We start from the raw sequence: 88,274 nt of genomic DNA on the forward strand, positions 1-88,274 counted from the left end.
GGCGCAGCGGACGGGACTCGAACCCGCGACCCCCGGCGTGACAGGCCGGTATTCTAACCGACTGAACTACCGCTGCGTATCGCTCGGACTTGCGTCCGTTTGAAACTTTTAAAACCTGTGATTGAAGAGCTTCGGTGCTTTTCAATCGCAAACCAGGCGAGCCTGATTTGTTCAGAATATGGCGCAGCGGACGGGACTCGAACCCGCGACCCCCGGCGTGACAGGCCGGTATTCTAACCGACTGAACTACCGCTGCGCGTAACATTGAAAGTAAGTGGTGGGTGATGACGGGATCGAACCGCCGACCCTCTGCTTGTAAGGCAGATGCTCTCCCAGCTGAGCTAATCACCCTTTTACTTCACTTTCGTTGCGGGGCGCATTCTCTCACACTATTTGTGTAAGTGGTTGTTTTTATTTAAGTTTTTTCAAACCTGATAAAAACATCCGTTTCCAGCGCCCTGCATCTTTGATTTCGCAGCGAACTGCCAAACCGAAGCCTTTCGGTCAAACCAGCATTTAGCAGGCTTATACCAACCACAAGCGTTCAATGGGCTTATGGTATTAAAAATGGCGCAGCGGACGGGACTCGAACCCGCGACCCCCGGCGTGACAGGCCGGTATTCTAACCGACTGAACTACCGCTGCGCGTAACACTGTGAGCGAATGGTGGGTGATGACGGGATCGAACCGCCGACCCTCTGCTTGTAAGGCAGATGCTCTCCCAGCTGAGCTAATCACCCTTTCACTCTCGGTGTGGCGCGCATTCTACGTAGCGACCTAAAGTCTGGCAAGCACTTTTTAAAATAATTTTTCTAACGATGACAAAGGCTTAGCGCAGGGTTGGCCTATTAAGGTTATCAGGCGAATAATGCGTCTTTGTATATAGGAGTGATTCACCCCATGTGGTTCAAAAACCTGCTTATCTATCGCCTGACCCAAGATCTGCCTTTTGATGCACAGGTGCTGGAAACTGCACTGGCCACCAAACTGGCCCGCCCGTGTTCAAGCCAGGAAGTAGCCACCTACGGTTTCGTTGCCCCGTTCGGCAAAGGCGAAGACGCACCGCTGGTTCACGTCAGCCAGGACTTCCTACTGATTGCCGCCCGCAAGGAAGAACGCATCCTGCCAAGCAGCGTTGTGCGTGACGCATTGAAGGAGAAGGTCGAAGAGATCGAAGCCGAGCAAATGCGCAAGGTCTACAAGAAGGAGCGCGATCAGCTCAAGGATGAAATCATCCAGGCCTTCCTGCCGCGGGCCTTTATCCGCCGCTCGGCGACCTTTGCCGCCATCGCGCCAAAACAGGGCCTGATCCTGGTTAACGCCTCCAGCCCGAAACGCGCCGAAGACTTGCTGTCCACCCTGCGCGAAGTGATCGGCTCGCTGCCGGTTCGCCCATTGGCCGTCAAGATTGCGCCAAGCGCAGTGATGACCGAATGGGTCAAGACCCAGAAAGCCGCCGACAACTTCTTCGTCCTCGACGAATGCGAGCTGCGCGACACCCACGAAGACGGCGGCATTATTCGCTGCAAGCGTCAAGACCTGACCAGCGACGAAATCCAGCTGCACCTGAGCACTGGCAAAGTCGTGACCCAGCTGTCGCTGGCCTGGCAGGACAAACTGTCGTTCGTGCTGGACGACAAACTGGTGGTCAAGCGCCTGAAGTTTGAAGACCTGCTGCAAGACCAGGCGGAACAGGACGGCGGAGACGACGATCTGGGCCAGCAGGATGCCAGCTTCACCCTGATGATGCTGACCTTCGGCGAGTTCTTGCCGCAGCTGTTTGAAGCGCTAGGCGGCGAAGAGATTCCGCAAGGCATCTAAACGCCCGCTGCAATCTTTTTTTGTGGGAGCGAGCCTGCTCGCGAAGGTAGCGCCACGGCGCTCACGAGATCTTCGCGAGCAGGCTCGCTCCCACAATCATATCCACCAGAATAACCACAATAAGGACCACCATGCGCGCACTCGCTGCTTTAAGCCGCTTTGTCGGTAATACCTTTGCCTACTGGGTGCTGATTTTCGCCGTGCTGGCGTTTCTGGAGCCCGGCTGGTTTGTCGGCCTCAAAGGCTACATCGTGCCGCTGCTGGGCGTGGTGATGTTCGGCATGGGCCTGACCCTCAAACTCGATGACTTCGCCGAAGTCGCACGCCATCCGTGGCGCGTGGCACTGGGCGTGGTTGCTCATTTCGTAATCATGCCCGGCGTGGCGTGGTTGCTCTGCCAGGTGTTCCACCTGCCGCCCGAAATCGCCGTGGGCGTGATCCTGGTCGGCTGCTGCCCAAGTGGCACCTCGTCCAATGTCATGACCTGGCTGGCTCGCGGTGATCTGGCGCTGTCGGTGGCCATTGCCGCCGTGACCACCCTCCTCGCCCCCTTGCTGACCCCGGCCCTGATCTGGTTGCTCGCCTCGGCCTGGCTACCGGTTTCGTTTATGGAACTGTTCTGGTCGATCCTGCAGGTTGTGTTGCTACCCATTGTGCTAGGCGTACTGGCCCAGCGCCTGCTTGGCGCACGGGTGCGCTTTGCCGTCGATGTGCTGCCGTTGGTGTCGGTGGTCAGCATCGTGATTATCGTCGCCGCCGTGGTGGCGGCCAGCCAGGCGCAAATCGCCAAATCCGGTCTGCTGATCATGGCCGTGGTAATACTGCACAACAGCTTCGGCTATTTGCTCGGCTACTTTACCGGTCGTCTGTTCAAGCTGCCGCTGGCCCAGCGTAAATCCCTGGCCCTGGAAGTCGGCATGCAGAATTCGGGGCTGGGCGCAGCACTGGCCAGCGCACACTTCTCGCCGCTGGCAGCCGTACCCAGTGCACTCTTCAGCGTCTGGCACAATATTTCGGGGGCTCTGCTGTCGACGTATTTCCGGCGCATGAGCGAAAAAGAAGATCGTCTGGCAGCAGCCAAGGCGGCAACTGAGTGAAATTTCGGGGTTGCCTGTCGGAATAATCATGTGCAATATACTGCGCACTGCGAGGACGACCTCGCGACTCATCGAGTGATTATTCCGGGGACGACCCCATCAGTTGATGGAGATGAAGATGTCCTGGATCATTCTGTTTTTCGCTGGCCTGTTTGAAGTTGGCTGGGCTGTTGGCCTGAAATACACCGACGGCTTCAGCCGCCCGCTGCCGACGGCCCTGACCGTTGGCGCCATGGTCATCAGCCTCGGCTTGCTCGGCCTGGCCATGAAAGAACTGCCGCTGGGCACTGCCTACGCAATCTGGACGGGTGTTGGCGCGGTGGGCACGGTCATCGCCGGGATCATTCTGTTTGGTGAATCCATGGCACTGTTCCGCCTGGCCAGCGTTGCACTGATCATTGCCGGCCTGGTGGGCCTGAAGATCAGCGCTTAACGCAATAAAACTGTGGGAGCGGGCTTGCTCGCGATTGGGCCGACCGGGTATTCGAGTCCCCCTTCGCGAGCAAGCCCGCTCCCACTTTGCCTTTGATTTACTGCACAGCCCCGCGCAATTCCATCACCCGCTCACGCAGCAGCTCTTGCGTAGCCTCATCAGCCGCTATCGGCGCTCCAGCAACCAGCGTTACCCGTGACCACAAGCGACGCAAAAAACCCTTGTTTGGATCACGACTGAAAAAACTGCCCCACAACCCCTGCAACGCCATCGGAATCACCGGCACTGGCGTGCGCTCCAGTATCCGGGTAACCCCCGCCTTGAACTCGTCAATCTGCCCGTCCGTGGTGAGCTTACCCTCGGGGAAAATGCACACCAATTCGCCATCATCCAAATACCGGGCAATCCTGTCGAATGCCTGCTCATAGATCGCTTCGTCTTCAGCACGTCCTGCAATAGGAATCGTGCCCGCAGTGCGAAAGATAAAGTTGAGCACCGGCAAGTTGTAGATTTTGTAATACATCACAAACCGAACCGGACGACGCACCGCGCCGCCTATCAGCAAGGCATCCACAAATGACACATGGTTGCACACCAACAACGCCGCCCCTTCATCGGGGATCAGCTCCAGGTGCTTGTGCTGCACGCGGTACATGGAATGGCTGAGCAGCCAGATCATAAAGCGCATGCTGAATTCAGGCACGATTTTAAAGATGTAGGTGTTGACCGCGATATTCATCAACGACACCACCAGAAACAACTCGGGAATCGTCACCTTGGCAACGCTGAGCAGCAGGATGGTGACGAGCGCCGATACCACCATAAACAGCGCATTAAGGATGTTGTTGGCGGCAATGACCCTTGCACGCTCGCTCTCTGCAGTACGCGACTGAATCAGTGCGTACAGCGGCACTATATAAAAGCCGCCAAACACGCCCAGGCCAAGAATATCGAACAGCACCCACCAGGCCTGACTGAACCCCAGCACGCCCAGCCAGTCATGGGTCTGGAGGGTGTGCGGCATCTGCCCCGAATGCCACCACAGCAACAGGCCAAAAACTGTCAGGCCAAACGAGCCAAACGGAACCAGACCGATTTCCACCTTACGCCCCGACAGCTTCTCGCACAGCAGCGACCCCAGTGCGATGCCCACTGAGAACACGGTGAGAATCAATGTCACCACGGTCTCGTCGCCATACAGCCAGTCTTTGGCATAGGCCGGGATCTGCGTCAGGTAAATCGCACCGACAAACCAGAACCACGAGTTACCGACTACGGAACGGGACACCGCAGGTGTCTGATTAAGCCCCATGCGTAAGGTGGCCCAGGATTCGCTGAAAATATTCCAGTTCAGCCGCAGCTGTGGCGTATCGGCCGGCGCAGGCGGAATGGCACGGCTGGCCAGGTATCCCAGCACGGCGACCGCGATAATCACCACCGAGACAATAACCGAGTAATTGCCGGACGAGAGCATGATCCCGGCGCCAATGGTGCCCGCCAGAATCGCCAGAAACGTGCCCATCTCCACCAGACCATTGCCACCGACCAGCTCTTCTGGCCGCAAGGTTTGCGGCAGGATCGAGTATTTCACCGGCCCGAACAGTGCCGAATGGGTGCCCATCGCAAACAGCGCCACCAGCATCAACGCCAGATGATCAAAGGCAAAGCCAATGGCTGCGACCACCATGATCGCGATTTCGCCCAGCTTGATCAGGCGAATCAAACGGTCCTTGTCGTACTTTTCGCCGAACTGACCGGCCAGAGCCGAAAACAAAAAGAAAGGCACGATAAACAGCAACGCACACAGGTTGACCCAAATCCCCCGGTCACCCTCGATATTCAGCTTATAAAGGATGGCCAGAATCAGCGATTGCTTGAACAGGTTGTCATTGAGCGCGCCCAGGGCCTGGGTCACGAAAAAAGGCAGGAAACGGCGCTTGCCGAGCAAGCTGAACTGCGAGGGGTGACTCATCATCCATGTACTCACGTTGCGCTGATGGGCTTTCTCTTTGGAGGGCCGTTGTATCACTCAGGGCACAACCTTGCTCGGGTTCTGTGTGTGAGCGCACAGAACCCGAGCCAATAACTTACTTCTTCAACCCGGCAATACAAGGCGATACAAACAGCTCGCCGCGATAGGCCCCTTGCACGGTGCGGGTGCCCACCAGCAGCCACATCATCGCCAGCGCCAGTACCAGTACACAACCGGCCACATCAAAGAAGCTGAGGTGCAGCATGCTGCCCAGGCGCAAGGTTGCCAGCGAATACACGCCCAGCGGGAAGGTGAAGCCCCACCAGCCGAGGTTGAACGGAATGCCCGAGCGGAAATAGCGAATGGTGATCAGCGCCGCCATCACAATCCACCACAAACCAACACCCCACAAGATAACCCCAGAGATCAGCCCCAGACCCTCAACGATCTCACCGATTCGTGCCAGGCCATTGGCCGCAAAGATCGCCGGAGCATCGGCGCCCAGCAACAGCAGACCCAGGGCACCGGTGCCGATAGGGCCCAACGCCAGCCAGCTGGAGGCTGCCATGCTCTCGTGGGGCAGTTTGTGCAGTGCCATGCGCAAAATCAGAATGGTCAGGATGCTGAAGGCCACCGGCACCGAAAACGCCCACAGTACATAGCTGGTAATCAACACATGGAACTGCATGACGGTATCGCTCAGATACGGTGCCAATAGACCGCCACTGGCTGCCGCGACCTCAGCCGCCACCACCGGCAGCAGCCAGACAGCCGTCATCTGGTCAATACTGTGGTCCTGACGGGTAAACATCAGGTAGGGGATCAGCACGCCGCAGCCCAGCGCCATGGCCACATCGATCCACCACAGCACCTCGGCCACCTGCACCATGCCTTCGCCCCAGCGCGGCACGCCAAACACCAGAAAACCGTTAATGATGGTGGCCAGGCCCATAGGGATGGTGCCAAAGAACATCGACACGGTGGAGTGCCCGAAAATGCGCCGTGCCTCATCGAAATACAGCACCCAGCGCGCGCCATAGAGCACGCTGAACAGAATGAACAAACCGATATTGAACAGCCACAGCCCCTCGGCAAAGGCATGCACACCCGGGATATGCACCGGCAATTGAGCCAGGGCCAAGGCCAGCACACCTGTACCCATGGTCGCGGCAAACCAGTTCGGGGTGAACTGGCGGATCACTTCACGGGGGTGCTGCAAGTGGCTAAAAGGCCGAAAACCGGCTTTGGCATTAGTTGGGCAAGTCATGGGTTCCTCCTGTTCCTCATATGAGGTGCAAATAGAGTAGAACCAAATCGCATATCTATATAACGGGTAATTTCTCTAACTGTTATCTACTACACCTATATAAGATCATATCCACCGACTTCAAACCCTGCGACACCAGGCCGCGCTCAGACCATGGTCGACACTGACGTGTTTCGAACATCATGCGAGACTAGCTGCCCCAAGCGGGATTGCTTGCGGCCTTATACCTTCAGGAGTGTCCATGTCGTTGTCCAGCGGGCTGATTGCCGCCGTTGCCCTGGCCTATATGGCCATTATGTTCGCCATTGCCTTTTATGGTGACCGGCGCAGCAAACCGCTGCCGCCGCGGGTTCGCGCATGGGTCTATAGCCTGTCGCTGGCGGTGTACTGCACCAGCTGGACCTTCTTCGGCGCCGTTGGTCAGGCCGCCGAACAACTCTGGGCATTCCTGCCGATTTACCTGGGCCCGGTGCTGCTGCTGGTATGTGCTCCCTGGGTGCTGCAAAAGATGGTGATGATCAGCAAACAGGAGAACATCACTTCGATTGCCGACTTTATCGCCGCCCGCTACGGCAAGTCCCAGTCACTGGCCATTGTCGTGGCGCTGATCTGCCTGGTGGGCGTACTGCCTTATATTGCATTGCAGCTCAAGGGAATCGTGCTGGGGGTAAACCTGCTGATCGGGGCCGGGGCCGACGCAACCGGCTCGCGGGTCGAGGACACCGCGCTGATTGTGACGCTGGTACTGGCACTGTTTACCATCCTGTTCGGTACCCGCAACCTCGACGCCACCGAACACCACCGGGGCATGGTGCTGGCCATTGCCTTTGAGTCGCTGGTCAAGCTCTTCGCCTTCCTCGCGGTGGGCGCCTTTGTGACCTTTGGCCTGTATGACGGTTTCGACGATCTGTTCAATCAGGCCATGCTCGCACCGCGGCTTGAGGAGTACTGGAAAGAAACCGTCAATTGGCCATCGATGATCGTGCAGACCGGTGTGGCGATGATGGCAATCATCTGCCTGCCCCGTCAGTTCCACGTCACGGTGGTCGAAAACATCGACCCCCAGGACCTGCAACTGGCCAAATGGGTGTTCCCGGCCTATCTGATACTGGCCGGGCTGTTTGTGGTGCCGATTGCACTGGCTGGGCAAATGTTGCTGCCAAGCTCGGTACTGCCTGACTCCTTCGTGATCAGCCTGCCACTGGCCCAGGCCCATCCGGCCCTGGCCTTGCTGGCCTTTATCGGCGGCGCGTCGGCAGCCACCGGCATGGTGATCGTGGCCAGCGTGGCACTGTCGACCATGGTCTCCAACGACATGCTGCTGCCGTGGCTGCTGCGCCACAAAAACGCCGAGCGCCCGTTCGAGGTGTTCCGTCACTGGATGCTTTCGGTGCGGCGCGTGTCGATTGTGGTGATTCTGCTGCTGGCTTATGTCAGCTACCGTCTGCTGGGCTCGACCGCCAGCCTGGCCACCATTGGCCAGATTGCCTTCGCTGCCGTCACCCAACTTGCGCCAGCCATGCTCGGTGCCCTGTACTGGAAACAGGCCAACCGCCGAGGGGTTTTTGCCGGATTGGCGACGGGCACCTTTATCTGGTTTTACACCCTGGTACTGCCGATCATCGCCCACAGCTTTGGCTGGCACTTGAGCCACTTCCCGGGGCTGGCATGGCTGCACAGCAACCCGCTGGGCCTGTCGATCACCCCGCTGACCCAAGGCGTGGTGCTATCTCTGGCAGGCAACTTCACCCTGTTTGCCTGGGTCTCGGTGCTGTCGCGCACCCGCGTATCAGAACACTGGCAGGCCGGGCGCTTTATCGGCCAGGAGTTGAGCAGCCACCCCAGCGGCCGTTCGATGCTGTCGGTACAGATCAATGACCTACTGGCCCTCGCCGCACGCTTCGTCGGCGAAGAACGCGCCCACCAGAGCTTTATTCGCTTCGCCTACCGTCAAGGCAAGGGCTTTAACCCCAACCAGAACGCCAATGGCGAATGGATCGCCCACACCGAACGGCTACTGGCCGGCGTGCTCGGCGCATCCTCTACCCGCGCCGTAGTTAAAGCAGCTATTGAAGGCCGGGAAATGCAGTTGGAAGACGTGGTACGCATCGCCGATGAGGCGTCGGAAGTACTGCAGTTCAATCGCGCCTTGCTCCAGGGCGCGATTGAGAACATCACCCAGGGCATCAGCGTGGTCGACCAGTCGCTCAAGCTGGTGGCCTGGAACCGCCGTTACCTTGAGCTGTTCGACTACCCCGACGGGCTGATCAGCGTCGGCCGGCCGATTGCCGACATCATCCGCCACAATGCCGAGCGCGGCCTGTGCGGCCCCGGTGAGGCCGAAGTGCATGTGGCCAGACGCCTGCACTGGATGCGTCAGGGCCGGGCGCATACCTCAGAGCGACTGTTCCCCAATGGCCGCGTGATCGAACTGATCGGCAATCCAATGCCGGGTGGCGGTTTCGTCATGAGTTTCACCGACATCACCGCGTTCCGTGAAGCCGAACAGGCCCTCACCGAGGCCAATGAAGGCCTGGAGCAGAGGGTTGCCGAGCGTACCCATGAACTGTCGCAACTGAACCAGGCGCTGACCGAAGCCAAAGGCGTGGCAGAAACGGCCAGTCAGTCGAAAACCCGCTTCCTGGCAGCAGTAAGCCATGACCTGATGCAGCCAATGAACGCGGCACGCCTGTTCTCGTCCGCCCTCTCCCACCAGGAAGAAGGCCTGAGCGCCGAAGCCCAGAAGCTGGTGCAGCATCTGGACAGCTCCCTGCGCTCTGCTGAAGACCTGATCAGCGACCTGCTGGATATATCCCGCCTGGAAAACGGCAAGATCACTCCCGACATCAAGCCTTTTGCCATTAATGACCTGTTCGAAACCCTGGGCAATGAATTCACGGCCCAAGCCCAGGAACAGGGCTTGAACTTCAGGGTTCGCGGCAGCCGTGTGCGGGTCAACAGTGATATCAAGTTGCTGCGCCGGATTTTGCAAAACTTTCTCACCAATGCCTTTCGCTACGCCAAAGGCCCGGTATTGCTGGGCGTGCGCCGACGCGGCGGTGAACTGTGCCTTGAGGTGTGGGACCGAGGGCCGGGCATTCCGGAAGACAAGCTGCAGGTGATTTTTGAAGAGTTCAAGCGCCTCGACAGCCACCAGACCCGCGCCGAGAAAGGCCTGGGCCTGGGCCTGGCGATAGCCGACGGCTTGTGCCATGTGTTGGGTCACACCCTGCAAGTGCGTTCATGGCAGGGCTTTGGCAGCGTGTTCAGTGTGCGTGTGCCAATGGCCAAGAGCCAGGCCGCACCGCAGCCTGTGGTTGTTGAACAGAATGGTCAGCCCCTGACAGGCGCCAGGGTGCTGTGCATCGATAACGAAGACAGCATTCTGATCGGCATGCAAAGCCTGCTGACGCGCTGGGGCTGTCAGGTGTGGACAGCGCGCAACCGCGAAGAATGCGCGGCATTGCTCAATGAAGGCGTGCGACCGCAGCTGGTACTGGTTGACTACCATCTGGACGATGGCGAAGTGGGGACAGAATTGATGGGCTGGCTGCGCGCACAACTGGGTGAACCGGTGCCGGGCGTGGTGATCAGCGCCGATGGTCGCCCGGAGATGATTGCCCAGGTGCATGCAGCAGGCCTCGAGTACCTGCCCAAGCCGGTCAAGCCTGCGGTTTTGCGAGCGCTGCTGAGCAGGCATGTGCCGCTTTGATTCAAAATGCTGTAAATGCTGGCGCAGGCTGCGATTGGGTCTGCGGGAATTTCGAGAAAACGGGTTGCGGAGCAACCCTTCGCAGCCTGCGGCAGCGACTACGGACGTCAGGCGTTATTCCGCCGGGTGGGCCACACCCTCTTCGTCGGTCATGGCCCGCTCCAGCAGGTCGGCCGGCAGGCTCTTGCTGGCCCGCGCGCCCAGCAGCTTGAGCTGCTCGCTGCGGCTGACAAGGTTGCCTCGTCCTTCTGTCAGTTTGTTACGCGCCGAACTGTAGGCTTTATCCAGTTGCTGAAGGCGGTTGCCCACTTCATCCAGATCCTGAATAAACAGCACGAACTTGTCGTAGAGCCAACCCGCGCGCTCGGCAATTTCACGGGCATTCTGACCTTGGCGCTCCTGCTTCCACAGGCTGTCAATTACCCGCAAGGTGGCCAGCAACGTGGTCGGGCTGACAATCACGATATGGCGATCGAATGCCTCCTGAAACAGGTTTGGCTCGGCTTGCAACGCTGCCGAAAAAGCCGCCTCGATCGGCACGAACAGCAATACGAAATCCAGGCTGTGCAAGCCTTCCAGGCGCTTGTAGTCCTTGCTCGCCAGACCCTTCACATGATTACGCAGCGACAGTACGTGCTGCTTGAGCGCCGCTTGCCCGATCACGTCGTCATCGGCACCCACATATTGCTGGTAGGCCGTCAGGCTGACTTTAGAGTCGACCACCACCTGCTTGTCGCCCGGCAACATGATCAACACGTCCGGCTGGAAGCGCTCGCCGTCAGGGCCCTTGAGGCTGACCTGAGTCTGGTACTCGCGGCCTTTCTCTAGCCCCGCATGCTCAAGCACCCGCTCCAGAATCAGCTCTCCCCAGTTGCCCTGGGTCTTCTGCCCTTTCAAGGCACGGGTCAGGTTGGTGGCCTCATCGCTCAGGCGCAAGTTCAACTGCTGCAAGCGCTCCAGCTCTTTGCCAAGGGAGAAGCGCTCCCGCGATTCCTGCTGATAGCTTTCTTCGACGCGCTTCTCAAACGATTGAATGCGCTCTTTGAGCGGGTCAAGCAACTGGCCTAGACGCTCATTGCTGGTTTCGGCGAAACGCTGCTCGCGCTCATCGAAAATCTTCCCCGCCAGCTCGGCAAACTGCGCCCGCAGTTCGTCGCGTGAGCCTTGCAGGTCATTCAGACGCTGCTGGTGACTGTCCTGCTGCTCGCGCAGCTCGGCAGACAAGGCCGAGGCATGGGCATCCAGACGGCGCAGCTCGACTTCTTTCTGATTGCGTTCCAGGTTCCAGGCGTGGGCGGCATCGCGCCCGTTGTCGCGCTCAACCTGCAACAACTCGACCTCACGACTCAGCGCAGCCAGCTCTGCTTGCTTGGCCGCATTGGCCTGGCCCAGGTCACTGACCTCATCGCGACAGGCGTCCAGCTGGGCACTCAGGCCTTCCTGGGCCAACTGCGCCGTACTCAGGCGCTCGTTGAGCAGTGCACGTTCAGCGGGCTGGCCGGCGAGCTTGCGTTGCAACTGCCAGATTAACGCCAGCAACGGCACACACGCTGCTGCCAGGCCAAGCAACAGGCTGCTCAGATCCAGGGCCATAACCCCTCCGCACGAGGTAAAAGAACAAGATTAACCAACAGTCAGCGCCGAAGACAGTTCAGTCTTCGGTCTTGTTCAGTTCCTGCTGTGCCAGACGGTCACCGGCGCGAGCGGCCTGGCGCAACAGTTCGTGGCCGATACGCTGATCGCGGGCGCTGCCACATTCACGACACATCAACTGGCCCAAACGGCTTTGGGCCAGCACCACACCCTGGCGGGCGGGTTGCTTGAGCAAATGCCCGGCCACATGCTTGACGCTGGGGCTGGCGCTCAGGCGCGGGTTATCCAGCAGCCAGATAGCCACCCGCAAAGAAAAGCGCTTGGGTGCTTCAGTGGGTGTGTTGGAACGAGTAACAGAGGAAGTAGCTGTGCGGAACTTCATACGACACTGTAGGGCAGAACAGAAGGCGCGCCACTCTACTCCTTTTTTCGTCTGGGTAAAGTCGAAAAAAGTCGATACCCTTGATCTAGAGCAAGCGCTTGGGACAATCCACAGATCCTGTGGATAAGTCAGTGGACAACCCCGCTTTAACCCCCGCAAAGGCCCACCCTGCGCGGCCTCAGGTCAAACTGTCGATTTTTTCACCAATTAAAAAAAACGATGTTTTTCATTGACTTAAATTTACAGCACAGGCTAGGAAGACTCAAACACGGGTATCTGCGCCGATTTTGGCTACAGCACTGTAAATGTGCACAAGTTCACATTCAGAGCAGCGGGCCGGGCCTTTAACGCGCAAATCTTGTAGGCAAGCGCACCGCTACAGCGCGCTGTTCAAGGGCTTTTTTACCGACCGGATGCACGTGCGAGCAGACTGGCGAAATGCCAAAAATGGTCTAGGCAGCCAGCCCCGCCAGCCACGTTCATGGCGAGGCTACATAAAGTATTTTTGCTAGCACACTTGCGTTTAAAAATTCAACCCGTTAGTATCCGCAGCGTTAGTACCAAGCTGAAAGTCAATTCGGGCCGAACAAATCCCTCCAGCACTTCGCTAAAAGCGCAAGCAAGCTGAATAAACGGGATCGTCCCCCTCGATGGTTTCCAGGTAAATCTTGCGACGATACGGCCTTTGCACAAACGCACAGGGTATCGCGAAGCTCTCTTACTCTGACCGAACCAACCTGCAAATTGATCAGGATCTTCACCCGGAGCACGGAACCTTAGCTCCTGTTGTGACTGCCTGCCCTCCTAAGTACCTACCTGCCAGCCCAAGCGCCACATACTTAATGCGCTCCAACTGGCGGCTTTGTTCCAGTCAGGTTCTTCGTCCAGCCAAAGAATGGCTCGACGTCACTGGAACGTTTTAATGCAGCACGGATCGAATCCGTGTCTTTTGTAGGAACACCTAATAACTATGTCTACTCAAATCCATACTCAGGATGCCATTCGCACCCTAACCAACGCCTTTGCTCCAATGAACTGCCTGATTATGGCCGCTCGCAAAGGATGCTTCAGCTTCACTCTGGTCAACGAACACGGTATCGCTCGTCACAGCGAACGCCTGTACCCCGATCAATACTCCAGCGCAGAACCTCTGCAAGCTGTGATCGAGCGTACTCGTCAGGCCCTGATTGCCTGATAGCTTGAGCGCTGCACACCAAGCCCTGCCTGATTAGCAGGGCTTTTTATTGGCCGCAATTCAAGAAACATTCGGCATTGCTTAAGTACTTGCGGATATATAGCTAACAGTTCGATGCTTTAAATGATTTAAAAACAGACCTTTACAGCAAAGATATGACACTACACTTCAACTCAAGCGGCACCACCCGCTTCCAGCGAACCCTTTCGATCCATGCTGCCAAGCTCTGGGTATCGCTGGTCATTTTCAGGCCTCGAGGACTATATGGGTATCGCTGCCAGGGAGTTGAACCTTTACGTAATTCGGCCAACGCTTCTTTATCTGGGGCAAGACAACCCGGACGCAGAAGCTTTGTTGCTGGGTATTGCGGCCAGCCAGTCGAATTTGGGCTCTGCCCTGCACGATCGTCGCGGTCACGGCCTCTATTGCATACGCGAACCTCAACATGCCGCCCTGTGGGATCAATACCTGGCCCACGACCCGGATCTGGCGAGCCTGGTACGCGGGCTGGCCAGCCAGCATGCTTTCCTGTGCAGCCCTCATCTGGAACTAACGGTCAATTTGCGTTACGCCACAGCCATTGCCTGGTTATTGGTCGAGCAGCAAAAAATAGTCATTCCTGCAGCCGACGACCTGCTTGGCATGGCAAGAATCTGGCGCCAAGCCTTTGAACCACATGGGCGTTTACGTGATTTCGCCCATGCCTGGCGCACCTGCGTTTCACCCCTCAACCAAGTTGCTTGAAATTTCAAACAACTGTAATGATCTTCAAACAGCCTGAAATCCGGTCGGATTGTCCTACAAAACATCGCTATCTTCTGCGATTTAGCCTATAGCGCTTCAACAAAAATGTTGGTAGTTTTCGTCCGGTGATCATAAGGAGTTCTAATAATGAAAAAAGTAATGCTCAAGACCACACTTGGCCTCGCCGTCACTTTGGCTTCCAGCCAGATTTTCGCTAGCGGCTTCGCACTCAACGAACAAAGCGTAAGCGGTATGGGGACCGGTTTCGCGGGTCGTTCATCTTCTGCCGACGATGCCAGTACCGTTTTCGGTAACCCTGCCGGTATGTCCCGTCTCAGCGGCCAGCAAGTGACTGGCGGTATCGCCGTCATCGATGCTTCGACTGATATCAAGGACGCAAGCGGAAAATACCCTGGCACCAACAAAGGTGACATGGTTCCGTTCACTGGCGTTCCGATGGGCTTCTACACCAACAAGCTCAATGACCAATGGGCTGTAGGTTTTGGTGTTTACGCACCTTTCGGCCTGGTTACCGACTATGAAGGCGGCTTCCAGGGCCGTGCATTCGGCAAAAAAAGTGAAGTTAAGGTTGTCACCCTGCAACCGACCGTCAGCTACGCATTCAACGACAAGGTTTCGGTGGGCTTCGGTCCAACCTTCAACCGCATCAGCGGCACCCTGGAATCAGACCTGACCGTTCTGAACCCTGCTTATGGCGACACCAACGTAAAAGTAAAAGGTGACGATACCGCCCTGGGCTTCAACGCCGGTATTTTGGTACAAGCAACCGACACCACACGTCTTGGCCTTACCTACCACTCCAAGGTGAGCTACAAACTCGAAGGCCATACCAATGTGACCGCAGGGGCCAATACCCCTCCGCAATTGATGAGAAGCAACCGTTATGACGCATCGCTGAAAATCGATACGCCAGAGTCCTGGGACCTGTCCGTTACACAAGACCTGTCCGACGCCTGGAAACTCTACGCCGGTACCACCTGGACCCGCTGGAGCCGTTTGAAAGACATCACCATCAATAACGACGGTGTCAGCCAGGCTGCCTCCGGCGGCGTCGGCGCGCAACTGTTCGGCACCATCAAGGAAGAGCAAAACTGGCACGATACCTGGGCTTATGCCATTGGTACCTCTTACCAGTTGAACAAACAGTGGGTACTGCGTACTGGCCTGACCTGGGACCAGTCGCCTACCAACAACGAAAATCGCTCGCCACGTATTCCTACCGGCGACCGTACGATCTTCAGCCTGGGTGCCGGTTATGCCGTCAACGAGAACCTGACAATCGATGCTGCCTATTCCTATCTGAAGGAAGAGTCGGTCAAGGTTCACGACAAGAACCAGTTGAACGAATACAGCGCCAAGTACGAAAACAGTGCTAACGGTTTCGCTGTAGGTGCAACCTACAAGTTCTGATTCGCTGCGAGGCTGACCGCCTCGCCTGCTGAATCAAAAAAATCCCCGCTCTCGTTACCGAGGCGGGGATTTTTAATGGGCGCTTTTCAGGGTTTTGACGCGATGGCTCTGTCGATCGCCTCAAGCAAGTCCGGGCTATCAGGCTTGGTCAGGCTGGAAAAGTTGGCAATTACATTGCCCTGGCGATCCACCACATACTTGTAGAAGTTCCACTTCGGCGCACTGCTCTGCTCCGCCAGCACCTTGAACAGGTGTGCCGCGTCAGGGCCGCGTACATGCTGCGGGTCGATCATGGTGAAGGTCACGCCGTAATTGACGTAGCAGACCTTGGCCGTCTCCTCACCATCCTTGGCCTCTTGCTTGAAGTCGTCCGAAGGCACGCCAATCAACTCCAGCCCCTGAGCCTTGTAGCGCTGATTTAACGCCTCAAGCCCCTTGAACTGCGGGGCAAAGCCGCAAAAGCTCGCCGTGTTGACGATCAACAGCGGTTTACCGGCGAAGCGCTGGCACAGATCGATCGATTCCTTGGCCCGCAATTTGGGTAGCGAGCCCTCCAGCAAGGGCGGGCAATCCGCGGCCCACACCGAACCGACGCAGGCCAACAGCAGTACAGGCATCGCAATCCAGCGCTTAAGCATCATTGGTGTCCTTGAGAAAGAGGCAATCTCAGAACTTACTCATCCGCCGCCACACTAGCAAGCACCCAGACCCAACTGCATCAAGGCCAGCCCACCCTGATGCCAGCCCCACCAGGCCAGGGCCAGCAACAAGGCACCGACACTGATTGTTCCCAAACGGATCCAGGTTGAATTCACCCCAAACTCCCCTGCGCCTGTAAACGAGCCACCGGGCGCTCACGCACCGGCCAGTTCAAGGCTGCCGCCAACAGGCTCAATAGAATTGATACTTGCCAGATCAAATCGTAGCTACCGGTCTGATCATAGACCACGCCACCCAACCAACCGCCCAGGAATGCACCCAGTTGATGGAACAGGAACACAATCCCGCCCAACATCGACAGGTTACGCACGCCAAACATGGTCGCCACGGTGCCATTGGTCAGCGGCACCGTCGACAGCCACAAAAAGCCCATGGCCATACCGAACAGGTACGCGCTGAACTGCGTCACAGGTGCCCACAGGAACACCACGATAACCACCGCCCGCGCCAGGTATAACCCGGTCAGCAAGCGCGGCTTGGACATGCGCCCGCCCAGCCAGCCTGCGGTATAAGTACCGAAAATATTGAACAGGCCAATCAGTGCAAGCACCGTGGTACCCACCGTCGCGGGCAGGTGCTGGTCCACCAGGTACGCTGGCAGGTGAATACCGATAAAAACCACCTGAAAGCCGCAGACAAAAAAGCCAAACGCCAACAACCAGAAGCCCGAGTGCGAGCACGCCTCGTGCAGTGCTTGCTTGAGGGTCTGATCCGCGCCCAGGCTCGGCAACGGCCGATCCTTGAGCATACTGACCAATGGCACGATCAGCGCGACCAGCAACCCCAGCACCAGAAGCGCCGTCGACCAGCCGAGCCAGCCAATCAGGCCCAGCGTACCGGGCAGCATGGCAAATTGACCGAAGGAGCCGGCAGCGCTGGCGATCCCCATGCCCATGCTGCGTTTTTCCGCCGGCAGGGCACGGCCTACTACCCCCAGAATCACCGAAAACGACGTACCGGACAGGCCGATACCGATCAGCAGCCCTGCGCTCAATGACAGCGACAGGGGCGAGTCCGACAGACCCATCAGCAACAGTCCCACGGCATACAGCACGCCACCGACGATCACCACCTTCGCTGCGCCAAAGCGATCGGCCAAAGCCCCGGTAAAGGGCTGGGCCAGACCCCAGATCAGGTTTTGCAGGGCGATGGCAAATGCAAACACCTCACGCCCCCAGCCAAACTGCGCACTCATGGGCGGCAGAAACAGCCCGAAACCATGCCTGACACCCAACGACAGTGCCAAAATAAGCGCACTGCCAAGAAGGACCCAACCGCTGTTACGCCACACCGATGTCATTGTTGTTCTCCGGGAGCGGGTATATACCCATTTATAATCGCGCGACTGACCCTCAGTCAGTACCCGCCAACTCATCCAATAGTTGTAGCAATTGCGCAGGCTTGGCTTCACCCAAACGGTCCATCAAACGCTGCTGTGCCGCTTCCCAAGCCGGCAAGGCGGCCTTGAGGCACTCTTCACCGGCCTGCGTCAGGCACACCAGCCGATTACGCTGGTCCGCGCCCTCTGTCATCTTCACCAACCCGGCTCCTTCAAGCACCCGTACGTTACGCCCCAACGTACTGCGATCCAGGCCCATGGCCTCAGCCAGGCTGGAAATACTCGGTTGATCGAGCCGCTTGAGATTGCATAGCAAGGAATACTGGGCGACGTTGATCCCGAAGCCGTCGAGAGCGCCGTCGTAATGCCTGCTCACGCCACGTGCAGCACGTCGCAGATTGGTACATAAACACTGGGTTGGTAACATTTTGTATGTATATACCCGCAATAGAAGAGAATCAAGATTTATGCAGCGCCGCCTGCCCGGTTTTTTGTGGGAGCGGGCACCGTCAGATCAGCGCCAATCCTACCAGCACCAGCACTTCGAGCAATTCCAGCAACGCCCCGGCGGTATCACCGGTGGTGCCGCCCAAACGACGGATCATCACCCTGCGCAGCCACACGAACCCCAGCGCTGCCAGGCCAAGCGCCCACCAACCTGGATAACCTGCCAACAGCACACAAACAAGGGCACTAAGCCCCAGCACCCACCACCCTGCCTTACGTGGCAGATGGTCAGCCAGCGCCTGCCCCAAGCCACCCGCGCGCACATAGGGCGTAGTCAGGAATACTGCCAGCAAAGCACTGCGCCCGATCAAAGGGACAATCAGCAAGGCAGTACCGTTGCCCTGCTCAAGCAAGGCCAGCAGCGCACAAAACTTGAGCAACAGCACCAGCACCAGCACAACCACCGCGATAGGCCCGCTGCGCGGGTCTTTCATGATGGTCAAGGTGCGTTCGCGATCACCAAAACCGCCCAGCCAGGCATCCGCACTGTCAGCCAGGCCGTCCAGATGCAACCCGCCACTGAGCAACACCCAAAGGGTCAACAACAAGGCTGCGTGCAACATCAACGGCGCATCGGCCAGCAGCCCGCTAACGCCGTACAACAGCAGGCCGAACAACACTCCCACCAGCGGGTAAAACAACAAAGAGCGCCCCAGCTCTTGAGGCTGCGGCATCCCGGGCAAGCGAACCGGCAAGCTGCTTAAAAACTGCAGGGCAATCCAGAACGGCAACATCACTCGCCAACCTCGATCAACTGACCATCCACGCCGACCCGCAAACCAAACAGTGCGCCATGGCTGACCGGTACTTGCAACAGATGCTCACGGGGCAAGCCACGAGCCCGGGCCAGCAACAGTTTCATTACCCCACCATGGCATACCACCAGCAAACGCTCACCGGCGAACTGTTGCTGCAAACGACTGACGGCAGCCAACACCCGCTCCGAAAACGCCAGCACTGGCTCACCGTCTGGCGGAGTGAAGGCATAGGGATCAGCCCAGAACAGGCCCAGGGCCTGCTCATCGGTTTCCATCAGCGCCACGGCACTGAGCCCTTCCCACGCGCCGAAATGCAGTTCTTGCAGGTCTTTGTCGAAAGACACTGGGATATCGAGTTGCGCGCTCAATTCCCGGGCAAACAACCCGCAACGCTGCAGCGGCGAGCTGACGATACGGTCCCACGGACCTTTGCCCTGGACCGCATCGCGCATTTGCGTCCAGCCCGTCGCCGTCAAGGCATCATCCAGGCTACCGCGCAAGCCGCCACCCAGTTCGGTTTCACCATGACGCAGCAAATCCAGCTGCACGGTCATGCCGGGCGATCTGCCACTGCGGCTTGCGCAAACGTCGCCATCTGCCCGTGCAGGTCACAAGCCAGACGCATCAAGGGTACCGCCAACGCAGCACCACTGCCCTCGCCCAGGCGCAGGCCCAGGTCAAGCAGCGGCTCGGCCTGCAGACTCTCGAGCACATGGCGATGGCCCTGCTCTGCCCCACGATGGCTGAACACCAGCCACTCACGACACTGCGGGTTCAAGCGCACGGCGACCATGGCCGCGACGGTGCAGATAAACCCGTCGACCACTGCCACGATACCTTCCTGCGCGCAGGCCACATAAGCGCCGACCAGCGCTGCAATTTCAAAACCACCGAGACGAAATAGCGTTTGCAGCGGATCGTCGAGATGCCCTTCATGAAACGCCAGCGCCCGCTCAATCACCCGCGCCTTGTGGCTGACACCGGCTGCATCCAGCCCGGTACCGGGCCCGGTCAACAGCGAGGCCGGGCACGCAAGCAATGCGCTGGCCAGCGCGCTGGCGGACGCCGTGTTGCCGATGCCCATTTCGCCGCCGATAAATACTTCACTGCCTGCAGCCTGCGCCCGCAACACGCTGTCACGCCCGGCCTGCAGGGCTTTAAGCCCCTGGCTGTCGGACATCGCCGGGCCTGTGGCAAAGTTGGCCGTCCCCGCACCCAACTGCAGGTGCCGCACACCCGCCAGCTCCAGCATCGGCGTGACGGTGCCCAGGTCCACCACATCCAGTTGCGCGCCCAACTGACGGGCCAACACGCTGATCGCCGCGCCGCCGCTGACAAAGTTATGCAGCATTTGCCCGGTTACCGCCTGCGGATAAGCCGAGACACCTTCGGCAACCACGCCGTGATCGCCGGCAAAAATGCCGATCCACAGTTGATCAACACGGGGCTTGAGCCGCCCTTGCAGCCCGGCCAGTTGCACTGCCAGCGCCTCAAGCTGACCCAGCGAGCCTGCCGGCTTGGTCAGTTGTTGCTGACGCTCGCCAGCTGCAGCTTGCATGACGCGATCAACCGGTTTGCAGGGTTTCAGCCACCAAGGGGTGCTCATAGTGCAGTTCCTTTCAACGTCAGGGGCAGGCCTGCCACTGTCAGCACGACTCGCTGACAGCGCTCGGCCAGGGCTTGATGCAACCAACCGGCTTCATCGACATAGCGGCGAGTCAATTCGCCCAGCGGTACGACACCCATTCCGGTTTCGTTGCTGACAAACACAATTTCACCCGGCAGATCGGCCAGGCATTCGAGTAGCGCGTCACGCTCGGCGACCAGGCGCTGCGGGTCTTCAAGCATCAGCAGGTTGGTCAGCCACAGCGTCAGGCAGTCAACCAGCAGGCAAACATCGGCGCGAGCGTTGTCGCGCAGTACGCGGGCCAATTCGATTGGTTCCTCAATCAACGCCCAATGCTCGGGGCGACGTTCGCGATGATGACGCACGCGCTCACTCATCTCGCCGTCCAGCGGCTGACTGGTGGCAATGTAGGTCACGGCGCAGCCGGATTCGGCCGCCAGGTTTTCAGCCAGACGACTCTTGCCCGAGCGGGCACCGCCCAAAATCAGTTGCAGCATGTCAATAAACCTCTGGAAATGCGGCAAATCCACTGTGGGCGCGAGCCTGCTCGCGAAGTGGCATTGTTCGCGAGCAGGCTCGCTCCCACAAGATTCAAATGCCGCACAGCTCGCGTAAATAAACGGTGTCCAGGTGATTTTCCACCAGATCGGCCAGCCGTTCGATATCCCGCTCGCGCAGGGCGTGGTAGTCCACGGCCTGTACATCCTGCAAACCGGCCCAGCGCAGCATCGCGCTGCATGCGGCAGGTGATTCGAACAGGCCGTGCAGGTATGTGCCAAAAATCTGCCCGTCAGCGCTTTGCGCACCGTCGCAGCGACCGTCATCCAGATATACCGCTGGCTGTTCCAGCGCCGCACCCGATGTCACGCCCGCGTGGATTTCGTAACCCGAGACTACGGCGTTTTCCAGGGCCAGATGCCCACGCACGTTGCGCAACTGCTTTTCGGCAGCCAGCTCGGTGCTGAAGGCCAGCAAGCCCAACCCGGCGCTGCTGCCCGCAGCGCCTTCCAGGCCCAACGGGTCGTGGACCTGTTCGCCAAGCATCTGCAAACCGCCGCAAATCCCCAATAGCTTGCCGCCATAGCGCAAGTGCCGGCTGATGGCCGTGTCCCAGCCATTGGCGCGCAGATAGGCCAGATCACTGCGTACGCTTTTGGAGCCGGGTAGAATGATCAGGTCGGCGGGCGGGATCGCCTGCCCCGGGCCAACGAACTGCAAGTCGACCTGCGGGTGCAGGCGCAGCGGGTCGAAGTCGGTGTGGTTGCTGATACGCGGCAACACCGGCACCACCACTTTGAGCACCCGGTCGGCCTTGTCGGTCTGGCGCTGATCGATGCCGTCTTCGGCCTCCAGGTGCAAGTCCATCACATACGGCAATACGCCGATCACCGGCTTGCCGGTGCGCTGCTCAAGCCAGTCAAGACCCGGCTGAAGCAAGGCGATGTCACCGCGAAAACGGTTGATGATAAAGCCCTTGACCCGCGCCTGTTCGGTCTCGGACAGCAACTCCAGAGTACCCACCAGATGAGCAAACACCCCGCCCCGGTTGATATCGGCAATCAGCACCACCGGGCAGTCCACCGCTTCGGCAAAGCCCATGTTGGCGATATCACCGGCGCGCAGATTGATCTCGGCCGGCGAGCCTGCGCCCTCGACCATCACCACCGGGTACGCGGCGCTCAAGCGCTGGTGCGAGGCCAGGACTGCCTGCATGGCGATGGCCTTGTAATCGTGATACGCCACTGCATTCATGCTGGTAACGGCACGACCATGGATGATCACCTGGGCACCGGTGTCACTGTTGGGCTTGAGCAGCACCGGATTCATGTCCGTGTGCGGCGCCAGCCCGGCTGCCTGCGCCTGAACGGCCTGGGCGCGACCGATTTCACCGCCTTCGGCAGTGACGGCACTGTTGAGCGCCATGTTTTGCGGTTTGAACGGCACCACCGCCACGCCCTGACGGGTCAGCCAGCGGCACAGGGCCGTCACCAGGGTGCTTTTACCGGCATCGGATGTGGTGCCCTGCACCATCAACGTACTCATGTGGTTTCCTTGGTGTACGCCGCCAGCGCCAGCTCCAGGCGCTGCCAGTCGGCCTCATCGGCGGGCAGGCCAAAACGCACGCTGCTGTTGTGGGTAAACAGGCGCAGCAAAATGCCGCGGTGCGCCATAAATTCGTAAAGCCGCTCGGCATGGGGTGTGATCAGCCACTGGAACAACGCACAGCCGCCTTGCGGCGGCAGATCATGCAAGCCCAGCAGACGCTCCAGGCGCCCGCTGGCCAGCTCACTGCGCTCGCGCTGAAGGGCGTGGCCCCGGGTGTCGAGCAGGCAGGCCTGGCCAACAACCCGCGTCGGCCCGCTGACCGCCCAGGGACCGACTTGTTCGGCCAGCAGCTTGAGCAACTTGAGTTCGGCCAGCACAAAGCCCAGCCGAACGCCTGCCAGGCCAAAAAACTTGCCGAAAGAGCGCAAAACGATCAACCCGCAACGCTGGGTATGCGCGGCCAGGCTCAGCTCGGGGGTGTTGTCCATAAAGGCTTCGTCCACCACCAGCCAGCCGCCGCGCTGAGCCAGCCTTGCATGCCACTCCAGCAAGCGTTCCGGGGTCAAGCTCAAGCCCGTGGGGTTGTTGGGGTTGACCACCACCAGCACGTCCAGCGTGTCGATGTAGAAGTCGATTTCCTGCTCCAGGATTTCACGCACGATATGCCCGTTGCTGCGCCACGCATGGGCATGCTCGGCGTAACACGGCGACAGCACGCCAACCTTGCCACTGCGACGCAAACGCGGCAGCAATTGAATGGCGCATTGCGAGCCTGGCACCGCCAGCACATTCAGCGCGCCGTAATAGGCGCACGCTGCTTGCTCAAGGCCATCATCGGTTTCAGGCAAGCGTGCCCAAGCGCGCTCGGGCACCTCTGGAATAGCAAACGGCCATGGCGCCAGACCGGTGGACAGATCCAGCCAGTCCGCTTCGCCAATGCCATAGTGCAACGCCGCCTTACGTAAACGTCCGCCGTGCTCAAGCATAGAATTCACTCCACACACACAGAACCAGTAGCCACAACCACACCCCACGCTGCACCAGTTGCCAGCCACGGCCGATCGAGTCGGCGTCCGCCGGCGCACCTTCGCCCAATTGCGGGCGTTCATGCAGTTCGCCGTGGTAAATCGCCGGGCCGCCCAGCTCGACGCCCAGCGCCCCGGCTCCCGCGGCCATAACCGGGCCGGCATTGGGGCTGTCCCACAACGGGGCCTGTTTGCGCCAGCACTTCAAGGCCAGTCGGGTTTTACCCAAAACGGCGTAGGTCAACGCAACCAGCCTTGCAGGAATATAGTTAAGAACATCGTCGATCCGCGCTGCAGCCCAGCCAAAACGTTCAAAGCGCTCGTTGCGATAGCCCCACATCGCGTCCAGGGTATTACTCAAACGATAGAGCACTACGCCCGGCGCACCGGCCACCACAAACCAGAAAATCGCGGCAAATACCGCATCGCTGCCGTTTTCCAGCACCGACTCGGTGGCGGCGCGGGCCACTTCAGTAGAATCCAGCTCGCTGGTCTGACGGCTGACCAGATAGCCAACCCGCGTGCGCGCCTCATCCAGGTTATTGGCGCGCAATGCCTCGGCTACCGGTTGCACGTGCTCACCCAGGCTGCGCATGCCCAGTGCGCAATACAGCGCCACAATGTCCACCAGCCAGCCGATATAGGGCAACCATGACAGCGCAGTGGCCAGGATCGTCAGCGGCAACACCGCCAGCACCCAGGCCGTGACGCCATGACTGCGCCAGCCACGGCCGCCGGAATTGAAACGCTGCTCAATACGCTCGGCCATACGGCCAAAGGCAACCAGCGGATGCCAGCGCTTGGGCTCGCCGAGCAACGCATCCAGCGCCACCCCGGCGACGCACAGCAACGCCACACTCATGGACTCACTCCCCAATAATTCTCATACACCAGTTCACTGAGCGGACGCGCTTGCGCCCACCCTTCCAGCACCAGCATCGGCGCCGGATAAAACGCCTCGACCGGGCCCAGGCACAGCACCGCGAGCGGCTTGGCCCCTGCAGGCAACCCCAGCAGATCAGCCAGTGCCTGCGGTTCGAACAATGATACCCAGCCCATGCCCAGCCCTTCGACGCGGGCGGCCAGCCACAGGTTTTGAATGGCACAGGACAAGGACGCCATATCCATTTCCGGCAGCGTACGTCGACCAAAAATGTGCTTTTCGCGGTCATCCATCAAGGCTGCCACCAGCACCTCGGCGCAGTCATTGATGCCTTCGACCTTAAGCGTCATGAATTCATCGGAGCGCTGGCCCAGGGCATCCGCAGTGCGTACCCGCTCTTCTTCCACCAGGCCCTGAATCTTGCCGCGCAGCTCGCGGTCAGTGATGCGGATAAACCGCCACGGCTGCATCAGCCCCACACTCGGGGCCTGGTGCGCCGCTTCCAGCAAACGCGACAACAACTCGGGTGCCACACTGCCACCACTGAAGTGACGCATATCACGGCGCTCAGCGATCGCGCGGTACACGGCTGCGCGTTCTTGCGGGCTAAATGCGTTATCGCTCATGGCACCTTCACAGCACTTGGCGCAAACAACGCGGCAATGGCCTGAGGATTGGACGGGAAGTAAAAGTGCACATAAGAAGCGGTCATCCGCCCTTCGCGATACACCGCTTCGGCGCCGCGCCCGCCATTGGGGCTCAGGCCGCGAGCGATGGGCTCAAGCGCGGTGCTGGTCAGCGAATGATGGTAAGTGTGCCCGCGCAACAGCCCTTCAGGCATGTCCACGGCTTGCAGCGCCAGGGCTGCCAGACGCTTTTGCATCGTCGCCTCCCCTGCCAGCAGCCCCACCAGTTCGGCGCGCTGACCGTCAACATCGGTCAGGGCATCGAGCAGGTAAAGCATGCCGCCGCACTCGGCCAGCAGTGGTTTGCCGGCACCGTGGTGCGCGCGAATTGCCGCAAGCATCGGCGCGTTGCGCGACAGCTCAAGGTGATGCAACTCAGGGTAACCGCCAGGCAAATACAGGCTGTGCGCTTCAGGTAACTGGCTGTCACGGATCGGCGAGAAAAACACCAGCTCGGCGCCCATCTCACGTAATAACGCGAGGCTGGCGCCATAAGTGAAGGCAAAAGCTTCGTCGCGGGCCACGGCAATTCGCACACCTGCCAGCAGCGGCTCGACGGCCACCGGCTCAGGCGCAGCGAACTCAACCGGCGGTGGCAGCGCTACCTCACAGGTGCTGGCCAAGGCATTGGCTGCGGCATCCAGACGTGCATCCAGGTCATTCAGCTCGCTGGCCTGCACCAGTCCCAGATGACGGCTTGGCAGTTCGATGCCGGTTTCGCGGGACAGCGCGCCGTACCAACGCAAGCCTTCGGTCAGGCTGCCTTCGAGCAACTGTGCATGGCGCACGGTGCCAACCCGATTGGCCAGCACCCCGGCAAAAGGCAAGTCCGGCTGATACCGCGCCAGCCCCAGGGCTAACGCACCAAAGGTCTGCGCCATGGCAGTGCCATCAATCACACCCAGGACCGGCACGCCAAAATGCCGCGCCAGATCGGCGCTGGAAGGGGTGCCGTCAAACAGCCCCATCACACCTTCAATCAAAATCAGATCCGCCTCACCGGCGGCTTCCCACAGCAGGCGACGACTTTCCTCGGCGCCCACCATCCACAAGTCCACCTGATACACCGGCGCCCCGCTGGCGCGCTCCAGGATCATGGGGTCGAGAAAGTCCGGACCGCACTTGAACACCCGCACCTTGCGCCCCTGATTGCGATGCAACCGGGCCAAAGCAGCCGTAACTGTGGTCTTGCCCTGACCGGAAGCCGGCGCGGCGATCAAAACCGCCGGACAATGACGTGACGCTCTCATACTTCAACACTCACAATTCGATGCCTTTCTGGGCTTTGATCCCGGCCTGGAAAGCGTGTTTGACCACCGCCATTTCAGTCACGGTATCAGCCAGATCAATCAGTTCAGGTTTGGCGCCACGGCCGGTGACCAGCACATGCTGCATGGGCGGGCGGGCTTGCAGGTCGGCGAGCACCTGCTCCAGGTCGAGGTAGCCGTGCTTGAGCGCGATGTTCAGCTCATCCAGCACCACCAAACCAATGGACGGGTCGCGCAGCATCTCGCGGGACACTTCCCACGCTGCTTCGGCGGCAGCGATATCGCGCTGACGGTCCTGAGTTTCCCAGGTAAAGCCTTCGCCCATCACGTGGTAACGCACCTGCTCGGGGAAGCGGCGGAAAAACAGCTCTTCGCCGGTGCTGTTGCGGCCCTTGATGAACTGCACCACACCGCACTGCATACCGTGGCCCATGGCCCGGGCCAGCATGCCAAAAGCGGAGCTGCTCTTGCCTTTGCCATTGCCGGTCAATACCAGCAGCAGCCCGCACTCATTGGGCGAGCTGGCAATGCGCTCATCCATGATGGCTTTTTTGCGCAGCATGCGCGCCTGATGGCGTTCGTCGCGTTCGGGGGATTCGTTCATGGCAGCTCTCCGTTGGGGCTCGATGATGCAAACGGGAGGCGGGGGGAATTCTTGAAAAACACACTGCATCGCCCGCCGCGAGAGTGGTGGATGGATCAGGCCGGTCTCCGGGCTCACAAGCGGGCGGCTCTGTACGGAGCACCCTTGACCACGCGCCTTCCCGTGCAAAACACAGTGGCACTGAGCGTGACTTTGACTCGTTTACCGTTGCGGGGGCAGCGCCGGGATCGTGGCAGTTGTGTGGGTCCAACACGCCCTCACCGGCTTCCCTGTTTCACTCTGTCGACCAATGGCCACAGAGCACCTGAAACAAGCCGCGAAGGTTAGAGGGTTGGGGGTGGAGCGTCAATTAAAGCTGGCGCCAAAAGGCTATATCCGGCGCCCGGGCTGAACCTTTAAACAGCTACGCTTCTCTACTACCAGACAAGACCTTATGGAGAATCACATGCTCAAGCCCCAGCACGCTGTTGTTATCGTACTTGCGGCCGGGCTGGCTGCCTGCGGCGAGAGTTCAACCCTGCAAGTGGTGGACGGCACCGGGCCTTCGCCGAAACTGCCTGAACCCAACAAGACGCTGATCCCCACCGTCAATATCGCCCCGGCGATCGGCTGGGCCAATGGCGCCACACCCACCGCCGCCCAGAGCCTGAAGGTGACAGCCTTCGCCGAAGACCTCGACCATCCGCGCTGGCTCTATGTCTTGCCCAATGGCGATGTGCTGGTGGCAGAAACCAACGCACCGGCCAAACCGGATGACAGCAAGGGCATCAAGGGCTGGATCGCGGACAAGGTGATGGCCCGCGCCGGGGCCGGTGTACCTAGCGCGAACCGGATTACCTTACTGCGCGATACCGACCACGACGGCGTGGCCGAAACCCGCACGGCGTTTATCGAGAATCTGAACTCGCCCTTTGGTATGACCCTGGTGGGTAACGATCTGTATGTTGCTGACGCCGACAAGCTGTTGCGCTTCCCCTATCAGGCGGGCGAAAACCACATCAGCGCCAAACCGGTCAAAGTCGTCGACCTGCCGGGCGGGCCGCTGAATCATCACTGGACCAAAAACGTGATCGCCAGCAAGGACGGCAGCAAGTTGTATGTAACTGTCGGCTCCAACAGCAATGTGGGCGAAAACGGAATGGACAAGGAGCAAGGTCGCGCGGCGATCTGGGAAGTCGACCCCGCCACCGGCAGCCACCGTATTTTTGCGTCGGGACTGCGCAACCCTAATGGTATGGACTGGGAGCCCACCACCGGCAAGCTTTGGACGGCGGTTAATGAGCGTGACGAAATCGGCAGTGATCTGGTACCCGACTACATCACATCAGTACAGGATGGCGGCTTCTATGGATGGCCCTACAGCTATTACGGCCAGCATGTGGATGTGCGGGTCAACCCGCAAAACCCCGAACTGGTAGCCAAAGCCATTGCCCCGGATTACGCCGTTGGGCCACACACTGCGTCTCTGGGCTTGAGCTTTGCCGACGGCAGCACATTACCAGGCTTTGCTGAAGGCGCCTTTATCGGCCAGCACGGTTCCTGGAACCGCAAGCCGCACAGTGGTTACAAAGTGATTTTCGTGCCCTTTGCGGCCGGTAAACCTGCGGGCATGCCGATCGACGTGCTGACCGGCTTTCTCAACGCCGACGAAAAAGCCATGGGCCGGCCGGTGGGCGTGGTGATCGACAAGCAGGGGGATTTGTTGGTGGCTGATGATGTAGGCAACAAGGTTTGGCGGGTGTCGGGAAAATAGGCCTTCTAATCAAGAGCCGCCCTCACCCTCTCCCTACGCAGAGGCTTGCGGTGAGGGGCTCTTGCCTTACGGCAACCGTGCCAGATGCTGCTCGTTCGGCAGCACCCGCTTGGCATTCAAATAGGCTTTTTGCCAGTAGGCCTTGTTCAGGCTGTCCAGCTTGACCGTACCGCCCGTGGCCGGCGCATGTACAAAGCGACCTTCGCCTACGTAAATACCGGCGTGGCTGACCTGAGAGCCACCATTGGTGGCAAAGAACAGCAGGTCACCGGTTTGCAGCTTGTCCTGGCCGATGTTCTGCGCCTGCATCACGATCATCTCGCGCGTGGTGCGCGGCAACGAAATGCCCGCAGCGTCGTTGTACACGTACTTGATCAGGCCACTGCAATCAAAGCCTGAGTCCGGGGTGTTGCCGCCCCAACGATAAGGCGTGCCGACCAGCCCCAGGGCGCGAAACAGTACGTCTGCGGCGATCGGCGAAGTTTCTTCGGGGTGGCTAATAAATACGACCGGCTTTTGCGCCACAGGAGCTGGCGGGGTGCGGCTGGCGCAGGCACTGAGCAGTGCTGCTAAGGTGAGGAGAGCAACGCGGGCCATGGTCGACATAAACAGAATGTTCCTGATTCTGGATACGGCAACTCAGGCCGCGAAACCCAAAGCCGCGACAGGGAGGACCCTCGCGGCTTCAGGAATTTAACAATGCGACTGAATTCTAGCTCTTAGCAGCCAAACTTCAAGTAAGACATTAACTTTACTTGCGGGCGACTACGCTCGCAGGAGCCATCGCCAGGGCGCGCTTGGCTTCAATAAAGGTCTTGCTCCAGTAGCTGTCACCCAGGTTATCAATCCGCACACCACCGCTGCGGCGGCTGCTGGAGTGAATAAACTGGTCATCACCCAGGTAAATCCCGGCATGGCTCACACGGCCACGACCATTGGTGCTGAAGAACAGCAGATCACCTGGTTTCAAATTATTTCGTGCGACCAGCGGTGCTTTAACGTTGATCATTTCACGGGTCGAACGCGGCAATTGCATGCCGGCTTCTTCCTTGAACAGATAGCCGATAAAGCCGCTGCAATCGAAGCCAGCTTCAGAGGTGCCGCCAAAACGGTAACGGGTACCGATCAAGGACATGCCGCGCTCAAGAATGCTGTCAGCCAGAGCTGGCAATTCGTAAGGCTTGCTGTTGGCAGAAAACTCAGCCAGTTCTTTTTCGGTTGCCAGTTCTTCCTGATAAAGAGCGGAAGTTTGCGAGACCGAAGATGACTTTTGAACCTGAGCCTGGACTACTTGCTGCGACACTGGCGTGTGGGCAGCGCAACCAAACAACAGGGTAACGAGTGCGAGGGGCACGAGGGGTGCGAAGCGCTTTAGCATGGGCACGACCGTGGCTTATTAGAAAAAGTAGCCGCGACTATGCCTTCTATGATCCTCATTTGCAAATTCAATCGATCTAAATGTGACTTGAGGGTTTTGTCGTGACATCTAAGGCTTTACACCCTTGACGATAGATTTTGCGTAAACAGCCCTTGGGCCGCGCAGGATTTCTGGCGCCTGAAAACCGCCAAAAAGGCTGCAGACCGCTGTTTTAAAAGGGGAAGTTACCAGCCCAGGGTTTCTTTTAGAAAGGGAATGGTCAACTTGCGCTGCGCCTGCAAGGACGCCTGATCAAGCCGCTCGAGCAAATCAAACAATGCACTCATGCTACGGGTGCCGCGCGTGAGAATGAAATGCCCGACTTCGTCGGTCAGGTGCAGGCCACGGCGTGATGCACGCAGTTGCAGGGCACGCAGTTTGTCTTCATCAGACAGGGGGCGCATCTGGAAAACCAGCGCCATGGTTAGCCGGGACTTGAGGTCCGCCAGCTTGATCGGCAATTCACGGGGCGAGGTAGAAGCTGCAATCAGCAGGCGCCTACCACTGTCACGCAACCGATTGAACAGGTGGAACAGCGCCTCTTCCCAGTCAGCACGCCCGGCTACGGCCTGAAGGTCATCCAGGCAGACCAGTTCGTACTGCTCAAGGTTATCGAGGATTTCAATGCCGCGATCCAGCAACTCGGCCAGAGGCAGATAAACCGCCGGCTCGCCCATCTGCTCAAAACGCAGGCAAGCGGCCTGCAGCAGATGCGTACGCCCCACGCCATGCTTGCCCCACAGGTAAATCAGGCTTTCGGTCCAGCCGGCGTCGGCTTCGCACAGACGTTCGACATAGCCGAGTGCAGCGGCATTGGCGCCTGGATAGTAATTTATGAAGGTAGCGTCATCACGCAGACGCACACCTAGGGGCAGCTGAATCGGTTTCATGCTGACTGAACAGTTCAAACGAACCGTTAGTGGCCTCTGTGTAAGGTTTGAAAAGTTTATACCCGTGTCGCCGGGCACACAATGTAACAGACCACGAGCAAAATCAAAGGTTTGCGTTAAGGTCTTGGATTGATTGGGCTTTTTATCACGACTGCAAGCGGCCTCGTCTGCACAAAAAAGGCGGGATCGCCTCGCGACGACCCCGCCCCGTCACAGCACCCGACCTACAGCTGCGGGTCTTCACTGCCTTTATAGACCTGGGAATCCTTGTACATATCCTGCACATGACGTACCAGCACCATGATCACCGCCGCCACCGGCAGCGCCAGCAACACACCGGTAAAGCCGAACAGCTCACCGCCGGCCAGAATCGCGAAGATCACCGCCACCGGGTGCATACCGATCTTGTCACCCACCAGCAAGGGTGTAAGCACCGTCCCCTCCAGCGCCTGACCGACCATAAATACCGCCACGATGCCGAGCATCGGGTACAGATCCCCGCCAAACTGGAACAAACCGGCGACCAACGCCGCACCGATACCGACAATAAAGCCCATATACGGCACGATGGCCGCCACACCCGCCATCAGGCCGATCAACAGCCCCAGCTCAAGGCCGACCAGCATCAGGCCCGCCGAGTAGATCACCCCCAGCGCCAGCATCACCAGCAACTGCCCGCGCACAAACGCGCCGAGCACGTCGTGACACTCCTTGGCCAGCGACACGATCTGATCTGCCCGGGCCCGTGGCAACAAGCCGCGAATCTTGGCCATCATGATGTTCCAGTCACGCAACAGGTAGAACGCCACCACCGGAATCAGCACCAGATTGGCAAGGAATCCGATCAAAGCCAGGCTGGATGCCGTCGCCTGGGACAAGACAATTCCGACAATGTCAGTGGCCTGCCCCATATGCTCGGTGATCGCTGCCTTGATCTTGTCGAACTTCCAGAAACTGTCACTCAAACCGAACTTGGCCTGCACCCACGGCATTGCCGTGTGCTGCAACCAGTCGAGTATCTGCGGTGCCAACTGATAGAGCTTCAACAGCTGCTTGGCCAGCAGCGGTACCAGCACCAGCAACAATGTCATCAAAATGACAGTGAACACGGTAAAGACCGCAACCACGCCCCAGGTTCTTGAAAGCCCGAACCTTTCCAGCCGGTCGACCACAGGGTCGAACATATAGGCCAGGACGATTGCGACCAGAAAAGGCGTGAGTATCGGATGCAGGAAATACACAAAAAGGGCGAACCCCAGCGCCACGCCCCACCACACCCACCGTCGCGAATCAGCCATGAGCCACCCCATCCTTATATAAAGAAGACATCAACCTACCAGCGGAACCGCAACTGTGCGGCCGGTGCAGCAGCAACGCCAGGCGCTTGTCCTGCATCAGTCACGGCGGAGACCTGCTCCGCCGGTACTTCCTGCAACTGCGCCAGCCCCAGTTGCGAACGCAACTGCTCGGCGCTGCCGTTCACCTGATACACAATACGATCACCGTCGACACGCTTAAGTTGCGCGCCAAACGGCTCAAGTAAGTGCCCCAACTGGGCGTAGCGCTGCAGCGTCATGCCCTGCACCTCCAGCAACTGCTCCGAGGACACCCCCGGTTTGACCGCATAACGTGGGGCCAGACGCTCGCTCACGGCCAACATCACGGCATCTGCCAGGGCTGCCTGATCCGGTGCCTGAGCGCTGCCCTGCTCCTGCTGGTCACCGACCCACAGGCGCCACGTTGCAGTCCACTTGCCATCATCTTCACGGGCATGCACGGCCAGCAGGGCATCAGCCCCGTAACGCTCGGAAGCGTCCTTCAATGGAGCAGGGTTGCTGCCCTCAAGGTTTTCCGCCGTACCTACCAGTTGTTCACTCAAATCTGCCAGCGGCAAGCGCAATGGCAAGCCACGATGCTGCGCTGCGCGACGCAAAGGTTCGGCCACGGACTGACCATCGCCGACCAGACTCGAACCCTCGACCGAGTCATTCAGCCACCAGCCGAGCAACGCTGGACGATTGCTGCCCCACAGTGACAAACCAGCCTGGCGCAAGGCGCGATCAGTGCTGACCGGATCGAAATCGACCTGCAGGCTTTCCGGCGGGCCGGCGTCATAGCCAAACCGGCTGATGATTTGCTGCGGGTCCTTGCGAATCGCCTCAAGCCCGGGGCTTTGCAGCGCCTTGGCATCCCCGGTCAAACGCAGCACCAGGGTCTCCAGGGCTTTTTGCGTGGCCTGGGTACGCTCATCCGGCGACTGGCTGGCGACCGGCTCGCGCACCTGATACAGACCCGTCAGAATTTCGGCATGACTGGCCAGGCTAAAAAAAGATAAACAGCCGACAGCTAAAAATTGGCTAAGACGCATGAAAGATTCCCGATGACAAAAAGCAGCCTGATTAAGGACGCCATAAAAACACTCGAACAGACTTCAGACACGGCCACAGCCAAATCATTCACGTCTGAATCGCGTTTTCACGCGGTCATAAAAACTCAAAACATATTGGCTATACCTTATACAGGCCCGCGCCCGGACCCAAGTACGACTAAAAAAGGTTTTTTTCGACAGATATAACCCTGCCTGTCGGCCCGAGGATGGCCGCTGCCCTTCAAGCCTGATAAAATCGCGCGCCTTCGCAGACCGGCAACAGCCGGGCACCGTGCAAATGCTCTGCAGCACTCAAAGAGCACTGGCAAGCCTGCCCCCTGAACTCGGTCGATACCCCCGAACCCCCCCTAAAGGCCTGGATTATGAGCAAGCAACCATCCCTGAGCTACAAAGACGCCGGTGTAGACATCGACGCCGGTGAAGCATTGGTCGAACGCATCAAGAGCGTGGCCAAGCGCACTGCACGCCCGGAAGTGATGGGCGGCCTCGGCGGTTTTGGCGCCCTCTGCGAAATTCCGGCTGGCTACAAGCAGCCTGTTCTGGTTTCCGGCACTGACGGCGTCGGCACCAAGCTGCGCCTGGCCCTGAACCTGAACAAGCACGACAGCATCGGTATCGACCTGGTTGCCATGTGCGTCAATGACCTGATCGTATGCGGCGCCGAGCCTCTGTTCTTCCTTGACTACTACGCCACCGGCAAGCTCAACGTTGAAACCGCAACCCAAGTGGTTACCGGTATCGGCGCTGGCTGCGAACTGTCCGGTTGCTCGCTGGTTGGCGGCGAAACCGCTGAAATGCCAGGCATGTACGAAGGCGAAGACTACGACCTGGCCGGCTTCTGCGTTGGCGTTGTAGAAAAATCCGAAATCATCGACGGCTCCAAGGTAGCTGCCGGTGATGCCCTGCTCGCCTTGCCGTCCTCGGGCCCGCACTCCAACGGCTACTCGCTGATCCGCAAGATCATCGAAGTGTCGGGTGCCGACATCGAAAACATCCAGCTCGACGGCAAGCCACTGACCGACCTGCTGATGGCGCCGACCCGCATCTACGTCAAGCCGCTGCTCAAGCTGATCAAGGAAACCGGCGTGGTCAAGGCCATGGCCCACATCACCGGTGGCGGCCTGCTCGACAACATCCCGCGCGTGCTGCCAAAAGGTGCACAAGCGGTGGTTGACGTTGCCAGCTGGCAGCGCCCTGCCGTCTTCGACTGGCTGCAAGAAAAAGGCAACGTGGACGAGCACGAAATGCACCGCGTGCTGAACTGCGGTGTGGGCATGGTGATCTGCGTGGCTCAGGCCGACGTTGAAACCGCGCTGAACGTACTGCGTGAAGCGGGCGAGCAGCCTTGGGTTATCGGCCAGATCGCAACCGCCGCTGAAGGCGCTGCGCAAGTTGAGCTGCAAAACATCAAGGCGCACTAATGCCTGATACCTGTGATGTAGTGGTGCTGCTTTCCGGCACCGGCAGCAACTTGCAGGCCTTGATCGACAGCGATGACGTCAAGGCCAGCCCGGCAACAATCCGCGCGGTGATCTCCAACCGCGCTGATGCCTACGGCCTGCAACGCGCCAAAGACGCGGGTATCGATACCCGCGTACTGGATCACAAGGCATTCGAGGGCCGCGAGGCCTTCGATGCTGCACTGATCGAAGTCATCGACGAATTCAAACCGCAACTGGTGGTTCTGGCCGGCTTCATGCGCATCCTCAGCGCAGATTTCGTGCGTCACTATCAGGGTCGCCTGCTCAATATCCACCCTTCGCTGTTGCCCAAATACAAAGGCTTGCACACGCATCAACGGGCGCTGGAAGCGGGCGATGGCGAACACGGCTGCAGCGTTCACTTTGTGACCGAGGAACTCGATGGCGGGCCTCTGGTCGTACAGGCAGTGATACCGGTAGAGTCCGATGACTCGCCGCACAGTCTGGCGCAACGGGTTCACGCCCAGGAACACCGGATTTATCCGCTTGCAGTGCGCTGGTTTGCCGAAGGTCGCTTGTCACTTGACGAGCAAGGCGCATTATTGGACGGTCAATTACTTGCGGCCAGCGGCCACTTGATACGAACCTAGGAGAACTTATGCGTCGTGCCCTGCTTCTTGCCCTTAGCCTGCTGGCTATACCAGCAGTCCAAGCGGCCGATCTTCAGCCTTTCAAGGCCAGCTACACCGCCGACTGGAAACAGTTGCCCATGAGCGGTTCAGCCGAGCGCAGCCTGACCAAGAGCGACAATGGCATCTGGACCTTGAACTTCAAGGCATCGATGCTGGTGGCCAGCCTGAACGAAGAAAGCACCCTCAAGATCGAGAAAAACACGCTGATCCCGCTCACCTACCACTTTGAACGTGGCGGCCTGGGCAAAGCGAAAAAGATCGATCTTGATTTCGACTGGGCGGCCAAAATGGTCACCGGCACTGATCAGGGCGACGCAGTCAAAGTGCCTTTGCTCAGCGGCATGCTCGACAAGTCTACCTATCAGCTGGCACTGCAGCGTGACGTAGAAACCGGAAAGAAGTCCATGAGCTATCAGGTCGTTGATGGTAACGACGTGGACACCTATGACTTCCGCGTGATCGGCCCTGAAGTGGTTGAAACCAAGGCAGGCAAGGTCGACGCGATCAAGGTTGAGCGCGTACGCGATCCAACACAGAACAAGCGCATCACCGAAATGTGGTTCGCCAAGAACTGGGGTTCGCTGCTGGTCAAGCTGCGTCAGGTCGAAAAAGACGGCAAGGAATACAACATCATGCTGCTGGACGGCACGGTGGATGGCAAACCGGTCAAGGGCAACTAAGCGACACGCCTTTAGCAGCCAGCCTCAAAAAACCTCGCTTCGGCGAGGTTTTTTTGGTTTTGAGCCCTAAAAACATGAAACTTTTGTCATAAAACTATCAGCCAGATCCGTAAACACCCCGGTTTTCAAGGGCTGCAGGGTTTTGGACTTTTTAACAAGATGACAGCGCGACAATCAGCTATTTACTTAGGAAGCTAACAAATTCTATAAAGAAGTCCTGCGACGCCTTGCCGCAGGCCCTCATCAGAATTTGGAGCAAGCAGATGACTATCAAAGTAACTGAGCGCGACGATTCACGTATGTTCCACCAGCTGGTAGCCCATGGTGTTCACCTGTGGGATGTGCATCAAGAAGACATACTGGTTGGCATGTTCCACCGCGAGAGCGACGCTCACAGCTACAAGGCTGAGCTGGAAAAGCTGGAAGCGCAGAAACGCCAGGCCTGATTGACAGAAACTGTAGTCGCTGCCGAGGTACGCAGGCTGCGAGGGGCCATACAACTTCCCCCAAGAGCTCGCAGCCTGCGTGCCTCGGCAGCGACTACAGATCACACCATTACAAGGAGGACGCGGTTACCACATCAGGTCATCAGGAATCTGATAGGCCGCGTACGGATCGTCTTCTTCCGGGGTTTTCGGCTCGACCAGGATGTTCAACTGCACAATCCGGCGCGGATCGCGCTCCTGGATCTTCAGCGCAGCTTCACGCGGGATGACTTCGTAGCCACCCTGGTGCTGCACGATCGCCAGCGAGCCATTGGCCAGCTTGTTGCGCATCAATGTGTTGACCGACAGGCGCTTGACCTTTTTGTCATCAACGAAGTTGTAGTAGTCCTCAGTGGTCAGCTTGGGCAGACGCGACACTTCGATCAATTGCTTGATCTGCGCAGCACGGGCTTTTTGCTCGACCTTCTCCTGCTGCTGACGGTTCAGCTCCTGGTCGCGCTTGACCTTCTCGGCCTTGGCTTCGGCAGCCAGACGCTGCTGGGTGTCATCCAGCTCGATCTGCCCCTTGTGGGCCAGACGCTGCTGCTTCTGTTTTTCTTTGCCGGCCTGCTTGGCCTGCTTCTCGTTGACCAGTCCGGCTTTGAGCAACTGGTCGCGTAGGGAAATGCTCATCTACTTACTCACTTAGGCAAACTCAGCCGCAGCTGGGCAAATTCTTTTCCTGGCGCTTGGCTTCGCCCCACAGGGCGTCCAGGTCTTCAAGGGTGCAACTTTCAATGGGACGCAGGGTATCGCGCAATGCCTGCTCGATAAACCGGAAACGTCGATCAAATTTTGCATTGGCGCTACGCAAGGCGGTTTCAGGGTCCACTTCAAGATGACGGGCCAGGTTGACCACGGAAAACAACAGGTCACCGATTTCGTCGCGGATGGCTGCCGAATCGTTATCGGCCATGGCCTCAAGTACTTCATCCAGCTCTTCGCGCACCTTGTCCAGCACCGGCAAGGCTGCTGGCCAGTCAAAACCGACCTGAGCCGCGCGCTTTTGCAGCTTGGCCGCCCGCGACAATGCCGGCAGGGCTACTGGTACATCATCAAGCAAGGACAACTGCTCGGGGGCTGCAGATTTTTCTGCACGCTCTTCGGCCTTGATCTGGTCCCAGCGCAGCTTTACCTGCTCTTCGCTCAAGCGCGGTACATCCAGCGGCGCATACAGATCACCGGTAGGGAACACATGGGGATGACGGCGGATCAGCTTGCGGGTGATGCTGTCGATCACCCCGGCAAACTCAAAACGGCCTTCTTCACGGGCCAGTTGGCTGTAATACACCACCTGGAACAGCAAATCGCCGAGCTCGCCCTGCAGGTGCTCGAAGTCGCCCTGCTCGATCGCGTCTGCGACTTCGTAGGCTTCCTCAAGGGTATAAGGCACGAGGCTGGCATATGTCTGCTTGATATCCCACGGGCAGCCGTACTGCGGGTCACGCAGGCGGGCCATGAGGTGAAGCAAGTCGTCGAGGTTGTACATCTGTAATCCTTTGGCCGAAACCTGTAGTCGCTGCCGCAGGCTGCGATGGGTTGCGTAGCGACCCCGCTTTACAAAGCGAAGGTCCTTCGGCCCTTATCGCAGCCTCGTACCTCGTCAGCGACTACAGGTTATCTTGCTTCACTGCGCCCGATCCGGCGGGTTTCAATAATGTTCGGCAGTTGCGAAATACGCCCCAGCAAACGCCCCAGCGCGTCCAGGCCCGGGATCTCGATGGTCAAGGTCATCAACGCCGTGTTGTTTTCCTTGTTCGAGCGGGTATTGACCGCCAGTACGTTGATCCGCTCGTTGAGCAGCACCTGGGAAACGTCACGCAGCAAGCCCGAACGATCGTAGGCACGGATCTCGATATCGACCGGATACGTCGAGACCGGGATCGGCCCCCAGTTGACCTGAATCATCCGCTCCGGCTCGCGGCTGCCCAGTTGCAGCACCGAGGCGCAATCCTGACGGTGAATGCTTACGCCACGGCCCTGGGTGATGTAACCGACAATCGCATCGCCCGGCAGCGGCTGGCAGCACCCGGCCATCTGGGTCAGCAGGTTGCCGACGCCTTCTATCTGGATGTCCCCGCGCTTGCCGGGCTTGTAGCCCGTGGCCTTGCGCGGTATCAACTCCATCTGCTCGCTGCCGCGCTCGGGCTCGACCTGCTGCTGCGCCAGATTGATCAGTTGCGCCAGACGCAAGTCACCCGCACCGAGCGCCGCGTACATGTCCTCGGCGGTGCGCATGTTGGCCTTATCGGCGAGCTTCTCGTAATCCACCGCAGGCAGGCCCAAACGGCCGAGTTCGCGCTCAAGCATGGTTTTGCCGGCAGCAACGTTCTGATCACGCGCCTGCAACTTGAACCAGTGGACGATCTTCGCCCGCGCCCGCGAGGTGGTGACATAGCCCAGATTCGGGTTCAGCCAGTCGCGGCTCGGCGTACCGTGCTTGCTGGTGATGATCTCGACCTGCTCACCGGTCTGCAGGCTGTAGTTGAGCGGTACGATGCGCCCGTTGATCTTTGCACCACGGCAGTTGTGGCCGATTTCGGTGTGCACCCGGTAGGCGAAGTCCAGCGGCGTCGCGCCTTTGGGCAAGTCGATGGCATGCCCGTCCGGGGTGAAGATGTAAACCCGGTCCGGCTCGATATCGACGCGCAACTGATCGGCCAACCCGCCGATATCGCCCAGTTCTTCATGCCATTCCAGCACCTGGCGCAGCCACGAAATTTTCTCTTCGTACTGGTTGGACCCGGCCTTGACGTCGGTGCCCTTGTAGCGCCAGTGCGCACAAACCCCCAGCTCGGCCTCTTCGTGCATGGCGTGGGTGCGGATCTGCACCTCAAGCACCTTGCCTTCGGGCCCGATCACGGCGGTGTGCAGCGAGCGGTAGCCGTTCTCCTTGGGGTTGGCAATATAGTCGTCGAATTCCTTCGGGATATGCCGCCACAGCGTGTGAACGATACCCAGCGCGGTGTAGCAATCGCGCATCTCCGGAACCAGCACCCGTACCGCACGCACGTCATAGATCTGGCTGAAGGCCAGGCCCTTGCGCTGCATTTTGCGCCAGATCGAGTAGATGTGCTTGGCCCGGCCGCTGATATCGGCGTCCGTTACCCCGGTGGCTTCCAGCTCGGTACGCAGCTGGTTCATCACATCGCTGATAAAACGCTCGCGGTCGAGGCGGCGCTCATGCAGCAAGGTGGCAATCTGTTTGTACTGCTCGGGCTCCAGATAGCGGAAGGACAAGTCCTCCAGCTCCCACTTGATGTGGCCGATGCCCAGGCGGTGCGCCAGTGGCGCATAAATATCGAATACCTCGCGGGCGACGCGGTTGCGTTTTTCGTCCGGGGCATTTTTGACCGCGCGAATCGCGCAGGTACGCTCAGCCAGCTTGATCAGTGCCACGCGCACGTCATCAACCATGGCAACCAGCATCTTGCGCAGGTTCTCGACCTGGCCCTGGGTGCCCAGTACCATCGATTGGCGCGGGCTGAGGCTGGCGCTGATGGCGGCCATGCGCAACACGCCATCAATCAGCTTGGCCACCACCGGACCGAAGCGTTGGCTGACGGCAGGCAACAGCACCTGCCCTTCGCGCACGCAACGATAAAGAATCGCGGCAACCAGAGAGTCCTGATCCAGTTTCAGATCGGCCAATATTTCGGCGATTTCCAACCCGGTACGAAAGCTCGAAGTGCCTTCAGCCCACAGGTTTTTCGCCGCATTGGCTTGTTGTTCAGCCTCGCGCGCAAATTCGCACGCTTCTTTCAAGGCTTCACGGTCAAGCGCCACATCGACACTCACCGCATGATCGAGCCATGCCTCGAGGTTGAGACTGCCGTCGGTGTTGATCGGCTGGTGTGCTCTGACCTGTACCATCTTGCTTACCTTCCCTACAGCGCAGGTTCAATGCGCCGAAATCACAGGCCCTGATCCCAACCGCGCGCTACAGGGCATAGCGGCGCGGGTTGCGGGCCCGTCGAAATAGACAGACATCCTAGTCTGCTTCAAATAACGCCATCGCCTCGACATGCGCTGTTTGCGGGAACATGTCGAGGATTGCGGCACGTTTTAACCGGTAACCCTGTTTCATCAATTCAACCGTGTCACGCGCCAGCGTGGCCGGGTTGCACGACACATACACCAAACGTTTGGCACCCAGGCCAGACAACTTGCGCACCACTTCATAAGCACCGTCGCGAGGCGGGTCGAGCAGTACGGCATTGAAGCCGGCTTTGGCCCAGGTCGCATCCACCAATGGCTGCGACAGGTCGGCCTGAAAAAACACTGCATTATGCAGGCTGTTACTGACCGCGTTTTGCGCTGCGCGTTCGACCATGGTCGCAACACCTTCTACAGCCACAACTTCTCGAGCTTTTTGTGCCAGTGGTAAAGCGAAGTTACCCAGCCCACAGAACAAGTCAAGAATCCGTTCGTCAGCTTGTGGCGCAAGCCACTTTATGGCTTGAGCAACCATCGCTTCGTTGACGCCAGCATTGACCTGGACAAAATCCCCGGGGCGATACGCCAGTTTCAAACCCCAGGTTTCCAGACGATAGCCCAAGCTCTGAGTCAAATCGACCGGCTGTGGCTCACCTTCACCCTGCAGCCACAATTGGGCGTTATGGGTGATGCAAAAATCCTGCAGGACCTTCATGTCGGCATCGCTGAGCGGCGCCATATGACGCAGCAACACCGCGATGGCCGAGCCACTGAACAACTCGACATGGCCAAGAGCCTTGGGGTTGCCCAGTTGACGCAACATGGCGGGCAGCCCCGTCATGATAGGTTGCAAGGCCTGTACCAGAACCAAACAGTGATCAATGGCGACGATATCCTGGCTACCCGCAGCCCGAAAACCCACTTCCAGATGCTTGGCCCGCGCATCCCAACGCACCGCGATGCGCGCCCGGCGGCGATAGCCGAACTCGGGGCCGGTCAAAGGTGCTGCCCACTCTTGAGGTTCGACACCCGCCACGCGGGACAGTTGCTCGGCCAACATGCGCTGTTTCAGTGCAAGCTGCTCTTCATGGGGCAAATGCTGCACGCTGCAACCGCCGCACTTGCTTGCATGGACACAGGGTGCCTCGCGACGGATCTCGCTGGCCTTGAAAACACGCTCGGTACGCGCCTCAACGACTTTGCCGTGGGCGCCCAGCACCCGCGCTTCAACTTCTTCACCCGCCAACGCACCCGCGACAAACCAGGTACGCCCTTCAATAAAGGCAATACCGCGGCCGTCATTGGCCAGGCGCTCGATATTCAAACGCTGTTTCTTGCCCGTGGGCACTTGCGCAGCCTTGGTGCCGCCAGCAGGCTGGAAGCGCAGGCCTCTCTCTTGCTTGGCCATCAGTTGGGCGCGTCGTAGATGCCGGTCGACAGATAACGGTCGCCCCGGTCACAAATGATCGCGACCATCACCGCGTTTTCGACTTCCTGGTTCAGACGCAGCATGGCTGCTACCGCCCCGCCCGAGGACACACCACAGAAAATGCCTTCTTCACGGGCCAGGCGGCGGGTGACGTCTTCGGCTTCGCGCTGGGCCATGTCGACGATGCGATCTACGCGGTCAGCCTGGTAAATCTTGGGCAGATACTCGGTCGGCCAGCGACGGATACCCGGAATGGCAGAGCCTTCCATCGGTTGCAAACCGACGATCTGCACCCCCGGATTTTGCTCCTTGAGGTAGCGCGACACGCCCATGATGGTGCCAGTGGTGCCCATCGAACTGATGAAGTGGGTGATCGTACCGTCGGTCTGACGCCAGATTTCAGGGCCGGTGCCGGTGTAGTGCGCCTCGGGGTTGTCACCGTTGGCGAACTGGTCGAGCACCTTGCCCAGGCCCTTGGCCTGCATCTGGTCGGCCAGGTCACGAGCACCTTCCATGCCCTCTTCCTGGCTGACCAGGATCAGCTCGGCACCATAGGCAGTCATCGCCGCCTTGCGCTCGGCGCTGGAGTTGTCGGGCATGATCAGGATCATCTTGTAGCCCTTGATCGCAGCGGCCATGGCCAGGGCAATCCCGGTATTGCCCGAGGTGGCTTCGATCAGGGTATCGCCGGGCTGGATCTGGCCGCGCGCTTCGGCGCGGGCAATCATCGACAGAGCCGGACGGTCCTTGACCGAGCCTGCAGGATTATTCCCTTCGAGCTTGAGCAACAAGGTGTTGGTGGTGTTTCCAGCCAGGCGCTGCAAGCGCACCAGCGGAGTGTTGCCGACGCAATCGGCGATAGTTGGGTACTGCAATGTCATGGCGTATTCGCAATCCAGACCGCGGGGCCGCACATCATACCGACAAACGCCCGGAGCCCATATCACGCAAAGTACGGTGCTTATGGTTAAAGGCTATAAGCGCCGCAAGCCCATCACAATAATTCCTGTGGGAGCCGGGCTTGCCCGCGATGCTGACACCGCGGTCTGTCAGGTAAACGGGCTGATGCCCTCGTGGGCAAGCCCGCTCCCACAGGGATGTATAAACAGCGGCGGCCTGAGCGTTTACGCGATATGTCCTGCCGGCAGGCGAACATGCACCCGCAACCCGCCCCCATGGTTCTCGGCCCATAAACTGCCACCCTGCAGACGCAGGGCATTGCGCGCAATGCTCAACCCCAGACCGAAACCGCCATCACCCGGCCGCGAACCGTCGAGCCGGGTAAAGGGCGCAAAAATCCGCTCCAGTTCTTCAGGGGCCACGCCACCGCCCTGATCGTCGAGCCATAAATGCCACATGTCGCCTTCGCGCTGGCCGCTGAGGCTGACGATGCCGTCTGGCGGTGAATGGCGGATGGCGTTGCGCAAAATGTTCTCCAGCGCCTGGGCCAGGCTGTTGAGGTGCCCGCGCACCCAGCAATGCTCATCCACCCGGCAAGGCAGCCGCGATTGCGGCCAGCCACTTTCAAAGCGGGCATTTTCGGTGAGCATCTCCCACAACGCCTGCACCTGGATATCTTCCACCGGCAGCGGCCCGCGCTCGGCGTCCAGCCAGGCCAATTGCAGGGTGTCCTCGACCAGCCGCTGCATGCCGTCGACTTCGCGACTCAAACGCTCGCGCAAGGCCTCAACTCCTTGCTCACTGTCACAAGCCACCCGCAAGCGGCTCAAGGGCGTGCGCAGCTCATGGGACAGATCACGAAGCAATTGCTGCTGTTGCGACACCGTGCTCTGCAAACGCTCGGACATTTGATCGAACGCCCGCGCCAGCTCGCCCAGCTCATCCTGACGGCTGGTGGTCTGGCTCGACAGCCTTGCCCCCAACTGATCGGCCCGCCAGGCGTTGGCCTGCTCGCGCAGATGGTTGAGCGGCACGATCAGCACGCGGTACAGGCCCACGCACAGCAACAGCGTGAGCAAACCCGGAATCACGCCATTGGTAACAATGCGCCAGACCACCTGGGAGCGCCCCGGCATGAAGCGCTGCGGCAACTCGATGACCAGGCTGCCCATGGACGGGTCCCGGGGAAATGGCACCTTGATCCACGGCCGTGCCGTCTTGATATGGCTGATGGGCCAGTCCAGGCCGCGCAAAAAGGTCAGGCGCTCACTTTCACGATCACTCAGCGGGTAGCTGCTCAGTGATTGCAGGTCCTGGCCAATCACCCCGACCCAGCCGGGTTCCTTGTGGCCCATGGCTTGCAGCCACTGGTCGACCCCGGTTTGCTGGCCGGTCTCCCAGGCGCGCTCGGCTTCACCGGCATAGCGCACCAGCGTGCCATGGGCCTGTTCGGACAAGAACCCGGTGCGTTTGTCCATGTAACGGCCCCAGGACCAACTGAGCCAGATCATCAACAAACAGAACACCACCAGCAAACAGGCCAGTTTCCAGAACACCGAGTTTTTGCCGGGCACCTTACAAGGCATCACTGGCGCTCAGCACATAGCCCTTGCCCCACACCGTGCGCACTTCGCGCTGGTGGTAGCCGATGGTCTTGAGTTTGCGCCGGATCTGGCTGATATGCATGTCCAGGCTACGATCGTGGGCGGCATAGCCGCGTTGCAAGACCTGCTGATAGAGGAACGCCTTGCTCAGCACCTCGTCGGCATTACGCTGCAAGGTGTCGAGCAGGCGGAATTCGCTACGGGTCAAGCCGGCCCATTGCTCGCCACAGCGCACATCACTGCTGTCTTCATCAAACAACAAACCGCTTTCGGGCGCTGGCAGCTGTGCGATACCGGCACCCGGCATGCGATCCAGAGCCACGCGACGCAAGATGGCCTGAATGCGCACCCGCAGCTCGGCCATGCTGAAGGGCTTGGGCAGGTAATCATCGGCGCCCAGCTGGAACCCGCTGATGCGGTCGGCCTCGGCGCCCAGCGCCGACATCAGAATCACCGGCAAAGCGTGGGTCTGGCGCAGTTGCGTAAGTACCTGCAAGCCGTTCATGCCGGGCAGCAGGATATCCATCAGGACCACGTCGAAGTGTTCCTGCCGGGCCCGGGCCAGACCCTCCTGGCCATTCTGGCACCAGATCACGTCGAAGCCGCAGCGCACCAGTTGCTCGTGCAGGTAGGCGCCCAGAACAGGATCGTCTTCGATGGTCAAAAGGCGCGAAGGGCTAACAGCTACGGGATTCATTAGCGTCTGCAAGTAATTCTCAATCGTTGATTATTCAAGATTGAGCCCCTGCGGGCAACCGGCATGGGCTTTACCCGGTCTGATAAACAGAAATTGAGGGCAAATTTTCAAAGATTTGCCGGGCAGCATATGGCTACACTGCCACCTGATCCCGGCGGGATGCCCGGACCACTCTTAAAAGAATGCAGGGCTGGAGAGTTGCGTGCTTAAAAACCTCGGTATCAAAGGCCGCGTATTGCTGCTTACGTTATTGCCCGTCAGCTTGATGGCAAGCGTGCTCGGCGGCTATTTCACCTGGCTGCAACAGTCCGAGCTGCAATCACAACTGTTGCAACGCGGCGAAATGATTGCCGAACAACTCGCCCCGCTGGTGGCCCCCGCCATGGGCCGCCACGACACCGCTCTGCTGGCCCGTATCGCCACCGAATCCCTTGAACAACAGGATGTGCGCGCCGTCGCTTTCCTCAACGCCAACCACGAACCGCTGGCCCATGCCGGGCCGACCATGCTCAATCAGGCTCCGCTGGGCAGCAGTACCCATCTGCAGCAGCGCACCGACAACGATGCCACGCGCTATTTATTGCCAGTGTTTGGCCGCCATCGCAATCTGGCCGGGGATGTGATCCCCAACGAAGCCCATCGGCTGCTGGGCTGGGTCGAGCTGGAGCTGTCCCATAACGGCATGCTGCTGCGCAGCTATCGCAATCTGTTTGCCAGCCTGCTGTTGATCGTCACCGGGCTGGTGCTGACCACCCTGCTGGCCTTGCGCATGAGCCGCACCATCAATGCACCGCTGGGGCAGATCAAGCAAGCCGTGGCCCAGCTCAAGGACGGGCATCTGGAAACCCGCTTGCCGCCCCTGGGCAGCCACGAGCTGGACGAACTGGCCTCGGGCATCAACCGCATGGCCGAAACCCTGCACAATGCCCAGGAAGAACTGCAGCACAGCGTCGACCAGGCCACCGAAGACGTGCGCCAGAACCTCGAAACCATCGAAATCCAGAATCTGGAACTCGACCTGGCGCGCAAGGAAGCCCTGGAGGCCAGCCGTATAAAGTCCGAATTTTTGGCCAATATGAGCCACGAAATCCGCACTCCGCTCAACGGCATCCTCGGCTTTACCCACCTGCTGCAAAAAAGCGAGCTGACTGCGCGCCAGTTCGACTACCTGAACACCATTGAAAAATCGGCCGACAACCTGCTGGGCATCATCAACGAGATCCTCGATTTTTCGAAGATCGAGGCCGGCAAGCTGGTGCTCGATACCATCCCGTTCAATTTGCGCGACCTGCTGCAAGACACCCTGACCATTCTTGCCCCTTCGGCCCACGACAAGGGCCTGGAACTGGTCAGCCTGGTGTATCGCGACACCCCGCTGTCGCTGATAGGTGACCCGCTGCGGCTCAAGCAGATTCTCACCAACCTGATCAACAACGCGATCAAGTTCACCCGCGAAGGCACCATTGCGGTACGCGCAATGCTTGAAGACCAGGATGAAAACGAAACCGACGGCAGCGTGCAGCTACGTATCAGTGTGCAGGACACCGGCATCGGCCTCACCGCCCAGGATATCCGCGCCCTGTTCCAGGCCTTCAGCCAGGCCGACAACTCGCTGTCTCGCCAGCCCGGCGGCACCGGCTTGGGCCTGGTGATTTCCAAGCGACTGGTGGAGCAGATGGGCGGCGAAATCGGCGTTGAAAGCACGCCCGGCGAAGGCTCGGTATTCTGGATCAGCGTCCGGTTGCCCAAAGCCCGCGATGATATCGAAGACTTGCCCGGTGCACCGTTGCTGGGCCGGCGCGTGGCGATCCTGGAGAAACACGATCTGGCCCGCCAGGCCCTGCACCATCAGCTGGAAGACTGCGGCCTGGAAGTCACGCCTTGCACCACCCTGGAAAACCTCACCAACTGCGTGACCGGCGCCCACCAGACTGCCCAGGCAATCGACCTCGCCGTACTCGGGGTGACGGCCAATGACACCCCGCCCGAACGCCTCAACCAGCATATCTGGGACCTTGAGCACCTGGGCTGCAAAGTCCTGGTCCTGTGCCCGACCACTGAACAGGGGCTGTTCAACACGGTGGTGGACAACCCCCACAGCCAGTTGCAGGCCAAACCTGCCTGTACCCGTAAATTGCGCCGGGCCCTGGCCGATCTGATCAGCCCGCGACAAACCCGCAGCGAGCCGGGTGAGCCACTGGCCAGCCGCGCGCCGCGCATCCTGTGTGTCGATGACAACCCGGCCAACCTGCTGCTGGTGCAAACCCTGCTTGAAGGCATGGGCGCCAAGGTAACGGCGGCGGACAGCGGTTATGCCGCCATTGATGCGGTCAAGACGCAAGACTTCGATCTGGTGCTGATGGATGTGCAAATGCCCGGCATGGACGGGCGCGAGACCACGGAAGTCCTGCGCCAGTGGGAAAGCGAGCGCCACTGTACGCCGCTGCCGATTGTTGCGCTGACGGCCCACGCCATGGCCAACGAAAAACGCGCCCTGCTGCAAAGCGGCATGGATGACTACCTGACCAAGCCGATCAGCGAGCGGCAACTGGCTCAGGTGGTATTGAAGTGGACCGGGCTGGCCTTGCGCAATCAGGCCAGCGATCACCACCACGAACCGCCGCGCCACACCACACAACTGCCCGTACTCGATCACGATGAAGGGCTGCGCCTGGCGGCAGGCAAGGCGGATCTGGCCATCGACATGCTGGCCATGCTGCTGGCCTCGCTGGAGGCTGACCGTGATGCCATCCGCCAGGCCCGTGAAGCCAGGGACAACAACGCGCTGATCGAACGCGTCCACCGCTTGCACGGCGCAACCCGCTACTGCGGCGTACCGCAATTGCGTGCGGCCTGCCAGCGCAGCGAGACCCTGCTTAAGCAGGCAAGCCCCAACGCCGTCGCCGCTCTCGACGAGCTGGACCAGGCCATCACCCGTTTGGCCAAAGAAGCACGCAGTACTGCATAACCCGTAATTTTGTAGTCGCTGCCGAGGCACGAGGTTGCGATGGGCTGCAAAGCGGCCCCGCCCTTGAAGGTCCTGCGGCCCTTATCGCAGCCTCGTACCTCGTCAGCGACTACATTGTTCAGGCTCACACACCAAGGAAGACCCCATGCGCACGATTCTATTCAGCAGCCAGACCTACGACCGCGACAGCTTTACCGCAGCGGCACAAGATGACGGCAACGAGCTGCACTTCCAGCCGGCGCGCCTGACCCTGGACACCGCAGCGCTGGCCCATGACTACGAAGTGGTCTGCCCATTTATCAATGACGACCTCAGCGCCCCGGTACTGGAGCAACTCGCCGCCGGCAATACGCGGCTGATCGCCCTGCGTTCGGCCGGCTACAACCATGTCGACCTGCCCGCCGCCAAACGCCTGGGCCTGAGTGTGGTGCGCGTACCCGCATACTCGCCCCACGCCGTCGCGGAACATGCCGTGGCCCTTATCCTGGCGCTCAACCGCCGCTTGCACCGCGCCTACAATCGCACCCGCGAAGGCGACTTCACCCTGCACGGGCTGACCGGCTTTGACCTGGTGGGCAAAACCGTGGGGGTGGTCGGTACCGGCCAGATCGGCGCCACGTTCGGCAAGATCATGGCCGGGTTCGGCTGCAAGCTCATGTGTTTTGACCCGTACCCAAACGCCGAACTGCTGGCACTCGGGGCTCAGTATGTCAGCCTGCCCGAGCTGCTGGCCGGTTCGCATATCATCTCCCTGCACTGCCCGCTGACCGCTGACAACAAGCACCTGATCAACGCCGCCAGCCTGGCCACCCTCAAGCATGGCGCCATGCTGATCAACACCGGACGCGGCGCACTGGTCGACACTCCGGCACTGATCGAAGCACTGAAAAACGGTCAACTGGGCTATCTGGGCCTGGACGTCTACGAGGAAGAAGCCCAGTTGTTTTTCGAGGACCGCTCCGATCTGCCTTTGCAGGATGATGTGCTGGCACGGCTGCTGACCTTCCCCAATGTGATCATTACCGCCCATCAGGCGTTTCTGACCCGCGAGGCGTTGAATGCAATCGCCAGCACGACCCTGAGCAATATCGTGGCCTGGAAAAACGGCGTGGCGCAAAACCTGATCGAAGGTTGAGCCTGGACGTTGATGCCTGCGTGCTAGCATAGCGACTTACTTGGAGGACCCATGGTCGAACACGATTTTCGCTACAGCCTGCTTAACCCGCAGCACACCCTGATTGAATGCCGCGCTCTGGCGCCGGGCCTGTATCAAGTCACCGGCAACGGTGGTTCGATTCAAGCCGGTGACGTGCTGATTGTGTCCCTCAAAGGCAGCAAGACCTTGTCCATGCGCTTGAGCGTCGACAAGGTTCGTCACCTGATCAACCCGCGCGGCCAATGGGTTGCCGTGACCAAGGGGCCGGTTTTCGGCGAATTGGCGATTCATGAGTGGCAGGTCAACTGCGATGCTTGCGCCAAAGAACTGAAATTCGAGTTCGCGGTGGACGCCAAACTTGGCACCAAGGCCCAAAAGCCTGCAGCCACGGCGCGCATTGCCGAGCTGGGCTGGAGCACTGAAGGCAGCAAGCATGTGTGCCCGCAATGCCAAAAGGCCGCGCAATGAAGCAGCTGATCCTGCTGGCCGTACTGGGCGCAAGCCTGGCGGGCTGTGCGGGTGACCCGGTGAAGTTGCAGCAGAACCACACCTACATGCTGGAGTGGATCGGCGAACGACCGCTGATCGACAACAGCCACCTGACCGTTACCCTGGACGATGCTGGCCGGGCCTATGGCAGTGGCGGTTGCAATCACTGGTTCGCGCCCTACACCCTGGACGGCGACAAGCTGACCTTTGGTGGCGTGGGCAGCACCCGCAAGGCCTGTGCACCGGCGCTGATGGAGCAGGAACAGCGATTCTTCGAAGCCCTGCAAACCGTCCAGCGCTGGGACATTTCGCCGATCGAGCAGGTGCGCTTCTGGCCTGCCGAAGGCAAGCCGCTACGGCTTTGGTCTGAAGAAGGCTGATAGACGCCGCCCTCACCCCAACCCTCTCCCAAAGGGAGAGGGGGCTGATTGTTGGTGATATTGAAACCAAGCACGGTCAGTCCCCTCTCCCTCCGGGAGAGGGCTAGGGTGAGGGTTGCTCTTGCTCTTGGTTCTCAGGCCCCCCTGAGTTCCTTGATCTTGGCCAGCACCCCGGCCGCCGTCTGTTCGCCCATCAACGTTGCCCGCACCTTGCCCTTCTCATCCAGGATGTAGGTCACTGGCAGTGCTTCGCTGCGCGGCAGATCGAACACTTCAGCCGGATCCTGCGCCAGCACGGTAAAGGTGATGCCCAGCGCAGCACTCGCGTCGCTCAGCTCCTTGCCCTGCAACCCATCGAAATTGACCCCAAAAACGCCTACCGACTGCCCCTGCAGCTGTTTTTCCAGCGAGTTCAGTTCAGGAATCTCGAGGCGGCACGGGCCACACCACTCAGCCCAGTAATTGATGACCTTCCATTGTTTGTCCAGACGCTCAGACGCGATCTTCTGTCCGTGTTGATCGACCCCATAATCATTTCCGCAACCAGCCAGCAGTAATGTGGCAGTGACGGCAGCTACTGCCATGAGTCGCTTTAACATGTGTTGATCCTTCTCGGTGAATACAAACAAAAAGCCATTAGCGAGCGGCCATTTACCGCATACGGTTCAGGCGCGCCCGTCAGGCGGGTAGAATAGCCGCCACCTTACGCAAGATGCGACCCGCACATGACCGATCTGACGCTTTATCACAACCCGCGCTGCTCGAAATCGCGCGGTGCGCTCGAACTCCTTGAAGCCCGAGGCCTGACACCCACCGTGGTGCGCTACCTCGAAACGCCGCTGGACGCCCCGCAACTGCGCGACCTGCTGGCCAAGCTGAACATCAGCGCACGGCAACTGCTGCGCAGCGGCGAAGACGAGTACAAGGCCCTCAATCTGGCAGACAGCAGCCTCAGCGAAGCGCAACTGATCGACGCCATGGCCGCCCACCCCAAGCTGATCGAACGTCCGATTCTGGTCGCAGGTGAGCGCGCCGTGATTGGCCGTCCGCCGGAAAAAATCCTGGAGATCCTGCCGTGAGCGCGCCCTACATTCTGGTTCTGTTCTATAGCCGTAACGGTTCGACCAGTGAAATGGCCCGGCAAATCGCCCGCGGGATCGAGCAGGGTGGCCTTGAAGCGCGCCTGCGCACCGTGCCGGCCATTTCCGCCGAATGCGAAGCCGTGGCCCCGGCCATTCCGGACGAAGGTGCGATGTACGCCAGCCTCGACGACCTGAAGAACTGCTCGGGGCTGGCCCTGGGCAGCCCGACGCGCTTCGGCAACATGGCGGCGCCGCTCAAGTACTTTCTCGATGGCACCAGCAACCTGTGGCTGACCGGCGCACTGGTCGGCAAGCCGGCGGGTGTATTCACCTCCACCGCCAGCCTGCACGGCGGCCAAGAAAGCACCCTGCTGTCGATGCTGCTGCCGCTGATGCACCACGGCATGCTGGTCACCGGCCTGCCCTACAGCGAGTCGTCCTTGCTCCACACCACGGCCGGCGGCACCCCCTATGGCCCGAGCCATCACGCAGGTGCCGACGGCAAGCGCGGCCTGGACGAACACGAAATCGCCCTGTGCCGGGCCCTGGGCCAGCGTTTGGCGACTATCGCGTTGAAGCTGGAGAACGGTCGTGGCTAAAAAGCCAAAAGTGCTGCCGCCCATCGCGTGGCTGGAACCACGCGTGCGGCTGATGCGCGTAGTAAGTCTGGCGTGCTTCTTTGGCCTGATCGGCTTGCTGTGCGTTTACTACCTGGGGTTTGCCGACCTGCACGGTGCCAGGCCGTGGGTGATCCTGCTGATCGAACTGGTGCCGTTGATGTTTGTGGTACCGGGCATGCTCATGGGCAGTCCGCGCGGGCACTCGTTCACCTGCTACGTGGTCAATCTGTACCTGATCAAGGGAGCGCTGGCGGCATTCGACCCGAACCGCCAGGTATTCGGCCTGCTGGAAATCGCCGCCAGCGTGGCGGTATTCGTCAGTGCTTTGCTGTATGTGCGCTGGCGTTACCAGCTGGATCGGCGCCTGAGCGGCGAGTGATGCAGCTGTTGTGGGAGCGGGCCTGCTCGCGAACGGCCTTCGCGAGCAGGCTCGCTCCCACGATTGAAGTTGCTCGGCGGCTTAGTGATTCACCGTAAACGCCAGCATCTGTGACAGCTGGCACATTGGCCGGCCACTTTCGGCGTGCCACTGGTTGAATGCGTTCTGCACAATCGCCAGATCGCGCAGGCTGGTAGGGGCCTTGTCCACCAGCTTCTGCGCGTTCAGCGCGGCCACCACGTCATAGCTGGGCACAAAAGTGTCCTTGCCGACCATGCGCAAAAAGCGTGGAGCCGACAAACCACCCAACTGATGCCCATGCTTGGCCAGGTACTTCCACAACCCGACGATATCGGTCACAGGCCATTGGGCGATAAACGCGCCGAAGCTGCCGTGTTCATGGGTGATGTCGAGCACCATCTGGGCATTGCGCGGCACGCTTTTAAGCTTGCCCAGATGGCGGATGATCCGCGCATCCTGCATCAAACGCTCAAGGTGCTCGGCGCCCATCAGCACCACTTTTTCCGGGTCGAAACCAAAGAACACTTCTTCGAACACGGGCCACTTGGCATCGACCACGCTGTGCTTGAGGCCGGCGCGAAACACACGCAGGGCCAGGGTCGACAGGTAGCGATCATCGCTGATCTGGCGCAATTGTTCCGCGGTTTTCGGGACGGGCAATTGGGCTTCAAGTGCGGCTGACGAACCGAAACGGTTCAAACAGTATTCGTGCAGCCATTTGTAGTCGCGCATGCCCTCTCCTCTTGGCAATTACAGATTGAGCAGGTTGACGAAGCGCGGTGCGGCGCTTTCGTCGATCTTCAGGCTCGTAAAATCAAACAGGTTACGGTCGGCCAATTGCGACGGGATCACGTTCTGCAAGCTGCGAAAGATACTCTCGGTGCGGCCCGGCGTCTTGCGGTCCCACTCCTGGAGCATGTCCTTGACCACCTGACGCTGCAGGTTCTCCTGGGAACCACAGAGGTTGCACGGGATGATCGGGAACTGCTGCCAGTCGGAGTAAGCCTGGATGTCCTTCTCGTTGCAGTACGCCAGCGGGCGGATCACCACGTTGCGCCCGTCATCGGAGCGCAGCTTGGGCGGCATCGCCTTGAGCGTGCCGTTGAAGAACATATTGAGGAAGAAGGTTTCGACAATGTCATCACGATGATGCCCAAGGGCCATCTTGGTTGCGCCGATCTCATCGGCAAAGGTGTACAAGGTGCCACGGCGCAAGCGCGAACACAGCGAGCAGGTGGTCTTGCCTTCGGGGATCAGTTCCTTGACCACCGAGTAAGTATCTTTTTCAACGATGTGGTATTCCACACCCAGCGACTTGAGATAAGCCGGCAGCACGTCTTCGGGAAAACCCGGCTGTTTCTGGTCCATGTTCACGGCCACGATCTCGAACTGGATCGGCGCGACTTTCTGCAGGTGCAGCAACACATCGAGCAGGGTGTAGCTGTCCTTGCCGCCCGACAGGCACACCATCACCTTGTCGCCGTGCTCAATCATGTTGAAGTCGGCTACAGCCTCACCGGTCAAGCGACGCAGGCGTTTCTGGAGTTTGATTTGAGAGACCGAGTGAGTGCCCATAGCGCTTCAATTCCGCGAGTTAAGACCAAAAGCCGGGGATTTTACCGAAAAAAACCGACCAACCAACCCCTTGCCCGCCTAAAGACAGCAATGCGATAAGCCCGCATCTGACAGCACAATAAGCTCTAAGGAGGCGGATATAGGGGGCCCCAGGTTTCCTATACTTGTCACCAAGGCCGCACGCCTGTCTGCTTTCCAATACGTTATGGCTGCGCGACCGGCACGCGTCCCACTGGGGGCGATGCGTCTTAAACAGGAGCGACAGCCATGATCCATCACGTTGTGGGCCTTTTCACCCACCCCGATAAAGAATGGCGCGAAATACGTGGCGATGCCGAAGAAAGCATCGGCCATATGTATTTCACGCACACGTTAATTCTGGCAGCGATTCCGGCCATCTCTGCGTTTATTGGCACTACCCAGGTAGGCTGGGTGATCGGTAACCGCGCGCCGGTGATGCTGACCATGGACAGCGCCTTGTGGATGACCCTGTTGTCCTACGCCGCCATGCTGGTGGGCGTGGCCGTGATGGGCGCATTCATTCACTGGATGGCCCGTACCTACGATGCACAACCCAGCCTGCAGCGTTGCGTGGCCTTCGCCACCTACACCGCGACCCCGCTGTTTATCGGCGGGCTGGCGGCGCTGTATCCGCATATGTGGCTGGGCATGATGGTGGGCACTGCCGCCATTTGCTACACCGTGTACTTACTGTACGTGGGCCTGCCGACCTTTATGAATATCGACCCGGACGAAGGCTTCCTGTTTTCCAGCTCGGTGCTGGCAGTGGGCCTGGTGGTACTGGTGGCGATCATGGCCTTTACCGTGATTGTCTGGGGCCTGGGTGTCGGGCCCGTGTATACCAACTAGGCCACAACCCGTGGGAGCGAGCCTGCTAGCGATTGCTGTTCGCGAGCAGGCTCGCTCCCACCGGGAGCATAAAGACCATTGGGCGCCAACAGGTTCGCAACCCCACCGCTTGCGGCATAATCGCCGGCTCTGGAGAACCGAACCGCATGCCCGAGTTGCTCAATACCCGCGTCGAAGACTGTTTCCAACAGGCCGAAGTGTTTTTCAAACGCCCCTTCAAACGCCCCGTCGTCAGTTTCAAGCTGCGCGGGCAAAAAGCCGGGGTCGCCCATTTGCATGAAAACCTGCTGCGCTTCAACCCCCAGCTGTACCGTGAAAACAGCGAAGACTTCCTCAAGCAGACGGTCCCCCACGAAGTGGCACATCTGGTTGCCCATCAGTTGTTTGGCGAACGTATCGCGCCCCACGGCGAAGAATGGCAACTGATCATGCGCGGGGTGTACGAACTGCCGCCCAATCGCTGCCATACCTATGCAATCAAACGGCGCAGCGCCACGCGTTATATCTACCGCTGCCCCTGCCCGGACAGCGACTTTGCCTTTTCTGCCCAGCGTCACGCCCTGGTCAAGCAAGGCCGCGGTTATCTGTGCCGCCGCTGCCGTAATACGCTGGTGTTCAGCGGTCTGACCAGGGTCGAATAAACAGGCATAAAAAAACCCATCCGAAGATGGGTTTTTTATGCGCTCAGACTTACTTGAGCAACACCGGGGCCGGGCCTTCAGCCACGCCCAGGTCGTCTTGCGGACGGGTGTCCTCCAGCGGGCGACCGCCAGAGTTCAGCTCGGTCTGCAGGGTGTCGGTGTCCAGTTCCTTGACCCACTTGGCCACCACCAGGGTTGCCACCGCGTTACCGATCAGGTTGGTCAGGGCACGGGCTTCGGACATGAAGCGGTCGATACCCAGGATCAGCGCCAGGCCTGCTACCGGCAAGTGGCCTACCGCCGACAGGGTTGCAGCCAGGACGATAAAGCCGCTACCGGTCACACCAGCAGCACCTTTGGACGACAGCAACAGCACCAGCAACAGGGTGATCTGATGGGTAATGTCCATGTGAGTGTCAGTCGCCTGGGCGATGAACACGGCGGCCATGGTCAGGTAGATCGAAGTGCCGTCGAGGTTGAACGAGTAACCGGTCGGGATCACCAGACCCACGACCGATTTCTTCGCGCCCAGACGCTCCATTTTCACCAGCATGCGTGGCAGCGCCGATTCCGACGAGGACGTGCCCAGTACGATCAGCAGCTCCTCACGGATGTAGCGGATCAGCTTCAATACGCTGAAACCGTGAGCTCGGGCAATACCGCCCAGCACGATCAGCACGAACAGCACGCAAGTGATGTAGAAGCAGATCATCAGCTGACCCAGCTGAACCAGCGAGCCTACGCCGTAAGCGCCGATGGTGAAGGCCATCGCACCCAGCGCACCGAGTGGCGCCAGCTTCATGATCATGTTGATGATGTTGAACATCACATGGGCGAAACGGTCGATGAAGTCCAGTACCGGCTTGCCGTAGGCACCCAGGCGATGCAGGGCGAAACCGAAGATCACCGAGAACATCAGCACTTGCAGGATATCGCCATTGGCGAAGGCGCCAACAATGGTCGACGGGATCACGTTGAGGATAAAGCCTACGATGCTCTGGTCTGCGCCTGCCGACACGTAACCGGCAATTTTGCTGGCATCCAGGGTCGACACGTCAATGTGCATGCCAGCGCCAGGCTGAACCACGTTAACCACAATCAGACCGATCAACAGCGCGATAGTCGACACGACTTCGAAGTAGAGCAAGGCATAACCGCCGGTCTTGCCGACCGATTTCATGCTCTGCATGCCGGCAATACCGCTCACCACCGTACAGAAAATAATGGGCGCGATGACCATCTTGATCAGTTTGATAAATCCATCACCCAGCGGTTTCAGGGCAACACCGGTTTCCGGGTAGTAATGGCCCAGCAAGATACCGATAGCGATCGCTACGATTACTTGCACATACAGGGATTTGTACAGTGGCTGACGAGTCGTCATTGCAAAGTTCCTCAAGTGCATCACTCAATCATCATTCCGTCTGAGACTGGTGACACCTAAAGCGCGAACCCTCCTGTACTTGGAGGGATTTGTTTTTGGGGCTGCTCTTACGGCAGACCTCTCGCACTTATTGCAAGCCGTGGGCCACATTGAGCAAAAGCTGCGCAATGGCCTGTGATGCCTAGGCTTGTAGGAATTTATTGATTGATTTTGTAGGACAGGATTTGGCGGGATTCCGCCCATTGGCGGTATTGAGGAGGGATAGATGGCGGATATCCGCCTGAATCCCACGTACTCCTGTAGATACACTGTTGCAGGTCAAGCCCTATTGTGGGAGCGAGCCTGCTCGCGAACGACCTTCGCGAGCAGGCTCGCTCCCACAGTTGCAGAGTCTCTACAGAGGTTCGTCGATTACATCGCCGGGAAATGAATCCGGAACGCCGCACCACCCAATGACGAATCATCCAGGGTCAAGGTGGCGTCATAACTCTCAATGATGTCCTTGACCACCGCCAGGCCAATACCCTGCCCCGGATGCTGGCGGTCAAGGCGCTCACCGCGCTGCAAGATGCGCGCACGCTGATCCGGCGGCACGCCCGGACCATCGTCTTCCACGCACACCTCTATGCCATGAATATTACGGTGCAGGCTGACACGTACCTGGCTCAAACACAGCCGGTAGGCGTTTTCCAGCAGGTTGCCGAGCAACTCCAGCAAGGCGTTCTGCTCGATCGGCAGATGGCTCAGTTCCGGGATGTCGTAGCTGACCTTGACCCCCTTGTCGCGGTACACCTTGTCCAGCGTGTTGCACAGGCTCTGCACCACGGGCAGCACTTCGACCTGGTGACGCACCAGCCCGCTCTTGCGCAAGCTGGCACGCTGCAACTGATAGCCGATCTGCTGGTTCATGCGCTCGATCTGGCTTTGCAGCACCCAGGCCTGTTCACGGTCGGCCGGGCGTTGGGCCATGCTTTCGCTCACGCCCTGCAACACCGCCAGCGGGGTCTTCAGGCTGTGGGCCAGATCATCAAGGGAATCGCGATAACGCGAACGCTGTTCACGCTCGCTTTGCAGCAAGCGGTTCAACGAGCCGGTCAGGCGCAGCAGCTCACGCGGGTGTTGCTCGCTGAGGCTCTGGCGCTCGCCGGTTTCGATTTCATCCAGTTCCTGACTCAAACGTCGCAAGGCACGTAACCCCCACGTCAGACCAATCCATAGCAATGCCAGCAGCACAATCAAAGCTGCGCCGAACCCCAGATAAAGATTTTCCCGCAGCCCTTCGAGCGTCAGGTTGTACTCGCGCATCGGCTGCAAGGCGACAAAGCTGAAGGCCGCACTCTTGCCACCGAGCAACTTGACCTCGACGTCATAGACAAAAAACTCTTCGCCGTTGTCTTCGCGAATGCTCGCAAATTCGTTGCCGCGCCCGTCGTAGCGCGGCTTGTAGTTGATGTTTTCTTCTTGCGTGGCCCGCGAGCGCCAGACCAGATTGCCGTCGCGGTCATAGATGTAACCCAGCACACGGCTGTCCGGCAGGTCGAACTGCTCGTCCGGCAACAGCGCCGGCATTTTGAGACGGTTCTTTTCCATCTTTGCCGCTGAAATCAGCGTGGTCACATCCGACGCCAAACGCTGCTCGATGGCGTCCTTGAGCGCCAGACTGAACGCTCCCTGCATCGCTGGCAGTAACGCCAGCATAAACAACACGGCCAACAAGGTTGCCGCCAGCATCAATCGAACGCGAAGCGAACGAATCATCGGCAGCGCTCAGTAAACAAGTACCCCAGGCCGCGCACCGTATCGATTGGCTTAAAGCCGTTTGCCCCCTCAAGCTTGCGTCGCAGGCGCCCGACCAGCACCTCGATCACATTCGGATCACGCTCCTCGTCATCCGGGTACAGCTGTTCCATCAATCGGTCCTTGGCCACCACTTGCTGGTGATGGCGCATCAGGTATTCGAGAATCCGGTATTCATAAGCGGTCAGCGCCAGCGGCTCGCCGTCGAGCACCGCCTGTTTGCGGTTGATATCCAGCACCAGCGCACCGGCCACTATCGTCGGTTGGGTAAAGCCACTGGAGCGGCGCAGCAAGGCGTTAAGCCGCGCATCCAGCTCTTCGAACTGGAACGGCTTGACTACATAATCGTCTGCGCCCGCCGCCAGCCCTTCGACCTTGTCTTGCCAATTGCCACGCGCGGTGAGAATCAGGATCGGAAACGTCTTGCCCCGGGCACGCAACTGGCGAATCAGTTCCAGCCCGCCAAGCCCCGGCAACCCCAGATCGATCATCGCCAGGTCGTGGTTGAACTGTTCGGTCTGGTACAAAGCCTCTTCGGCATTGGCGACCGCCTCGACCACATGACCACTTTCTGTCAGACGGGTTTGCAAGTGATGGCGCAGCAACGCCTCATCTTCAACCACCAGCAATTTCATCGCGCTCTCCCAAGCCAATCCGCGTCTCTAAGGACGTGTGTCCTATACAGCCTAGCTACACAGTAAGTTGTGTGCCCTGAACAGACTCTGAACAATTGCACAGCCGGGCCAAGCCCCGGCACAATGCCGGTATGAACCGACTTCCCGCCTTGCCTGCCTGCTGCACGCCATTGCGCGCCGACTGGCCCTTGCCAGAGGTCCTGCGCGCCAGTGTATGGCTGAGCACTGACTTTATCCCTGCTCAGCTCGAAGTTGACGACTTTGCCCGCTGCACCATCGAGATGCCAGCGAGTATTCAACGCTCAGTAGCCAAACGCCAAGCCGAATTTCTGGCCGGGCGCCTGTGTGCCCGTGCAGCCATGCGGCGACTGGACGGCACGTGTGCGACCCCAGGCATGGCTGAAGACCGCGCGCCCGTATGGCCAGCCCATATCAGCGGGGCCATTACCCACAGCAAGGGCCGCGCAGCTGCACTGGTAGCCCTGAAGAGTGAATGGCAAGGCCTGGGCATCGATCTGGAAACCCTGCTCACCCCCGAACGCGCCCAGCGCCTGGCCAAGGAAATCCTCACCCCGGATGAGCTTGTGCGTATGGCGGCCGGCCCGGCCGAGCATATCGCGCTGCTGGTCACGCTGACGTTTTCAGTCAAGGAAAGCCTGTTCAAGGCGTTATATCCGCTGGTGCAAAAACGCTTCTACTTTGAGCACGCCGAAGTGCTTGACTGGACGCCCGAAGGTCATGTGCGCCTGCGCCTGCTCACCGACCTTTCAAGCGAATGGCAACACGGCAGCGAACTGGATGCGCAGTTTGCTCTGGTTGACGGGCAATTGCTCAGCGTCGTGGCGATAAAAGCCTGACCCCGCTGGCCGTTGGCCGCTTGATACGCCTGCCATGCTATCGTTCGCCCCCCTGTTTGAGCGGTTTGCCAGCATGCCTGTGACATCTCGCGCCCTGCGTATGGCGCTGTATTGCCTGTTGATCCTGGCCGGCGCGGCTCTGGCTGGCGGCTGGGCGATGCGCCAGGCCGAACGGCATGCCCTTGAAGAAAGCGCCAGGCGCGGGCCCGAGCAACTGAGCCTGTATGCCAACTCGCTGCACACCCTGATCGAACGCTACCGCGCGCTGCCCGCCGTACTGGCGCTGGACCCCGAACTGGTAACCGCCCTGGGCGGCCCCATGACGGCCCCCGTGCAGGCGGCGCTGAACCACAAACTTGAACGCATCAACGGCGCCGCGCAGTCCTCTACCCTGGAGCTGCTCGACAGCACAGGCCTGGCAGTGGCCGCCAGCAACTGGAACACCTCCAACAGCTACGTTGGCCACAACTATGCCTTCAGGCCCTATTTCAGCCAGACCCGCAACAAGGGCAGTGGCAGCTTTTATGCCGTGGGCGTGACCAGCGGGATTCCGGGGTATTTTCTGTCCAGCGCGGTGCTCGATGCTGAGGGTCGCTTCCTCGGGGCGATGGTGGTCAAGCTCGAGTTCCCCCAGCTTGAGCGCGAATGGAGCCACGGCAACGACATCCTGCTGGTCAGCGATGCGCGGGGCATCGTGTTTATCGCCAATCAGCCCGGCTGGCGCTATCGCCTGTTACGGCCGCTGGATGACAGCGACCGCAGCGAAATCAGCGTTACCCGCCAATACCACAATCAACCGCTGACCTTGATGAACACCCACACCTTGCGCAGCTTCGCTGAAAACAGCTCCCTGACCCGCGTCGATGGCCCGGACGGGCCAGCGGATTATTTGTGGGGCTCTCTGCCACTTAACCCCGAAGGCTGGACCCTGCACCTGTTGCGGCGCCCGGTAAGTGTTGCCGAAGACATCCGCAATGCAGCTCTGGCGGGGGCAGGCCTGTGGCTGACCGTGGTTTTTCTGGGCCTGTTTTTGCTTCAGCGCTGGCGCCTGGCACGTTTGCGCCAGCGTAATCGCGAAGAACTTGAACAACTGGTCGAGGCCCGGACCCGGGACTTGCGAACCGCCCAAGATGGCCTGGTGCAATCAGCCAAACTGGCGGCGCTGGGGCAAATGTCGGCGGCGCTGGCCCATGAAATCAACCAGCCATTGACCGCCCAGCGCATGCAACTGGCGACCTTGCGCCTGTTGCTCGACCACGGCCGCATCGACGATGCCTATAAAGCCCTGGCGCCACTTGAACAGATGCTTACGCGGATGGCTGCCCTCACCGGCCATCTGAAAACCTACGCCCGGCAAAGCCCCAGCGGCCTGCGCGAACGGCTTGATCTGGCGAATGTGGTAGATCAATCGCTACAACTGCTGGAGCCACGCCTGAAGGACGAGCAGATCGACCTGCAAGTCAGCCTGCAACGTCCGGCATGGGTACGGGGCGATGCGATTCGCCTGGAGCAGGTGCTGATCAATCTGCTGCGCAACGCGCTGGATGCCATGCGCGACAAACCGCGCAAGCACCTTGAGATCCGCATCGAAGCCGATCAGCAACTGTGGCGCCTGACCGTCACGGACAGCGGGGGCGGAATTGCCGAAGAACATTTGGGTAAAATTTTCGACCCGTTCTTCACCACCAAACCCGTGGGCGACGGACTGGGTTTGGGCCTGGCGGTGTCCTACGCCATTGTTCACGAAATCGGTGGTCGCCTCACTGCTTGCAACCACGCGGATGGTGCGCAATTCACGCTCACGCTGCCCATCGCACAGGAATCTTGAAACATGCTCAATTCGGTGATCGTGGTCGATGACGAGGCCAGTATTCGCAATGCCGTGGAGCAATGGCTAAGCCTGAGCGGCTTTGACGTGCAGTTGTTCACCTGCGCCGAAGACTGTCTGAACCGGTTGCCTGCGCATTTTGCCGGGGTGATTGTCAGCGATGTGCGCATGCCGGGCATGGGTGGCCTGGCCCTGCTCAACCGCTTGCAGCAACTGGATGCAGATTTGCCGGTGATTTTGCTGACCGGCCACGGCGATGTGCCCATGGCAGTTGAGGCCATGCGTGAAGGCGCCTACGATTTTCTGGAAAAGCCCTTCAGCCCCGAAGCCCTGCTCGGCAGCCTGCGCCGCGCGCTGGAAAAACGTCAGTTGATATTGGAAAACCGCCGTTTGCATGAACAGGCTGGCCTGCGTGAACAGATCGACGGTCGCCTGCTGGGGGTATCGCGCAGCTTGCAAACCTTGCGCCGCCAGGTTCTGGAGCTGGCGCCGCTGCCGGTCAATGTGTTGATTCGCGGCGAGACCGGCAGCGGCAAGGAGCTGGTCGCCCGCTGCCTGCATGATTTTGGTCCACGTGCCGACAAGCCCTTCGTAGCCCTTAACTGCTCGGCAATCCCCGAGCAATTGTTTGAAGCCGAGTTGTTTGGCCACGAAAGCGGCGCCTTTACCGGCGCCCAGGGCAAGCGCATCGGCAAGCTGGAATACGCCGATGGTGGCACCTTGTTTCTGGATGAAATCGAAAGCATGCCACTGGCCCAGCAAGCCAAACTGTTACGAGTGCTGCAGGAGCAAAAACTCGAGCGCCTGGGCTCCAACCAGAGTATCAGCGTGAATTTGCGGGTGGTTGCCGCCACCAAACCCGATCTGCTCGAAGAGGCCCGCGCCGGACGTTTTCGTGAGGACCTGGCCTATCGCCTGACCGTGGCCGAGTTACGTCTGGCGCCGCTGCGTGAGCGGCGCGAAGATATTGCCTTGCTCTACGACGCCTTTTCACGCCATGCCGCTGAACGCCTGGGGCGCAGCGCACAAGTACCGAGCGGCCCGCAGCTGTCGCGTTTGCTCAGCCACGCCTGGCCAGGCAACGTACGCGAGCTGGCCAACGTTGCCGAGCGGGATGTGCTGGGCTTGGGCGAAACAGAACTGCCCGACACCGACGCGGGGCAATCGCTGGTGGCACAACAGGAAGCCTTCGAAGCGCAGTGCCTGCGCGCAGCGCTGACCCGGCATAAAGGCGATATCAAGGCCGTGCTCAATGAGCTGCAACTGCCGCGGCGTACCCTGAATGAAAAAATGCAACGCCACGGGTTGGTGCGTGAAACATTTTTGAGTACCGAATAAACCACTCCCCCGGCCCTATGGGGAGAGGGCCGAGAGGTTTTGGGTATGCCCTAGCCCGCCTTGTCCTCCCGCCCGCGCAGTACCTGGTTGGGCATCGCCAGCGCCGCCGCCAGCCCCAGCAACGATACCGCCGCGCTGATACTCAACAAGTGACGGAAGGTCACCAGCAGCTCTGCCCGCAGGCTTTGCAGCGCCGGGCCCTGAACCGCGCTCAGGCTGTCGAGCAGCACATTGCCCGAACTGCCTTCGCCAATCAGCGGCTGGCCCATGACCGGTGCCGGTAACGTATCGTGCAGCAATGCCAGCAACAGGGCCGACATCAACGCCACCCCCATCGCTCCGCCCAGCGCGCGAAACAGGTTGGTGGTACTGGTCGCCACGCCAATGTCGTGCTGTTGAACCGAGTTTTGCGCGCCCACCAGCGACGTCGGAAACTGCATGCCGCTAGCGATTCCGCTCAACAGCATAAACACGCCACTCAACAGTTCGGCGCTCGGCGGGCTGAATGCCATGCCGAGAATGGACAACGGCATCAGCACCGCACCGCCCAGAATCATCGGTTTGTAGCGTCCGGTCACCGAGGTCATGCGCCCGGCGAAGTAGGCGCCTATCGGCAGCCCTATGGCCAGCGGCAGCAGGTGCAAGGCCGCGCTGTCAGCACCGGCGCCGGTGATGCTTTGATAGCGCAACGGCATCAGTACAATCAGCGAAATGGCCTGGAAACTGGTGAAAAACACTGTGCACCAGCACAGCACCGCATTGCGGTTGGCAAACAGATGCATGGGCAGCAGCGGCTCTGGCGTGCGTCGTTCATGCCAGACAAACAGTGCCAGGGCGATCAGCGCCACCGCCAGAAAGCCTGCCACCTGCTGGTCACGCCAGCTTTGGCCTTGGCCGATAAACGTGATACTCAGCAGCAGTGATGTCAGGCCAACGATCATCAGCATCGTGCCCAGGTAATCAATAATCGGTTTGCGCTGTGGTACGGGCAGCCCTACCAGAGTGCGATGGGAGATCCACCAGGCCGCCAGCCCCAGCGGCAAATTGATCAAAAACACCCAGCGCCATGACAGGTACTCGGTCATATAGCCGCCCAGCACCGGCCCGGCGACGCTGGCCAGGGCATACATGCTGCTGAAGTAACCCTGATAGCGGCCGCGTTCGCGTGGTGGCACGACATCGCCAATGATCGCCTGGCTGACCGAAATCATCCCGCCGGCACCAATCCCCTGAATGATCCGCGCCAGTACCAACTGCTCCATGTTTTGCGCCAGCCCGCAAAACAGCGAGGCCAGGGTAAACAGGCCCATGCCGAACAGCATCAGGCGGCGGCGCCCGTACAGGTCACCCAGCTTGCCGTAGATCGGCACCGCCACCGTCATGGCCACCATATAGCCGGAAATCACCCAGGCCAGTTGGCTGACATCCTTGAACTGGGCAGAAATGGCGGGCATGGAGACGGCGACGATGGTCTGATCCAGCGCCCCCAGAAAAATCGCCAGCATCAGGGCGATCAGAATGCTGCGAATGGCCGGTTTGGCCTGGGGAGGCTGGTTCAGACTGGTCACGGGGACACCTGTAGGCGCGGAGCTTGTATCGGATGGCCCTCAGTGTACTCGATAGGATCCTATTCGATAGCTTCGTAAGGGAGCCCGACGTAATTTTCTGCAATGGTGGTACGGCCCGCCTCGGAGTCGACGAAATACGCCAATTCGCTGTCGGCAATGCGCTGGCTGAAACCGTCGCTGTCCGGGAAGCGGTGCAGCATCGAGGTCATCCACCACGAAAAGCGCTCGGCCTTCCAGATTCGTCGCAGGCACACCTCGGAATAGCGTTCCAGCAAGTCGGTGCGACCCTCGGTGTAGACCTTGCACAACATATTGAACAGGGTGCTGACATCGCTGGCCGCCAGGTTCAGGCCCTTGGCCCCGGTCGGCGGTACGATATGGGCGGCATCCCCCAGCAGAAACAGGCGCCCGTACTGCATAGGCTCAACGACAAAACTGCGCAAGGGCGCGATACTTTTTTCGATGGAGGGCCCCGTCACCAATCGCTCGGCCAGCGCCTTTGGCAGCCGGGTTTTCAATTCGGCCCAGAAGCGCTGATCAGACCAGTCCTCGACTTTCTCTTCTGCCGGCACCTGCAGGTAATAACGGCTACGGCTGGCCGAGCGCTGGCTGCACAGGGCAAAACCACGCTCGTGGCGGGCATACACCAGTTCATCATTCACCGGAGGGGTGTCGGCCAGTACCCCGAGCCAGCCGAAGGGATACACGCGTTCGAAAATTTTCAGTACATCACTCGGAATCGACTGGCGCGCCACACCGTGAAAACCATCGCAGCCCGCAATGTAATCGCAGTCAAGGCGCCAGCTTTCGCCCTCTTTATCGAAGGTGACGTAAGGCGCATCGGTTTTCATGCCGTGGGGCTGGACGTTGCTGGCGCTGTACAGGGTTTGCGCACCGACAGCTTCGCGGGCGGCCATCAGGTCGCGGGTGACTTCGGTCTGGCCGTAGACCATCACGGTCTTGCCGCCGGTCAGGCCCTTGAGGTCGATATGCACCTGGCGATCATCCAGTGCCAGCTCAAAACCGGTATGTACCAACCCTTCGGCGTCCATGCGCTGGCTGACACCGGCCTGGCGCAACAGATCAACCATGCCCTGCTCCAGCACTCCGGCGCGAATTCGTCCGAGCACGTACTCGCCGGTCTGGCGCTCGATGATGACGTTATCAATCCCGGCGTTGTGCAGCAGTTGACCGAGCAGCAGCCCTGATGGACCGGCACCGATAATAGCGACTTGAGTTCTCATTATTGTTCTCTCGCGCAGCCTCGACCCCGTGGGGCGAGTGGGTTCTTATAAGTTTGTGTCTGTATTTTTCGCTTGCGAGATGGGCAATAGAAGGTGATAACCACGCCATTATCGGTACTTTTCGCCAATCGGTGCGATTATCGGTTTTCAATAAACACGACAGGCCGGTGGCCATGAATCCTTCAATTCCGGTGTTCAAGCTTTATGGTGAACAGCAGGACTGGCTCAGCCCTGACCTGTTGCACTGTGAAACCATCTCGCTGCGCAGCCGCGTCCACGATTGGGAGATCCGACCCCATCGGCATGCTGACCTGTGCCAGTTGCTCTATGTGCACAAGGGGCGAGCGCAAGTTGAGGTCGAAGGGCAGCGCCATGTTCTGGAGCAATCGGCGATTCAGGTCATCCCGCCTCTGTGCGTCCACGGGTTTCAGTTTTCGCCGAACGTAGAGGGCTTTGTTCTGACCCTGGCCGCGCCGTTGGTGGCGCAGTTGCAAGCCCAGCTGGGCGGCAACATCAGTCTGTTGCAGCGGGTCGCCAGTTACCCCGCAGGCAAGGACAGTGATTACCTCAACAACCTGTTCAGTGAGCTGCAAGGCGAATATGACAGCGCACAACCTGCCCGCGAGATGCTGCTGCAGTCGCTGATCAGTGTGCTGCTGGTGTGGGTGGCGCGCCAGGTGATCCAGCGTCGTGAGGCCCGGCAATTACCGGCACGGGGCCGCGAGTATCTGGGGCTGTTCAATCAACGGGTCGAGGCGCAGTTTCGCCAGCAGCCAAATGTTGAACAGCTGGCGCATCAGGTGGGCATTTCAGTGGCGCATTTGAACAGCATCTGCCGCGAGCTGGCGGGACAGTCGGCGTTGCAGATCATCCATCAGCGACTGTTATTGGAGGCCAAGCGACATTTGATTTACACACCGATGACCATCAGCGAAGTGGCTGACAGTTTGGGCTTTGCAGATCCGGCATATTTTGCACGGTTTTTCCGACGCCTGAGCGGGACATCGCCCAGTGTTTTTCGAAGTGGGCGGACTGACAGTATCAGCCCGCCCTGACACTCCGGGGCTTCCTACCTCAGAGCGCTGAACATGGCATTGCAGTGCGCGCCATTGCAACTGGCGATCAATCCGGCTGCCTGGCGGGTTTGCTCGGCGCGGTAGCAAGCGCTTGCAAACAGGACAGCGGCAGCGAAAACGATAAAAACGGTCATGCATGTTGTTTTTGTTTTGGTAGTCATGGCATTGGCTCCCTTGACGTCACAGCTTTGAGGCTAGTTCAGACACAGGTTCTTGCCATATCAGTTGTACGAGTGGTTGCGCCCGATTTCATCCTTCAAATGGACTATGCATGTAAATCCTGTAGCCGCTGCAGCGAGGGAAAACTGCTCGCGAAGGTCGTACGCGAGCAGGCTCGCTCCCACCATAGGGCTTGATCTGCAACAGCGTATCTATAGATATTTATCCCACACCGGTTCGTCGGTAAAGCGCTCGGCGAGGAAGTCGAGCATGCTGCGCAAGCTGGCCGGCATGTGCTTGCGCGACGCGTACACCGCGTAGATGTTCATCAGGCGCGGTTCTGCTTCGGGCAGCAGGCGTACCAGTTCACCGCGTTGCACAAAAACCCCCGCCTGGTAGCTAGGCAGCAGCGAAATTCCCGCACCCGCCAACGTAGCGCTTAGCAGAGTGCTGGCTTCGTTGGCGCTGATATTACCCTGCACCGGCACCGAGACTTCCTCACCCTCGCAGGTGAAATGCCACATGCTTTTGCCGTAGTAGGAATGGGTCAGGCAGTTGTGCCCACTGAGGTCATCGACCTGCTGCAGCGCCGAGTGTTCACGCAAATAGGCCGGGGATGCGCAAAGCACTGAGCGACAAACGGTGAGCTTGCGGGCGATCAGACTCGGGTCCAGGTCATTGCTGGTGCGAATTGCCAGGTCGATGCGTTCATCCACCAGATTGACCGTGCGATCGAGCATCTGCAGGTCGATGCTGACCTGCGGGTAAAGCCGTACATAGTCGGTGACTGCCGCCGCCAATTGCGCCTGGCCGAACGAGGTGCTGACGCTGATGCGCAACAGCCCCCGTGGTGCATCACTGGGTACGTCGACGGCGGCCTGCATGTCGTCGGCCAGTTCCAGCAACTGCCGGCAGCGCGGCAGGGTTTCATTGCCGGCGGCGGTCAGGCTCAGCTTGCGCGTTGTGCGGTGCATCAAGCGTGCCCCCACCCATTCTTCAAGCTCCGCCAGATAGCGCGAAACCACGGGGCGCGACAGGTCCAGATGATCAGCAGCGGCTGACTGGCTGCCGAGGTCGACGACGGTGACAAACACCCGCATTGCAATAAGACGATCCATGATCTGCCCGATATCTGAAACAAACTATGTTCAAGCATCGCATTTTTAGTTCTCGATCGGGCAACTAAGCTCTGTCCATCGCCGATCTTGGCCATTGACTCAGGAATCACCCATGAGCGGATTTACCACCCTTCGCCGTTTTGCCCTCAGCGCTGTCATGCTGGGCTTTGCAGCCCATGCTTCGGCGGCTCCGGCGCCCTTGACCCTGGACATTTACAACCCGGGCACGGCTGCGATTTTCCCGGTGTCTTCAGTGCTGGTCAGTGGCGACAAGGACGCCATCCTGGTCGACGCCCAATTTGGCAAGGCCCAGGCACAGCAAGTGGTCGACAAGATTCGCGCCAGTGGCAAGCACCTGACCACCATCTACATCAGCCACGGCGACCCGGACTACTATTTCGGCCTGGAGACCCTGACCCAGGCGTTCCCGGACGCCAAGGTCGTGGCCCCTGGGCCGGTGGTTGAGCATATCAACCAGACCAAAGACGCCAAGCTGGCGTTCTGGGGCCCGCAGATGGGCGCCGACATGCCGCAAAAGTTGATCGTGCCGCAGGTGCTCAAGGGCAACACCCTGGACCTTGAAGGGCATGAACTGGATATCGTCGGCCTGAGCGGACGTCAGCCGGACCGTACCTTCGTGTGGATCCCTTCCATCAAGGCCGTTGTGGGTGGGGTAGTAGTGGCCGACAACCTGCACGTATGGATGGCTGACACCCAGACCCCGCAATCGCACAAGCAATGGCTGGCCACCCTTAAACGTATCGACAGCCTGCAGCCCAAAGTCGTGGTACCGGGCCATTACCTGGGTGACAGCGACCGCTCGTTGAAAGCGGTGTACTTCACCCGTGATTACATCAAGGCGTTCGACGAAGAGGCGCTAAAGGCCCGCAACTCGGGCGAATTGATAGCGGCCATGAAAAAACGCTACCCAGATCTGGGCGAAGAATCTTCATTGGAGCTAAGTGCCAAGGTGGCCAAAGGCGAAATGAAGTGGTGAATGCTACTACCTACTCACTGGAGAACATCATGAGCAAAATCGCAATCATCGGGGCTACCGGCCGTGCTGGCAGCCAACTGCTGGAAGAAGCCCTGCGTCGTGGACATAGCGTTACAGCCATTGCCCGCAATGCATCGAAAAAACTGGGTGAGCGGGCGGGAGTGGTGGTCAAGGACGTTGACGTCAACGATGCCCAGGCTCTGCAAGACGCCGTGGCAGGCCATGACGTGGTGCTCAGCGCCGCGCATTTCTCGACCCTGCCGGCCTCGGCCATTATCGAGCCGGTAAAAAAGGCTGGGGTCAAACGCCTGCTGGTAGTGGGCGGTGCGGGCTCACTCTTGCTGCCGGGTGACACCAAAGTCATCGACAGCCCGGGCTTTCCGGACGAATACCGTGCCGAAGCAACAGCGGGTGGCGTTTACCTCGACACCTTGCGCGCCGAAAAAGACCTGGACTGGACCTTTCTCTCACCCTCGGCCGAGTTTGTCGAAGGCGAGCGCACAGGCAAGTTCCGCCTGGGTACGGACCGCCTACTGATCAACACAGAAGGTAAAAGCTGGATCAGCTTCGCCGACTTCGCCATCGCCATGCTTGATGAGGTCGAGCAACCCAAGCATTCCCGCCAGCGGTTTACTGTGGGGTATTGAGTTTCAGGGTACGGGGCGATTGCGCCATTTCGCACTTCGCCCCTTGCCGGTGGACTCAATCAAACCTTCGGATTTCAACGCGCGTAAAACCAGGCGCACCGTGTCTCGGCTCGTACCGGGGCATGCCTGCTCAATCTCGCTGATTGAAAAGGGCAGTGAGCGGTTCAGTACGGCTATGCGAACGCGGCTGCTTTTGTTGCCGTATTTTTTCTCGATGGTTCCAACCCGCGCTTCAAACTCTTTATAGGCTTTGATCAGCGCGCCCCAAAAGTAATTGAGCCAAGGCCCTACATCGTGAGTGCCTGAATGCCAATTAACAGAGCTGGCCTCCAGGGTTTCGTAATAGCTCTCCTTGCTGTCTTCAAAAATCCGCTCAAGACTGATGAAACGGCCTACGACGTAATCAAACTGATAGAGCAGCAAGAGAGTCAGCAGGCGTGCAACGCGACCGTTGCCGTCTGCAAAGGGGTGGATACACAAAAAGTCCAAAATACACAACGGAACCAGAACCAGTGGATCGGCAAGTTTTTGCTGATTTGCGCTGTAGTAGCGGCTTAGCAGATCACTCATGGCCATCGGCGTCAGATGAGCGGGAGTGGGTGTTAATCTCACCCTGAGACTCCCATCAGGATGACGTTCGATGATGTCGTTGTTGGTTGATTTCCAGCTGCCTCCCTCTTGTGGCAGGTATCGATAAAGAATCGTATGTAACTGGCGTACCGTACCTTCCGAGAAAGGCATGGCATCGCAGGCTTCGTGTATCAGCGACAGCGCATCCCGATAGCCGGCAACTTCCTGCTCGGAGCGACTTTTAGGCTGGGCATTTTTGATCATCAAGGATTTAAGGCGACTGGGCGAAACGACCACGCCCTCCAGACGGCTGGATGACTCTGCGGACTCAATCACTGCCTGCTGCTTGAGATCTGCGAGCGCTTCTGCCGATTGGGCGACAAACAGCTTTTGCTTGCCCCTGTACTCGCCCAACGCCCTCAGAGTTGAAAGCTGCAGGCCGTCAAAGCGAAGTTGGGTCAGTTGTTCGACGGTAAGCGAGTGCATAAACGTCCTTTAATAGGGTAATACAAAAGATCAAATGGGGTTTTATTGATTGTTTTTACCCCATTTATACAAGGAATACCCCATTTAAACTGTTACAGCGATTTTTCCCGCACCAGGACAAACTGGCTGTATCGATACAGGGTTAATCCGTGCAGTGCGTCTGCTCCACCAGCCAGTCCAGCAACTCGCGCAACGGCGCCGACGCTTCGTTGCGCGGTGAGCACACCAGCAGGTAGGCGGCGCCGGTAGTTACTTTGAAATCGAAAGGCATGGCCAGGCGGCCGGCCTTCAGGTCATCGCCAATCAGCGACCAGTCACCTATGGCCACACCATTGCCCTGGGCCGCTACGGTCATGGCCAGATCCAGGGTGTCGAAGTACTGGCTCTTGCGGATCGCCGACACATCGCCCCCCACGGCCTTCAGCCACTGGGTCCAGTCCTGCTGGTCTCGGCTGGGATGTAGCAGGGTATGTTGAGTCAGATCGCCTAGCTGGTTGATGGCATCGCGACCCTCCAGCAGATGCGGGGCACACACCGGGGTCAGTTGTTCGTCAAACAGGTGGCGCCCCTGACGCTTGGGCCCCGGTTGCGGGCTGTAGACCACCGCGGCATCAAACGCCTCGCGACGAAAATCCACCCCGTGCTGCACGCTGCTGGTCAGCTCAACCGGCACGTCAGGGCGCAGTTCTTGCCAGTGCAGCAACTTGGGCAATAACCAGCGCAGCATGCAGGTCGGCGCCTTGATTTGCAGCGGGCTGCGGCGAACGCTCGCATGTTCGACGGCCTCGCCGATCAAGTCGAACACCTGTTCGATACGCGGATACAGTGCCTGACCTTGCTCGGTCAGGCTCAACCCGCGGGCCTGGCGATGGAACAGCGGGTAACCCAGATGCTCCTCAAGCCCGGCTATTTGCCGGCTCACCGCCCCCTGGGTGATATGCAACTGCTCACCGGCACGGGTGAAGTTGCAACATTGGGCCGTGATCAGAAAAGTATGCAGCGCGGGAAGGGGCGGAAGGCGTTTCATCAGTGGTCAGCCATGAGCTCAGGACATGGCTAGTATGAGCATGTTTACGTTGTGCGCACCACACCCGACCGCTTCAATGGTTCATTCCAGAACAAAAACAGGAGCGGGACACATGGCGACGTGCGGCGAGGTATTGGTCAAGTTGCTGGAGGCCTACGGGGTTGAGCAAGTGTTCGGCATTCCGGGTGTGCACACAGTTGAGCTGTATCGCGGGCTGGCGGGCTCGACGATCAACCACATCACCCCGCGACATGAGCAGGGTGCAGGCTTTATGGCCGACGGCTATGCCCGCACCAGTGGCAAACCGGGGGTGTGCTTTATCATCACCGGGCCGGGCATGACCAATATCACCACGGCGATGGGCCAGGCCTATGGCGACTCGATCCCGATGCTGGTGATTTCCAGTGTGCAGTCACGTAGCCAACTGGGCGGCGGGCGCGGCAAGTTGCACGAGTTACCGAACCAGAGCGCGATGATGGCTGGCGTCGCGGCGTTTTCCCATACCCTGATGTCGGCAGCAGAGTTGCCGGTCGTGCTGGCGCGGGCCTTTGCGCTGTTTCAGGCCGGCCGCCCTCGCCCGGTGCATATCGAAATCCCCCTGGACGTGCTGGTGGAAAACGCCGATGCGCTGCTTGCCAGCCTGCCCGTCAGCATTGCCCGCCCCGGCCCCGCGCCTGCTGCGATTGAGCAGATGAGCCAGCGTCTGGCCCAGGCCAAACGACCACTGATTCTGGCTGGCGGCGGTGCGATCGATGCGGCGCCGGCACTGACGCAACTGGCCGAAAGCCTCGGCGCGCCGGTGGCTCTGACCATCAACGCCAAGGGTATGTTGCCCTCCTCTCACCCCCTGCTGATCGGCTCGACCCAAAGTCTGGTCGCCACCCGGGCGCTGGTGGCCGAGGCCGATGTGGTGCTGGCGATCGGCACCGAGCTGGCCGAGACCGATTACGACGTGACGTTTGCCGGCGGCTTCGAGATCCCCGGCGCGCTGCTGCGCATTGATATCGACCCCGACCAGACCGTACGCAATTACCCGCCAACCCTGGCGCTGGTAGCCGATGCCAACTTGGCGAGCGAGGCATTACTGGCAAGTCTTGCGCAGTTGCCAGCACGGGACGCGCAGTGGGGAGCTGTGCGGGTCAGCCGTCTGCAGGCACAGTTGGCCACCGAATGGGATGCCCCGACCCGTGCCCAGACGCGATTTTTGCAGGCTGTTTTCGATGTGCTGCCGGATGCCGTGTGCGTGGGCGACTCGACCCAGCCGGTGTACACCGGCAACCTGACCCTCAACCCCGATCAGCCGCGGCGCTGGTTCAACTCATCGACGGGCTACGGCACGCTCGGCTACGCCCTGCCCGCGGCAGTCGGGGCCTGGCTGGGGCGTCGTGCCGCAGGCAAACCCGGTGGCCCGGTGCTGTGCCTGATCGGTGATGGCGGTCTGCAATTTACCCTCGCCGAACTGGCCAGCGCGGTTGAAGCGCAAACGCCGATCATCGTGCTGCTGTGGAACAACCAGGGCTACGGCGAGATCAAGAAGTACATGCTCAACCGCGCCATCGAACCCGTTGGCGTGGATATCTACACCCCGGATTTTATCGGTGTAGCCAAGGCGCTGGGGTGTGCCGCTCAGGCAGTCGGGGACGAAGCGCAATTGCGCGCAGCGCTGGCCAGCGCCAGCGATCGCCAAGGGCCCAGCGTGATTGAAATCGATGAGCTGCGCTGGCAGCAATCACTGGGCCTATAGGCTCATGCGCAGGCGCGCCAGATCCCGCACCGGCGGCGCACCAAACTGGCGGCTGTACTCGCGGCTGAATTGCGACGGGCTCTCATAGCCCACGCGATAGCCCGCGGCCGATGCATCCAGGCCTTCGCTGAGCATCAGCCTGCGGGCTTCGTTGAGTCGCAGTTGTTTTTGGTATTGCAGCGGGCTCATGGCGGTCATGGCCTTGAACCGATGGTGCAGGGTCGACACGCTGAGATTGGCTTCGCGTGCCAGGCTGTCGATGCGCAACGGTTGCTCGAAGTTACCGTTAAGCCAGGAAATCGCCCGGCTGACGCGGTGATTCTGGCTGTTCTCGCTGGCGATCTGATATAGCCGGTGGCCCTGCGGGCTGCGCAGCAGTCGGTAGAGAATCTCGCGGCGAATCAATGGCGCGAGCATGGCGATGTCTTTCGGGGTATCGAGCAGACGTGTCAGGCGCAACAGGGCATCGAGCATCAACTGATCGATGGGTTCGACATACAGGCCGCGCCCAGTAGGTCGTGATGGCACACCCATGGGGCCAGCCTCGCTGATCAGCGTGGCGATCTCGGCCGGGTCAATGTCCAGGCGCAAAGCCAGTACCGGGTGCTCGGGGGAAATTTCCAGCACCCGGCCACTGATCGGCATCGACACCGACACTACCAGGTAATTTAGCGGGTCATAGGCGAAGTATTCGTCTGCCAGGCGCACCTCTTTGCGCCCCTGGGCCATGATGCACAAAGCGGGTTTGGGCAAGCTCGGGGAAAAATCGCTGGGCTGGCTGTAGCGCGACACGAACAGCGACTCGACGCCGGTGGTGAACGAGCCATCTTGCGGAGCGTGACGAAAAATCAGGTCGGCCAGTTCCAACCGCTGTTTTTCAAAGGCGGGGTCGAGCGCGGGCCGCGGCGGTTCCAGCAGGGACATGAGGTGCATCCTTCTTGCAGTGATGACACAGCTTAAGTTTGTGCAAGGCCCAGGGGTAGCTGATTTCTGTCATTGTCTTGCCTGATCCTGTCATGTGCCCGGGCCAGGTGCCTGCTTAACGCGTGGCAGACGTGCACGCTTGCTCGAAATCCTGGTGGGCTGGTCCGCGGTGCAAGTGCGCGGTGAGTGGGTGGGCGGGCAAGGTTTTGCAGAATCGTGCAAGCCTGGGGCAGGAATCGACTAACCATCACTTGCTCCGCCCCTTAAGATTTGAACCTCCCCCCAACACCACTTTCCTTTGTGGAGGCCAGCATGCCCCAGTCCAATGCCGTCAGTCACATGACACTGGTTCGCGCCCGCGCCGGGTGTTCGGCCCGGGTCGAGGCTTGCCTGAGCCAATTGATCGAACCGACCCTGCAGACCCCAGGTTGCCTGCACTTTGCCTTGCAGCATTGCGATAACGACCCGCTGCTGTGGCAGGTTGCCGGCTACTGGCAGAATGAAATCTCGATGCTTGCGTACTTCAACTCATCGCTGATGGATATCTACGGCGCGCTGGTGCACCAGCAAGTGGTGGATAGTCTCGATTTTCAGACCTTCAGCGATGTGGGCGGGCTGAACAGGTAGAATGCCGGTTTTTCCACAGGCCGGGAGTTGAAGCATGGCGCGTAAAGAATTTGCACAGTTTGAAGCGGTATCCGCTGTAGTTCCGGTTGAGCCCGGTGTTTATCACGCAGCGATTGCGGTCAAAGCCTTGTACGAAGGTGGAGCGCCGCGTTTTCACAAAATCCTCATCGAGCAGACGTTCAAAACTGCGACCGCCGCCGATGCCGCTGCAGCCGAGCAACTTGAAGCCCTGCAAGGCGTCACAGAAGACGCCGAGCTGGTCTGGTAATCAGCGTGGGCGATGCATCTTGAACAGAGCTTCAGGGCCCAGCTGGAAGTAATCCGCCGGGCCGCCGCCGCGCAAGATAGGCTCGGCGGCCGCGGTGTCATAAATCCCGTCCTTGAGCAGGTGCCTGGCGATATGCACCGCCACCACCTCCCCCAGAATCAGCCAGCTTGGCACCAGCTCCTGGTCTGCCCGTTGCAGCTGGATGATTTGCGTGACCTTGCATTCAAACGACACCGGTGTTTCGGCCACGCGCGGCACACTGATCACCCGTGAAGGCACAGTGGTCAGCCCGGCCAGCTCGAATTCATTGACCTCGGGCGCGACCATGGCGCAGCTCTGGTTCATGGCTTCAGCCAGCGGCCGGGTAGCGAGGTTCCAGACGAACTCGCCGGTTTGCTCGATGTTATTGAGGCTGTCTTTACGGCCCACACTGCAAAACCCGATGATCGGCGGGATGTAGTTGAATGCGTTGAAAAAGCTGTAGGGCGCAAGGTTCAGCCGGCCTTGAGCATCCTGTGATGAAATCCAGCCGATCGGGCGCGGACCGACAATCGCATTGAACGGATCGTGGGGCAGGCCGTGGCCCTGGGATGGTTCATAGAAATGGATATCGTCATGCATGGGAAGAGTCCGCAAACGGCTGAGATAGAGGGCCCATATAGTGCAAGGCATTTGGCTTGATTACAAAAGCTTAAGCAGCGGCCAGCGATCTTTGTAGCCGCTGAGGAGCGAAGCGAGGCTGCGATCGAGTGCGTAGCAATCGCAAAACCTGAGTGTCAGGACTTTCTGGTCCACCTCATCATCTGAATTTACAGTTGCTAGGCAACCGATCGCAGCCTCGCTTCGCTCCTCAGCGGCTACAGACGGTTGGCCATTTTCTTTCCCCCAAAAACGACTAAGCCCGGCCAAGGCCGGGCTGGAGTGCCTGCTTCAGGTGTTAGCTGAAGTGGGCGCCGTGAGTGCGATCGTAGCCATCAGCAGCGAAGGTATCCGATTTGGTCCGGCTGAAGCCGTCTTCTGCAAAGGTGGCGGAACCGGTTTTGTCGTAGCCGTCTTCTGCGAAAGTCGCGGAATTTGTGCGGTCGTAACCGTCGGCAGCCACGGCAGCAGAACCTGTGCGGCTGTATCCATCTTCAGCAAAGCTCGACGAATGGGTTTTATCGAAACCATCGGCGGCAAACGCGTTGAAGGCCAGGGCAGAGAAGGCAGCGGCGAGAATAAGTTTGGTTTTCATGATGAAGCTCCTTGTTTCGTGTTTGGGGTGTTCAGTGGGTATGGGTTTAAGACTACGCCGATTAATTTGATTAAAAAGCGCAAAAAATAGCGCTAAAGAATCGATTAATTCGATGTGTACGCCCACGTAAAGCCAGGGTTCAAACGTTGTCCGACTCCTCGTGTGGCGGCATACCTGTACTGCCGGCCATAGAGGTGTCGCTGAGATTGATAGTGGGCTAACAGAATTAACTGACTATTAATTCGAATAAATCGCATTCACAGACAGGCTTTTCATCTGTCCATTACCAATTTTTCACTGCGCGAGCACCAGTCTTCAGCCGGCAAAAAAGCCGATATCAAAACGGCTTTGCACCCCCCGAAAACTGGAGCCTCGACCGAATGAACAAACTTCCACAAATCACCCTTGCGTTTTGGGTGATGAAAATTTGCGCCACGACCCTGGGCGAAACCGCGGGCGACTTGCTGTCGATGACCCTCAATGTGGGCTATGCCGTCAGCTCGATGCTGCTTATCAGCGTGTTTGTGCTGACCTTGCTGACTCAGTTGTTCTCCAAAACCTACAACCCTGTGCTGTATTGGCTGGTGATTCTGTCCACCAGCACCGCCGGCACCACCATGTCTGACTTTATGGACCGCACGCTTGGCCTGGGTTATGCCACGGGCTCGCTGATTCTGGTGTCGATACTGGTTGCGATCTTCGCGCTGTGGAAATGGAGCGGTGAGTCACTGAATGTCAGCCAGGTGCAGAGCCGGCGTGGGGAGATGTTCTACTGGATGGCGATTCTGTTTTCCAACACCCTGGGCACCGCCCTAGGTGACTACCTGGCGGATGATTCGGGGCTGGGCTTTGCTGGCGGCGCACTGTTTATCGGGGCGACCATCGGGGTGGTGGTGCTGGCACGCTACTTCAGCAAAATCTCGTCGGTGCTGCTGTTCTGGCTCGCATTTGTGCTGACACGCCCGTTTGGCGCGACCTTGGGCGACTTCCTGACCAAACCCCTGGACAAGGGCGGGCTGGACTTCGGCACCATCGGCTCTTCGCTGGTATTGGCGGGGATATTGGTGGCCATGATCGCCGGGGCGGCGTATCTGAAAAACAAACAGGCCCAGCCTGGGGTGGCTGAGCTGTCCTGACCGTAAACCGGTATGGTGGGAGCGAGCCTGCTCGCGAAGTTTATTCGCGAGCAGGCTCGCTCCCACGAGTGTTACTGCGCGATCAGTCAGTCTCGATGCGCGAGTGCTTGCGGGTGTCTTTCATGGTTGCGTACACCGCCAGCGAGCAGGCAATACAAGCTGTCACGTACCAGTAATAACCGGTTTCCATGCCTGCGCTCTTGAACCACAGCGCGATGTATTCAGCCGTACCGCCGAAGATCGACACGGTCAGTGCGTAAGGCAAGCCTACGCCCAGTGCGCGAATTTCGGTGGGGAACAATTCAGCTTTGACCACGGCGTTGATCGAGGTATAGCCACTGACAATGATCAACGCGGCCATGATCAGGAAGAACGCCCCCCACCAGGTGGTAATGGTGTGCAGGGTGGTCAGGATCGGTACGGTGAACAGGGTACCCAGTACACCGAAGGCGATCAGGATCGGACGACGGCCGATCTTGTCCGACAGCGCGCCCACCAGCGGCTGAATGCACATGAACAGAAACAGTGTGGCGGCCGAAATGGTGGTGGAGTCCGAGATGCTCATGCCCACCGTGTTCACCAGGTATTTCTGCATGTACGTGGTGTAGGTGTAGAACGCCAGCGTACCGCCCATGGTCAGGCCAACTACGGTCATCAGCTCTTTGGGATGACGCAGCAAGGTGCGCATGGCACTTTCTTTAGGCTTGACCCTGGTCTTCTTGAACGACTCGGTTTCTTCCATGCCACGACGCAGATACAGCGCGACCACGGCACACAATGCACCGATCACGAAGGGTACACGCCAGCCCCAGCTATACAGCTGCTCTTCGGTCAGGGTTTGTTGCAGCACGATCAGTACGCCCAGGGCGATGAGCTGGCCCGAGATCAGGGTCACATACTGGAAGCTGGAGAAGAAACCGCGACGTTCCTTGGTCGCCATTTCACTCAGGTAAGTGGCCGATGTGCCGTATTCGCCACCCACTGACAAGCCTTGCAGCAAACGGGCGAAGACCAGCAGGACCGGTGCCCACACACCGATGGTTTCGTAACCTGGCGACAGGGCAATCACCAGCGAGCCGAAGCACATCAGCAGTACCGAAGCCATCAATGCTGCTTTACGGCCTTTGCGGTCTGCGTACAGGCCCATCAGCCAGCCGCCGATCGGGCGCATCAAAAAGCCCACGGCGAAGATCGCAGCGGTGTTGAGCAGTTGTGCGGTGGTATCGCCCTTGGGGAAGAAGGCTTTGGCGAAGTACAGCGAAAACGCGGCGTAAACGTACCAGTCGTACCATTCGACCATGTTGCCGACGGAACCACTGAAAATCGATTTGATACGGCTGGAGGTGGTCTTTTCTTTAGGCGCCGCAGACACGGCCCCGGCAGGCAGGGTGCTGGAGTTATCCATTGAATGGATCCTTCTTTTATTTGTTTTTTTATAGCGCGTCAAAACGCGAGCTTGCAGGGCTATAGCAGGACTTGTGCCAATGCTTGAGGCCACGGTTTACAAGGCTTTAGGGGGATGGATAAGCGGGAATCCGCTGATATACGGCGTGGCCATAAGCGGAAATCCGCCGACAGGAAAAATTAAATTGCCTGTCCCTACACATCAGCCCCCTCTCCCTGCGGGAGAGGGGCAAACCGTCAAGGTCGAGCGCTGATCTGCTTCTGCAGGTTCTGCATCTGGCTCTGCAGGGTGTTGATGTTGCGCGTCATCTGGGCACGGAATACGTCGAACTCAGCAGCATTGGCACCTTGAGTCGGCGCCGGGCGGTTCTCAAGTTCGCTTTTGAGCACGATCATGTCCTGCTCCAGACGTTCCACGGCCGCGCTCGGGTTGCCCTGTTTCTTCAAGGCCGCCACATCCGTGGCCTGCTGGGCGACACCCGCCTTGAGCGTGGCCAGCTCAGTGCCCAGGTTCTTGATCTCGGTTTCGAGTTTGGTCTGGTTTTCTTTCTGCGCTGTCACTTGCAGCAACATTGCCGCATTGATTTGCTCAAAGCGCTGATCCAGATCCCCCTGCTGCCCCGCCACCAGCCCTTGCTGGCGTTTGCTTTGCTCAAGCAACTGCTCTTCAAGCTGCTTGATCTGCAACTTCAAGGCTTCGCTACCGGTGTTGATCGTCGACTCACTGGCGACCACCTTGCCGGAAATGGCCTGCAGGCGCCCCGCTGCTTCTTCGCTGATGCGGGCAAAACTTTCCTGGGTGGCCACCAACTGCTGCTCCATCAGCGAAATCTGCTGAAAGCTCCACCAGGCCAATCCGCCAACGGCCACCAGCAAGGCGCAGATCAAGGTCCATAAAGGCCCGGTACTCGGGCCCTTGACCTTGATCACCGGAGTATTGCGCGAATACACCGTGGTGCGCTCACGGGCACCCGGGCTGGACGCCAGTTCATCATGGTCATCGGCATCGGCGCGCAAAGTCGGCACATTGTCAAAGTCGTCGCGGGCATCGTTACGCATCGTAAACCTTAAAAAAATGGCGGCAGCGGTTAGCGGTAAGGGGATTCCTGAGCTTTCCACCAGCCGCAGAATTCATCAAGTGCGGCCCACAGACTCACCTTGGGGTCGTAGTCGAGGTAGTGCCGGGCGCGGCTGATGTCGAGGGTAAAGTCTTTAGCCATGATCTGCACCCCCAAACGCGAGAGTGACGGCTCAGGCTGCCCCGGCCACAACTTGCAGGCAGCTTCGTTAAGCGCTCCACGACTGTAGGCCAGGCCGTAACCACGATAACGGGTCACTTGCGCCACGTTCATCTGGCGCATCACGTAATTGACCACATCCCAATACGGTATCGGCGTGCCATTACTGACATTGTAGGCCCTGCCCAACGCCGCAGCGCTGCTTAGCAGGCTGCTCATCAGCGCCTCGTTGAGGTTTTGCATGCTGGTGAAGTCGACTTTGTTCAGACCGTTGCCGACAATGGCCAGACGGCCTTTGCGTTGCTGTTTGATCAATCGCGGGAAGAGGCTCATGTCACCTGCCCCCGTAACAAAACTCGGGCGCAGGGCAATCACTTCAAGGCCAAATTCCTGGGCACCAAACACCTTCTGCTCCGCCAGGTTTTTAGTGGCGGCATAGGGGTGCCTGAAGCGCTTGGGCACCTGTTCCTCGGTCAGGTCGGTGTGGTCGCGGCCATCGAAGTACAACGCTGCCGAAGACAAATGCACCAGGCGCCGTACCCGCTGTTTCAGGCAGGCTTCAACTACGTTTTCAGTCACCAGCACGTTGTCGCGGTGGAAGTCCTGATAACGCCCCCAGGCGCCCACGTGCCCCGCACAATGCACCACCGCATCGACATCGACGCACAAGTCGCGCACCAGCAGGCCATCGGTCAAATCACCGGGGATAAATTCAGCCCCGCGTCGCACCAGGTGTTCGACACCTTCGGCCCGACGCCCGCTGACCCGTACGTCAAAGCCCTGCTCCAGGGCAAAACGCGCAAAGCGTCCGCCAATAAAGCCGCTTGCGCCGGTGACCAGAATCTTCATCAATCACTCCAAATGCTGTAATTCTTGCTGCTTGCTCTTTTAAACGCCGGTTATCACGCCAAAGGCACTAACCAGCGGGCTGCCGAACGAGATAAATGTTCGGTCAGTTGCCCCAGCAGTTGTCCGCCATTGCGCCAATGATGCCAGTACAGTGGCACGTCGATGGGTTTATCTGGCAAAAGCTCTACCAGTGCTCCACTTTCAAGCTGCTCTCGAACTTGCAACTCCGGCACCAGCCCCCACCCAAGCCCGGCCTCGGTCAAGCGGATAAAGCCTTCGGAGGACGGGCACAAATGGTGCTCGAAACCTTCTTCGACGCCCAGAGAGGCGAGGTAGCGATGCTGCAGAAAATCATCCGGACCGAACACCAAGGCTGGCGTTTTTGACAACTGCGCGGCGCTCACCCCTAGCGGAAAATGCCGCGCGATAAAGGCCGGGCTGGCCAGCGCACGGTAGCGCATGGCCCCCAGCAATACGCTGCGGGCTCCGGCAACGGGTCGTTCACTGGCGCACAGGCAGGCGGCCACCTCACCGGCACGCATGCGCTTGAGGCCAACGTTCTGGTCCTCGACCACCATATCCAGCAGCAGGTGTTGCTCTGCGCAAAAGTCACCCACGGCCTGCGCCCACCAGGTGGCCAGGCTGTCGGCATTCAAGGCGATCCGCAACCGTTCCGGCAGACCGTCTTCGTCCAGTGCCGGCACCGCACTCTGCAAATCACGCTCAAGCAAACGCACTTGCTGTACATGGTTGAGCAGGCGTCGGCCGATCTCGGTCGGGCTCGGTGGCGTGGCACGCACCAGCACCGGCTGGCCAATACGGGCCTCAAGCAATTTGATGCGCTGGGAGATGGCCGATTGTGACAGGCCTAGCACCTGTGCGGCCCGTTCAAATCCGGCTTGCTCTACGACCGCGGCGAGAGCGGAAAGTAATTTATAGTCGAACATCAGTTTTCCTAATGAGCGATCAGCAATATTGGTTTTTCTTATACAACCAAGCGCAGGACAATAGCCAGCAGCAACCCCGCCAGCAGTACAACGAGTAACACTTATGTGGCAAAGCTACCTTAATGGCCTGTTGGTCGCGTTCGGCCTGATCATGGCCATCGGCACCCAGAATGCCTTCGTCCTGGCACAAAGCCTGCGGCGTGAACACCATCTACCCGTGGCGGCATTTTGCGTAGTGTGCGATGCCTTGCTGGTGGCCGCCGGGGTGTTTGGCCTGGCGACCCTTCTGGCACAAAACCCGTTATTGCTCAGCGTGGCTCGCTGGGGCGGCGCGGTATTTTTGCTGTGGTATGGCACACAGGCGTTGCGCCGTGCGTTCTCCCAGTCGAGCCTTGAGCAATCTGCCGGCCAGACTGCGCGCTCGCTCAAGGCGGTGATGCTCAGTGCGCTGGCCGTCACCCTGCTCAACCCTCATGTCTATCTGGATACCGTTTTGCTGATCGGCTCGCTCGGAGCGCAACAAAGCGTGCCGGGCGCCTATGTCGTGGGCGCAGCCAGTGCATCGCTGATGTGGTTTTTCACCCTGGCCCTGGGCGCAGCCTGGCTTGCACCGTGGCTGGCCCGGCCAAACACCTGGCGGATCCTCGATTTACTGGTGGCGGTAATGATGTATGCGGTGGCGATACAACTGATTGTTTCGGGCTGAGCGCAAAAGCCCGCTCCCACAGCGGAAAAAAATAGTGCTGCACCTGCTGAAACGTCTATTCCACACAGTTGTCGCGTGGTTAAGCCGTCACCCCGGTGCTATGATCCTGACCCTGCGCCGCAAAGAGTAAAAACTCATCGGCGCGTGTTTGGCCGCCCGTGATCGGCCTTGCGCTCATCGCAACTGACCTGATTAGGAGAATCATCATGGCTTTCGAATTGCCGCCGCTGCCGTACGCACACGATGCCCTGCAGCCGCACATCTCCAAAGAAACCCTGGAGTTTCACCACGACAAGCACCACAACACCTACGTCGTGAACCTGAACAACCTGGTGCCAGGCACCGAGTTCGAAGGCAAAATCCTGGAAGAAATCGTTAAAACCTCTTCGGGCGGTATCTTCAACAACGCCGCTCAGGTCTGGAACCACACCTTCTACTGGAACTGCCTGGCACCAAACGCCGGCGGCCAACCGACTGGCGCGCTGGCTGATGCCATCAACGCTGCCTTCGGTTCGTTCGACAAGTTCAAAGAAGAATTCAGCAAAACCTCCATCGGCACCTTCGGCTCCGGCTGGGGCTGGCTGGTGAAGAAAGCTGACGGCTCCCTGGCCCTGGCCAGCACCATCGGCGCCGGCAACCCGCTGACCAGCGGCGACACCCCGCTGCTGACCTGCGACGTCTGGGAACACGCTTACTACATCGACTACCGCAACGTACGTCCGAAGTATGTTGAAGCGTTCTGGAACCTCGTTAACTGGAAGTTCGTTGCTGAGCAGTTCGAAGGCAAAACCTTCACTGCCTAAGCCTCGCTCCAGATAAAAAAACCCGGCATTGCCGGGTTTTTTTTGGCTTGGTCAAAAGCCCATCAAATCCGCGGTAGCTAGTATGAAAGCGGCGGGTATTTTTAGGCCGCGCCTCAAGTTCGAGGTGAAGATACCGACACAGTAGCGCAGCGTATTTGTTACTTGCACACTGGCATAAAATCGTTCACATACAAGGCCACAGGCATCAATGGCAAGGAACAGGGAATAGCGCTTTGAAGCGGCAATTCAAAAACAGCTTGTCACTCAAGTTGCTCCGGATCGTGCTGCTCAGCGCGGTCGTCGTCGGAGGGGTGCTGAGCTGTGCCCAAATCGTGTTCGACGCCTACAAAGTCCGGCAAGCCGTGACGGTGGATGCCAAACGCATCCTCGACATGTTTCGCGACCCTTCGACCCAGGCGCTGTACAGCCTGGACCGCGATATGGCCATGCAGGTCATCGAGGGCCTGTTCCAGGACCCGGCGGTGCGCCAGGCCTCCATCGGCCATCCCGGTGAAGCGCCGCTTGCCGAAAAAAAACGCGAGTTACAAACCTCATCGAACCGCTGGGTGACCGACCTGATATTGGGTCAGGAGCACACGTTCCGTATCCCGCTGGTTGGCCAGGGGCCATACAGCGAGTACTACGGCGACCTGAGCATCACCCTCGACACTGCAACTTATGGCCAGGGCCTGTTGACCGATTCGGCGGTGATGCTGTTTTCCGGCCTGTTGCGCGCCCTGCTCATGGGGCTGGTGTTGTATCTGGTCTATCACTGGCTGCTGACCAAACCGCTGTCAAAAATTATCGGCCACCTGACCAGCATCAACCCCGATCGCCCCAGTGAACATGTCATCCCTCTGCTCAAGGGCCACGAGCACAATGAGCTGGGGGTGTGGGTCAATACTTCCAACCAGTTGCTGGCCTCGATCGAGCGCAATAACCGTTTGCGCCACGAAGCCGAAAGCTCGTTGCTGCGCATGGCCCAGTACGACTTTCTGACCGGCCTGCCCAACCGCCAGCAACTCCAGGGGCAACTGGGCAAGATCCTCACCGATGCCGGCCGCCTGCAACGCCGTGTAGCCGTGTTGTGCGTGGGCCTGGACGACTTCAAGGGGGTCAACGAGCAGTTTGGCTATCAAACCGGCGACCAGTTGCTCCAGACCCTGGCCGACCGCTTGCGCGCCCACAGCGGCAGCCTCGGTGCGCTTGGCCGCCTGGGCGGCGATCAGTTTGCCCTGGTGCAGGCTCATATCGAACAGCCCTACGAGGCTGCCGAGCTGGCCCAGAGCATCCTCGATGACCTCGAATCGCCATTCAGCCTTGATCAGCAAAACATCCGCCTGCGCGCCACCATCGGCATCACCCTGTTCCCTGAAGACGGCGACACTACCGAGCAGTTGCTGCAAAAAGCCGAACAGACCATGACCCTGGCCAAAAGCTATTCGCGCAGCCGTTATCAGTTTTACATCGCCAGTGTGGACCGCGAGATGCGGCGCATGCGCGAGCTGGAAAAAGACCTGCGCGAAGCCCTGCTGTGCAATCAGCTGCACCTGGTCTATCAACCGCAGATTCGCTACAGCGACCACCACGTAGTCGGCGTCGAGGCCCTGTTGCGCTGGCAGCACCCCGAGCACGGCATGGTGCCGCCCGACCTGTTCATCCCGCTGGCGGAAAAAAACGGCAGCATCATCGCCATTGGCGAATGGGCGCTGGACCAGGCCTGCCGGCAACTTCGTGAATGGCACGACCTGGGTTTCACAGAATTACGCATGGCCGTCAACCTGTCGACGGTGCAATTGCACCACGTCGATCTGCCGCGGCTGGTCAACAACCTGCTGCAGCGCCATCGCCTGGCCCCGCGCAGCCTTGAGCTGGAAGTGACCGAGACCAGCCTGATGAAAGACATCAGCACCGCTGCCCAGCACCTGCTGAGCCTGCGCCGCTCCGGTGCACTGATTGCGATTGACGATTTCGGTACCGGTTATTCGTCCCTGAGCTACCTCAAGAGCCTGCCGCTGGACAAAATCAAGATCGACAAAAGCTTTGTCCAGGACCTTATCGATGACGGTGACGACGCCACCATCGTGCGGGCCATCATCCAGCTTGGCAAAAGCCTGGGCATGCAGGTCATTGCCGAGGGCGTCGAAACCGTCGAACAGGAAGCCTATGTCATCGCCGAAGGCTGCCATGAAGGCCAGGGTTACCTGTACAGCAAACCCCTTGGCGCACGGGAGTTAGTCGCTTATCTGAAGCAGGCGAAGCGTAACAGGACAGTCATTATGTAATTCCATATTTCGAGATTCACCCAAGACCCGGTGCAAGGCTGAAGTAAATAAGAAATATTTCCAACAGTAGCCCTTTACAGAAAATGCATATCTTTCGCATCATGTGGCAGTTTCGCGTGCAGCCGCACGCTTGTCCCACCTCTCGAAGCAGGATTTTCGCCATGATTCGTATGCCCCTGGCCACCGCCAGTCTGCTGGCCATTGCTATCTCACTCGCCGGTTGTGGCGACAAGGAAAAAACCGCAGCAACCCCTGCGCCAGCAGCAGCCACCAGCACCGCGACGCCTGCCACTGACATCACGGCGGCAAAAGTCGACGAAGCTGCCGCCAAGGCCGTCGTGGCGCATTACGCCGACATGGTTCACGCCGTGTACAGCGACGCCGAAAGCACTGCCAAGAAACTGCAAACCGCCATCGATGCATTCCTCGCCAAGCCCAACGACGACACCCTGAAAGCTGCCCGTGCGGCCTGGGTTGAAGCCCGTGTGCCTTACCTGCAGAGCGAAGTGTTCCGCTTCGGCAACACCATCATCGATGACTGGGAAGGCCAAGTGAACGCCTGGCCGCTGGACGAAGGCCTGATCGACTACGTTGACGCCAACTACGCCGGCGCACTGGGCAACCCGGGTGCCAACGCCAACATCATCGCCAACACCCAGATCCAGGTCGGCGAAGACAAGATTGACGTGACCGAAATCACTCCGGAAACCCTGGCCAGCCTCAATGAGCTGGGCGGATCCGAAGCCAACGTGGCCACCGGCTACCATGCAATCGAATTCCTCCTGTGGGGCCAGGACCTCAACGGCACCGGTCCAGGTGCAGGCAACCGTCCTGCCTCTGACTACCTGGAAGGCGAAGGCGCCACCGGCGGTCATAACGATCGCCGTCGCGCTTACCTGAAAGCCGTTACCCAACTGCTGGTCAATGACCTCAACGAAATGGTCGGCAACTGGGCACCGAACGTTGCCGACAACTACCGCGCCACGCTGGAAGCTGAGCCGGTACAAAACGGCCTGCGCAAAATGCTGTTCGGCATGGGCAGCCTGTCGCTGGGCGAACTGGCTGGCGAGCGCATGAAAGTGTCCCTGGAAGCCAACTCGCCTGAAGACGAGCAGGACTGCTTCAGCGACAACACCCACAACTCGCACTTCTACGATGCCAAGGGCATCCGCAACGTGTATCTGGGCGAGTACGTGCGTGCTGACGGCACCAAAATGACCGGCCCTAGCCTGTCGTCCCTGGTCGTGGTCATTGACCCGGCTACCGACGCCACGCTCAAGTCCGATCTGGCCGACACTGAAGCCAAGATCCAGGTCATGGTTGACCGCGCCAACAAGGGCGAGCACTACGACCAGTTGATCGCTGCGGACAACGCTGCGGGCAACCAGGTTGTACGTGATGCCATCGCCGCCCTGGTCAAACAGACCGGTGCCATCGAACAAGCCGCCGGCAAGCTGGGCATCAGCGACCTGAACCCGGACAACGCCGATCACGATTTCTGATCTGCGGCGCTGAGTGACTGAGTAATGAGGCGACCTTCGGGTCGCCTTTTTTGTGGGCCGCTTTGGCGCCAGCAAGAGAACTTCAACATCCAGCCTGCTCGCTACGACAAGGTTTGGCTTTTGCTTTGGCCTTTGCCTTTGCCTTTGCCTTTGCCTTTGCCTTTGCTGCGGCCACTCAATTAGCCAGGCGACGTGAATGCCCCTCACAGAAGGCCGAACGCAGGTGCTGTTATGGGGGTGGCGCGGCAGGACGCCGCGCCAGCCGCGATGGGCCAAGGATGGCCCGTCGCGG

At 59.4% G+C, this 88,274-nt stretch carries 83 protein-coding genes, 5 tRNA genes and 1 riboswitch; of the genes, 35 read left to right on the plus strand and 53 right to left on the minus strand.

Annotation, left to right across the window (positions count from 1 at the left end):
• Positions 1-2 precede the first annotated feature (2 nt).
• The 5 genes from CJU81_RS17100 to CJU81_RS17120 form a co-directional block, all read right to left on the minus strand.
• Positions 3-76: transfer RNA gene (locus CJU81_RS17100), tRNA-Asp, on the minus strand.
• 103 nt (positions 77-179) lie between these two features.
• Positions 180-256 (minus strand) — tRNA-Asp (locus tag CJU81_RS17105).
• Positions 257-275: 19 nt separating this feature from the next.
• A tRNA-Val gene (locus tag CJU81_RS17110) sits at positions 276-351 on the minus strand.
• A gap of 217 nt (positions 352-568) precedes the next feature.
• Positions 569-645 (minus strand) — tRNA-Asp (locus CJU81_RS17115).
• Between the two features lie 19 nt (positions 646-664).
• Positions 665-740 (minus strand) — tRNA-Val (locus CJU81_RS17120).
• A 160-nt stretch (positions 741-900) separates the two neighbouring features.
• Between CJU81_RS17120 and rdgC the strand changes: the two genes are divergently transcribed.
• The 3 genes from rdgC (at position 901) to sugE (ending at position 3,351) form a co-directional block, all read left to right on the plus strand.
• Positions 901-1,821, plus strand: a complete 921-nt coding sequence (gene rdgC, locus CJU81_RS17125; RefSeq protein ID WP_095037579.1) for a recombination-associated protein RdgC — start codon at positions 901-903, stop codon at positions 1,819-1,821.
• Positions 1,822-1,952: 131 nt separating this feature from the next.
• Entirely contained in the window at positions 1,953-2,918 is a 966-nt protein-coding gene (locus CJU81_RS17130) for a bile acid:sodium symporter family protein (RefSeq protein ID WP_016779889.1), read from the plus strand.
• 118 nt (positions 2,919-3,036) lie between these two features.
• Positions 3,037-3,351 (plus strand): quaternary ammonium compound efflux SMR transporter SugE, encoded by a 315-nt coding sequence (gene sugE / locus CJU81_RS17135; protein WP_016779888.1) that lies wholly within the window; start codon positions 3,037-3,039, stop codon positions 3,349-3,351.
• A gap of 97 nt (positions 3,352-3,448) precedes the next feature.
• Here sugE and CJU81_RS17140 read toward each other — a convergent pair whose 3' ends face one another.
• Both CJU81_RS17140 and CJU81_RS17145 read right to left on the minus strand, forming a co-directional pair.
• Positions 3,449-5,323, minus strand: coding sequence for an MFS transporter (locus CJU81_RS17140; protein WP_095037639.1), 1,875 nt, complete (start codon positions 5,321-5,323; stop codon positions 3,449-3,451).
• Positions 5,324-5,438: 115 nt separating this feature from the next.
• The gene (locus CJU81_RS17145) at positions 5,439-6,590 is read right to left on the minus strand and encodes a TDT family transporter (RefSeq protein ID WP_095037580.1); all 1,152 of its coding nucleotides are present in this window, start codon (positions 6,588-6,590) and stop codon (positions 5,439-5,441) included.
• Between the two features lie 241 nt (positions 6,591-6,831).
• Between CJU81_RS17145 and CJU81_RS17150 the strand changes: the two genes are divergently transcribed.
• A complete protein-coding gene (locus tag CJU81_RS17150) occupies positions 6,832-10,302 on the plus strand; it encodes a hybrid sensor histidine kinase/response regulator (RefSeq protein ID WP_095037581.1) in 3,471 nt (1,156 codons plus the stop codon).
• A gap of 114 nt (positions 10,303-10,416) precedes the next feature.
• Here the strand turns inward: CJU81_RS17150 and rmuC are convergent, their stop codons facing one another.
• Positions 10,417-11,781 carry a DNA recombination protein RmuC gene (rmuC, locus tag CJU81_RS17155; RefSeq protein ID WP_176464707.1) on the minus strand — a complete coding sequence of 455 codons (1,365 nt, stop codon included), beginning with the start codon at positions 11,779-11,781 and terminating at the stop codon, positions 10,417-10,419.
• 172 nt (positions 11,782-11,953) lie between these two features.
• Positions 11,954-12,277 (minus strand): hypothetical protein, encoded by a 324-nt coding sequence (locus CJU81_RS17160; RefSeq protein WP_095030572.1) that lies wholly within the window; start codon positions 12,275-12,277, stop codon positions 11,954-11,956.
• 970 nt (positions 12,278-13,247) lie between these two features.
• On the opposite strand from CJU81_RS17160, the gene CJU81_RS17165 reads away from it, so the two are divergent.
• The 3 genes from CJU81_RS17165 to CJU81_RS17175 all read left to right on the plus strand — a co-directional run bounded on the left by CJU81_RS17165 (position 13,248) and on the right by CJU81_RS17175 (position 15,647).
• Positions 13,248-13,472 (plus strand): hypothetical protein, encoded by a 225-nt coding sequence (locus tag CJU81_RS17165; RefSeq protein ID WP_019407963.1) that lies wholly within the window; start codon positions 13,248-13,250, stop codon positions 13,470-13,472.
• 264 nt (positions 13,473-13,736) lie between these two features.
• The gene (locus CJU81_RS17170) at positions 13,737-14,216 is read left to right on the plus strand and encodes a hypothetical protein (RefSeq protein ID WP_095037582.1); all 480 of its coding nucleotides are present in this window, start codon (positions 13,737-13,739) and stop codon (positions 14,214-14,216) included.
• A gap of 147 nt (positions 14,217-14,363) precedes the next feature.
• Positions 14,364-15,647 carry an OmpP1/FadL family transporter gene (locus CJU81_RS17175; RefSeq protein ID WP_095037583.1) on the plus strand — a complete coding sequence of 428 codons (1,284 nt, stop codon included), beginning with the start codon at positions 14,364-14,366 and terminating at the stop codon, positions 15,645-15,647.
• Positions 15,648-15,733: 86 nt separating this feature from the next.
• Here the strand turns inward: CJU81_RS17175 and CJU81_RS17180 are convergent, their stop codons facing one another.
• The 14 genes from CJU81_RS17180 to cobO form a co-directional block, all read right to left on the minus strand.
• Positions 15,734-16,285 carry a glutathione peroxidase gene (locus CJU81_RS17180; protein ID WP_176464864.1) on the minus strand — a complete coding sequence of 184 codons (552 nt, stop codon included), beginning with the start codon at positions 16,283-16,285 and terminating at the stop codon, positions 15,734-15,736.
• Positions 16,286-16,339: 54 nt separating this feature from the next.
• Positions 16,340-16,462 (minus strand): hypothetical protein, encoded by a 123-nt coding sequence (locus CJU81_RS24280; protein WP_254924892.1) that lies wholly within the window; start codon positions 16,460-16,462, stop codon positions 16,340-16,342.
• Positions 16,459-17,667, minus strand: coding sequence for an MFS transporter (locus CJU81_RS17185; protein WP_095037585.1), 1,209 nt, complete (start codon positions 17,665-17,667; stop codon positions 16,459-16,461). Before CJU81_RS17185 ends, CJU81_RS24280 begins: the two co-directional genes overlap by 4 nt.
• A 52-nt stretch (positions 17,668-17,719) precedes the next feature.
• Positions 17,720-18,133: a MarR family winged helix-turn-helix transcriptional regulator gene (locus CJU81_RS17190; RefSeq protein ID WP_095037586.1), complete on the minus strand. Its 414-nt coding sequence runs from the start codon at positions 18,131-18,133 to the stop codon at positions 17,720-17,722.
• Positions 18,134-18,215: 82 nt separating this feature from the next.
• Positions 18,216-18,947: an adenosylcobinamide-GDP ribazoletransferase gene (locus tag CJU81_RS17195; protein WP_095037587.1), complete on the minus strand. Its 732-nt coding sequence runs from the start codon at positions 18,945-18,947 to the stop codon at positions 18,216-18,218.
• Positions 18,947-19,525, minus strand: a complete 579-nt coding sequence (cobC, locus tag CJU81_RS17200; RefSeq protein ID WP_095037588.1) for an alpha-ribazole phosphatase family protein — start codon at positions 19,523-19,525, stop codon at positions 18,947-18,949. Before cobC ends, CJU81_RS17195 begins: the two co-directional genes overlap by 1 nt.
• Complete coding sequence (gene cobT, locus CJU81_RS17205) at positions 19,522-20,577, minus strand: nicotinate-nucleotide--dimethylbenzimidazole phosphoribosyltransferase (protein WP_095037589.1); 1,056 nt, start codon at positions 20,575-20,577, stop codon at positions 19,522-19,524. Before cobT ends, cobC begins: the two co-directional genes overlap by 4 nt.
• Positions 20,574-21,095 (minus strand): bifunctional adenosylcobinamide kinase/adenosylcobinamide-phosphate guanylyltransferase, encoded by a 522-nt coding sequence (gene cobU / locus CJU81_RS17210; protein WP_095037590.1) that lies wholly within the window; start codon positions 21,093-21,095, stop codon positions 20,574-20,576. The genes cobT and cobU overlap by 4 nt, the downstream gene beginning before the upstream one ends.
• 94 nt (positions 21,096-21,189) lie before the next feature.
• On the minus strand, positions 21,190-22,641 hold the full coding sequence (locus CJU81_RS17215; RefSeq protein WP_095037591.1) for a cobyric acid synthase: 1,452 nt from the start codon (positions 22,639-22,641) through the stop codon (positions 21,190-21,192).
• Entirely contained in the window at positions 22,638-23,630 is a 993-nt protein-coding gene (gene cobD / locus CJU81_RS17220) for a threonine-phosphate decarboxylase CobD (RefSeq protein WP_095037592.1), read from the minus strand. Before cobD ends, CJU81_RS17215 begins: the two co-directional genes overlap by 4 nt.
• Positions 23,623-24,531: an adenosylcobinamide-phosphate synthase CbiB gene (gene cbiB / locus CJU81_RS17225; RefSeq protein ID WP_095037593.1), complete on the minus strand. Its 909-nt coding sequence runs from the start codon at positions 24,529-24,531 to the stop codon at positions 23,623-23,625. The genes cobD and cbiB overlap by 8 nt, the downstream gene beginning before the upstream one ends.
• Positions 24,528-25,178, minus strand: coding sequence for a 5,6-dimethylbenzimidazole synthase (bluB, locus tag CJU81_RS17230; protein ID WP_095030560.1), 651 nt, complete (start codon positions 25,176-25,178; stop codon positions 24,528-24,530). The genes cbiB and bluB overlap by 4 nt, the downstream gene beginning before the upstream one ends.
• Positions 25,175-26,488: a cobyrinate a,c-diamide synthase gene (locus CJU81_RS17235; RefSeq protein ID WP_095037594.1), complete on the minus strand. Its 1,314-nt coding sequence runs from the start codon at positions 26,486-26,488 to the stop codon at positions 25,175-25,177. The genes bluB and CJU81_RS17235 overlap by 4 nt, the downstream gene beginning before the upstream one ends.
• A 10-nt stretch (positions 26,489-26,498) precedes the next feature.
• Positions 26,499-27,110 (minus strand): cob(I)yrinic acid a,c-diamide adenosyltransferase, encoded by a 612-nt coding sequence (gene cobO, locus CJU81_RS17240; RefSeq protein ID WP_095037595.1) that lies wholly within the window; start codon positions 27,108-27,110, stop codon positions 26,499-26,501.
• Positions 27,111-27,191: 81 nt separating this feature from the next.
• A riboswitch (cobalamin riboswitch) is annotated at positions 27,192-27,433 on the minus strand.
• A gap of 122 nt (positions 27,434-27,555) precedes the next feature.
• Here cobO and CJU81_RS17245 point away from each other — a divergent pair.
• Entirely contained in the window at positions 27,556-28,863 is a 1,308-nt protein-coding gene (locus CJU81_RS17245; protein ID WP_095037596.1) for a PQQ-dependent sugar dehydrogenase, read from the plus strand.
• 66 nt (positions 28,864-28,929) lie between these two features.
• Here CJU81_RS17245 and CJU81_RS17250 read toward each other — a convergent pair whose 3' ends face one another.
• The 5 genes from CJU81_RS17250 to CJU81_RS17270 all read right to left on the minus strand — a co-directional run bounded on the left by CJU81_RS17250 (position 28,930) and on the right by CJU81_RS17270 (position 33,538).
• On the minus strand, positions 28,930-29,469 hold the full coding sequence (locus tag CJU81_RS17250; protein WP_095037597.1) for a C40 family peptidase: 540 nt from the start codon (positions 29,467-29,469) through the stop codon (positions 28,930-28,932).
• A 145-nt stretch (positions 29,470-29,614) separates the two neighbouring features.
• The gene (locus tag CJU81_RS17255; protein ID WP_095003080.1) at positions 29,615-30,241 is read right to left on the minus strand and encodes a C40 family peptidase; all 627 of its coding nucleotides are present in this window, start codon (positions 30,239-30,241) and stop codon (positions 29,615-29,617) included.
• A 224-nt stretch (positions 30,242-30,465) separates the two neighbouring features.
• Complete coding sequence (gene hda / locus CJU81_RS17260; RefSeq protein WP_016779862.1) at positions 30,466-31,170, minus strand: DnaA regulatory inactivator Hda; 705 nt, start codon at positions 31,168-31,170, stop codon at positions 30,466-30,468.
• A gap of 224 nt (positions 31,171-31,394) precedes the next feature.
• Positions 31,395-32,468 carry an AI-2E family transporter gene (locus CJU81_RS17265; protein ID WP_095037598.1) on the minus strand — a complete coding sequence of 358 codons (1,074 nt, stop codon included), beginning with the start codon at positions 32,466-32,468 and terminating at the stop codon, positions 31,395-31,397.
• Positions 32,469-32,503: 35 nt separating this feature from the next.
• Complete coding sequence (locus CJU81_RS17270) at positions 32,504-33,538, minus strand: DUF2066 domain-containing protein (RefSeq protein WP_095037599.1); 1,035 nt, start codon at positions 33,536-33,538, stop codon at positions 32,504-32,506.
• 383 nt (positions 33,539-33,921) lie between these two features.
• Between CJU81_RS17270 and purM the strand changes: the two genes are divergently transcribed.
• The 4 genes from purM (at position 33,922) to CJU81_RS17290 (ending at position 36,798) form a co-directional block, all read left to right on the plus strand.
• Positions 33,922-34,980, plus strand: a complete 1,059-nt coding sequence (gene purM / locus CJU81_RS17275; protein ID WP_016779859.1) for a phosphoribosylformylglycinamidine cyclo-ligase — start codon at positions 33,922-33,924, stop codon at positions 34,978-34,980.
• Positions 34,980-35,630, plus strand: coding sequence for a phosphoribosylglycinamide formyltransferase (gene purN, locus CJU81_RS17280; protein ID WP_095030553.1), 651 nt, complete (start codon positions 34,980-34,982; stop codon positions 35,628-35,630). Before purM ends, purN begins: the two co-directional genes overlap by 1 nt.
• A gap of 8 nt (positions 35,631-35,638) precedes the next feature.
• Positions 35,639-36,352, plus strand: a complete 714-nt coding sequence (locus CJU81_RS17285; protein ID WP_095037600.1) for a DUF3108 domain-containing protein — start codon at positions 35,639-35,641, stop codon at positions 36,350-36,352.
• Positions 36,353-36,615: 263 nt separating this feature from the next.
• The gene (locus CJU81_RS17290) at positions 36,616-36,798 is read left to right on the plus strand and encodes a hypothetical protein (protein WP_016779856.1); all 183 of its coding nucleotides are present in this window, start codon (positions 36,616-36,618) and stop codon (positions 36,796-36,798) included.
• Between the two features lie 126 nt (positions 36,799-36,924).
• Here CJU81_RS17290 and CJU81_RS17295 read toward each other — a convergent pair whose 3' ends face one another.
• The 7 genes from CJU81_RS17295 to CJU81_RS17325 all read right to left on the minus strand — a co-directional run bounded on the left by CJU81_RS17295 (position 36,925) and on the right by CJU81_RS17325 (position 45,403).
• Positions 36,925-37,470 (minus strand): DUF2058 domain-containing protein, encoded by a 546-nt coding sequence (locus CJU81_RS17295; protein WP_019827734.1) that lies wholly within the window; start codon positions 37,468-37,470, stop codon positions 36,925-36,927.
• A gap of 22 nt (positions 37,471-37,492) precedes the next feature.
• Entirely contained in the window at positions 37,493-38,326 is an 834-nt protein-coding gene (gene mazG / locus CJU81_RS17300) for a nucleoside triphosphate pyrophosphohydrolase (RefSeq protein ID WP_095037601.1), read from the minus strand.
• A 128-nt stretch (positions 38,327-38,454) separates the two neighbouring features.
• A complete protein-coding gene (relA, locus tag CJU81_RS17305; RefSeq protein ID WP_095037602.1) occupies positions 38,455-40,710 on the minus strand; it encodes a GTP diphosphokinase in 2,256 nt (751 codons plus the stop codon).
• 118 nt (positions 40,711-40,828) lie between these two features.
• On the minus strand, positions 40,829-42,181 hold the full coding sequence (gene rlmD / locus CJU81_RS17310; protein WP_095037603.1) for a 23S rRNA (uracil(1939)-C(5))-methyltransferase RlmD: 1,353 nt from the start codon (positions 42,179-42,181) through the stop codon (positions 40,829-40,831).
• On the minus strand, positions 42,181-43,083 hold the full coding sequence (gene cysM / locus CJU81_RS17315; protein ID WP_095037604.1) for a cysteine synthase CysM: 903 nt from the start codon (positions 43,081-43,083) through the stop codon (positions 42,181-42,183). Before cysM ends, rlmD begins: the two co-directional genes overlap by 1 nt.
• A 243-nt stretch (positions 43,084-43,326) precedes the next feature.
• A complete protein-coding gene (locus tag CJU81_RS17320; RefSeq protein ID WP_095037605.1) occupies positions 43,327-44,688 on the minus strand; it encodes a sensor histidine kinase in 1,362 nt (453 codons plus the stop codon).
• Positions 44,678-45,403 (minus strand): response regulator transcription factor, encoded by a 726-nt coding sequence (locus CJU81_RS17325; RefSeq protein WP_095037606.1) that lies wholly within the window; start codon positions 45,401-45,403, stop codon positions 44,678-44,680. Before CJU81_RS17325 ends, CJU81_RS17320 begins: the two co-directional genes overlap by 11 nt.
• Before the next feature lie 202 nt (positions 45,404-45,605).
• On the opposite strand from CJU81_RS17325, the gene CJU81_RS17330 reads away from it, so the two are divergent.
• The 4 genes from CJU81_RS17330 to CJU81_RS17345 all read left to right on the plus strand — a co-directional run bounded on the left by CJU81_RS17330 (position 45,606) and on the right by CJU81_RS17345 (position 50,396).
• Positions 45,606-48,371, plus strand: coding sequence for a response regulator (locus CJU81_RS17330; protein ID WP_095037607.1), 2,766 nt, complete (start codon positions 45,606-45,608; stop codon positions 48,369-48,371).
• 145 nt (positions 48,372-48,516) lie between these two features.
• Positions 48,517-49,506: a 2-hydroxyacid dehydrogenase gene (locus CJU81_RS17335; RefSeq protein WP_095037608.1), complete on the plus strand. Its 990-nt coding sequence runs from the start codon at positions 48,517-48,519 to the stop codon at positions 49,504-49,506.
• A 51-nt stretch (positions 49,507-49,557) separates the two neighbouring features.
• Positions 49,558-49,995, plus strand: a complete 438-nt coding sequence (locus CJU81_RS17340) for a hypothetical protein (protein WP_016779846.1) — start codon at positions 49,558-49,560, stop codon at positions 49,993-49,995.
• On the plus strand, positions 49,992-50,396 hold the full coding sequence (locus CJU81_RS17345; protein WP_095037609.1) for an META domain-containing protein: 405 nt from the start codon (positions 49,992-49,994) through the stop codon (positions 50,394-50,396). Before CJU81_RS17340 ends, CJU81_RS17345 begins: the two co-directional genes overlap by 4 nt.
• 134 nt (positions 50,397-50,530) lie before the next feature.
• On the opposite strand, the gene CJU81_RS17350 is transcribed toward CJU81_RS17345, so the two are convergent.
• Positions 50,531-50,995, minus strand: coding sequence for a TlpA disulfide reductase family protein (locus tag CJU81_RS17350; RefSeq protein ID WP_095037610.1), 465 nt, complete (start codon positions 50,993-50,995; stop codon positions 50,531-50,533).
• Between the two features lie 126 nt (positions 50,996-51,121).
• Here CJU81_RS17350 and arsC point away from each other — a divergent pair, with 126 nt between their 5' ends.
• From arsC to CJU81_RS17365, 3 genes are read left to right on the plus strand one after another with little or no spacing between them, the layout of a single operon-like run.
• Positions 51,122-51,475, plus strand: coding sequence for an arsenate reductase (glutaredoxin) (gene arsC, locus CJU81_RS17355; RefSeq protein WP_095037611.1), 354 nt, complete (start codon positions 51,122-51,124; stop codon positions 51,473-51,475).
• Positions 51,472-52,077: an NAD(P)H:quinone oxidoreductase gene (wrbA, locus tag CJU81_RS17360; protein WP_095037612.1), complete on the plus strand. Its 606-nt coding sequence runs from the start codon at positions 51,472-51,474 to the stop codon at positions 52,075-52,077. Before arsC ends, wrbA begins: the two co-directional genes overlap by 4 nt.
• Positions 52,070-52,477, plus strand: a complete 408-nt coding sequence (locus CJU81_RS17365; RefSeq protein ID WP_095037613.1) for a DUF2069 domain-containing protein — start codon at positions 52,070-52,072, stop codon at positions 52,475-52,477. Before wrbA ends, CJU81_RS17365 begins: the two co-directional genes overlap by 8 nt.
• 81 nt (positions 52,478-52,558) lie before the next feature.
• Here CJU81_RS17365 and CJU81_RS17370 read toward each other — a convergent pair whose 3' ends face one another.
• Both CJU81_RS17370 and ttcA read right to left on the minus strand, forming a co-directional pair.
• Positions 52,559-53,230, minus strand: a complete 672-nt coding sequence (locus CJU81_RS17370) for a DNA-3-methyladenine glycosylase I (RefSeq protein ID WP_095037614.1) — start codon at positions 53,228-53,230, stop codon at positions 52,559-52,561.
• Between the two features lie 18 nt (positions 53,231-53,248).
• On the minus strand, positions 53,249-54,073 hold the full coding sequence (ttcA, locus tag CJU81_RS17375) for a tRNA 2-thiocytidine(32) synthetase TtcA (RefSeq protein WP_095030534.1): 825 nt from the start codon (positions 54,071-54,073) through the stop codon (positions 53,249-53,251).
• A 267-nt stretch (positions 54,074-54,340) separates the two neighbouring features.
• On the opposite strand from ttcA, the gene CJU81_RS17380 reads away from it, so the two are divergent.
• Both CJU81_RS17380 and CJU81_RS17385 read left to right on the plus strand, forming a co-directional pair.
• Entirely contained in the window at positions 54,341-54,943 is a 603-nt protein-coding gene (locus CJU81_RS17380) for a Yip1 family protein (protein WP_095037615.1), read from the plus strand.
• A gap of 146 nt (positions 54,944-55,089) precedes the next feature.
• Positions 55,090-55,584, plus strand: coding sequence for a SprT family zinc-dependent metalloprotease (locus CJU81_RS17385; RefSeq protein ID WP_095037616.1), 495 nt, complete (start codon positions 55,090-55,092; stop codon positions 55,582-55,584).
• Between the two features lie 49 nt (positions 55,585-55,633).
• On the opposite strand, the gene CJU81_RS17390 is transcribed toward CJU81_RS17385, so the two are convergent.
• The 3 genes from CJU81_RS17390 to CJU81_RS17400 form a co-directional block, all read right to left on the minus strand.
• Positions 55,634-56,968 (minus strand): dicarboxylate/amino acid:cation symporter, encoded by a 1,335-nt coding sequence (locus CJU81_RS17390; RefSeq protein ID WP_016779834.1) that lies wholly within the window; start codon positions 56,966-56,968, stop codon positions 55,634-55,636.
• A 411-nt stretch (positions 56,969-57,379) separates the two neighbouring features.
• Positions 57,380-58,726 (minus strand): ATP-binding protein, encoded by a 1,347-nt coding sequence (locus CJU81_RS17395; RefSeq protein WP_095030531.1) that lies wholly within the window; start codon positions 58,724-58,726, stop codon positions 57,380-57,382.
• Complete coding sequence (locus CJU81_RS17400; RefSeq protein ID WP_016779832.1) at positions 58,723-59,400, minus strand: response regulator; 678 nt, start codon at positions 59,398-59,400, stop codon at positions 58,723-58,725. Before CJU81_RS17400 ends, CJU81_RS17395 begins: the two co-directional genes overlap by 4 nt.
• Positions 59,401-59,531: 131 nt before the next feature.
• Here CJU81_RS17400 and CJU81_RS17405 point away from each other — a divergent pair, with 131 nt between their 5' ends.
• From CJU81_RS17405 to CJU81_RS17415, 3 genes are all read left to right on the plus strand, one after another.
• Positions 59,532-60,257, plus strand: coding sequence for a 4'-phosphopantetheinyl transferase family protein (locus CJU81_RS17405; protein ID WP_095037617.1), 726 nt, complete (start codon positions 59,532-59,534; stop codon positions 60,255-60,257).
• A 73-nt stretch (positions 60,258-60,330) separates the two neighbouring features.
• The gene (locus CJU81_RS17410; RefSeq protein WP_095037640.1) at positions 60,331-62,085 is read left to right on the plus strand and encodes a sensor histidine kinase; all 1,755 of its coding nucleotides are present in this window, start codon (positions 60,331-60,333) and stop codon (positions 62,083-62,085) included.
• A gap of 3 nt (positions 62,086-62,088) precedes the next feature.
• Complete coding sequence (locus tag CJU81_RS17415) at positions 62,089-63,423, plus strand: sigma-54-dependent transcriptional regulator (protein WP_095037618.1); 1,335 nt, start codon at positions 62,089-62,091, stop codon at positions 63,421-63,423.
• Positions 63,424-63,473: 50 nt separating this feature from the next.
• On the opposite strand, the gene CJU81_RS17420 is transcribed toward CJU81_RS17415, so the two are convergent.
• Positions 63,474-64,991: an MDR family MFS transporter gene (locus CJU81_RS17420; protein WP_095037619.1), complete on the minus strand. Its 1,518-nt coding sequence runs from the start codon at positions 64,989-64,991 to the stop codon at positions 63,474-63,476.
• A 59-nt stretch (positions 64,992-65,050) separates the two neighbouring features.
• A complete protein-coding gene (gene pobA, locus CJU81_RS17425) occupies positions 65,051-66,235 on the minus strand; it encodes a 4-hydroxybenzoate 3-monooxygenase (RefSeq protein ID WP_095037620.1) in 1,185 nt (394 codons plus the stop codon).
• Between the two features lie 173 nt (positions 66,236-66,408).
• Between pobA and CJU81_RS17430 the strand changes: the two genes are divergently transcribed.
• Positions 66,409-67,290, plus strand: coding sequence for a helix-turn-helix domain-containing protein (locus tag CJU81_RS17430; protein ID WP_095037621.1), 882 nt, complete (start codon positions 66,409-66,411; stop codon positions 67,288-67,290).
• Between the two features lie 392 nt (positions 67,291-67,682).
• Here the strand turns inward: CJU81_RS17430 and CJU81_RS17435 are convergent, their stop codons facing one another.
• Positions 67,683-68,588: a LysR family transcriptional regulator gene (locus CJU81_RS17435; RefSeq protein WP_095037622.1), complete on the minus strand. Its 906-nt coding sequence runs from the start codon at positions 68,586-68,588 to the stop codon at positions 67,683-67,685.
• Positions 68,589-68,700: 112 nt separating this feature from the next.
• On the opposite strand from CJU81_RS17435, the gene CJU81_RS17440 reads away from it, so the two are divergent.
• Both CJU81_RS17440 and CJU81_RS17445 read left to right on the plus strand, forming a co-directional pair.
• Positions 68,701-69,585, plus strand: a complete 885-nt coding sequence (locus CJU81_RS17440; protein ID WP_095037623.1) for an MBL fold metallo-hydrolase — start codon at positions 68,701-68,703, stop codon at positions 69,583-69,585.
• Positions 69,586-69,614: 29 nt separating this feature from the next.
• Complete coding sequence (locus CJU81_RS17445; protein ID WP_095037624.1) at positions 69,615-70,232, plus strand: NAD(P)-dependent oxidoreductase; 618 nt, start codon at positions 69,615-69,617, stop codon at positions 70,230-70,232.
• 3 nt (positions 70,233-70,235) lie between these two features.
• Here CJU81_RS17445 and CJU81_RS17450 read toward each other — a convergent pair whose 3' ends face one another.
• Positions 70,236-71,288 carry a Fic family protein gene (locus tag CJU81_RS17450; protein WP_095037625.1) on the minus strand — a complete coding sequence of 351 codons (1,053 nt, stop codon included), beginning with the start codon at positions 71,286-71,288 and terminating at the stop codon, positions 70,236-70,238.
• A 142-nt stretch (positions 71,289-71,430) separates the two neighbouring features.
• Positions 71,431-72,315: a LysR substrate-binding domain-containing protein gene (locus CJU81_RS17455; protein ID WP_095037626.1), complete on the minus strand. Its 885-nt coding sequence runs from the start codon at positions 72,313-72,315 to the stop codon at positions 71,431-71,433.
• 112 nt (positions 72,316-72,427) lie between these two features.
• Between CJU81_RS17455 and CJU81_RS17460 the strand changes: the two genes are divergently transcribed.
• Entirely contained in the window at positions 72,428-74,059 is a 1,632-nt protein-coding gene (locus tag CJU81_RS17460) for a 5-guanidino-2-oxopentanoate decarboxylase (protein ID WP_095037627.1), read from the plus strand.
• On the opposite strand, the gene CJU81_RS17465 is transcribed toward CJU81_RS17460, so the two are convergent.
• Positions 74,054-74,983, minus strand: coding sequence for an AraC family transcriptional regulator (locus CJU81_RS17465; RefSeq protein WP_095037628.1), 930 nt, complete (start codon positions 74,981-74,983; stop codon positions 74,054-74,056). The two genes, CJU81_RS17460 and CJU81_RS17465, sit on opposite strands and share 6 nt — an antisense overlap.
• A 312-nt stretch (positions 74,984-75,295) precedes the next feature.
• Here CJU81_RS17465 and CJU81_RS17470 point away from each other — a divergent pair, with 312 nt between their 5' ends.
• Positions 75,296-75,610 (plus strand): putative quinol monooxygenase, encoded by a 315-nt coding sequence (locus CJU81_RS17470; protein ID WP_095030519.1) that lies wholly within the window; start codon positions 75,296-75,298, stop codon positions 75,608-75,610.
• Between the two features lie 34 nt (positions 75,611-75,644).
• Positions 75,645-75,878, plus strand: coding sequence for a hypothetical protein (locus tag CJU81_RS17475; RefSeq protein WP_095037629.1), 234 nt, complete (start codon positions 75,645-75,647; stop codon positions 75,876-75,878).
• On the opposite strand, the gene CJU81_RS17480 is transcribed toward CJU81_RS17475, so the two are convergent.
• Together CJU81_RS17480 and CJU81_RS17485 are read right to left on the minus strand one after the other, a co-directional pair.
• Positions 75,879-76,499, minus strand: coding sequence for a flavin reductase family protein (locus CJU81_RS17480; RefSeq protein ID WP_095030517.1), 621 nt, complete (start codon positions 76,497-76,499; stop codon positions 75,879-75,881).
• Between the two features lie 316 nt (positions 76,500-76,815).
• A complete protein-coding gene (locus CJU81_RS17485) occupies positions 76,816-77,112 on the minus strand; it encodes a hypothetical protein (RefSeq protein ID WP_095037630.1) in 297 nt (98 codons plus the stop codon).
• Between the two features lie 380 nt (positions 77,113-77,492).
• On the opposite strand from CJU81_RS17485, the gene CJU81_RS17490 reads away from it, so the two are divergent.
• Positions 77,493-78,248, plus strand: a complete 756-nt coding sequence (locus CJU81_RS17490; RefSeq protein WP_095037631.1) for a COG4705 family protein — start codon at positions 77,493-77,495, stop codon at positions 78,246-78,248.
• 82 nt (positions 78,249-78,330) lie between these two features.
• Here CJU81_RS17490 and CJU81_RS17495 read toward each other — a convergent pair whose 3' ends face one another.
• From CJU81_RS17495 to CJU81_RS17510, 4 genes are all read right to left on the minus strand, one after another.
• A complete protein-coding gene (locus CJU81_RS17495) occupies positions 78,331-79,653 on the minus strand; it encodes an MFS transporter (RefSeq protein ID WP_095003039.1) in 1,323 nt (440 codons plus the stop codon).
• Positions 79,654-79,889: 236 nt separating this feature from the next.
• Positions 79,890-80,711: an ATPase gene (locus CJU81_RS17500; protein ID WP_095037632.1), complete on the minus strand. Its 822-nt coding sequence runs from the start codon at positions 80,709-80,711 to the stop codon at positions 79,890-79,892.
• Between the two features lie 29 nt (positions 80,712-80,740).
• A complete protein-coding gene (locus tag CJU81_RS17505; RefSeq protein WP_095037633.1) occupies positions 80,741-81,739 on the minus strand; it encodes an NAD-dependent epimerase/dehydratase family protein in 999 nt (332 codons plus the stop codon).
• Between the two features lie 53 nt (positions 81,740-81,792).
• Positions 81,793-82,686: a LysR family transcriptional regulator ArgP gene (locus CJU81_RS17510; protein ID WP_095037634.1), complete on the minus strand. Its 894-nt coding sequence runs from the start codon at positions 82,684-82,686 to the stop codon at positions 81,793-81,795.
• A 103-nt stretch (positions 82,687-82,789) separates the two neighbouring features.
• On the opposite strand from CJU81_RS17510, the gene CJU81_RS17515 reads away from it, so the two are divergent.
• The 4 genes from CJU81_RS17515 (at position 82,790) to CJU81_RS17530 (ending at position 87,982) form a co-directional block, all read left to right on the plus strand.
• Entirely contained in the window at positions 82,790-83,392 is a 603-nt protein-coding gene (locus CJU81_RS17515; protein ID WP_095037635.1) for a LysE/ArgO family amino acid transporter, read from the plus strand.
• A 206-nt stretch (positions 83,393-83,598) separates the two neighbouring features.
• Positions 83,599-84,195 (plus strand): superoxide dismutase, encoded by a 597-nt coding sequence (locus CJU81_RS17520; RefSeq protein ID WP_095037636.1) that lies wholly within the window; start codon positions 83,599-83,601, stop codon positions 84,193-84,195.
• Positions 84,196-84,428: 233 nt separating this feature from the next.
• Positions 84,429-86,480, plus strand: a complete 2,052-nt coding sequence (locus CJU81_RS17525; protein ID WP_095037637.1) for a putative bifunctional diguanylate cyclase/phosphodiesterase — start codon at positions 84,429-84,431, stop codon at positions 86,478-86,480.
• Positions 86,481-86,641: 161 nt separating this feature from the next.
• Positions 86,642-87,982 carry an imelysin family protein gene (locus CJU81_RS17530; RefSeq protein ID WP_095037638.1) on the plus strand — a complete coding sequence of 447 codons (1,341 nt, stop codon included), beginning with the start codon at positions 86,642-86,644 and terminating at the stop codon, positions 87,980-87,982.
• The last annotated feature ends 292 nt before the right edge of the window (positions 87,983-88,274 follow it).

Origin of the sequence: Pseudomonas fragi (assembly GCF_002269505.1) — a bacterium.
GTDB classification, from domain to species: domain Bacteria; phylum Pseudomonadota; class Gammaproteobacteria; order Pseudomonadales; family Pseudomonadaceae; genus Aquipseudomonas; species Aquipseudomonas fragi_D.

What these genes read in the sequence shown, in the direction of transcription:
- hda (WP_016779862.1), bottom strand. Translation starts at nt 31,170, where the DNA reads ATGAAACCGATTCAGCTGCCCCTAGGTGTGCGTCTGCGTGATGACGCT.
- CJU81_RS17140 (WP_095037639.1), bottom strand. Translation starts at nt 5,323, where the DNA reads ATGAGTCACCCCTCGCAGTTCAGCTTGCTCGGCAAGCGCCGTTTCCTG.
- mazG (WP_095037601.1), bottom strand. Translation starts at nt 38,326, where the DNA reads ATGTACAACCTCGACGACTTGCTTCACCTCATGGCCCGCCTGCGTGAC.
- CJU81_RS17285 (WP_095037600.1), top strand. Translation starts at nt 35,639, where the DNA reads ATGCGTCGTGCCCTGCTTCTTGCCCTTAGCCTGCTGGCTATACCAGCA.
- relA (WP_095037602.1), bottom strand. Translation starts at nt 40,710, where the DNA reads ATGGTACAGGTCAGAGCACACCAGCCGATCAACACCGACGGCAGTCTC.
- CJU81_RS17430 (WP_095037621.1), top strand. Translation starts at nt 66,409, where the DNA reads ATGAATCCTTCAATTCCGGTGTTCAAGCTTTATGGTGAACAGCAGGAC.
- CJU81_RS17345 (WP_095037609.1), top strand. Translation starts at nt 49,992, where the DNA reads ATGAAGCAGCTGATCCTGCTGGCCGTACTGGGCGCAAGCCTGGCGGGC.
- CJU81_RS17495 (WP_095003039.1), bottom strand. Translation starts at nt 79,653, where the DNA reads ATGGATAACTCCAGCACCCTGCCTGCCGGGGCCGTGTCTGCGGCGCCT.
- CJU81_RS17325 (WP_095037606.1), bottom strand. Translation starts at nt 45,403, where the DNA reads ATGAATCCCGTAGCTGTTAGCCCTTCGCGCCTTTTGACCATCGAAGAC.
- CJU81_RS17435 (WP_095037622.1), bottom strand. Translation starts at nt 68,588, where the DNA reads ATGGATCGTCTTATTGCAATGCGGGTGTTTGTCACCGTCGTCGACCTC.
- CJU81_RS17270 (WP_095037599.1), bottom strand. Translation starts at nt 33,538, where the DNA reads ATGCGTCTTAGCCAATTTTTAGCTGTCGGCTGTTTATCTTTTTTTAGC.
- CJU81_RS17490 (WP_095037631.1), top strand. Translation starts at nt 77,493, where the DNA reads ATGAACAAACTTCCACAAATCACCCTTGCGTTTTGGGTGATGAAAATT.
- CJU81_RS17320 (WP_095037605.1), bottom strand. Translation starts at nt 44,688, where the DNA reads ATGCCTTGTAAGGTGCCCGGCAAAAACTCGGTGTTCTGGAAACTGGCC.
- CJU81_RS17530 (WP_095037638.1), top strand. Translation starts at nt 86,642, where the DNA reads ATGATTCGTATGCCCCTGGCCACCGCCAGTCTGCTGGCCATTGCTATC.
- CJU81_RS17160 (WP_095030572.1), bottom strand. Translation starts at nt 12,277, where the DNA reads ATGAAGTTCCGCACAGCTACTTCCTCTGTTACTCGTTCCAACACACCC.
- cobD (WP_095037592.1), bottom strand. Translation starts at nt 23,630, where the DNA reads ATGCTTGAGCACGGCGGACGTTTACGTAAGGCGGCGTTGCACTATGGC.
- CJU81_RS17215 (WP_095037591.1), bottom strand. Translation starts at nt 22,641, where the DNA reads ATGAGTACGTTGATGGTGCAGGGCACCACATCCGATGCCGGTAAAAGC.
- CJU81_RS17265 (WP_095037598.1), bottom strand. Translation starts at nt 32,468, where the DNA reads ATGGCTGATTCGCGACGGTGGGTGTGGTGGGGCGTGGCGCTGGGGTTC.
- CJU81_RS17165 (WP_019407963.1), top strand. Translation starts at nt 13,248, where the DNA reads ATGTCTACTCAAATCCATACTCAGGATGCCATTCGCACCCTAACCAAC.
- CJU81_RS17180 (WP_176464864.1), bottom strand. Translation starts at nt 16,285, where the DNA reads ATGCTTAAGCGCTGGATTGCGATGCCTGTACTGCTGTTGGCCTGCGTC.
- cobC (WP_095037588.1), bottom strand. Translation starts at nt 19,525, where the DNA reads ATGACCGTGCAGCTGGATTTGCTGCGTCATGGTGAAACCGAACTGGGT.
- CJU81_RS17400 (WP_016779832.1), bottom strand. Translation starts at nt 59,400, where the DNA reads ATGAAATTGCTGGTGGTTGAAGATGAGGCGTTGCTGCGCCATCACTTG.
- CJU81_RS17515 (WP_095037635.1), top strand. Translation starts at nt 82,790, where the DNA reads ATGTGGCAAAGCTACCTTAATGGCCTGTTGGTCGCGTTCGGCCTGATC.
- CJU81_RS17295 (WP_019827734.1), bottom strand. Translation starts at nt 37,470, where the DNA reads ATGAGCATTTCCCTACGCGACCAGTTGCTCAAAGCCGGACTGGTCAAC.
- rlmD (WP_095037603.1), bottom strand. Translation starts at nt 42,181, where the DNA reads ATGGCCAAGCAAGAGAGAGGCCTGCGCTTCCAGCCTGCTGGCGGCACC.
- CJU81_RS17455 (WP_095037626.1), bottom strand. Translation starts at nt 72,315, where the DNA reads ATGAAACGCCTTCCGCCCCTTCCCGCGCTGCATACTTTTCTGATCACG.
- CJU81_RS17470 (WP_095030519.1), top strand. Translation starts at nt 75,296, where the DNA reads ATGCCCCAGTCCAATGCCGTCAGTCACATGACACTGGTTCGCGCCCGC.
- cbiB (WP_095037593.1), bottom strand. Translation starts at nt 24,531, where the DNA reads ATGAGTGTGGCGTTGCTGTGCGTCGCCGGGGTGGCGCTGGATGCGTTG.
- CJU81_RS17480 (WP_095030517.1), bottom strand. Translation starts at nt 76,499, where the DNA reads ATGCATGACGATATCCATTTCTATGAACCATCCCAGGGCCACGGCCTG.
- CJU81_RS17190 (WP_095037586.1), bottom strand. Translation starts at nt 18,133, where the DNA reads ATGTTACCAACCCAGTGTTTATGTACCAATCTGCGACGTGCTGCACGT.
- CJU81_RS17510 (WP_095037634.1), bottom strand. Translation starts at nt 82,686, where the DNA reads ATGTTCGACTATAAATTACTTTCCGCTCTCGCCGCGGTCGTAGAGCAA.
- CJU81_RS17245 (WP_095037596.1), top strand. Translation starts at nt 27,556, where the DNA reads ATGCTCAAGCCCCAGCACGCTGTTGTTATCGTACTTGCGGCCGGGCTG.
- CJU81_RS17500 (WP_095037632.1), bottom strand. Translation starts at nt 80,711, where the DNA reads ATGCGTAACGATGCCCGCGACGACTTTGACAATGTGCCGACTTTGCGC.
- CJU81_RS17370 (WP_095037614.1), bottom strand. Translation starts at nt 53,230, where the DNA reads ATGCGCGACTACAAATGGCTGCACGAATACTGTTTGAACCGTTTCGGT.
- CJU81_RS17380 (WP_095037615.1), top strand. Translation starts at nt 54,341, where the DNA reads ATGATCCATCACGTTGTGGGCCTTTTCACCCACCCCGATAAAGAATGG.
- arsC (WP_095037611.1), top strand. Translation starts at nt 51,122, where the DNA reads ATGACCGATCTGACGCTTTATCACAACCCGCGCTGCTCGAAATCGCGC.
- CJU81_RS17465 (WP_095037628.1), bottom strand. Translation starts at nt 74,983, where the DNA reads ATGTCCCTGCTGGAACCGCCGCGGCCCGCGCTCGACCCCGCCTTTGAA.
- bluB (WP_095030560.1), bottom strand. Translation starts at nt 25,178, where the DNA reads ATGAGCGATAACGCATTTAGCCCGCAAGAACGCGCAGCCGTGTACCGC.
- CJU81_RS17390 (WP_016779834.1), bottom strand. Translation starts at nt 56,968, where the DNA reads ATGACGACTCGTCAGCCACTGTACAAATCCCTGTATGTGCAAGTAATC.
- CJU81_RS17130 (WP_016779889.1), top strand. Translation starts at nt 1,953, where the DNA reads ATGCGCGCACTCGCTGCTTTAAGCCGCTTTGTCGGTAATACCTTTGCC.
- rdgC (WP_095037579.1), top strand. Translation starts at nt 901, where the DNA reads ATGTGGTTCAAAAACCTGCTTATCTATCGCCTGACCCAAGATCTGCCT.
- CJU81_RS17185 (WP_095037585.1), bottom strand. Translation starts at nt 17,667, where the DNA reads ATGACATCGGTGTGGCGTAACAGCGGTTGGGTCCTTCTTGGCAGTGCG.
- CJU81_RS17350 (WP_095037610.1), bottom strand. Translation starts at nt 50,995, where the DNA reads ATGTTAAAGCGACTCATGGCAGTAGCTGCCGTCACTGCCACATTACTG.
- CJU81_RS17385 (WP_095037616.1), top strand. Translation starts at nt 55,090, where the DNA reads ATGCCCGAGTTGCTCAATACCCGCGTCGAAGACTGTTTCCAACAGGCC.
- CJU81_RS17250 (WP_095037597.1), bottom strand. Translation starts at nt 29,469, where the DNA reads ATGTCGACCATGGCCCGCGTTGCTCTCCTCACCTTAGCAGCACTGCTC.
- CJU81_RS17335 (WP_095037608.1), top strand. Translation starts at nt 48,517, where the DNA reads ATGCGCACGATTCTATTCAGCAGCCAGACCTACGACCGCGACAGCTTT.
- CJU81_RS17150 (WP_095037581.1), top strand. Translation starts at nt 6,832, where the DNA reads ATGTCGTTGTCCAGCGGGCTGATTGCCGCCGTTGCCCTGGCCTATATG.
- CJU81_RS17195 (WP_095037587.1), bottom strand. Translation starts at nt 18,947, where the DNA reads ATGTTGCCGTTCTGGATTGCCCTGCAGTTTTTAAGCAGCTTGCCGGTT.
- pobA (WP_095037620.1), bottom strand. Translation starts at nt 66,235, where the DNA reads ATGAGAACTCAAGTCGCTATTATCGGTGCCGGTCCATCAGGGCTGCTG.
- CJU81_RS17145 (WP_095037580.1), bottom strand. Translation starts at nt 6,590, where the DNA reads ATGACTTGCCCAACTAATGCCAAAGCCGGTTTTCGGCCTTTTAGCCAC.
- sugE (WP_016779888.1), top strand. Translation starts at nt 3,037, where the DNA reads ATGTCCTGGATCATTCTGTTTTTCGCTGGCCTGTTTGAAGTTGGCTGG.
- CJU81_RS17450 (WP_095037625.1), bottom strand. Translation starts at nt 71,288, where the DNA reads ATGCACTCGCTTACCGTCGAACAACTGACCCAACTTCGCTTTGACGGC.
- CJU81_RS17395 (WP_095030531.1), bottom strand. Translation starts at nt 58,726, where the DNA reads ATGATTCGTTCGCTTCGCGTTCGATTGATGCTGGCGGCAACCTTGTTG.
- cobT (WP_095037589.1), bottom strand. Translation starts at nt 20,577, where the DNA reads ATGAGCACCCCTTGGTGGCTGAAACCCTGCAAACCGGTTGATCGCGTC.
- purN (WP_095030553.1), top strand. Translation starts at nt 34,980, where the DNA reads ATGCCTGATACCTGTGATGTAGTGGTGCTGCTTTCCGGCACCGGCAGC.
- CJU81_RS17410 (WP_095037640.1), top strand. Translation starts at nt 60,331, where the DNA reads ATGCCTGTGACATCTCGCGCCCTGCGTATGGCGCTGTATTGCCTGTTG.
- ttcA (WP_095030534.1), bottom strand. Translation starts at nt 54,073, where the DNA reads ATGGGCACTCACTCGGTCTCTCAAATCAAACTCCAGAAACGCCTGCGT.
- CJU81_RS17235 (WP_095037594.1), bottom strand. Translation starts at nt 26,488, where the DNA reads ATGAGAGCGTCACGTCATTGTCCGGCGGTTTTGATCGCCGCGCCGGCT.
- CJU81_RS17460 (WP_095037627.1), top strand. Translation starts at nt 72,428, where the DNA reads ATGGCGACGTGCGGCGAGGTATTGGTCAAGTTGCTGGAGGCCTACGGG.
- CJU81_RS17290 (WP_016779856.1), top strand. Translation starts at nt 36,616, where the DNA reads ATGACTATCAAAGTAACTGAGCGCGACGATTCACGTATGTTCCACCAG.
- CJU81_RS17520 (WP_095037636.1), top strand. Translation starts at nt 83,599, where the DNA reads ATGGCTTTCGAATTGCCGCCGCTGCCGTACGCACACGATGCCCTGCAG.
- purM (WP_016779859.1), top strand. Translation starts at nt 33,922, where the DNA reads ATGAGCAAGCAACCATCCCTGAGCTACAAAGACGCCGGTGTAGACATC.
- CJU81_RS17175 (WP_095037583.1), top strand. Translation starts at nt 14,364, where the DNA reads ATGAAAAAAGTAATGCTCAAGACCACACTTGGCCTCGCCGTCACTTTG.
- CJU81_RS17340 (WP_016779846.1), top strand. Translation starts at nt 49,558, where the DNA reads ATGGTCGAACACGATTTTCGCTACAGCCTGCTTAACCCGCAGCACACC.
- CJU81_RS17445 (WP_095037624.1), top strand. Translation starts at nt 69,615, where the DNA reads ATGAGCAAAATCGCAATCATCGGGGCTACCGGCCGTGCTGGCAGCCAA.
- CJU81_RS17440 (WP_095037623.1), top strand. Translation starts at nt 68,701, where the DNA reads ATGAGCGGATTTACCACCCTTCGCCGTTTTGCCCTCAGCGCTGTCATG.
- CJU81_RS17170 (WP_095037582.1), top strand. Translation starts at nt 13,737, where the DNA reads ATGGGTATCGCTGCCAGGGAGTTGAACCTTTACGTAATTCGGCCAACG.
- cysM (WP_095037604.1), bottom strand. Translation starts at nt 43,083, where the DNA reads ATGACATTGCAGTACCCAACTATCGCCGATTGCGTCGGCAACACTCCG.
- CJU81_RS17405 (WP_095037617.1), top strand. Translation starts at nt 59,532, where the DNA reads ATGAACCGACTTCCCGCCTTGCCTGCCTGCTGCACGCCATTGCGCGCC.
- CJU81_RS17255 (WP_095003080.1), bottom strand. Translation starts at nt 30,241, where the DNA reads ATGCTAAAGCGCTTCGCACCCCTCGTGCCCCTCGCACTCGTTACCCTG.
- CJU81_RS17475 (WP_095037629.1), top strand. Translation starts at nt 75,645, where the DNA reads ATGGCGCGTAAAGAATTTGCACAGTTTGAAGCGGTATCCGCTGTAGTT.
- CJU81_RS17415 (WP_095037618.1), top strand. Translation starts at nt 62,089, where the DNA reads ATGCTCAATTCGGTGATCGTGGTCGATGACGAGGCCAGTATTCGCAAT.
- CJU81_RS17485 (WP_095037630.1), bottom strand. Translation starts at nt 77,112, where the DNA reads ATGAAAACCAAACTTATTCTCGCCGCTGCCTTCTCTGCCCTGGCCTTC.
- cobO (WP_095037595.1), bottom strand. Translation starts at nt 27,110, where the DNA reads ATGAACGAATCCCCCGAACGCGACGAACGCCATCAGGCGCGCATGCTG.
- CJU81_RS17505 (WP_095037633.1), bottom strand. Translation starts at nt 81,739, where the DNA reads ATGAAGATTCTGGTCACCGGCGCAAGCGGCTTTATTGGCGGACGCTTT.
- cobU (WP_095037590.1), bottom strand. Translation starts at nt 21,095, where the DNA reads ATGCTGCAACTGATTTTGGGCGGTGCCCGCTCGGGCAAGAGTCGTCTG.